General features: G+C 58.0%; 108 protein-coding genes, 3 tRNA genes, 4 rRNA genes and 2 pseudogenes (1 of these 117 only partly in view). 52 read left to right on the forward strand and 65 right to left on the reverse strand.

The window, feature by feature from the left end; all coding sequences use genetic code 11:
• Positions 1 to 218: 218 nt before the first annotated feature.
• The 3 genes from ACYZT1_RS01025 to ACYZT1_RS01035 form a co-directional block, all read right to left on the reverse strand.
• The gene (locus ACYZT1_RS01025) at positions 219 to 683 is read right to left on the reverse strand and encodes an inhibitor of vertebrate lysozyme family protein (protein WP_462017262.1); all 465 of its coding nucleotides are present in this window, start codon (positions 681 to 683) and stop codon (positions 219 to 221) included.
• A gap of 2 nt (positions 684 to 685) precedes the next feature.
• Positions 686 to 850 (reverse strand): DUF1328 domain-containing protein, encoded by a 165-nt coding sequence (locus ACYZT1_RS01030; protein ID WP_003380232.1) that lies wholly within the window; start codon positions 848 to 850, stop codon positions 686 to 688.
• Positions 851 to 931: 81 nt separating this feature from the next.
• Entirely contained in the window at positions 932 to 1,219 is a 288-nt protein-coding gene (locus ACYZT1_RS01035; protein WP_462017263.1) for a hypothetical protein, read from the reverse strand.
• Between the two features lie 436 nt (positions 1,220 to 1,655).
• Here ACYZT1_RS01035 and algB point away from each other — a divergent pair, with 436 nt between their 5' ends.
• Entirely contained in the window at positions 1,656 to 3,002 is a 1,347-nt protein-coding gene (algB, locus tag ACYZT1_RS01040; RefSeq protein ID WP_462017264.1) for a sigma-54-dependent response regulator transcription factor AlgB, read from the forward strand.
• A 10-nt stretch (positions 3,003 to 3,012) separates the two neighbouring features.
• Positions 3,013 to 4,803, forward strand: a complete 1,791-nt coding sequence (locus ACYZT1_RS01045; protein ID WP_462017265.1) for a KinB sensor domain-containing domain — start codon at positions 3,013 to 3,015, stop codon at positions 4,801 to 4,803.
• 6 nt (positions 4,804 to 4,809) lie between these two features.
• Here ACYZT1_RS01045 and ACYZT1_RS01050 read toward each other — a convergent pair whose 3' ends face one another.
• Together ACYZT1_RS01050 and ACYZT1_RS01055 are read right to left on the reverse strand one after the other, a co-directional pair.
• Positions 4,810 to 6,423: an EAL domain-containing protein gene (locus ACYZT1_RS01050; protein ID WP_462017266.1), complete on the reverse strand. Its 1,614-nt coding sequence runs from the start codon at positions 6,421 to 6,423 to the stop codon at positions 4,810 to 4,812.
• 75 nt (positions 6,424 to 6,498) lie between these two features.
• Complete coding sequence (locus tag ACYZT1_RS01055) at positions 6,499 to 7,281, reverse strand: N-acetylmuramoyl-L-alanine amidase (protein WP_462017267.1); 783 nt, start codon at positions 7,279 to 7,281, stop codon at positions 6,499 to 6,501.
• A gap of 197 nt (positions 7,282 to 7,478) precedes the next feature.
• On the opposite strand from ACYZT1_RS01055, the gene ACYZT1_RS01060 reads away from it, so the two are divergent.
• Together ACYZT1_RS01060 and ACYZT1_RS01065 are read left to right on the forward strand one after the other, a co-directional pair.
• The gene (locus tag ACYZT1_RS01060) at positions 7,479 to 7,952 is read left to right on the forward strand and encodes a carboxymuconolactone decarboxylase family protein (protein WP_462017268.1); all 474 of its coding nucleotides are present in this window, start codon (positions 7,479 to 7,481) and stop codon (positions 7,950 to 7,952) included.
• 45 nt (positions 7,953 to 7,997) lie between these two features.
• On the forward strand, positions 7,998 to 8,393 hold the full coding sequence (locus ACYZT1_RS01065; RefSeq protein WP_462017269.1) for a MerR family transcriptional regulator: 396 nt from the start codon (positions 7,998 to 8,000) through the stop codon (positions 8,391 to 8,393).
• Positions 8,394 to 8,415: 22 nt separating this feature from the next.
• Here ACYZT1_RS01065 and ACYZT1_RS01070 read toward each other — a convergent pair whose 3' ends face one another.
• The 3 genes from ACYZT1_RS01070 to ACYZT1_RS01080 are packed head-to-tail and all read right to left on the reverse strand — an operon-like array spanning position 8,416 to position 9,939.
• Positions 8,416 to 8,847: a carboxymuconolactone decarboxylase family protein gene (locus tag ACYZT1_RS01070; protein ID WP_462017270.1), complete on the reverse strand. Its 432-nt coding sequence runs from the start codon at positions 8,845 to 8,847 to the stop codon at positions 8,416 to 8,418.
• A gap of 28 nt (positions 8,848 to 8,875) precedes the next feature.
• Positions 8,876 to 9,496 carry an FMN-dependent NADH-azoreductase gene (locus ACYZT1_RS01075; RefSeq protein ID WP_462017271.1) on the reverse strand — a complete coding sequence of 207 codons (621 nt, stop codon included), beginning with the start codon at positions 9,494 to 9,496 and terminating at the stop codon, positions 8,876 to 8,878.
• Positions 9,493 to 9,939, reverse strand: coding sequence for a GNAT family N-acetyltransferase (locus ACYZT1_RS01080; protein ID WP_462017272.1), 447 nt, complete (start codon positions 9,937 to 9,939; stop codon positions 9,493 to 9,495). The genes ACYZT1_RS01075 and ACYZT1_RS01080 overlap by 4 nt, the downstream gene beginning before the upstream one ends.
• Positions 9,940 to 10,026: 87 nt before the next feature.
• Here ACYZT1_RS01080 and pdxR point away from each other — a divergent pair, with 87 nt between their 5' ends.
• Positions 10,027 to 11,433, forward strand: coding sequence for a MocR-like pyridoxine biosynthesis transcription factor PdxR (gene pdxR / locus ACYZT1_RS01085; RefSeq protein ID WP_462017273.1), 1,407 nt, complete (start codon positions 10,027 to 10,029; stop codon positions 11,431 to 11,433).
• A gap of 2 nt (positions 11,434 to 11,435) precedes the next feature.
• Here the strand turns inward: pdxR and ACYZT1_RS01090 are convergent, their stop codons facing one another.
• From ACYZT1_RS01090 to ACYZT1_RS01110, 5 genes are all read right to left on the reverse strand, one after another.
• Entirely contained in the window at positions 11,436 to 13,475 is a 2,040-nt protein-coding gene (locus tag ACYZT1_RS01090; protein ID WP_462017274.1) for a GGDEF domain-containing protein, read from the reverse strand.
• Positions 13,472 to 14,350 carry an endonuclease/exonuclease/phosphatase family protein gene (locus tag ACYZT1_RS01095; RefSeq protein WP_462017275.1) on the reverse strand — a complete coding sequence of 293 codons (879 nt, stop codon included), beginning with the start codon at positions 14,348 to 14,350 and terminating at the stop codon, positions 13,472 to 13,474. Before ACYZT1_RS01095 ends, ACYZT1_RS01090 begins: the two co-directional genes overlap by 4 nt.
• 14 nt (positions 14,351 to 14,364) lie before the next feature.
• Entirely contained in the window at positions 14,365 to 15,006 is a 642-nt protein-coding gene (locus ACYZT1_RS01100) for a thiol:disulfide interchange protein DsbA/DsbL (RefSeq protein ID WP_462017276.1), read from the reverse strand.
• A 198-nt stretch (positions 15,007 to 15,204) separates the two neighbouring features.
• Positions 15,205 to 15,816: a c-type cytochrome gene (locus tag ACYZT1_RS01105; RefSeq protein ID WP_462017277.1), complete on the reverse strand. Its 612-nt coding sequence runs from the start codon at positions 15,814 to 15,816 to the stop codon at positions 15,205 to 15,207.
• A gap of 46 nt (positions 15,817 to 15,862) precedes the next feature.
• A complete protein-coding gene (locus ACYZT1_RS01110; RefSeq protein WP_462017278.1) occupies positions 15,863 to 16,153 on the reverse strand; it encodes a c-type cytochrome in 291 nt (96 codons plus the stop codon).
• A 191-nt stretch (positions 16,154 to 16,344) separates the two neighbouring features.
• Here ACYZT1_RS01110 and yihA point away from each other — a divergent pair, with 191 nt between their 5' ends.
• Positions 16,345 to 16,989 (forward strand): ribosome biogenesis GTP-binding protein YihA/YsxC, encoded by a 645-nt coding sequence (gene yihA / locus ACYZT1_RS01115; RefSeq protein ID WP_462017279.1) that lies wholly within the window; start codon positions 16,345 to 16,347, stop codon positions 16,987 to 16,989.
• A gap of 341 nt (positions 16,990 to 17,330) precedes the next feature.
• Here yihA and polA read toward each other — a convergent pair whose 3' ends face one another.
• Positions 17,331 to 20,102, reverse strand: coding sequence for a DNA polymerase I (gene polA, locus ACYZT1_RS01120; RefSeq protein WP_462017280.1), 2,772 nt, complete (start codon positions 20,100 to 20,102; stop codon positions 17,331 to 17,333).
• 74 nt (positions 20,103 to 20,176) lie between these two features.
• Between polA and ACYZT1_RS01125 the strand changes: the two genes are divergently transcribed.
• Both ACYZT1_RS01125 and ACYZT1_RS01130 read left to right on the forward strand, forming a co-directional pair.
• On the forward strand, positions 20,177 to 20,467 hold the full coding sequence (locus ACYZT1_RS01125) for a DUF2782 domain-containing protein (protein WP_462017281.1): 291 nt from the start codon (positions 20,177 to 20,179) through the stop codon (positions 20,465 to 20,467).
• 58 nt (positions 20,468 to 20,525) lie between these two features.
• Entirely contained in the window at positions 20,526 to 21,476 is a 951-nt protein-coding gene (locus ACYZT1_RS01130) for a homoserine kinase (protein WP_462017282.1), read from the forward strand.
• 100 nt (positions 21,477 to 21,576) lie between these two features.
• Here the strand turns inward: ACYZT1_RS01130 and ACYZT1_RS01135 are convergent, their stop codons facing one another.
• On the reverse strand, positions 21,577 to 22,497 hold the full coding sequence (locus ACYZT1_RS01135) for a zinc ABC transporter substrate-binding protein (protein WP_462017283.1): 921 nt from the start codon (positions 22,495 to 22,497) through the stop codon (positions 21,577 to 21,579).
• Positions 22,498 to 22,563: 66 nt separating this feature from the next.
• Between ACYZT1_RS01135 and zur the strand changes: the two genes are divergently transcribed.
• From zur to ACYZT1_RS01155, 4 genes are read left to right on the forward strand one after another with little or no spacing between them, the layout of a single operon-like run.
• Entirely contained in the window at positions 22,564 to 23,046 is a 483-nt protein-coding gene (zur, locus tag ACYZT1_RS01140) for a zinc uptake transcriptional repressor Zur (RefSeq protein ID WP_028619883.1), read from the forward strand.
• A complete protein-coding gene (gene znuC / locus ACYZT1_RS01145; RefSeq protein ID WP_462017284.1) occupies positions 23,046 to 23,831 on the forward strand; it encodes a zinc ABC transporter ATP-binding protein ZnuC in 786 nt (261 codons plus the stop codon). The genes zur and znuC overlap by 1 nt, the downstream gene beginning before the upstream one ends.
• A complete protein-coding gene (znuB, locus tag ACYZT1_RS01150) occupies positions 23,824 to 24,612 on the forward strand; it encodes a zinc ABC transporter permease subunit ZnuB (protein ID WP_462017285.1) in 789 nt (262 codons plus the stop codon). The genes znuC and znuB overlap by 8 nt, the downstream gene beginning before the upstream one ends.
• A 37-nt stretch (positions 24,613 to 24,649) precedes the next feature.
• The gene (locus ACYZT1_RS01155; RefSeq protein ID WP_462017286.1) at positions 24,650 to 25,366 is read left to right on the forward strand and encodes a PA5502 family lipoprotein; all 717 of its coding nucleotides are present in this window, start codon (positions 24,650 to 24,652) and stop codon (positions 25,364 to 25,366) included.
• A 122-nt stretch (positions 25,367 to 25,488) separates the two neighbouring features.
• On the opposite strand, the gene katE is transcribed toward ACYZT1_RS01155, so the two are convergent.
• Complete coding sequence (gene katE / locus ACYZT1_RS01160; protein ID WP_462019324.1) at positions 25,489 to 27,651, reverse strand: catalase HPII; 2,163 nt, start codon at positions 27,649 to 27,651, stop codon at positions 25,489 to 25,491.
• Between the two features lie 239 nt (positions 27,652 to 27,890).
• Between katE and ACYZT1_RS01165 the strand changes: the two genes are divergently transcribed.
• The 3 genes from ACYZT1_RS01165 to ACYZT1_RS01175 all read left to right on the forward strand — a co-directional run bounded on the left by ACYZT1_RS01165 (position 27,891) and on the right by ACYZT1_RS01175 (position 30,413).
• A complete protein-coding gene (locus ACYZT1_RS01165) occupies positions 27,891 to 28,898 on the forward strand; it encodes a methionine ABC transporter ATP-binding protein (protein WP_462017287.1) in 1,008 nt (335 codons plus the stop codon).
• Positions 28,898 to 29,572 (forward strand): methionine ABC transporter permease, encoded by a 675-nt coding sequence (locus tag ACYZT1_RS01170; RefSeq protein ID WP_462017288.1) that lies wholly within the window; start codon positions 28,898 to 28,900, stop codon positions 29,570 to 29,572. The genes ACYZT1_RS01165 and ACYZT1_RS01170 overlap by 1 nt, the downstream gene beginning before the upstream one ends.
• Before the next feature lie 70 nt (positions 29,573 to 29,642).
• Positions 29,643 to 30,413, forward strand: a complete 771-nt coding sequence (locus tag ACYZT1_RS01175) for a MetQ/NlpA family ABC transporter substrate-binding protein (protein ID WP_462017289.1) — start codon at positions 29,643 to 29,645, stop codon at positions 30,411 to 30,413.
• A 90-nt stretch (positions 30,414 to 30,503) separates the two neighbouring features.
• Here the strand turns inward: ACYZT1_RS01175 and ACYZT1_RS01180 are convergent, their stop codons facing one another.
• Genes ACYZT1_RS01180 through ACYZT1_RS01200 form a run of 5 tightly spaced genes read right to left on the reverse strand, consistent with a single transcriptional unit; the run spans position 30,504 to position 34,412 of the window.
• Positions 30,504 to 31,139 carry an SCO family protein gene (locus ACYZT1_RS01180; RefSeq protein WP_462017290.1) on the reverse strand — a complete coding sequence of 212 codons (636 nt, stop codon included), beginning with the start codon at positions 31,137 to 31,139 and terminating at the stop codon, positions 30,504 to 30,506.
• Complete coding sequence (gene cyoE, locus ACYZT1_RS01185) at positions 31,136 to 32,035, reverse strand: heme o synthase (RefSeq protein ID WP_462017291.1); 900 nt, start codon at positions 32,033 to 32,035, stop codon at positions 31,136 to 31,138. The genes ACYZT1_RS01180 and cyoE overlap by 4 nt, the downstream gene beginning before the upstream one ends.
• Entirely contained in the window at positions 32,023 to 33,102 is a 1,080-nt protein-coding gene (locus ACYZT1_RS01190; RefSeq protein WP_462017292.1) for a COX15/CtaA family protein, read from the reverse strand. Before ACYZT1_RS01190 ends, cyoE begins: the two co-directional genes overlap by 13 nt.
• Before the next feature lie 10 nt (positions 33,103 to 33,112).
• Positions 33,113 to 33,706 (reverse strand): hypothetical protein, encoded by a 594-nt coding sequence (locus tag ACYZT1_RS01195; protein WP_462017293.1) that lies wholly within the window; start codon positions 33,704 to 33,706, stop codon positions 33,113 to 33,115.
• Positions 33,672 to 34,412, reverse strand: a complete 741-nt coding sequence (locus ACYZT1_RS01200) for an SURF1 family protein (protein WP_462017294.1) — start codon at positions 34,410 to 34,412, stop codon at positions 33,672 to 33,674. The genes ACYZT1_RS01195 and ACYZT1_RS01200 overlap by 35 nt, the downstream gene beginning before the upstream one ends.
• Positions 34,413 to 34,483: 71 nt before the next feature.
• On the opposite strand from ACYZT1_RS01200, the gene ACYZT1_RS01205 reads away from it, so the two are divergent.
• A complete protein-coding gene (locus ACYZT1_RS01205) occupies positions 34,484 to 34,687 on the forward strand; it encodes a twin transmembrane helix small protein (RefSeq protein WP_462017295.1) in 204 nt (67 codons plus the stop codon).
• A gap of 71 nt (positions 34,688 to 34,758) precedes the next feature.
• On the opposite strand, the gene ACYZT1_RS01210 is transcribed toward ACYZT1_RS01205, so the two are convergent.
• From ACYZT1_RS01210 to coxB, 4 genes are all read right to left on the reverse strand, one after another.
• Entirely contained in the window at positions 34,759 to 35,646 is an 888-nt protein-coding gene (locus tag ACYZT1_RS01210; RefSeq protein ID WP_462017296.1) for a cytochrome c oxidase subunit 3, read from the reverse strand.
• A gap of 25 nt (positions 35,647 to 35,671) precedes the next feature.
• A complete protein-coding gene (locus ACYZT1_RS01215; RefSeq protein ID WP_462017297.1) occupies positions 35,672 to 36,223 on the reverse strand; it encodes a cytochrome c oxidase assembly protein in 552 nt (183 codons plus the stop codon).
• 243 nt (positions 36,224 to 36,466) lie between these two features.
• On the reverse strand, positions 36,467 to 38,053 hold the full coding sequence (gene ctaD, locus ACYZT1_RS01220; RefSeq protein WP_462017298.1) for a cytochrome c oxidase subunit I: 1,587 nt from the start codon (positions 38,051 to 38,053) through the stop codon (positions 36,467 to 36,469).
• A gap of 82 nt (positions 38,054 to 38,135) precedes the next feature.
• Positions 38,136 to 39,263, reverse strand: coding sequence for a cytochrome c oxidase subunit II (gene coxB, locus ACYZT1_RS01225; protein WP_462017299.1), 1,128 nt, complete (start codon positions 39,261 to 39,263; stop codon positions 38,136 to 38,138).
• A 370-nt stretch (positions 39,264 to 39,633) separates the two neighbouring features.
• Here coxB and ACYZT1_RS01230 point away from each other — a divergent pair, with 370 nt between their 5' ends.
• Positions 39,634 to 40,284 (forward strand): hypothetical protein, encoded by a 651-nt coding sequence (locus ACYZT1_RS01230; protein ID WP_462017300.1) that lies wholly within the window; start codon positions 39,634 to 39,636, stop codon positions 40,282 to 40,284.
• 21 nt (positions 40,285 to 40,305) lie between these two features.
• Here the strand turns inward: ACYZT1_RS01230 and ACYZT1_RS01235 are convergent.
• The 4 genes and pseudogenes from ACYZT1_RS01235 to ACYZT1_RS01250 all read right to left on the reverse strand — a co-directional run.
• Positions 40,306 to 40,398 (reverse strand): annotated as a pseudogene (locus tag ACYZT1_RS01235) (metal ABC transporter ATP-binding protein); the annotation flags it as partial.
• A gap of 11 nt (positions 40,399 to 40,409) precedes the next feature.
• Entirely contained in the window at positions 40,410 to 41,936 is a 1,527-nt protein-coding gene (locus tag ACYZT1_RS01240; RefSeq protein ID WP_462017301.1) for a SulP family inorganic anion transporter, read from the reverse strand.
• Between the two features lie 91 nt (positions 41,937 to 42,027).
• The gene (locus tag ACYZT1_RS01245) at positions 42,028 to 42,759 is read right to left on the reverse strand and encodes a carbonic anhydrase (RefSeq protein ID WP_462017302.1); all 732 of its coding nucleotides are present in this window, start codon (positions 42,757 to 42,759) and stop codon (positions 42,028 to 42,030) included.
• Positions 42,760 to 43,000: 241 nt separating this feature from the next.
• Positions 43,001 to 44,059: a PA0069 family radical SAM protein gene (locus ACYZT1_RS01250; RefSeq protein ID WP_462017303.1), complete on the reverse strand. Its 1,059-nt coding sequence runs from the start codon at positions 44,057 to 44,059 to the stop codon at positions 43,001 to 43,003.
• A gap of 219 nt (positions 44,060 to 44,278) precedes the next feature.
• On the opposite strand from ACYZT1_RS01250, the gene ACYZT1_RS01255 reads away from it, so the two are divergent.
• Entirely contained in the window at positions 44,279 to 44,584 is a 306-nt protein-coding gene (locus ACYZT1_RS01255) for a hypothetical protein (protein ID WP_462017304.1), read from the forward strand.
• Between the two features lie 70 nt (positions 44,585 to 44,654).
• Here ACYZT1_RS01255 and ACYZT1_RS01260 read toward each other — a convergent pair whose 3' ends face one another.
• The 3 genes from ACYZT1_RS01260 to prlC all read right to left on the reverse strand — a co-directional run bounded on the left by ACYZT1_RS01260 (position 44,655) and on the right by prlC (position 49,136).
• Positions 44,655 to 46,646 (reverse strand): M3 family metallopeptidase, encoded by a 1,992-nt coding sequence (locus ACYZT1_RS01260; RefSeq protein ID WP_462017305.1) that lies wholly within the window; start codon positions 46,644 to 46,646, stop codon positions 44,655 to 44,657.
• A gap of 163 nt (positions 46,647 to 46,809) precedes the next feature.
• Entirely contained in the window at positions 46,810 to 47,088 is a 279-nt protein-coding gene (locus ACYZT1_RS01265; protein WP_462017306.1) for a YheV family putative zinc ribbon protein, read from the reverse strand.
• The gene (prlC, locus tag ACYZT1_RS01270) at positions 47,085 to 49,136 is read right to left on the reverse strand and encodes an oligopeptidase A (protein ID WP_462017307.1); all 2,052 of its coding nucleotides are present in this window, start codon (positions 49,134 to 49,136) and stop codon (positions 47,085 to 47,087) included. Before prlC ends, ACYZT1_RS01265 begins: the two co-directional genes overlap by 4 nt.
• Before the next feature lie 89 nt (positions 49,137 to 49,225).
• Here prlC and ACYZT1_RS01275 point away from each other — a divergent pair, with 89 nt between their 5' ends.
• Both ACYZT1_RS01275 and ACYZT1_RS01280 read left to right on the forward strand, forming a co-directional pair.
• A complete protein-coding gene (locus ACYZT1_RS01275) occupies positions 49,226 to 49,771 on the forward strand; it encodes a gamma carbonic anhydrase family protein (RefSeq protein WP_462017308.1) in 546 nt (181 codons plus the stop codon).
• A gap of 28 nt (positions 49,772 to 49,799) precedes the next feature.
• The gene (locus ACYZT1_RS01280; RefSeq protein ID WP_462017309.1) at positions 49,800 to 50,450 is read left to right on the forward strand and encodes an HAD family hydrolase; all 651 of its coding nucleotides are present in this window, start codon (positions 49,800 to 49,802) and stop codon (positions 50,448 to 50,450) included.
• A 137-nt stretch (positions 50,451 to 50,587) separates the two neighbouring features.
• On the opposite strand, the gene ACYZT1_RS01285 is transcribed toward ACYZT1_RS01280, so the two are convergent.
• Positions 50,588 to 51,670: an aminopeptidase gene (locus ACYZT1_RS01285; protein WP_462017310.1), complete on the reverse strand. Its 1,083-nt coding sequence runs from the start codon at positions 51,668 to 51,670 to the stop codon at positions 50,588 to 50,590.
• Between the two features lie 60 nt (positions 51,671 to 51,730).
• Between ACYZT1_RS01285 and ACYZT1_RS01290 the strand changes: the two genes are divergently transcribed.
• Together ACYZT1_RS01290 and ACYZT1_RS01295 are read left to right on the forward strand one after the other, a co-directional pair.
• Positions 51,731 to 52,153: a PA0061/PA0062 family lipoprotein gene (locus tag ACYZT1_RS01290; RefSeq protein WP_462017311.1), complete on the forward strand. Its 423-nt coding sequence runs from the start codon at positions 51,731 to 51,733 to the stop codon at positions 52,151 to 52,153.
• A 40-nt stretch (positions 52,154 to 52,193) separates the two neighbouring features.
• Positions 52,194 to 52,616 carry a PA0061/PA0062 family lipoprotein gene (locus ACYZT1_RS01295; protein ID WP_462017312.1) on the forward strand — a complete coding sequence of 141 codons (423 nt, stop codon included), beginning with the start codon at positions 52,194 to 52,196 and terminating at the stop codon, positions 52,614 to 52,616.
• Positions 52,617 to 52,622: 6 nt separating this feature from the next.
• On the opposite strand, the gene ACYZT1_RS01300 is transcribed toward ACYZT1_RS01295, so the two are convergent.
• Both ACYZT1_RS01300 and ACYZT1_RS01305 read right to left on the reverse strand, forming a co-directional pair.
• Complete coding sequence (locus ACYZT1_RS01300; RefSeq protein ID WP_462017313.1) at positions 52,623 to 52,862, reverse strand: DUF1161 domain-containing protein; 240 nt, start codon at positions 52,860 to 52,862, stop codon at positions 52,623 to 52,625.
• 148 nt (positions 52,863 to 53,010) lie between these two features.
• Positions 53,011 to 53,442 (reverse strand): OsmC family protein, encoded by a 432-nt coding sequence (locus ACYZT1_RS01305; protein ID WP_462017314.1) that lies wholly within the window; start codon positions 53,440 to 53,442, stop codon positions 53,011 to 53,013.
• A 242-nt stretch (positions 53,443 to 53,684) separates the two neighbouring features.
• Here ACYZT1_RS01305 and ACYZT1_RS01310 point away from each other — a divergent pair, with 242 nt between their 5' ends.
• Complete coding sequence (locus ACYZT1_RS01310; protein WP_462017315.1) at positions 53,685 to 54,686, forward strand: LLM class flavin-dependent oxidoreductase; 1,002 nt, start codon at positions 53,685 to 53,687, stop codon at positions 54,684 to 54,686.
• Positions 54,687 to 54,742: 56 nt separating this feature from the next.
• On the opposite strand, the gene ACYZT1_RS01315 is transcribed toward ACYZT1_RS01310, so the two are convergent.
• Together ACYZT1_RS01315 and ACYZT1_RS01320 are read right to left on the reverse strand one after the other, a co-directional pair.
• Positions 54,743 to 54,967, reverse strand: a complete 225-nt coding sequence (locus tag ACYZT1_RS01315) for a DUF1161 domain-containing protein (RefSeq protein WP_462019325.1) — start codon at positions 54,965 to 54,967, stop codon at positions 54,743 to 54,745.
• A gap of 120 nt (positions 54,968 to 55,087) precedes the next feature.
• On the reverse strand, positions 55,088 to 55,303 hold the full coding sequence (locus ACYZT1_RS01320) for a dodecin (protein ID WP_461994910.1): 216 nt from the start codon (positions 55,301 to 55,303) through the stop codon (positions 55,088 to 55,090).
• Between the two features lie 155 nt (positions 55,304 to 55,458).
• Between ACYZT1_RS01320 and ACYZT1_RS01325 the strand changes: the two genes are divergently transcribed.
• Complete coding sequence (locus tag ACYZT1_RS01325; protein WP_462017316.1) at positions 55,459 to 55,785, forward strand: ElaB/YgaM/YqjD family protein; 327 nt, start codon at positions 55,459 to 55,461, stop codon at positions 55,783 to 55,785.
• Here the strand turns inward: ACYZT1_RS01325 and ACYZT1_RS01330 are convergent.
• Positions 55,758 to 56,675: a LysR family transcriptional regulator gene (locus ACYZT1_RS01330; RefSeq protein ID WP_462017317.1), complete on the reverse strand. Its 918-nt coding sequence runs from the start codon at positions 56,673 to 56,675 to the stop codon at positions 55,758 to 55,760. The genes ACYZT1_RS01325 and ACYZT1_RS01330 overlap by 28 nt on opposite strands.
• Before the next feature lie 111 nt (positions 56,676 to 56,786).
• On the opposite strand from ACYZT1_RS01330, the gene trpB reads away from it, so the two are divergent.
• Together trpB and trpA are read left to right on the forward strand one after the other, a co-directional pair.
• Complete coding sequence (gene trpB, locus ACYZT1_RS01335) at positions 56,787 to 58,022, forward strand: tryptophan synthase subunit beta (RefSeq protein WP_462017318.1); 1,236 nt, start codon at positions 56,787 to 56,789, stop codon at positions 58,020 to 58,022.
• Positions 58,022 to 58,843: a tryptophan synthase subunit alpha gene (gene trpA, locus ACYZT1_RS01340; protein WP_462017319.1), complete on the forward strand. Its 822-nt coding sequence runs from the start codon at positions 58,022 to 58,024 to the stop codon at positions 58,841 to 58,843. Before trpB ends, trpA begins: the two co-directional genes overlap by 1 nt.
• 59 nt (positions 58,844 to 58,902) lie before the next feature.
• On the opposite strand, the gene ACYZT1_RS01345 is transcribed toward trpA, so the two are convergent.
• From ACYZT1_RS01345 to ACYZT1_RS01390, 10 genes are all read right to left on the reverse strand, one after another.
• Positions 58,903 to 60,864: a DUF7844 domain-containing protein gene (locus ACYZT1_RS01345; protein ID WP_462017320.1), complete on the reverse strand. Its 1,962-nt coding sequence runs from the start codon at positions 60,862 to 60,864 to the stop codon at positions 58,903 to 58,905.
• Positions 60,861 to 61,181: a DUF2388 domain-containing protein gene (locus tag ACYZT1_RS01350; RefSeq protein ID WP_462017321.1), complete on the reverse strand. Its 321-nt coding sequence runs from the start codon at positions 61,179 to 61,181 to the stop codon at positions 60,861 to 60,863. The genes ACYZT1_RS01345 and ACYZT1_RS01350 overlap by 4 nt, the downstream gene beginning before the upstream one ends.
• A gap of 27 nt (positions 61,182 to 61,208) precedes the next feature.
• Positions 61,209 to 61,523, reverse strand: coding sequence for a DUF2388 domain-containing protein (locus ACYZT1_RS01355; RefSeq protein ID WP_462017322.1), 315 nt, complete (start codon positions 61,521 to 61,523; stop codon positions 61,209 to 61,211).
• Positions 61,524 to 61,626: 103 nt separating this feature from the next.
• On the reverse strand, positions 61,627 to 61,944 hold the full coding sequence (locus ACYZT1_RS01360) for a DUF2388 domain-containing protein (RefSeq protein WP_462017323.1): 318 nt from the start codon (positions 61,942 to 61,944) through the stop codon (positions 61,627 to 61,629).
• 313 nt (positions 61,945 to 62,257) lie between these two features.
• The gene (locus tag ACYZT1_RS01365; protein WP_462017324.1) at positions 62,258 to 62,473 is read right to left on the reverse strand and encodes a DUF1127 domain-containing protein; all 216 of its coding nucleotides are present in this window, start codon (positions 62,471 to 62,473) and stop codon (positions 62,258 to 62,260) included.
• 309 nt (positions 62,474 to 62,782) lie between these two features.
• A complete protein-coding gene (locus tag ACYZT1_RS01370; RefSeq protein WP_462017325.1) occupies positions 62,783 to 64,276 on the reverse strand; it encodes an acetyl-CoA hydrolase/transferase family protein in 1,494 nt (497 codons plus the stop codon).
• A gap of 186 nt (positions 64,277 to 64,462) precedes the next feature.
• Positions 64,463 to 65,911 carry an NAD(P)(+) transhydrogenase (Re/Si-specific) subunit beta gene (locus tag ACYZT1_RS01375; protein WP_462017326.1) on the reverse strand — a complete coding sequence of 483 codons (1,449 nt, stop codon included), beginning with the start codon at positions 65,909 to 65,911 and terminating at the stop codon, positions 64,463 to 64,465.
• Entirely contained in the window at positions 65,911 to 66,231 is a 321-nt protein-coding gene (locus ACYZT1_RS01380) for an NAD(P) transhydrogenase subunit alpha part 2 (RefSeq protein ID WP_003187417.1), read from the reverse strand. The genes ACYZT1_RS01375 and ACYZT1_RS01380 overlap by 1 nt, the downstream gene beginning before the upstream one ends.
• Before the next feature lie 15 nt (positions 66,232 to 66,246).
• Positions 66,247 to 67,368, reverse strand: a complete 1,122-nt coding sequence (locus tag ACYZT1_RS01385; RefSeq protein WP_462017327.1) for a Re/Si-specific NAD(P)(+) transhydrogenase subunit alpha — start codon at positions 67,366 to 67,368, stop codon at positions 66,247 to 66,249.
• Between the two features lie 433 nt (positions 67,369 to 67,801).
• Entirely contained in the window at positions 67,802 to 68,701 is a 900-nt protein-coding gene (locus ACYZT1_RS01390) for a LysR family transcriptional regulator (protein ID WP_462019326.1), read from the reverse strand.
• A gap of 157 nt (positions 68,702 to 68,858) precedes the next feature.
• On the opposite strand from ACYZT1_RS01390, the gene ACYZT1_RS01395 reads away from it, so the two are divergent.
• The 8 genes from ACYZT1_RS01395 to rrf (ACYZT1_RS01430) all read left to right on the forward strand — a co-directional run bounded on the left by ACYZT1_RS01395 (position 68,859) and on the right by rrf (ACYZT1_RS01430) (position 77,404).
• Positions 68,859 to 70,040 carry an acyl-CoA dehydrogenase gene (locus ACYZT1_RS01395; protein ID WP_462017328.1) on the forward strand — a complete coding sequence of 394 codons (1,182 nt, stop codon included), beginning with the start codon at positions 68,859 to 68,861 and terminating at the stop codon, positions 70,038 to 70,040.
• A gap of 12 nt (positions 70,041 to 70,052) precedes the next feature.
• Complete coding sequence (locus ACYZT1_RS01400) at positions 70,053 to 71,273, forward strand: CaiB/BaiF CoA transferase family protein (RefSeq protein ID WP_462017329.1); 1,221 nt, start codon at positions 70,053 to 70,055, stop codon at positions 71,271 to 71,273.
• A 663-nt stretch (positions 71,274 to 71,936) separates the two neighbouring features.
• A 16S ribosomal RNA gene (locus ACYZT1_RS01405) occupies positions 71,937 to 73,473 on the forward strand.
• Between the two features lie 123 nt (positions 73,474 to 73,596).
• Positions 73,597 to 73,673, forward strand: a tRNA-Ile gene (locus ACYZT1_RS01410).
• Positions 73,674 to 73,683: 10 nt separating this feature from the next.
• A tRNA-Ala gene (locus ACYZT1_RS01415) sits at positions 73,684 to 73,759 on the forward strand.
• 236 nt (positions 73,760 to 73,995) lie between these two features.
• Positions 73,996 to 76,887, forward strand: a 23S ribosomal RNA gene (locus tag ACYZT1_RS01420).
• Between the two features lie 180 nt (positions 76,888 to 77,067).
• A 5S ribosomal RNA gene (gene rrf / locus ACYZT1_RS01425) occupies positions 77,068 to 77,183 on the forward strand.
• A 105-nt stretch (positions 77,184 to 77,288) separates the two neighbouring features.
• A 5S ribosomal RNA gene (rrf, locus tag ACYZT1_RS01430) occupies positions 77,289 to 77,404 on the forward strand.
• Together the 16S, 23S and 5S rRNA genes with 2 tRNA genes alongside form the textbook arrangement of a ribosomal RNA operon.
• Before the next feature lie 112 nt (positions 77,405 to 77,516).
• Here rrf (ACYZT1_RS01430) and ACYZT1_RS01435 read toward each other — a convergent pair.
• The 5 genes from ACYZT1_RS01435 to ACYZT1_RS01455 form a co-directional block, all read right to left on the reverse strand.
• Entirely contained in the window at positions 77,517 to 77,984 is a 468-nt protein-coding gene (locus tag ACYZT1_RS01435; RefSeq protein WP_462017330.1) for an SRPBCC family protein, read from the reverse strand.
• Positions 77,985 to 78,006: 22 nt separating this feature from the next.
• Positions 78,007 to 81,423: an amino acid adenylation domain-containing protein gene (locus ACYZT1_RS01440; protein WP_462017331.1), complete on the reverse strand. Its 3,417-nt coding sequence runs from the start codon at positions 81,421 to 81,423 to the stop codon at positions 78,007 to 78,009.
• Between the two features lie 13 nt (positions 81,424 to 81,436).
• The gene (locus ACYZT1_RS01445) at positions 81,437 to 82,366 is read right to left on the reverse strand and encodes a diiron oxygenase (RefSeq protein ID WP_462017332.1); all 930 of its coding nucleotides are present in this window, start codon (positions 82,364 to 82,366) and stop codon (positions 81,437 to 81,439) included.
• A complete protein-coding gene (locus ACYZT1_RS01450) occupies positions 82,363 to 83,139 on the reverse strand; it encodes a DUF3050 domain-containing protein (protein WP_462017333.1) in 777 nt (258 codons plus the stop codon). Before ACYZT1_RS01450 ends, ACYZT1_RS01445 begins: the two co-directional genes overlap by 4 nt.
• 622 nt (positions 83,140 to 83,761) lie before the next feature.
• Positions 83,762 to 84,472, reverse strand: a complete 711-nt coding sequence (locus ACYZT1_RS01455) for a GntR family transcriptional regulator (RefSeq protein WP_462017334.1) — start codon at positions 84,470 to 84,472, stop codon at positions 83,762 to 83,764.
• A 185-nt stretch (positions 84,473 to 84,657) separates the two neighbouring features.
• Between ACYZT1_RS01455 and lapG the strand changes: the two genes are divergently transcribed.
• Together lapG and lapD are read left to right on the forward strand one after the other, a co-directional pair.
• A complete protein-coding gene (gene lapG, locus ACYZT1_RS01460; RefSeq protein ID WP_462017335.1) occupies positions 84,658 to 85,350 on the forward strand; it encodes a cysteine protease LapG in 693 nt (230 codons plus the stop codon).
• Between the two features lie 14 nt (positions 85,351 to 85,364).
• A complete protein-coding gene (lapD, locus tag ACYZT1_RS01465; RefSeq protein WP_462017336.1) occupies positions 85,365 to 87,311 on the forward strand; it encodes a cyclic di-GMP receptor LapD in 1,947 nt (648 codons plus the stop codon).
• A 33-nt stretch (positions 87,312 to 87,344) separates the two neighbouring features.
• On the opposite strand, the gene ACYZT1_RS01470 is transcribed toward lapD, so the two are convergent.
• Positions 87,345 to 87,683, reverse strand: coding sequence for a tryptophan synthase subunit beta (locus tag ACYZT1_RS01470; protein ID WP_462017337.1), 339 nt, complete (start codon positions 87,681 to 87,683; stop codon positions 87,345 to 87,347).
• 227 nt (positions 87,684 to 87,910) lie between these two features.
• On the opposite strand from ACYZT1_RS01470, the gene ACYZT1_RS01475 reads away from it, so the two are divergent.
• The 4 genes from ACYZT1_RS01475 to ACYZT1_RS01490 are packed head-to-tail and all read left to right on the forward strand — an operon-like array spanning position 87,911 to position 91,594.
• A complete protein-coding gene (locus tag ACYZT1_RS01475; RefSeq protein WP_462017338.1) occupies positions 87,911 to 88,798 on the forward strand; it encodes a TauD/TfdA dioxygenase family protein in 888 nt (295 codons plus the stop codon).
• A gap of 17 nt (positions 88,799 to 88,815) precedes the next feature.
• A complete protein-coding gene (locus ACYZT1_RS01480; protein ID WP_462017339.1) occupies positions 88,816 to 89,841 on the forward strand; it encodes an ABC transporter substrate-binding protein in 1,026 nt (341 codons plus the stop codon).
• A gap of 5 nt (positions 89,842 to 89,846) precedes the next feature.
• Positions 89,847 to 90,707 carry an ABC transporter ATP-binding protein gene (locus tag ACYZT1_RS01485; protein WP_462017340.1) on the forward strand — a complete coding sequence of 287 codons (861 nt, stop codon included), beginning with the start codon at positions 89,847 to 89,849 and terminating at the stop codon, positions 90,705 to 90,707.
• A gap of 20 nt (positions 90,708 to 90,727) precedes the next feature.
• The gene (locus ACYZT1_RS01490) at positions 90,728 to 91,594 is read left to right on the forward strand and encodes an ABC transporter permease (protein WP_462017341.1); all 867 of its coding nucleotides are present in this window, start codon (positions 90,728 to 90,730) and stop codon (positions 91,592 to 91,594) included.
• Between the two features lie 72 nt (positions 91,595 to 91,666).
• Here ACYZT1_RS01490 and ACYZT1_RS01495 read toward each other — a convergent pair whose 3' ends face one another.
• Both ACYZT1_RS01495 and ACYZT1_RS01500 read right to left on the reverse strand, forming a co-directional pair.
• On the reverse strand, positions 91,667 to 92,425 hold the full coding sequence (locus ACYZT1_RS01495; RefSeq protein WP_462017342.1) for a slipin family protein: 759 nt from the start codon (positions 92,423 to 92,425) through the stop codon (positions 91,667 to 91,669).
• Positions 92,426 to 92,427: 2 nt separating this feature from the next.
• On the reverse strand, positions 92,428 to 92,958 hold the full coding sequence (locus ACYZT1_RS01500; protein ID WP_462017343.1) for an NfeD family protein: 531 nt from the start codon (positions 92,956 to 92,958) through the stop codon (positions 92,428 to 92,430).
• 344 nt (positions 92,959 to 93,302) lie between these two features.
• Here ACYZT1_RS01500 and ACYZT1_RS01505 point away from each other — a divergent pair, with 344 nt between their 5' ends.
• The 10 genes from ACYZT1_RS01505 (at position 93,303) to ACYZT1_RS01550 (ending at position 101,742) form a co-directional block, all read left to right on the forward strand.
• Positions 93,303 to 93,548: a DUF2789 domain-containing protein gene (locus tag ACYZT1_RS01505; RefSeq protein ID WP_462017344.1), complete on the forward strand. Its 246-nt coding sequence runs from the start codon at positions 93,303 to 93,305 to the stop codon at positions 93,546 to 93,548.
• Between the two features lie 83 nt (positions 93,549 to 93,631).
• Entirely contained in the window at positions 93,632 to 93,877 is a 246-nt protein-coding gene (locus tag ACYZT1_RS01510) for a type II toxin-antitoxin system prevent-host-death family antitoxin (protein WP_462017345.1), read from the forward strand.
• On the forward strand, positions 93,867 to 94,148 hold the full coding sequence (locus ACYZT1_RS01515) for a type II toxin-antitoxin system RelE family toxin (RefSeq protein WP_462017346.1): 282 nt from the start codon (positions 93,867 to 93,869) through the stop codon (positions 94,146 to 94,148). Before ACYZT1_RS01510 ends, ACYZT1_RS01515 begins: the two co-directional genes overlap by 11 nt.
• 131 nt (positions 94,149 to 94,279) lie before the next feature.
• The gene (locus tag ACYZT1_RS01520) at positions 94,280 to 94,708 is read left to right on the forward strand and encodes a MarR family winged helix-turn-helix transcriptional regulator (protein WP_462017347.1); all 429 of its coding nucleotides are present in this window, start codon (positions 94,280 to 94,282) and stop codon (positions 94,706 to 94,708) included.
• Entirely contained in the window at positions 94,705 to 96,777 is a 2,073-nt protein-coding gene (locus ACYZT1_RS01525) for an FUSC family protein (protein ID WP_462017348.1), read from the forward strand. The genes ACYZT1_RS01520 and ACYZT1_RS01525 overlap by 4 nt, the downstream gene beginning before the upstream one ends.
• On the forward strand, positions 96,774 to 96,983 hold the full coding sequence (locus ACYZT1_RS01530; RefSeq protein WP_010464893.1) for a DUF1656 domain-containing protein: 210 nt from the start codon (positions 96,774 to 96,776) through the stop codon (positions 96,981 to 96,983). Before ACYZT1_RS01525 ends, ACYZT1_RS01530 begins: the two co-directional genes overlap by 4 nt.
• Positions 96,980 to 97,867, forward strand: a complete 888-nt coding sequence (locus ACYZT1_RS01535) for an efflux RND transporter periplasmic adaptor subunit (protein WP_462017349.1) — start codon at positions 96,980 to 96,982, stop codon at positions 97,865 to 97,867. Before ACYZT1_RS01530 ends, ACYZT1_RS01535 begins: the two co-directional genes overlap by 4 nt.
• Positions 97,864 to 99,312, forward strand: a complete 1,449-nt coding sequence (locus tag ACYZT1_RS01540) for an efflux transporter outer membrane subunit (protein ID WP_462017350.1) — start codon at positions 97,864 to 97,866, stop codon at positions 99,310 to 99,312. The genes ACYZT1_RS01535 and ACYZT1_RS01540 overlap by 4 nt, the downstream gene beginning before the upstream one ends.
• Positions 99,313 to 99,393: 81 nt before the next feature.
• Complete coding sequence (locus ACYZT1_RS01545; protein ID WP_462017351.1) at positions 99,394 to 100,029, forward strand: NADH:ubiquinone oxidoreductase subunit N; 636 nt, start codon at positions 99,394 to 99,396, stop codon at positions 100,027 to 100,029.
• Between the two features lie 222 nt (positions 100,030 to 100,251).
• Positions 100,252 to 101,742 carry a YdgA family protein gene (locus tag ACYZT1_RS01550; protein WP_462017352.1) on the forward strand — a complete coding sequence of 497 codons (1,491 nt, stop codon included), beginning with the start codon at positions 100,252 to 100,254 and terminating at the stop codon, positions 101,740 to 101,742.
• A 39-nt stretch (positions 101,743 to 101,781) separates the two neighbouring features.
• On the opposite strand, the gene idi is transcribed toward ACYZT1_RS01550, so the two are convergent.
• The 3 genes from idi to ACYZT1_RS01565 form a co-directional block, all read right to left on the reverse strand.
• Positions 101,782 to 102,324 carry an isopentenyl-diphosphate Delta-isomerase gene (gene idi, locus ACYZT1_RS01555; protein WP_462017353.1) on the reverse strand — a complete coding sequence of 181 codons (543 nt, stop codon included), beginning with the start codon at positions 102,322 to 102,324 and terminating at the stop codon, positions 101,782 to 101,784.
• Between the two features lie 74 nt (positions 102,325 to 102,398).
• Complete coding sequence (locus ACYZT1_RS01560; protein ID WP_462017354.1) at positions 102,399 to 103,205, reverse strand: class I SAM-dependent methyltransferase; 807 nt, start codon at positions 103,203 to 103,205, stop codon at positions 102,399 to 102,401.
• Complete coding sequence (locus tag ACYZT1_RS01565) at positions 103,202 to 105,298, reverse strand: cytochrome P450 (protein WP_462017355.1); 2,097 nt, start codon at positions 105,296 to 105,298, stop codon at positions 103,202 to 103,204. Before ACYZT1_RS01565 ends, ACYZT1_RS01560 begins: the two co-directional genes overlap by 4 nt.
• 541 nt (positions 105,299 to 105,839) lie before the next feature.
• On the opposite strand from ACYZT1_RS01565, the gene ACYZT1_RS01570 reads away from it, so the two are divergent.
• Positions 105,840 to 106,106, forward strand: a complete 267-nt coding sequence (locus ACYZT1_RS01570) for a hypothetical protein (protein ID WP_462019168.1) — start codon at positions 105,840 to 105,842, stop codon at positions 106,104 to 106,106.
• A 117-nt stretch (positions 106,107 to 106,223) separates the two neighbouring features.
• Here ACYZT1_RS01570 and ACYZT1_RS01575 read toward each other — a convergent pair whose 3' ends face one another.
• The 6 genes and pseudogenes from ACYZT1_RS01575 to ACYZT1_RS01600 all read right to left on the reverse strand — a co-directional run bounded on the left by ACYZT1_RS01575 (position 106,224) and on the right by ACYZT1_RS01600 (position 109,400).
• Positions 106,224 to 106,502, reverse strand: coding sequence for a DUF3077 domain-containing protein (locus ACYZT1_RS01575; RefSeq protein WP_462017356.1), 279 nt, complete (start codon positions 106,500 to 106,502; stop codon positions 106,224 to 106,226).
• Between the two features lie 447 nt (positions 106,503 to 106,949).
• Positions 106,950 to 107,180 carry a DUF7683 domain-containing protein gene (locus ACYZT1_RS01580; RefSeq protein WP_462017357.1) on the reverse strand — a complete coding sequence of 77 codons (231 nt, stop codon included), beginning with the start codon at positions 107,178 to 107,180 and terminating at the stop codon, positions 106,950 to 106,952.
• A gap of 10 nt (positions 107,181 to 107,190) precedes the next feature.
• Positions 107,191 to 107,430: a pyocin S6 family toxin immunity protein gene (locus ACYZT1_RS01585; RefSeq protein ID WP_462017358.1), complete on the reverse strand. Its 240-nt coding sequence runs from the start codon at positions 107,428 to 107,430 to the stop codon at positions 107,191 to 107,193.
• A gap of 15 nt (positions 107,431 to 107,445) precedes the next feature.
• Positions 107,446 to 107,550: pseudogene (locus tag ACYZT1_RS01590) on the reverse strand (colicin E3/pyocin S6 family cytotoxin); the annotation flags it as partial.
• Entirely contained in the window at positions 107,514 to 108,728 is a 1,215-nt protein-coding gene (locus tag ACYZT1_RS01595; protein WP_462017359.1) for an S-type pyocin domain-containing protein, read from the reverse strand. The pseudogene ACYZT1_RS01590 and the gene ACYZT1_RS01595, both read right to left, overlap by 37 nt.
• 595 nt (positions 108,729 to 109,323) lie before the next feature.
• A tRNA-Arg gene (locus ACYZT1_RS01600) sits at positions 109,324 to 109,400 on the reverse strand.
• A gap of 348 nt (positions 109,401 to 109,748) precedes the next feature.
• Here ACYZT1_RS01600 and gabD point away from each other — a divergent pair.
• Positions 109,749 to 110,795: the 5' portion of an NADP-dependent succinate-semialdehyde dehydrogenase gene (gene gabD / locus ACYZT1_RS01605; RefSeq protein WP_462017360.1), read on the forward strand. Its footprint extends 396 nt past the window's final position; only the first 1,047 of its 1,443 coding nucleotides appear in the window; its start codon is at positions 109,749 to 109,751; its stop codon lies beyond the right edge, outside the window.

A 110,795-nucleotide genomic window follows, 5' to 3' on the forward strand; every position in this document is an offset into this window, starting at 1 on the left:
TATGGCGCATAAGCTCTTCGCAAGTCCGTCGAACACTCTGCCCGGCGAACCTGCGACGCAGCTATTACCTGACCCGGCCCTCGCGCAGGCACTCCTTGTGCCCGTAGGTCACTCCGCCCCTGAAACAGGCAGAACGTCCCGACCCCCTGGTCATGCGCAAACCTGCTTCAGGTAGCGCATTTCGAAAGAAGCCGCGTGGCTTCTCTCAAGTTTTCGAATCAATACCAGTTTGGATCTTTTTTCAGCTGTTCCATCAACAACTTCTGCATACCTTCGTCTGGTTTGCCCAGGAAGCGGTAGTCAGCATGTCGCGTTGGCGACTTGTCGGCTGGCAGCCCAGCAGGCACTTCAACCAGCATGCCGTAGGCGTCGTCTTTGTCGAAGCTGAATGCCACGATCAAGCGTTTGTTCAAGCAAGTACTCTGCGTTTCACACAGCGGCCCTACCAGATACTTGTCGCCATCCTCTTCGACTGCATTCATTTGCTCGGCGTCCCCGGAGAGGTTCATCACCCATTCCGGCAGCCGCTCTTCCTTTTTAACCACGTCGGTCCATGTTTCGCGGTATTGCGGGTCGGCATTCAACAACTCGTTGACCCGCGCCTGGCCGTCATTGGCCGCCGATGCCATGGCACTGCCGCCCAGAAACAGAGCGGCTGCCAGCATTTTCAGTGAAACATTCATCTTCAACCTCGACCGCGGCGGCCAAAGAAGAACGAAACAACAAACATCACCAGGAACACGACAAAGAGAATCTTGGCGATACCCGTGGCGGTGCCCGCGATACCACCAAAGCCCAACACTGCAGCGATGATGGCAATGATCAAGAATGTGATTGCCCAACTCAACATGGTGATTCTCCTTACGTTTCTATTTTGAGGTAGTGCTTGTGGTGCTTTTCCCGGCGCCTGCAGCTCGCCAAGTACGTTTACTTAAAAAACCCAACGTTCCTGTTGCGGCATATCGTCAACGGCCTGAGCCTGGTCGACATCCATCATTCGCATGACGCCGCTTTCGGCAGCAGTACTGCTGACGGCACTGAAATGGGTTTGCATCGGATAGTGAATCGACACGCGTGGCGCTTCTTGCTGCTGGCTCTGCTCCCAACGCTGATACTGCTGGCCGGCGATCAAGGTGATCAGCAGCGCCAGAACAGCAAACAGACCTTGCTGGATATGCAGTGGCGAGATACGCAATTGGGCGGCACGTTGGCGATTCATCCTGGAGCTCCTCCCACATTGGGTGAATTGGGTAGAAGGCATCGCTGGAATGCCTTGAATAGCCAGAGCATTGCAGCCTGCATGCCAGTTTTTTATGTTCAGTAAAACCTATATAAATCAATAAGTTAGCAGTCGATATAAATATTTATCGGACGCATCCTGCACGATGGTCCTTTTGCGGTCGTGCGTAATGCACGATAAATTCGTAGGAGTTTTCATTATTTTTGAATTGCTGACAGGGAGTGAATGTCAGAACCGGACTTCAGAACTCGCCTTCGGGCCGCTTATCCGATAAAAAAACAACAAAATCAGTGGATTAGCCGTAGGGTAAGGAGAGAGCTACCCCGAGGTGGCCGAAATCGACCAGAATCAACCATGCAACTTGCCCGATTTTTCCGGGACTAACCAAGATCATTCAGTAAGGAGCGTAGGAAAGATGGAATCAGCCACTGAGAATCAAGGCCGCATTCTGCTGGTGGACGATGAGTCCGCCATCCTGCGTACTTTTCGTTATTGCCTTGAAGACGAGGGCTACAGCGTTGCCACTGCCAACAGTGCAACCCAGGCCGAAGCGCTGTTGCAACGTCAGGTATTCGACCTTTGCTTCCTTGATCTGCGCCTCGGTGAAGACAATGGCCTTGATGTACTGGCGCAGATGCGTATTCAGGCGCCGTGGATGCGGGTGGTTATAGTCACGGCTCACTCGGCCGTCGATACCGCGGTAGATGCCATCCAGGCGGGCGCCGCTGATTACCTGGTCAAGCCTTGCAGCCCCGATCAATTGCGTCTGGCCACCGCCAAGCAACTTGAAGTGCGCCAGCTGTCGGCTCGACTCGAAGCCCTCGAAGGCGAAGTACGCAAACCCAAGGACGGCCTCGATTCCCACAGCCCGGCCATGAAAGTGGTGCTGGAAACAGCCCGTCAGGTCGCCGCTACAGACGCCAATATCCTGATTCTGGGCGAGTCGGGCACCGGTAAAGGCGAGTTGTCGCAAGCGATCCACGGCTGGAGCAAGCGGGCGAAGAAGTCATGCGTGACCATCAACTGCCCATCCTTGACCACTGAATTGATGGAAAGCGAGCTGTTCGGTCACACCCGCGGCGCGTTTACCGGCGCCAGCGAGAGTACCTTGGGCCGGGTGAATCAAGCGGACGGTGGTACGCTGTTTCTCGACGAGATCGGCGATTTTCCCTTGGCGTTGCAGCCCAAATTGCTGCGTTTTATTCAGGACAAGGAGTATGAACGTATCGGCGACCCGGTCACCCGCCGGGCTGATGTGCGAATTCTCGCCGCGACTAACCTGAATCTGGAAGACATGGTCCGCGACGGGCGCTTTCGCGAAGATTTGCTCTATCGATTGAACGTCATCACTTTGCACCTGCCGCCATTGCGCGAACGACGCGAGGACATCCTCAACCTGGCGGACCGTTTCCTCGCTCGGTTCGTCAAGGAATATGCGCGGCCGGCGCGCGGCTTCAGCGAAGAGGCACGTGAAGCGCTACTCGGTTACCGCTGGCCCGGCAACATTCGTGAGTTGCGCAACGTGGTGGAGCGGGCGAGCATCATTTGCCCGCAGGAGAAGGTCGAAATCACTCACTTGGGCATGGCCGAGACGCCAGTCAACAATGCGCCACGCATCGGCGCGGCGTTGAGCCTGGATGAGTTGGAAAAGGCCCACATCGGCGCAGTGCTGGCCACTGCCGATACCCTTGACCAGGCTGCCAAAACCCTCGGGATTGACGCTTCAACGCTGTATCGAAAACGCAAGCAGTACAACCTGTGAGCCTGCCCCGATGAAACTGGCGATGAAGCTGCGAACACGGCTCTTCCTGAGTATTTCCGCACTGATCACCGTGGCGTTGCTCGGTCTGTTACTCGGCCTGGTCAGCGTGATGCAGATGAGCACCACGCAGGAAGTGCTGATTCGCAACAACTTCGTGACCCTCAATTTGGGCCTGAAGCTGCGTCAAACCCTGGGTGATCAACTGATTCTGATGCTCGGCGAGAAACCCGATCCTGCGGCGTTTGAGGCGTCCAGGCAGCATTATTTCCAGTTACTCGATCAGGGTATCGCCCATGAGCACGGCAGCAGCAACAGCCAATATGGTTTTGTCCAGGCGAAAACTGATTACCAGAATTTTCTGAAGGCGCTCGACCAGTCTCGCGATCCGGCTCATGTGCTCAGCGGCAATCAAGACCTCACCGAAAAATTCAATGTCCTGCGCAATGGCCTGATCATCGAGAACAAGCAAGCGCTGGATAACATCGACGCCACCCAGCGCAAGGCCCGTGAGCGCGCGCTGCTGATTGCCGGCACATTGGGCCTGGTCGGGCTGGCGGTGTTGATTATCGGCTTCATCACCGCCCATGCGATCGCGCGGCGTTTTGGTGCGCCAATAGAGGCGCTGGTGCAGGCGGCGGATGACATCGGGCAGGGCAACTTTGAAGTGACGCTGCCGATTTCCTCCGCGGTGGAAATGAATCAGTTGACCCAGCGGTTCGGGATCATGGCCGAGGCGCTGCGTCAGCACCAGGCCACCAATGTCGACGAACTGCTCGCAGGCCAACAGCGTCTGCAAGCGGTGCTCGACAGCATCGACGATGGCTTGTTGATGATCGACCGCGATGGCCATCTCGAACACCTGAACCCGGTGGCTCAGCGCCAGTTGGGTTGGGACAGCGACCGTTTGGGTCAGGGATTGGGTTCGGCGCTGAAACGTCCCGAACTTGATGCGCAGCTGCACTTGGTGCTGCGCGGCGGCACCCTGGAGCGGGCGCCCGAAGATCTCAGTATTGAAGTGGACGGCGAATCGCGCTTGCTGACCTACAGCCTGACCCCGGTCAGCCACACACAAGGTCATATTCTCGGCGCCGTGATGGTGTTGCATGACGTGACCGAGCAGCGTGCTTTCGAGCGAGTGCGCAGCGAGTTTGTCCTGCGCGCCTCCCATGAACTGCGCACGCCGGTGACCGGCATGCACATGGCCTTCGGCCTGTTTCGCGAGCGTGCGCATTTCCCGGCCGATTCACGGGAAGCCGATCTGCTTGATACCGTCAACGAAGAAATGCAGCGCTTGATGCAGTTGATCAACGATTTGCTGAATTTCTCCCGCTATCAGAACGGTTTGCAAAAACTCACACTGGCGCCGTGTTCCATCGACGAATTGCTGGAGCAGGCACGCTCGCGTTTTGCCGATGTCGCCGGCGAGCGGGGCATTGATCTGTTGGTGGAGGTGCAGGGCCCTCTGCCTTGGCTGCAGGCTGATCAGCCGCAACTGGACCGGGTGCTCGACAATCTGATCGATAATGCACTTCGCCATACCGACACGGACGGGCAGATTCGCTTGCAGGCCCGGCGTCACGGGGAGCGGGTGATCATTAGCGTCGAAGACAACGGCGAGGGCATCGCGTACGGCCAGCAGGGGCGCATCTTCGAGCCGTTCGTGCAGGTTGGCCGCAAAAAGGGCGGCGCCGGGCTGGGTCTGGCACTGTGCAAGGAAATCGTGCAACTGCATGGCGGGCGAATGGGCGTTTATTCGCGGCCGGGGCAGGGGACTCAGTTCTACATGGCGTTGGCGGTGTAAGTCCTTTTACGCTTCGTCATCGATGCGCCGTCCGGCCAGGCGCCGACCTCGGGTAATGAGTTCGATGAACTGCACGGCGCTCAATGCATGGGCGAACAACCAGCCCTGACCAAATTTAACCCCCTCGCTGCTGAGAAAAGCGGCTTGCGCTTCATGCTCGATGCCTTCGGCAATCACCTTGAGCTGCAGGGCCTGAGCCATGTGAATGATGTGTGGCGCCACGCCGCTGCTGGCGGCATCGTGTCCCAGTGCATCGATGAAGGCCTTGTCGATTTTCAGACAATCCACCGGCAGTGTCTGCAGGTAGGCGAGGCTGCAATACCCGGTCCCAAAATCATCAATCAGCACTTGATGCCCGACATCGCGCAGGGCCTGCAGGTTTTCCCGTGCGACAACTACATCGACCAGGCCACGCTCGGTGACCTCGAAGGCGATTTGCCGGGCGGCCACCCGATGCAGTGTCAGCAAGCGCGCCATCACTTGACCGATGCGCGGCACCATGACGTCGCAGGCGGCCAGGTTGACTGAAATGTACAGGTGAGGATTGGCGCGCAACAAAAGCCCCAGCTGTTCAAGCAGGCGTTGCAGGACAAAGTCGGTCATCTGACGGATCTGCCCGGTGTTTTCGGCCATCGGGATGAACAGGTCGGGGCTGGTCAGCGTGCCGTCCGGTCGACGCCAGCGCAGCAGGGCTTCGGCGCCGACGCAATTACGGCTGTCGAGATCGAAGATCGGTTGATAAAGCACCTGCAATTCGCCGCGCCGTATCGCGCCAGCCAGTTCGGCATCCAGCGACTGACGCTGACGCACCAGCAAAAACACCAGAAAACCCATCAACCCGCCCAGCGCCAGACTGCCGGGCAGCAGCCACCACCAGACTGCAGGCACATAAGTGCCGCTGCGCGGGGTAATCAACACCAATTGGTACTCAGGATTGTTGGTCGGCATGCGGTAAATCAAGCGGGTTTCGGTGACTTGCAGCGCATCGCGATTGCCCGGCGGCCAAGGAGCAGTGGGTGGCCATCGCTGCGCAGTGCCCAGCACCGGAATTGCCCGCGAGCCATGGTCGAGCACCACCAGCAGGCTGCTTCCCGGGGACAGGTCGACCATGTCGGTCAGGTGCCCGCGGGATGTCGCCGCGCGGAAATTACCGCGCCCAAGCATCAGCGCCGCACGGTTTTCATCGGGTTCGGTGGTGGTGTTCAACCAGTAACTGTAGGTCGGCCCCTGGATATCCGGCGCGCGAGTCAGTGACAACCCTTCCTGACGCGGGCGATTGGAACAGATGCGCGAGGCATCCATATAAGCGGCTTCATAGACGAAACGGTAGTTGAAGGTGACCTGCTGCAGTGTCGCGATCATCTCGTCATCGCAACCTCGCAGCGGCTGCGCCTCGAGGTCATCAAGGCTCTCGCGTAGCTGACCGAACAATTGCTCGAGCCGTGCCAGAAAGCGCTCGCCCTGGGCATTCATCTCCTGACTTTCATTCAGCTCGACCTGGCGCATGGCGACAAAAAGACTGAGGGCCATCAGCAGCGTCGCACTCAAGGCAGCAGCCAGCATCGCCAAAAACCACGGGCGATAGAACCAGCTACGTAACGTCTCTCGAGCAACTGTCATCTAGGGAATCCAAAGAATTACCAATGAGTTATAGCTGCTGATTGAGAAAACGCCCTGACCGTCGGGCGGTCGTCATTATTTTGTCTGGTTCAGAACCGTTAACAGCGCGGCAGTTTGCGCATCGGGCAGGCCGTCGAATCGGGCAGGGCGGAAGTGCATTTGAAACGCCGACAACACATGGCGGGTAGCGACATCCAGCTCGCCGGTTTGTGGCGTCGCATAGCCCAGGCGGGCCAGTTGCCCCTGGAACCAGCCAATGTCCGGCAATCTGGCATTGAATTGCTGCTGCTGCCGCGCCACGGCCTGTTCATTGGGCCACACACCAAGACCTTCGGCGGCCAGGCGCTTCCACGGGAACAGCGGCCCCGGATCGAGCTTGCGCAGCGGCGCAATGTCGCTGTGGCCGATGATGTTGCGGGGATTGATCGAGTAACGTTTGCTGATGTCTTTGAGCAGGACGATCAACGATTGAAGTTGCGCTTCGCTGTAGGGGTACCAGAGGCGGCTGCCGTCAGGATTTTCCTTGAAGCCCGGGTTAACGATCTCGATGCCGATGGAGCTTGAGTTCAGCCAGGTTCGGCCTTGCCACTCGCTTTCTCCGGCATGCCAGGCGCGCAGACTTTCATCCATCAGCTTGTAGATCGTGGCGTTCTTGTCATCACCGATCAGGTAATGGCTGCTGACTTCGCCATGGGTTAACAATTGCAGTGAGCGCTCCAGCGAGGCAGAGGTGTAATGCACCACCACAAACTGAATGCGACTGTCGTAATTGACGGAAGCGTGACGGGTATCGATTCGAGGACCGCTGGCGCAACCGGCCAGCAGAATCAGCGACGTGACGAAAGCAAGAAATTTCATGGCAAGGGCAGCACGCGAGTGACAGTAATGCAACAGTGTAACGTACAGCCTCGCCTGAAGGGGGGAGGCTGCAAAATTCGGAGAACAATTGTACGTCACACCCAGCGCTTGACTTAGAGCGCGCTCTAACCAATAGCCTTCTTGTTGCACCGCCAAAACGGCCAGGTACGTTGAGCGGCTAAACAAGGAGACAGGTCATGGTATTAAGAAAACTGAGTGTTGTAACCGGGCTCGTGCTTTCAGCATTCGCAATTCCAGTGTCGGCCACTGAACCGGATAGTCGACGAGTGAAGGGGATAGCGACCCTGGAAAGAATTACCGGGGCCACCGGCAACACCGTGGTCAATTCGCTTGGCGATATCTCGCCCGAGCTGGGTGATTGGATAGTCGATTTCGCCTATGGTGATGTGTTTTCCAGGCCGGGTGTCGCTCTGTGCACACGCGAGCTGGCAACCATCTCGGCCCTCACCGCATTGGGGAACGCGCAGCTCCAACTCAAGGTGCATATAGAGGGGGCGCTGAATGTGGGTTGCAAACCAGAGGAAATTGTTGAAATCATCATCCAGATGGCAGTGTATGCGGGCTTTCCAAGCGCGTTAAATGGCATCAGCGCAGCGCGGGAAGTGTTTGCCAAACGGGGCATCAAAATTGTTGCCGCACTTTCCGAGTGAACGGGCCACTGCATTGCCGAACACCGATGGCTAAGGATTGCGCTTATGAACGCCTACCAGACGATTGACCAGGTCGCCAGGCGCACCGGCCTCACGGCCTATACCCTGCGCTACTACGAACGCATCGGCCTGTTGGCACCTGTCGCCCGTACGGCCGGCGGGCAACGGCTTTATGCGCCGACTGATATGGCGTGGCTGGAGTTTCTGCTGCGTTTACGCACCACTCACATGACCATCGGCAAAATGCAAACATTCGCCAGGCTGCGCAGCGCCGGGGATTCAACGGTTACCGAACGCCGCCAGATGCTGGAAAGTCATTTACAGGATGTACAGGCCGAAGTTGCTGCCATGCAAAAGGCCGTTGCTGCACTGCAAGACAAGATTGACCACTACCGTGTGCTTGAGGCCAAGAAGACCGTTGAACCAGCGGTAGAACCCTGACAAGGTCGACGGTCCCTCGCTCTTAGAGCTTCATCCCCACCGCCAGTCGGTTGAAGGCATTCATCAAGGACACGGCCAATGTCAGATCGGAAATCTCGACGTCTGAGAAGTGCGCTTTCAGAGGAGCGTATAACTCGTCTGGCGCGCCCTTCTCGCTGACATGGGTGAGTGCCTCGGCCCATGCCAGGGCAGCGCACTCGCGCTCGTTGAACATTTCGCTGACTCGCCAGCCTGCGAGGCAATCCAGCTTTTCCTGCGCCACCTCACACTCGCGCAGGGTCTGTGAATGCTTGCCCAGGCAGAACGAGCAGCCGTTGATCTGCGAGACACGCAAATACACCATTTCAAGTAATGGCAAACCCAGCCGGCTCGCGGCCAGCGCGGTATTGGTGGCGAGCAGGCCTTGATAGGCGGCAGGCGACAGAGACGCAAATGGCAGTCTGAGTTGGCTCATGGTGAAACTCCGGTGTAGAAAAAAGTGATCAAGCGCAAACGAGGTTGTTGAACAGTGGCTCCCGTGACAGTGCGGTCCGGGCCTCTTCGATCGTTGCACGGACAGCCTCTTCACCGAACACCAATCCCTGTAGATAAGTGAACTGCAGGTCGAACAGGCCGAGGGTGTTAAGCACCTGGCGCAGGTAAGGCGTTAGAAAATCCGGCTGGCGTGCCCGTTCGCCCTGATGAAAGCCGCCGGAACCCACCAATACCCGCACCGGGCGGTCCTTCAGTAGACCGACCTTGCCCTCCGGCCTGGAACTGAACGTCCGGTGAATGCGCAGGACATAGTCGATCCAGAGCTTGAGCGCGGCCGGAAGCGTGAAGTTGTGCATAGGAGTCGCAATGATCAGGGCATCGCTGTGCTCCAGCTCGCCGATCAGCCCTTCAGACACCTCGAACGGCGGTGCGTCGAATGGCGTGGCGATGGTCAGGCCGTGGGCGTAGTCCATGCTCAGCGGTGGCAAAGGATTCGTACCCAGGTCGCGTTCAATCAGTTCGAGGTTCGGATAGCGTTGGCGCAGGGATGTCACCAGTTCCAGGGCTAACTGGTTCGCATGGGAAACCTGCCCATGCGGGCTGGCGTTGATCAACAGGACATTGTTCATGCCAATTCCCCACCCCGAAGTCTCTGGGTGAAGTGCATGCCACGGGCCAGCAACCCCTGACGAAAATAGAATCGTTGCGCCAAGGGCATATGCAGGCCGGTATCCAGAACAAAGTGATCACATTGTCGCTGCGCGGCTTCATGACGCACTGCGGTCAACAGCCGCGCGCCCAAGCCGCTGCGCTGAAGATCTGGGCTGACGACCAGGTCATCGACGTAGATGAAACGCCCGTAGAGCAGGTTTTCCAGCTCGCGGTAACCCGCCAGGCCGACGATGCGCTCGCCGTCCCACGCTGCGAGTAACCGATAGCCCTGCTCGGCCTGCCGAGCCACCTGCGCTACATAGGCAGCGGGGGTGGCGATGTGCGGCCGCAAGACACGCATCAGGTCGAAACTGAGCCCAACGGCTTCCTCGTTATCGAGGTGTTTAAGTGTGTAAGGCATGTTTGTCGTCCACTGAAAAGAGATGACCCACTTTAGAGCGGCGATGACTTAAGCTACAGGACCAAAAGTTGCGTAAACGACCAGGCCATGATGGTTCCTTTCGAAGTAGACCGCCTCCAGTCTGCGCCGATCTATCGCCAGCTTTATCAGAGGTTTCGTGAGTCCATTGCTGATGGACGCCTGAGCCCGGGAGATCGGGTGCCTGCCGTTCGCGCGCTGGCGGCGGAACTAAACCTGGCGCGCGGAACCGTGGAAGCGGCCTATCAGTTGCTGATCGGCGAGGGTTATTTGATTGCACGCGGGGCAGCCGGGACGATTGTGACACCGCACCTGACGCTTGTATCTTCGTCCATACATCGCGCTCCAGCGGCTTGCGCGACGTACCAAGCCACCCATTTCGGAACGCTGCCGCTAGCGCTGCAAATGGGTCTTCCCGCGCTGGATGCCTTTCCACGCAAACTCTGGACAAGACTGGCAGGCCGTCAACTGCGACAGACAGGCCTGGAAGGCCTTATCTACCCGGACTCGCGAGGCTATGCACCGTTGCGCGCAGCGATCGCGTCCTACTTGGGGATTTCCAGGGGTATCGCCTGCCACCCCGATCAGATTTTCGTGTGCGCAGGCTATCGGGCCTGCCTCGACCTGATCAGCCACACGTTGATGCGCCCGGGCGAAAAATGCTGGATGGAAGAACCCGGCTACTTCATGGCCAGGAATGCCTTGTTGGAAGCGGGCACACAGTTGGTGCCCGTTCCAGTGGACGATCAAGGCATGGACGTCGCGCAAGGCATCGCCCGCGCTCCGGATGCGCGTTTCGCCGTGGTCACGCCGACCCACCAAAGCCCTCTGGGCGTGTCGCTGTCACTGCCACGCCGGTTGGCACTGCTGGACTGGGCAAACCGCCAAGGGAGCTGGATCATTGAGGATGATTACGACAGTGAATACCGCTACCAGGGCAAACCCTTGCCAGCCCTCAAAAGCCTCGACCATCAGGGCAGAGTGCTTTATACCGGCACGTTCAGCAAAGTTCTCTTCCCAGGGCTGCGACTGGCTTATCTGGTGGTGCCCGCCGAACAGACTCAAGCATTCGCTCGCCAAGCGGATCGTCTGCATAATCACTGCCCTTACCTTCTTCAAGCGACCGTCAGCGCATTCCTGAACAAGGGTCACTTCGCGCGCCATTTAAAGAAAATGCGCAGCCTCTACGCCCACCGCCGTCAATGGCTGGTCGAAGCGTTGCATCAACAGTTCGCCGATCGCCTGCAGATAAACCCTCAAGCAGGTGGCATGCACTTGGTCGCCGGCCTTACTGAAGGGGACGATATCGCGTTCGCCCAGCGTGCCCGGACCGTAGGCATCGCCGTCGAACCGCTGTCACAGTGGTACCTGGAAGCCAACCCTGCGCATGGTCTGCTTCTCGGCTTCACTAACATCGCCAGTGCCGAACAGGCGTCGACGGTGGCGCTTCGATTGGCTCAAGTCTGGAACACTTGAGGTCAGCCCGATTCGACGCGGTTTCTGCCGGCGTGTTTCGCTCGATAAAGGGCCTGATCGGCTCTTTTGAGCACAACATCACTGTGTTCCCCCGGCTTGAAAGCGGTTAATCCCATCGAGAGGGTGATAGTGACTGGCTCACCCTTGAAGTGGAAAGGGCAGGCTTCAATCGAGGCTCGCAGATTTTCGAGAAGCTTCACGCCCGTGGCCGGAACGGTTGCAGGCAACAGCAGGACAAATTCTTCTCCGCCGAAACGCGCAATGAAGTCCGTCGCGCGCAGGCGTTTGCGCAACACGCTGGCAATGATCTTCAACACCTTGTCGCCGGCAAGATGGCCGTAGTTGTCGTTGATGCGCTTGAAGTGGTCGAGGTCGAGTATGGCCAGCAGAAGCGTGTTGCCGTGTTGCTGCCATTGACTGATTTCCTGCTCGAGCCGCTCGCCCCAGGCGGCGCGGTTAGGCAACCCGGTCAGGGGGTCGATCAAGGCTTTTTGACGCTGTTCTTCGAGGTGCTCGCGGTAACCCATGGCTTCGTGCTCCATATGGGCGACGCGCTCGGCAAGCCCTTGCAGACGGGCCGCCACTTCCTGCTCGCGCTCGTCGCGTTGCTGGCGGTGTTGGTCCATCGTGCCGAGCAAGCCTTCCAGATGATTCTCCAGCACATGCTTGAGTCCTTCCAGATCGGCGGCCTCCTGCATGCTGCTTTGCAGTCCGTCGACCTGTTCACGAATCTGCGTGTCCATCTGGCGCGCCGCAGAGCGGCTGTCCGCATGGCCATCGCTGGCGGCTCGCAGGTTGCTCTGGAAGGCTTCCAGACGTTCGTTGAGTTGTTGCAGATACGCTTCGAATTCATGCTGGCCGCTGTCGGTAATGGCAAGCATCAGGGTGGCCAGATCGTCGAGAATCGGCAGCAGTTCGTACCAGTTCAGGCCGTTTTGCAAGCGATCGCGCATGGCTTCGGCTTGCGGCCGGTGCCGTTCCGGCAGCGACAGATCGTCGAGCAAACCAAGCAACGTCTCTTCAATGTGTTTGGCGACCGAACTGTAAGACGGCTCGGGCGAATCCGGCAGTGCGTAGAGAATGTCCTGTTCCGCCTGCTCTGGATCGATGGCCGCCAGCGCTTGGGCCATGGCCGGTGGCAGGGGTAAGCGGTCGAGATACAGCGCCACCGCCAGTTCGTCTGGATTGTCGCTTGGCAGGACTTGCAGCGGCGGGGCGATGTCCGCAGGTACTGTTGGAGCCCTATCGGGTTGGCGCTGGTTTTGCGCGGTATGTGCCGGTTGCAGCTCTTCGACAGCGGGGGCGAACGCGGCGGTTTCGACGGGCGCAGGTGTACCAGGTGCCACTGATTCGACGAAGGCGGCCACAACCGGCAGTGCCAGGGGTTTATCGGTGGAATCGGCAGGTTCAACGAGTGCTGGCGATGGTTGCGGAGCCGGGGCGTCGATCGCTTCAACAGGCAGAGGCTCAGGAGCCAAGCTGGTAGCGAGGGCCGTCTGCGGCGCCATTTCATCCGCATCCCGACTGCCGAACAATCGCTGCAATAAACCCGGGCGCTCGGGTTCTGCGGGGGGCTCCACCCGACTCAACGCCTTGCCCTGCAAGCCGCTGAGTTCGCTGAGCAATAGCGGAATCTCGCGGGCGTGGCTGACGCGTTCGTCCAGTTGCTTGGCGAAACTTTTCAGGGGCCGGCTGACTTCGCGGGGCAACGGTAACGTCTGCAACTGCGTTACCAGCGCAGACAGCGCGGCGCTGGTCTGACTGACGCGGGTTTCGCGACGTTGTTCGGAATCGAGGACGGCTTTTTCCAGCCGGGGGAGCAGGGCGGCCAGGCCGGCGTCCATGTCATCGGTGCGGATGACGTCGCGCATTTCCTTCATGCATTGATCGACTGCGCGGTCCGTGCCTTCGGCTGCGAGGGTGCTGCGAACCAGCCCGCGACGCAACAGGTCGAGCCGAACCTCCCAGCGCCGCTCAAGCTTTTCCTGTTGTTCGATGCTTTTGAGGTATTTCTCTTTCCAGCGCTGTGCTTCGTCGCTCATTCAAGGGTTCCGCGATGGGCAGGACTCAACGCGGGGAATGCATCAGCCGTGAGCGAACCCGGCAGACGAATCTCTACCGCGACCGGCAGGTGATCGGAAATGGGATGTGCGAGCACTTCGACCTTTTCAAGGGTCAGCGTCGGGCTCAGCAGAATATGGTCCAGGCAGCGCTGCGGACGCCAGCTGGGGAAGGTGGCCTCCAGTTGTGGTGCGATCAGGCCAAGGTCACGCAACGGCGAATTTTGCAGCAGATCACTGGCGTGGGTGTTCATGTCACCCATCAACACCTGATGCCTGTAACCGCTGATCAACTCGCGGATATACGCCAGCTGCATGCTGCGCGTACGTGCGCCAAGTGCAAGGTGCATCATGACCACCACCAGCGCTTCCGGGCCTTCGCCGAATCGCACCAGAATGGCCCCGCGACCTTTTGGCCCCGGTAGCGGATGATCTTCGATCGCCCACGGACGCAGGCGGCTCAGCACGCCATTACTGTGCTGGCCGAGACGTCCGAGATTGCGATTGAGTTGTTGATACCAGTAAGGGAAGGCGCCCAATTGGGCCAGATGCTCGACCTGGTTGACGTAGCCTGATCGCAGGCTGCCGCCATCGGCCTCCTGCAAGGCGACCAGATCGAAGTCGCCCAGCAGGTTGCCGATCTTTTGCAGGTTGTCGGCCCGCCCGATGTGCGGCAACAGATGTTGCCAGCCCCGGGTCAGGTAATGCCGATAGCGTTCGGTACTGATGCCCACCTGGATGTTGAAACTGAGCAAACGCAGACGGCTGTCTGCGGGCAGGCCCGTCGATTCCAGATGATGCTCGTTGACCCGTGGATCATGCAGGCCAACGACGCGTTCATTTTTCCAGCGGCGCATGGCGGTCGCCGCGCTTAGTTGGCAGCAGCCTTGGTTGCCGCCCGCTCTTGATCGACCAGTTTGTCGGCCAGCTGCAGGGCTTGTTCGGCGCCGCCGGCGGAGCCGATGTCAAAACGGTATTTACCGTTGACGACCATGGTAGGCACACCGGTGACCTGGTATTTCTTGGCCAGTTCGCGAGCTTGAACAACCTGGCCCTTGATGGCGAAGGAGTTGAACGTGGCGAGGAATTTGTCCTTGTCTACGCCTTGAGTGGCGAGAAATTCAGCCATTTCTTCCGCGGTGGCCAGTTTTTTGTGTTCTTCCTGAATTGCCTTGAATACCGCAGCGTGAACGTTGTGTTCTACACCCATCGATTCAAGAGTCAGGAACATTTGCCCGTGGGCGTCCCATGGGCCGCCGAACATGGCCGGGATACGGCGAAAATTCACGTCTGCGGGCAGTTTTTCGACCCAGGGATTGATCACTGGCTCGAATTTGTAGCAATGCGGGCAGCCATACCAGAACAGCTCCACGACTTCGATCTTGCCTGGCACTGCAACCGGAACCGGGTTGGTCAGTTCAACGTAAGGTGCAGCGGGTGCTTCGGCGGCTTGGGCAGTCATGCCGAACAGGCTGGCAGCGACGAGTGCGGCGCTGATGATCAGATTACGCATGCTTTACTCCTGGACAATGGGGTCGCCTCGCGCGACCTGTTTTCAGACAGGTCATGGCGGGCTTGAGTTCTGTAGTGTAACGGCAGCGGCCACAAAAAAGGGCAGCCTGAGCCACCCTTTTTATACTTGCTGCGACGGATTAATCGAGCGTTAACGTTGCAGCAGGTGTACCTCCCGCTTGACGCTCGATTGCCAGTCCTAGTGCAGGCCCTGAATGTAGCTGGACACCGCAGCGATATCTTCGTCGCTCAGGCGCTTGGCGATGGTCTGCATGGTTTTGGTATCGCCGTCGTTGTTACGACCGCCTTCTTCCTTGCGGAAGTCGGTCAGTTGCTTGGCGATGTACTGGGCATGCTGGCCGCCCAGGTGCGGGAAGCCTGCCGGAGCGTTGCCTTCGCCTTTTGGCGAGTGGCAACCGGTGCAGGCTGGCAGACCCTTGGCCAGGTCCCCACCGCGGAACAATGCTTCACCCCGAGCCACGATTTTCGGGTCGGCGGCGCCAACGCTGCCTTTCTGGCTGGCGAAGTAGGCAGACATATCCGCCAGGTCCTGATCGCTCATGTTGGTCAGCAGGCCGGTCATTTCAAGGACCACACGTTTGCCCGACTTGATGTCATGCAGCTGCTTGTTCAGATAACGCTCGCCCTGGCCTGCCAGTTTCGGAAAGTTAGGCGCCATGCTATTGCCATCCGGGCCATGACAGGCGCCACATACTGCGGCTTTCGCCTGGCCAGCAGTTGCATCACCTGCAGCATGGGCTACGCCCGAGATCCCCACGGTCAACAGCAGACTCACGATCAATTTGTTCATCAGCTAATCCAACTACGGCTAAGGGTTAAAGAGTTATGGACCGGGATCACTCGCTCATCCACTGGATGATGGCCTGGTAATCCTCGGCACTGCAGTCCATGCACAAACCACGCGGCGGCATCGCCTTGAAACCCTGGGTCACGTGTTGCACCAGCGTCTCCATACCTTTCGCCAGTCTTGGCGTCCAGGCTTCCCGGTCGCCCTTTTTCGGCGCCATGGGTAGTTGGCCGGAATGACAGGCACCACAAACACGGTTGTACACAGCTTCCGGATCCTGTGTAGCCTGAGCGCTGTAAAGCGGCATCAAGACACCGGCAGCTAGCAGCCATTTCGTCATAAAACGACCTTTTCAGGGTTGAGAGCGTTCTGCGTTCTAATGCGCAATCAAGGTCAATCGCTCTCGTGAACCTCATCCTACGCTGGGACAAAGCGCACACAAAATCTGCGGCATTATATACTGGCGTCACTGAAACGGAAACGACACCGCTTGCTGCGTCCATTCCCGGCGCCGCCCACATCGGAAATCCCATGCAACTCAAGAATCCCATCCTCGGCCTGTGCCAACAGTCCACCTTCATGCTCAGTGCTGCCAAAGTCGATCAATGCCCCGACGACGAAGGCTTTGAAGTGGCTTTCGCCGGCCGTTCCAATGCTGGTAAATCCAGCGCTTTGAACACCCTGACCCACGCCAGCCTGGCGCGGACCTCGAAAACCCCGGGCCGCACGCAGCTCTTGAACTTCTTCAAGCTAGACGATGATCGTCGTCTGGTCGACCTGCCGGGTTACGGTTACGCGAAAGTACCTATTCCGTTGAAGTTGCACTGGCAGCGTCACCTGGAAGCATATCTGGGTGGGCGCGAGAGTCTGAAAGGGCTGATCCTGATGATGGACATCCGTCATCCAATGACCGATTTCGACCTGCTGATGCTTGATTGGGCGGTCGCCAGCGGCATGCCGATGCACATTCTGCTGACCAAAGCGGACAAGCTGACCTACGGCGCAGCAAAAAACGTGCTGCTCAAGGTTCAGGCCGAGATCCGTAAAGGTTGGGGCGATGCGATCAGCATCCAGCTGTTCTCGGCGCCAAAACGCTTGGGCCTGGAAGATGCCTACACGGTACTGGCAGGCTGGATGGCGTTGGCGGATAAAGGCGCGGAGCCCGTTGAACAGTAAATCGCAGGCAAAAAAAACCCCGGACTTCTTGTGGGGAGGGGGAAGTTCCGGGGCTCAAACTCCGGACCGCTAGGGCGGGGTCCGGATATCTGCCAACACTTAACACAACATAGGAGCATAGAACGGCTTCACCAGCCATTCAGTTGCTATGAGTAGGGGTTCACAGGTTTAGTTCCTCGGCGGATCCAAAACCATTTGAAATAAAACGGATCGACTCCTGAGTTGGTCGTATCCCTGTGGGAGCGAGCTTGCTCGTGATGTTTCAAAACGACAATGCTGAAATCCCTGACCCTCGGCAGGGTTCTCTCATTAATCGCGAGCAAGCTCGGCCCCACAAGGGGCTAGTGAGCCTCATCCCAGTTGTTGCCCACGCCCACGTCGACCAGCAGCGGCACATCGAGCTTCGCCGCCTGGCTCATGTACTGACGAATGTCTTCCCGAACCTTGTCGACCAGGTCTTCGCGGACTTCAAGGACCAATTCATCGTGCACCTGCAGGATGACTTTGGCGTCAAGTCCAGATGAAGTCAGCCAGTCATCCACCGCGACCATGGCTTTCTTGATGATGTCCGCCGCTGTGCCTTGCATCGGTGCGTTAATTGCCGTGCGTTCGGCGCCTTTGCGCAATGCCGGGTTCTTCGCATTGATTTCCGGCAGGTACAGGCGGCGACCGAAGATGGTTTCAACGAAACCCTGCTCGGCCGCTTGCGCGCGGGTGCGCTCCATATATTCCAGCACGCCCGGATAGCGAGCAAAGTAACGGTCGATATACGCCTGGGATTGCTTGCGATCCACACCAATCTGCTTGGCCAGACCAAAAGCGCTCATGCCGTAGATCAAACCGAAGTTGATCGCCTTGGCACTGCGGCGCTGATCCGTGGTGACATCCGCCAGCTCAACCCCGAACACCTCTGCGGCGGTGGCGCGATGCACATCGAGGTCGTTACGGAAGGCGTGCAGCAAACCTTCGTCCTTGGCCAGGTGTGCCATGATCCGCAGTTCGATCTGCGAATAGTCGGCGGCCAACAGTTTGTAGCCTTTTGGCGCGACGAACGCCTGACGAATCCGGCGGCCTTCAGCGGTGCGGATAGGGATGTTCTGCAGGTTGGGATCGATCGACGACAAGCGCCCCGTGGCGGCGACGGCCTGTTGATAAGTCGTGTGGATACGGCCGGTGCGGGTGTTGATCTGTTCTGGCAGGCGGTCGGTGTACGTGCTTTTCAGCTTGCTCAGCGAACGGTACTGCATCAGCACTTTTGGCAGCGGATAATCCTGCTCGGCCAACTCGGCCAACACCGCTTCGGCCGTGGAAGCCTGGCCTTTGGCGGTTTTGCTGAGCACCGGCAAGCCCAGTTTTTCGTAAAGAATCACGCCCAATTGCTTCGGTGAGCCGAGGTTGAATTCCTCGCCGGCGATGGCGAACGCCTCGCGCTCGAGCGCCACCAGTTTCTCGCCCAATTCGACGCTCTGGATGCCCAGCAGGTTGGCATCGACCAGCGCACCCTGGCGTTCGATTCGCGCCAGTACAGGCATCAATGGCATTTCGATTTCGTTGAGCACGTTGGCAAGGCTCGGCGTGGCCGCGAGTTTTTCCTGCAAGGCCAGATGCAGACGGAAGGTGACATCGGCATCTTCAGCCGCGTAAGGACCGGCCAGTTCCAGGGAAATCTGGTCGAAGCTCAGCTGTTTAACACCCTTGCCGGCGATGTCCTGAAGGTCGGTTTTGCTCTGGCCCAGGTATTTCAGTGCCAGGCTGTCCATGTCGTGCCGCGTAGCGGTCGAGTCGAGTACGTAGGACTCGAGCATCGTGTCGTATGCAATGCCCTGAACAATGATCCCGTTGCCCTGATCACCGCCGATCGCGCAGTTGGCGAGGATGTTGATTTCGAATTTGGCGTGCTGGCCGACTTTCAGCTTCTGCGGGTTTTCCAGCAGCGGTTTGAGGGCCCGCAGCACGCTGTCACGGTCCAGTTGATCCGGCACGCCCATATAGGAATGCGTCAGCGGAATGTAGGCGGCTTCGTTGGCTGCAACGGAAAACGCCAGCCCCACCAATTGCGCGTGTTGCGCATCGATACCGTTGGTTTCGGTGACGATGGCGATCAGCGGCGCCTTGTCGAGCTTGTTCAGCCAGACGTCGAAGCGCGCTTGATCGAGGATGGTTTCGTAGCGGGTTTCGACAGCGTCCGCCGGTTGCGCCTCCGCGACCTCGACAATTTCCTGACCGGAGCGTTTGGCGTCGCGCTGGTTCTCGTCGGACCAGCTCTTGAATTCCAGCAGCGCGTAGAGCTCGGCGAGTTTGTCGTGATCCGGTTGACCCATCTGCAGGTCATCGAGGCCGATATCCAGCGGCACGTCGATTTTGATCGTCGCCAGTTGATAGGACAGGAAGGCCATCTCCCGGTGTTCTTCAAGCTTGGCCGGCAGGGTTTTCGCGCCACGAATAGGCAGCGTCGGTACTCTATCGAGCTGCGCATACAGCTCTTTCAAGCCACCGTTGACGCCCATCAGCAGGCCGGACGCGGTCTTTGGCCCGATGCCTGGAACGCCCGGGATGTTGTCGGAAGAATCGCCCATCAGCGCCAGATAATCGATGATCTGCTCGGGAGCGACGCCGAATTTCTCTTTCACGCCTTCGACGTCCAGCGCGCTACCGGTCATGGTGTTGACCAAGGTAATGTGCCCGTCGACCAGTTGCGCCATGTCTTTGTCGCCCGTGGAGATAACCACCGGACGGTCGGACGCCGCGCTGCTGCGGGCCAGGGTGCCGATCACATCATCGGCCTCGACGCCATCGACGCACAGCAGCGGGAAGCCCAAGGCCTTCACGCTCTGGTGCAGCGGCTCGATCTGGACGCGCATGTCGTCGGGCATGCTCGGACGGTTGGCTTTGTATTGGGCGTACATGTCATCGCGAAATGTCCCACCCTTGGCGTCGAACACCACGGCGAACGGGCTGTCGGGGTACTGCTTGCGCAGACTCTTGAGCATGTTCAACACGCCCTTGACCGCACCGGTCGGCAGGCCTCGGGATGTGGTCAGCGGTGGCAGCGCATGAAAGGCGCGATAGAGGTAAGAAGAACCGTCCACCAGGACGAGGGGGGCTTGGCTCATGAGCACGATCAACCTTTTCGGCGGGTCCGGCGCTAGAATAGCGGGACCGTTGACGACAAAGGGACAAGGTTATCATGCGCACACTGAATCGCTTGCTGCTGGCTGGCTTGTTTGCAATCGCACCGCTGGCTGTCATGGCTGCCGACGATGCGCCGACATCCGATCCTGACGTCACGATCCGCACGGAAGGGGACAAGGTTATTGAGGAATACCGCCAAAACGGTTTCCTGTATGCGATCAAGGTCACACCCAAAGGGGCACCGTCATACTTTCTGGTGCGTGCAGACGGAACCGATGCAAACTTCATCCGCTCGGACCAGCCGGATATGCTGATTCCGTCGTGGAAGATTTTCGAGTGGAAATAGTTTCTTAATTTAAACCGGCGCTGGCTCAAACAGCGGCGCCCGTACTGGCAGTTCAATCATGTCTGTGTTCACCCCGCTGGCTCGGCCCGAGCTGGAAACCTTTCTCGTCCCTTACGGGCTCGGCCGCCTGCTTGATTTTCAGGGTATAGCTGCCGGTAGCGAAAACACCAATTTTTTCATCAGCTTGGAGCAAGGCGAATTCGTCCTGACGCTGGTGGAACGCGGGCCGGTGCAGGAGATGCCATTCTTCATCGAGCTGCTCGACGTGCTGCACGGCGCCGACTTGCCGGTGCCTTACGCGTTGCGCACCACCGACGGCGTTGCCTTGCGCGAGTTGGCCGGCAAGCCTGCCCTGTTGCAGCCGCGCCTGGCCGGCAAGCACATCAAGCAGGCCAACGCGCAGCATTGTGCTCAGGTCGGCGAGTTACTGGGTCATTTGCATCTGGCGACCCGCGACAACATGATCAAGCGCAAAACCGATCGCGGGCTGGACTGGATGGAGGAAGAGGGCACGCAACTGCTGTCGCACCTCAATGATGAGCAGCGAGGCCTGCTGCAGCGTGCGCTGGAAGAAATCGCCCAGCAGAAAGCGAAAATACTGGGATTGCCACGCGCCAATATTCACGCCGATTTGTTCCGCGACAACGCAATGTTCGAAGGCACGCACCTGACCGGTTTGATCGATTTCTACAATGCCTGCTCGGGTCCGATGTTGTACGACGTGGCCATTGCGTTGAATGACTGGTGTTCGGACGATGACGGCGTCATCGACGGGCCGCGAGCGAGGGCATTGCTGGGGGCGTACGCTTCACTGCGTCCGTTCACGGCGGCCGAGGCCGAGTCGTGGCCGACCATGCTGCGCGTAGCCTGCGTGCGATTCTGGTTGTCGCGATTGATTGCGGCGCAATCTTTCGCCGGCCAGGACGTGTTGATTCATGACCCGATGGAATTTCAGCGGCGTCTGGCGCAGCGGCAGAAAGTCAGCACACCGCTGCCGTTTGCCCTTTGAATTGTGGCGAGGGGGCTTGGCGAAACGTCGCACCGCCCCGTTGGGATGCGGAGCAACCCCAAATAGTGCCCAATGGTTCTGCTTGGAAGTATTGGAAAACTTAAAGCGACTCCAGGCACCCCGCCAGATCGTTGCCCAACTTCTCCAGCAGCTGCTCATACCCCTGAGCAGTCGCCGGCGTGTATCCGCCGAGTGCGTCCAGCTCCGCCAGTTTCACCGGTAAACCTGCCACCAGCGTTTCCGCCAGCCGCGGACGCAGAGGCGGTTCACTGAACACACACGTCTTGCCCACTTCCTGCAATCGCGTACGCATCGCCGCTACATGCTGGGCGCCAGGTTGAACCTCTGCGGCCACGCTGAATACGCCAGCGTGCTTGAGCCCGTAAGCTTCCTCGAAGTAATCGAACGCTTCATGGAAGACGAAATACGGCTTGCCGGCTATCCCCGCCAGACGCGCCTTCAAACGCAGATCCAGAGCATCCAGGCGCTCACCGAATGCTTTCAGGTTGCTTTGATACCGTGCCGCGTTGGCGGGATCGGCGGCACTGAGGTCAGCGGCCATCTTTGCGGCGATCACTCGAGCGTTGACGGGTGATAACCACAAATGCGAGTCCAGGCTGCCGGGGCGGTGGTCGTGATCGTGGTCGTCCGCTTCTTCAGTGTGGGAGTGACTGTCTTCGGCGAAACGGCGCAGTTTCATCCCGGGAAGGGTCTGCACTGCCACGCTTGGCGATGTACGGCCGTTCAACACTCGCGGCATGAAGCCTTCCATGTCCGGGCCAATCCAGTACAGCAGATCGACCGATTGCACCTTCCGTACGTCGGAAGGGCGCAACGCGTAATTATGCGGCGATGCACCGGGCGGCAGCAGCACTTGCGGTATCGCCACACCGTCCTGCACGGCCGCAGCAATCAGCTGCAGCGGCTTGATGCTGGTCAGCACCTTCACGTCGGCATGGGCCGAACCGATCAACAGGAAACTTGCGAGAAAAGCGACAAAGACAGAAAAAAGTCGGGACACGATGACCACTCGAAGAGGCGAGAACGGGTAACATAATAACGTCTCTCACAAAACTCGTCGCCGCCCATGCCAAAAACTCCGATAGCCAGCCGTCCCCACGACCATTCTCATTGCGTTCACAGCGCTTTGTCGGAGGCCGATGCCTTGTGCGCCCGTCAAGGCCTGCGCCTGACCGCCCTGCGACGGCGGGTGCTGGAACTGGTCTGGCAAAGTCACAAACCGCTGGGTGCCTACGACATTCTGGCTGTGCTCAGCGAGCAGGACGGGCGCCGCGCCGCCCCACCGACGGTTTACCGTGCGCTGGATTTCCTCCTGGAAAATGGCCTGGTTCATCGGATCTCTTCATTGAATGCCTTCGTTGGTTGCAATCATCCGGAACACGCGCATCAGGGCCAGTTTCTGATTTGCCGCGAATGCCACGCCGCCATTGAGCTGGAACAGAAATCCATCAGCGACGCGATCGTCAGCAGCGCCCTGGATGTCGGCTTCATTGTTGAAAGCCAGACCGTTGAAGTGGTCGGGCTCTGCTCGGGTTGCCAGGGGGCTTGATGAGCAACGCGCTGATCCGTCTCGAGCAGGTCACGGTCACGTTTGCCGGGCAAAACGTGCTGGACAATATTCAGCTGAGTGTCGAGCCCGGGCAGATCGTCACACTGATCGGGCCCAACGGCGCCGGCAAGACCACGCTGGTGCGCGCCGTACTCGGCCTGTTAAAGCCCGACAACGGCAGCGTCTGGCGCAAGCCGAAGCTGCGTGTGGGTTACATGCCGCAAAAACTTCACGTCGATCCGACGTTGCCGCTGTCGGTTTTGCGTTTCCTGCGTCTGGTGCCGGGTGTCGACCGCAATCGCGCCCTGGCAGCGCTCAAGGAAGTCGGCGCCGAGCACGTGATCGACAGCCCGGTGCAAAGTGTTTCCGGCGGAGAAATGCAACGGGTGCTGCTGGCGCGTGCGCTGTTGCGCGAGCCGCAGCTGCTGGTGCTCGATGAGCCTGTGCAAGGTGTGGATGTCGCCGGTCAGGCCGAGCTGTACAGCCTGATCACCCGTTTGCGCGACCGCCACGGCTGTGGCGTATTGATGGTTTCCCACGATTTGCATCTGGTGATGAGCACTACCGATCAGGTGGTCTGCCTCAATCGCCACGTTTGCTGCTCCGGACACCCCGAACAAGTCAGCGGCGATCCGGCTTTCGTCGAGCTGTTCGGAAAGAACGCACAAAGCCTGGCGATTTATCACCACCATCACGATCATGCCCACGATCTGCATGGCTCGGTTGTCACTGCGGCCCCAACGGCCCAACCCCACGTTCACGGAGATGGCTGCAAGCATGGCTGATTTTCTGCTCTACGCCCTGCTTGCAGGTCTGTCTTTGGCGGTGGTCGCGGGCCCGTTGGGATCGTTCGTGGTCTGGCGACGCATGGCTTATTTTGGCGACACCCTTTCGCATGCTGCGTTACTCGGCGTGGCCCTGGGCTTTGTGCTGGACGTCAGCCCGACGGTGGCGGTGACGGTAGGCTGTCTGCTCCTGGCGGTATTGCTGGTGACATTGCAACAGCGCCAGCCGCTGGCGTCTGACACTCTTTTGGGAATTCTCGCACCCAGCACGCTCTCTTTGGGCTTGGTGGTACTAAGCTTCATGCACGAAGTGCGGATCGACCTGATGGCCTATCTGTTCGGCGACCTGCTGGCGATCAGTCCAACCGATCTGGCGTGGATTCTCGGCGGCAGCGCGGCTGTTTTGGGACTCTTGATTGCGTTGTGGCGACCGCTGCTGGCGATCACCGTCCATGAGGAATTGGCCAGAGTAGAAGGCTTGCCGGTGCCGGCGTTGCGCCTGACGCTGATGCTGTTGATCGCGGTGGTGATCGCTGTGGCGATGAAGATCGTTGGGGTATTGCTCATTACTTCACTGTTGATCATCCCGGCGGCTGCGGCACAGCGTCACGCCCGGTCGCCGGAGCAGATGGCCCTGGGCGCGAGCCTGCTGGGCATGCTCGCGGTGTGTGGCGGGTTGGCCCTGTCGTGGTTCAAGGACACTCCGGCGGGCCCATCGATTGTAGTGGTGGCGGCCGCGTTGTTTCTGCTGAGTTTTGTTCTGCCCCGTCGAGGGGTGTAGACTTGCTCGTTTTTTGCGCAAATAGAGAGTCGCAGGAATGAAGCCGTTCGCCTCCCGTTATCTGCTCCTTGTCGCATTTTCTCTGCTGCTGGGTGCATGTCAAAGCACGCCGCCGGCGGCTACCGAAGCCCCCGACGCACGGGCTACGGCTATCGCACAGCTTGAGCAAAGCCTGGCCAGCAGCGAGTTGGCCACCGCCGAAGGGCAACTGGCCGCATTGCAGGCCGAGTCACCGAATGACCAGTCTCTGGAGCAATATCAGCGCCAACTGGCTGAAGCCTATCTGCGGCGTAGCCAGATCGTCCTTCAGAAAGGTGACGTGAACGCGGCCGCCACGGCGTTAAGCCGCGCTCGGGTGTTGATGCCCAAAGCCCCGGCCTTGACTGGCGGAGTCAATGGAGCCATCGCGCAAGCACGCAAGGCCGAGCTGGAAAAGGCTGAAGCTGCCCTTCAGGCGGCCGAAGCCAAACCGCCCGCAAAGGTGATCGATCCAACGGCGGAAAGTACCACGGTGGCTTTGAATCTCACCGATATGGCCAAGCTTCGCCGGCAGTTGGACGCTATTGCCGCCGACGTGGTGAATTATGAGTGTGACGTGAGCATTCAGGCGCCGCGCAACCAGGATTTCCCTTGGTTGACCACGTTGCTGAGCAAGCGTGTGAAAAAACTGGATTCGGAGTTTGAGCTGAATCTTGAGAAACAGTTGTTACGCAATATTCCGGCGCAGGTGGTATTGAGTCCGCGTAAGCCTTGACAACATCGCGAGCAAGCTCGCTCCCACAATTGATCTCAGTCGGTCACAGAATTGTGTGAACCGCAGATTGAAAGTGGGAGGGGGCGTGCCCGCGACAGCGTCCTTGCTATCGCAGCAAAACCTTAAGCCGGAACAGCCTTGGCTTTCGGCTCGCGATCCCAGACCCGATGCTGGGCAATGGCAGCAAAGAACGGTTTGATCAAGCTCGCATCCGTCCCCACCAGCAACCCCGCGTCGACCTCCAGTTTCAGCACATCCAGCAACTGCCTGGCCTCGCCGTGCAGGGCAATTGCTTTCAAGTGCTTGTAGGCTTCGAGCACGTAGTGCAACGCGACACCATCACCGCTCAACGCCTTGATCGACGCTGCGCCACCCGGTACAAACACCGCATCGAACGCAATGGACGGCAGGCCTTCCGTTGACGCATCAACTGCCAGCGATTTGCCGTCAGCGGTGGTCACCGGCGCTGAAGTCGGGCCAAGCAATTTGGCATGCGCGCCTTCCGCTTTAAGCGCCGCTTTCATCGCATCAATTGCCGCACTATCGACACCGTTGGCCGCCAGAATCGCGACTTTTCGGGTCTTGATGTCACCCGGCAGCAGGTTGACCTGGCTCAGCGCCGGCGAACGGTCCAAAGAGGTCTTCGGTACATCGACGGTGCCCGCTTTCGGCGCTGGCAGGCCAAGGTTCTTCGCAACGCGGGCTGCCAGTTCCAGATCGATGTTGGCGAGAATCTCATTCACTTCACGGGCGCGGATGTACTCACGCTCGACTTTGCCCAGCTCGAAGCTGTACGCCGCGATGATGTGCTCCTGCTCGTGTTTGCTCATGCTGTGGAAGAACAGCCGGGCTTGCGAGAAGTGATCGCCGAACGACTCGCTGCGTTGACGAATCTTGTTCGCGTCGATGCGCTCTGGATACGATTCGAAGCCGCCATCCTGTGCAGCAGGCGGGGTCTCTTTCGGCCAGCCACCGTCGATGGAGTTCGGCTCGTAGGAAGCCCGTCCCTTGTCGATGGTGGTGCGATGCAACCCATCCCGCTGACCGTTGTGGAACGGTGCGACTGGGCGGTTGATCGGGATTTCATGGAAGTTCGGCCCACCGAGTCGGCTGATCTGCGTGTCGGTGTAGGAAAACAGTCGACCTTGCAGCAGCGGATCGTTGGAGAAATCGATGCCCGGCACGATATGACCAGGGCAAAAAGCCACTTGCTCGACTTCAGCGAAGAAGTTGTCCGGGTTACGGTTGAGCACCATTTTGCCCAGGGGCGTGATCGGTACGGTTTCTTCGGGAATGATTTTGGTCGGGTCGAGAATGTCGAAATCGAAGGAATGTTCGTTTTCCTCCTCGACGATCTGTACGCCCAGTTCCCATTCCGGATAATCGCCCATCTCGATCGCTTCCCACAGATCGCGACGGTGGTAATCGGTGTCTTTACCGGCCAGTTTCTGAGCTTCATCCCAGACCAGCGAGCAGGTCCCGGCAGACGGGCGCCAGTGGAATTTGACGAAACGGGATTTACCCTCCGCGTTGATGAGGCGGAACGTGTGCACGCCGAAGCCCTGCATGCTGCGCAGGCTTTTCGGGATCGCCCGGTCGGACATCGCCCAGATCACCATGTGCGCCGATTCCGGCACCAGCGAGACAAAATCCCAGAACGTATCGTGAGCCGAGCCGCCGGTGGGGATTTCGTTGTGCGGTTCAGGTTTTACCGCGTGCACGAAGTCGGGAAATTTGATGGCGTCCTGAATGAAGAACACCGGCATGTTGTTGCCGACCAGATCGAAGTTGCCTTCGTCGGTGAAAAATTTCACCGCAAAACCGCGGACGTCGCGCACGGTATCGCCGGAGCCACGCGGGCCCTGCACTGTGGAAAAACGCACGAACACCGGGGTCTGTTTCGCCGGGTCCTGCAGGAAACCGGCCTTGGTCAGTACGGAATGATTGTCGTAGCTCTGAAAATAGCCATGAGCGCCGGTACCGCGAGCATGGACGATGCGCTCAGGAATGCGTTCATGGTCAAAGTGCGTGATTTTTTCACGCATGATGAAGTCTTCCAGCAGCGAAGGGCCGCGAGCGCCCACTTTCAGGGTGTTCTGGTTATCCGCAATCTTCACGCCCTGGTTAGTGCGCAGGGCCTGCTCGGTTGCATCGGAGCGAAATTGTTCCAGGCTTTCCAGCTTGGCATTGGTGTTGCTGCGGTCCAGGGTGTTCGTCCCGGCAAGCGCGCTTGTTGGGGCGGCAGGTTTGTTCGTACTCATCAGTCGTAAACTCCTCGTTGCGATTCCCGTCGTAGCCAGGATGTTTGGGCGTTCCCCAGTCGCGGCACCGGGGGCGTTGCGAGTTGCTTTATTAGTGACTGACGGGCTTTTGCGGCGTTCCTTTTTTCTTACCTTTGATCGCGTTATTGCCAAATGACAGGATCAATGCGAAATAAATGCTAAGAACCTCTATACGGACAGGCTAAAATGCGCGCCCGGCTAAACGCTGATCCTTTTCCAACGCGCCCCACAAGGTTCGCTACGTGATCGAGTTTCAAAACGTCCACAAAACCTACCGCGTCGCCGGTAGGGATATTCCCGCCCTGCATCCGACCAGTCTGTCGATTGAGAACGGTCAGGTCTTCGGCCTGATCGGTCATTCCGGTGCGGGAAAAAGTACCCTGCTGCGTCTGATCAATCGCCTGGAAAACTCCAGCGGCGGCAAGATTTTCGTCGACGGCGAAGAAGTCACCGCGCTCGACGCCAACAGCCTGCGGCGTTTCCGTCAGCAGGTCGGGATGATCTTCCAGCACTTCAATTTGTTGGCCTCCAAGACCGTGGCCGACAACGTTGCATTGCCGTTGACCCTGGCCGGCGAGCTGTCGCGCAGCGAAATTGATGTGCGCGTCGCGCAGCTGCTGGCGCGAGTCGGCCTGTCTGACCACGCCAAAAAGTATCCGGCACAATTGTCCGGCGGTCAGAAGCAACGCGTCGGCATCGCCCGCGCCCTGGCCACCAAACCAAAGATTCTGTTGTGCGACGAAGCCACCAGCGCACTGGACCCGCAGACCACTGCGTCGGTCCTGCAGCTGCTGGCCGAGATCAATCGTGAGCTGAAACTGACCATCGTGCTGATCACTCACGAGATGGACGTGATCCGCCGGGTCTGCGATCAGGTGGCCGTAATGGACGCTGGCGTGATCGTTGAGCAAGGCTCGGTCGCAGAGGTGTTTCTGCACCCTAAACACCCGACCACCAAGCGCTTCGTGCAGGAAAGCGAGCAAATCGATGAAAGCGAACAGCGCGATGATTTCGCTCATGTACCGGGCCGCATCGTGCGTCTGACGTTCCAGGGCGAAGCGACCTACGCGCCATTGCTCGGCACCGTCGCTCGCGAAACCGGCGTGGATTACAGCATCCTCGCCGGTCGCATCGACCGCATCAAAGACGTGCCTTACGGCCAACTGACCCTGGCGGTCACCGGCGGCGACATGGAGGCGGCCTTTGCCCGCTTCACCGCGGCCGACGTCCATATGGAGGTGCTGCGCTGATGGAAGCCCTGACTGCATTCTTTGCCAATATCGACTGGTTCGAAATCTGGCTGGCGACCGGCGACACCCTGCTGATGCTGTTCGGTTCGCTGTTGTTCACCGTTTTGCTGGGCCTGCCTCTGGGCGTGCTGTTGTTCCTCTGCAGCCCGCGGCAGTTGCTCGAAGCCAAAGGCATCTACGCGATGCTGTCGCTGATGGTGAACATTCTGCGTTCGCTGCCCTTCATCATTCTTTTGATCGTGATGATTCCGTTCACCGTGATGATCACCGGCACGTCCCTCGGTGTAGCCGGCGCCATCCCGCCCCTGGTGGTAGGCGCCACGCCTTTCTTTGCGCGACTGGTGGAAACCGCCCTGCGTGAAGTCGATCGCGGCATTATCGAGGCGACCCAGGCGATGGGCGCGACCACGCGCCAGATCATCACCAATGCGCTGTTGCCGGAAGCGCGCCCGGGCATCTTCGCGGCGATCACGGTGACAGCCATTACACTGGTGTCCTACACGGCCATGGCCGGTGTGGTCGGCGCAGGTGGCCTGGGTGACCTCGCGATTCGCTTCGGTTATCAGCGTTTCCAGACCGACGTGATGGTCGTTACCGTGGTGTTGTTGCTGGTATTGGTGCAAGTGCTGCAAACCGTGGGTGACAAGCTGGTCGTCCACTTCTCACGTAAATAAGTTTTAATGAAATGCATGCGCCGGCCATTCGCTGGCAGGCGCCGGATGGCGCCCACAAGGAGTTAGCTGAATGAAAAAACTACTCGTTGCATTCGCTGCCGTTGCAGCTTTTTCCGCTCACGCCGACACGTTGACTGTCGCGGCCACCCCGGTGCCGCACGCGGAAATCCTCGAATTCGTCAAACCGGCTCTGGCCAAGGAAGGCGTAGACCTGAAGGTGAAAGTCTTCACCGACTACATTCAGCCGAACGTGCAAGTGGCCGAAAAGCGCCTCGACGCCAACTTCTTCCAGCACCAGCCGTACCTCGATGAATTCAACAAGGCCAAGGGCACCAACCTGGTGTCGGTTGCCGGCGTGCACCTTGAGCCATTGGGCGCTTACTCGAGCAAATACAAGGCGCTGACGCAATTGCCTGGCGGCGCCAACGTGGTGATCCCCAATGACGCCACCAATGGCGGCCGCGCACTGTTGCTGCTGGCGCGGGCCGGCCTGATCAAGTTGAAGAATTCAAACGATATCCTGTCGACCGTCAAGGACATCACCGAAAACTCCAAAGACCTGAAATTCCGTGAACTGGAAGCGGCGACCATTCCTCGCGTGTTGACCCAGGTCGACCTGGCGCTGATCAACACCAACTACGCGCTGGAAGCCAAGCTGGATCCGGCCAAGGACGCACTGGTCATCGAAGGCAGCGATTCGCCGTACGTGAACATCCTCGTGGCGCGCCCGGAAGACAAGGACAGCGCCGCCATGCAGAAGCTGATTGCTGCGCTGCACAGCCCGGAAGTCAAAGCGTTCATTATCGAGAAGTACAAAGGCGCGGTCGTGCCGGCGTTCTGATTTGAAGCGGTAACGACAAATGGGGCGCATTGATTGCGCCCCATTTTTTATGCGTAAATTTTGTGGCCTCACCACAGATGGGTCTCAGCCTCATTGGCGCTTGAGCATCACCGGCAACTGCGCCACCAGTTTCTGGTTATTCAACGGCGCCCGGATAAACCCGCGTTGCGTCCCGTCCGGGCCGATCACTGCCAGGTTGCCACTGTGATCTACCGTGTAATTGGGCTTGCTGGTGTCCGCCGGGATAAACGGGATGCTCACTGCGTTGGCGAATGTTTGCACGTCTTCGATCGAGGTCGGCGTCAAGCCAATGAACTGCGGATCGAAATAACCCAGGTACTGCTTGAGTTGCTTGGGTGTGTCGCGGTTTGGGTCGACGCTGACCAGAATGATCTGCAGCTTGTCCCTGACGTCTGCCGGCAATTCGCTCTTGATCTGGCGCAATTGCGCGAGGGTGGTCGGGCAGATGTCCGGACAGAAGGTGTAGCCGAAGAACAGCAGGCTCCACTTGTCTTTCAACTCGTTGACCAGTACCGGCTTGCCGTCCTGATCGGTCATCGTCACATCGGGCATGTTGCGGCTTTGCGGCAACAGGATAATCCCGGCATCGATCAGTGCCGTCGGATCGCCCTGACCCTTGCCGGACAGCACTTTGTTGATGGTCAGGCCCAGGATGAGTGCGACCAGGGCGACGAGGATGAAGACGGTTTTCTGGGTTCGGGTCATAGGTTCAACAGTAGGTAGTGATCTACGAGCAGCGCGATAAACAGCAGGAACAAGTAGTAGATAGAGTACTTGAAGGTGTTGATCGCCGCGTGCGGCCGAGTGCCACGGTACAGCACGATGGCCCATTGCAGAAACCTCGCGCCCAGGGCCAGTGCGCAGACCAGGTAGAGCATGCCGCTCATGTGGATCACGTAAGGCAGCAGGCTTACGGCCAACAGGACAAAGGTATAAAGCAGAATGTGCACTTTGGTGTAGTGCTCGCCATGGGTGACCGGCAGCATGGGAATGTCGGCCTTGGCGTATTCCTCTTTGCGATGGATGGCCAGTGCCCAGAAGTGCGGCGGGGTCCAGGCGAAAATGATCAGCACCAGCAACAGCGGTTCGGCGCTGACATGACCGGTGGCAGCCGTCCAGCCCAGCAGCGGCGGGGCGGCACCGGCGAGGCCGCCGATGACAATATTCTGCGGCGTCGCGCGCTTGAGAAACCCGGTGTACACCACCGCGTAACCGAGCAATGAGGCAAGGGTCAGCCAGGCGGTCAGCGGGTTGGTAAACGTCAGCAGCAAGGCCTGACCCAGCACTGCCAATACCAGCGCGAATGTCAGCGCGGCGGCGGGTGATACCCGGCCTTCAGCCAAGGGTCGTTTATGCGTGCGCGCCATGACCGCATCGATGCGCCGGTCGACCACATGATTGACCGCCGCCGCACCACCCGCACACAGCGCAATCCCCAGATTGCCGAAGACCAGCACCGTCCAGGGGACCCCGGCGCGGGTCGCCAGAAACATGCCGACCAGCGAAGTGATCAGCATCAGCACCACGACTTTCGGCTTGGTGAGCTCCAGGTAATCACGCCAGATCGCCAGGCTGTGACGTTCGCCAATCAGAGTCGCCATGGCATTTCTCCTTTTATTGTTATAGGCCCGGCCGTGTGTTTACGCGGGCTGAACCGCCAGCGAGCAAAGCGTTGTTGCCTGACCCGAACCAGGCTGGTTCGCGCGTGATAATTGACCAGCACCATCGTCAGTAACAGCGCGGCGCCACCGGCGTTGTGGGCGACCGCCACCGGCAGCGGCAGATGGAACAGCACATTGCTGATACCGAGCATGATCTGCACGGCGAGGGCGATCAGGACCATTTTGGCCAGACGGCTCATGCCGACCACCTTCAGCTGCCACGCCAGACCGAGTAGCACCAGCGTCACCAGCAACGCGCCGACACGGTGAGTCAGATGAATCGCCGTGCGCGCATCGCTATCCAGTTGCCCGCCGAGGTAGTTGGGACCGATGTGCTGTGTCAGGTGGAAACCGTTGGCGAAGTCGGCCGATGGCAGCCATTCGCCGTGGCAGGTCGGGAAGTCGATGCAGGCCACCGCCGCGTAGTTGGAGCTGACCCAGCCGCCGAGGGCAATCTGCGCAATCACCAGCAGCAGGGCGGCCGTCGCCCAGTGCTGCAAGCGTCTGGGCACGGTGAGCGCCGGTAGCACGGCGGACAGGCGCAAGGTCAGCAGAAACAACAGGCTTAACGTTGCGAAACCGCCGAGCAAGTGTCCAGTGACCACTTGCGGCCACAGCTTGAGCGTCACCGTCCACATGCCGAACGCCGCTTGAGCGATCACCACCGCCAGCAGAAACAACGGCAACTTCACCGGTTGGCCGGGATCACGCCGATGCATCCATGCGCGCCCGGCCAGCACCGCAATCAGCAGGCCGAGGGTACCGGCGAAATAGCGATGGATCATCTCGTTCCAGCCCTTGTGAGCCTCGACCGGAGCGTCCGGGAAATGCAATTCGGCATGGGCCAGCTGGGCTTCGCTTTTCGGCACGCTGATAAAACCATAGCAGCCGGGCCAGTCCGGACAGCCAAGGCCGGCGTGGGTCAGGCGGGTATAAGCGCCGAGCAACACCACAATCAATGCCAGCAGTGTGGCAAACAGCGCGAGGCGAAATCCAGGTTTGGCCATGACGATGCCCTTATCCGATGTTCGACAGTTTCAACAGGTGGCGCAGGTCGTTGAACAGGTCTTTGCCTTTGACCGTGGGGTCGTAGCGCAGCACCAGATTGCCGTGAGGGTCGATGATCCACAGCTGCGGTATCGCCTGATCCCCCGTGGCCTTGCTGAATGTGGTGAGGTCCAGTGGATAACGCTGCAGTTGCGGATATTCGCGCGTCAGCTTGGCGTCGTAATCAGTGCTCAGCGGTTGCGCCGCAGCCAGCGCGTGGCTGGCGCGCCCGGCTTCACGACCGAGGCCGATCTGGATTTGCCGCGCCAGATAAACCAGTTGCTGGCAGTCCACCGAACAGCCTTTGGGTGCGGTCACCAGCAACTGCCATCGAGCTTCCTGCGCCTGCACGCCGAGGTCGGCGCGGGTCTGGCCATTGCCGATCAGTTCACCGTGATAGCTGCGGCCCTCCGGCACCCAGAACTGCAACTTGTACATGCCGGTGGCAAGGATCATCGGGCCGACGACGCCCAGCAGAATCAGCAATAACTGCAGGCGTCCCTTGCGCCGGTTCAACGGCGTTTTCGCCTCAGACATGCTGGGTGGATTCATGGCCGCTCCCATGGTGTTTCTCCTTTGCGTTATGCCAGCCGAGATAGAGATAGAGGCCGAGCAGGGCGATCGCCATGGCGAACCATTGCACGGCGTAAGCGAGGTGTTTTTCCGGGCCCATGGCCACGACCGGCCAATCGGCCAGATACGTGAACGCGCCGGGTTCAGCGCGTAATTCGTGGGCAAAACCTTCACGGTCGAGCGTGGCCCAAAGTCGGGCCGGTTCGATGGCGGTGACCAGCTGCGGCCAGGTGTCGGTGCGCGGGTCGGCATGCAGCTGAAATGTGGCGCCGGGGGGCACGTAAACCCAGGCGTCGAGACTCAGGGCGTGTTCAGGCGTGCTGAATGGCGGCGGTGTGCGCCGATCCGGCCATGGCAGCCAGCCGCGATTGACCAGTATCCACAGCCCGGTGGCCTGATCCTGAAACGGTTGCAGCAATTCCACGCCGACCTTGCCGCCACGCTGACGGTTGTCCAGCAACAAACTGTGGGCAGCATCGAATTGACCGTGCAAACGCACGCGGCGAAAGGCCGGGTCTTCAAGACCCGGCAGCGTGTTGGCGGGCATCGGTTCGGCTGCCTGGCGTTCGGCATAGGTGTGCAGCAGCGCCGTTTTTTCCGCACCCCGGCTCAGTTGCCAGCAACCGAGTGCCACCATCACGGGCAGCAGGACCGCGACCACCAGGGTCGGCACGACGCCCGGCCGAAAGCGCTTCATGACGTCGCCAGAAAGTCGTTGGTCGCGATAGCTATACTCAAGTGCATCGCCTTTCCCCCGGGAGCCTTGCCATGCTCAAAACAGTCATCGGTCTGATGCTGTTTGCCACGGTTGTCAGCCTGTTCAGCGGCTTGTTTTTTCTGGTCAAGGACGACAGCCGCTCAAACCGCCTTGTCATTGCCTTGAGTGTTCGTGTCGCCCTGGCCGCAATCACCGTTGGCTTGATTGCCTGGGGATTCCTCAGCGGCCAGCTGGTGTCCCAGGTTCCCTGGTAGCTGCAAGCTGCAAGCTATAAGCCTCAAGCTTCGTGCGCTTCAAACTTGAAGCTTGCCGCTTGCCGCTGCTCCTAAAGCACATAAACGAAGAAGAACAACCCGATCCATACCACATCCACGAAGTGCCAATACCAACTCGCCGCCTCGAAACCGAACTGGTGCTCGTTGTCGAAGTGCCCACGCAGGATGCGCATCAGCATCACGAACAAAATGATGGTGCCGATGGTTACGTGGGCGCCGTGGAAGCCGGTGAGCATGAAGAACGTCGCGCCGTAGATGCCGGAACCCAGGGTCAGGCCCAGCTCTTTATAGGCGTGGACGTATTCTTCGACCTGGAAGCCGAGAAATGCGCAGCCCAGCAAAACCGTAATGGCCAGCCAGAGTTTCAGCGCGCCGCGATGGCCTTTTTTCAAGGCATGGTGGGCGAAGGTGATGGTGACGCTGGAACTCACCAGCAACACAGTGTTGAGCAGCGGCAAGCCCCACGGGCTGATGACGTCTTTGGGCGCGGGGAACAGTTTCGGGTCCGGATTGTTGAGCAGCGGCCAGGTGAACTCGAATGCCGGCCAGAGCATGTGGGCCATGCCTTTGGGGCCTTCACCTCCCAGCGCCGGACCGGCGAGGACGCGCACATAAAACAGCGCCCCGAAGAAGGCGAAGAAGAACATCACCTCCGAGAAGATGAACCAGCTCATGCCCCAGCGGAACGAGCGGTCCATCTGCGGGCTGTACAAGCCCTGGCGGCTTTCCTTGATCACCGTGCCGAACCAGCCGAACAACATGTACGCGACCAGCAGGCTACCGACGAAAAAGATCAGCGGGCCGTGGGATTCCGGGCGTGCCGCCTTCAGGTCATTGAACCATGTCGCCAGGCCGAACACCGTGATGAACAGGGCGATCGTGGCGATGATCGGCCATTTGCTTTGCGCCGGGACGTAATAATGCTCATGAGTTGCCATTTATTGTTCTCCTTATCGGGCACGCTCAGCCGCCAGTGTTGACGGCTACCGGAGGATGTCGGGCGGTGATATCGAACAGCGTGTAAGACAGCGTGAGGTGCTTCACTTCCTTGGGCATGTCGCGATCGACGATGAACCGTACTGGCATCTCGATCCGCTCACCGGGTTGCAACACTTGCTGGGTAAAGCAGAAACATTCGGTCTTGTGGAAGTACGCCGCGGCGTTGCTCGGCGCGATGCTGGGTACGGCCTGGGCGCTCATCGGCCGATCAGTCGGGTTATGGGCGATGAAGACCATCTCGTTGACCGCTCCCGGATTGGCGGTCAGCTCGTCGCTCTTGGGGTAGAAATTCCATGTCATGTCGGCAGAGTTGGTCGACAGAAATTGCACGCGCACCTGGCGCGAGGTATCCACCGTTTGTTCACCGTCATACTGCCCACCCGTTTTGCCGTTGATGCCAAACGCCTTGCACATCACGTCGTAGATCGGCACCAGGGCAAAACCGAAAATGAACATCGCCACCACCACCAGCAACAGGCGCGTGATCAGCTTTTTCATTGAAATTGAATCAGCCATGGTTCCAAACTCCTACCGACAGCCCCGTGGCGAGGGGGCTTGCCAAAGCCTCTGTGGCGAGGGGGCTCGCCGAATTCTCTGTGGCGAGGGGGCTCGCCCCCGCTGGGTCGCGAAGCGGCCCCAAACCCGGCAACTGCGGTGCATCAGACATAACCGATGCATCAATTTCAGGGCCGCTTCGCGCCCCAGCGGGGGCGAGCCCCCTCGCCACAACAGCTTCGGCAATTCCGAAAGTCAGGGTGTTCATTTCACTTCCGGCGGCGTAGTAAAGGTGTGATATGGCGCCGGGGACGGCACGCTCCATTCCAGACCTTCCGCGCCATCCCACGGCTTGGCTGGAGCCGGCGCACCGCCGCGAATAGTCTTGATCACGATAAACAGGAAGAAGATCTGCGTGGCGCCGAACAGGAATGCACCGATTGAGGAGACCATGTTGAAATCGGCGAATTGCAGGTTGTAGTCCGGGATCCGCCGCGGCATGCCGGCCAGGCCGACAAAATGCATCGGGAAGAACGCCATGTTCATGCCGACGAAGGACAACCAGAAATGCAGCTTGCCAAGGGTTTCGTCATACATGTGGCCGGTCCATTTCGGCAGCCAGTAATACGCGGACGCGAAGATCCCGAAAATCGCCCCGGGCACCAGCACGTAGTGGAAGTGCGCAACCACAAAATAGGTGTCCTGGTACTGGAAGTCCGCCGGGGCGATGGCCAGCATCAGGCCGGAGAAGCCGCCGATGGAAAACAGAATCACGAAGGCCACCGCGAACAGCATCGGTGTCTCGAACGTCAGCGAGCCCTGCCACATGGTGCTGGCCCAGTTGAACACCTTCACTCCGGTGGGCACCGCGATCAGCATGGTGGCATACATGAAGAACAGTTCGCCCACCAGCGGTATGCCGACCACGAACATGTGGTGCGCCCAGACAATAAACGACAGGAACGCAATGGCCGCCGTCGCGTAAACCATCGAGGTGTAACCGAACAGCGGCTTGCGCGAAAACGCCGGAATGATCGAGCTGACGGCACCGAAGGCCGGCAGGATCATGATGTACACCTCGGGATGCCCGAAGAACCAGAACACGTGCTGGAACAACACCGGATCACCACCACCGGCTGCGCTGAAGAAACTGGTGCCGAAGTGGATGTCCATCAGCATCATCGTCACGCAGCCGGCCAGCACCGGCATCACTGCGATCAGCAGGAAAGCGGTAATCAGCCAGGTCCAGACGAACAGCGGCATTTTCATCAGCGTCATGCCCGGCGCGCGCAGGTTGAGAATGGTCGCGACCACATTGATCGCGCCCATGATCGAACTGATGCCCATCAGGTGAATGGCAAAGATGAAGAACGTCACGCTTTCCGGTGCGTAAGTCGTTGATAGCGGCGCGTAGAAGGTCCAGCCGAAGTTCGGTCCGCCACCGGCGGTGAACAAGGTCGAGATCAGCATGCCGAATGCCGCTGGCAACAGCCAGAAACTGAAGTTGTTCATGCGCGGCAGGGCCATGTCCGGCGCGCCGATCATCAACGGGATCATCCAGTTGGCCAGGCCGACAAACGCCGGCATCACCGCACCGAAGACCATGATCAGCCCGTGCATGGTGGTCATCTGGTTGAAAAATTCCGGCTGGACGATTTGCAGCCCCGGCTGGAACAGTTCGGCGCGGATCACCATGGCGAATGAGCCGCCGAGCAAAAACATGGTGAACGCGAACCACAAATACAGTGTGCCGATGTCCTTGTGATTGGTGGTCAGGACCCAGCGCATCAGGCCTTTGGCTGGGCCGTGGGCGTGGTCGGCATGACCATGGTCATCGATGACGGCGCTCATGGCTTGTCTCCTGTAAACAGATGGGCTGGGCAGGTCGGGACGCAGTGCCCCGGCCAATTCCTGAAGTGCGCAATAGAGCGGGTCATTTGCTTTCCGCCTGTTTCAGTTCCAGCACTTCTTTGGGCGTGAGCATGTCGCCCTTGTTATTGCCCCAGGCGTTGCGTTCGTAGGTCACGACCGCTGCGATATCGACTTCCGACAACTGTTTCCCAAAGGCCGCCATCGAGGTGCCCGGCTTGCCGTGGAAGACGATGTTCAGGTGATCCTTGATCGGGCCAGTGGCGATTTTTGAGCCCTTGAGCGCGGGGAACATCGGCGGCAGCCCCTGGCCCTCAGCCTGGTGGCAGGCCACGCAGGTGGTTTGATAGACCTTGGCGCCGCGCTCCTTGAGCTCTTCGAGGGTCCATTCCTTGCTGGTCAGCTCTTTAAGTTGAGCGGCTTCAGTCTTGCGTTCGCCCAGCCATTTTTCGTATTCGGCCTGCTCTTTGACCTCAACCACAATCGGCATGAAGCCGTGATCCTTGCCGCACAGCTCGGCGCATTGACCGCGGTAGATGCCGGGTTTGTCGACACGGGTCCAGGCCTCGTTGACGAACCCGGGAATCGCATCGCGCTTGACCGCAAAGGCCGGTACCCACCAGGAGTGGATGACGTCAGCGGAGGTCACCAGAAAGCGCACTTTGGCGCCGATCGGCAGCACCAGCGGCTTGTCGACCTCGAGCAAATAGTGCTCGCCCTTGGCTTCCTTGTTGTGGATCTGATCGGCGGGGGTGGTCAGGTTGCTGAAAAATTCGACGTCCTGACCGAGGTATTTGTAGTGCCACTTCCACTGATAGCCCGTGACCTGGATATCGATATCCGGTTCGCTGCTGTCATACATCTTGATCAGGGTCGCTGTCGCAGGCACCGCCATGACCACCAGAATCAACAGGGGCACGATGGTCCAGAGCACTTCTACGGTCGTGTTTTCATGAAATTTTGCCGCCACCTGCCCGGTCGAGCGACGGTGAAGAATCATCGACCAGAACATGGCGCCGAAGACGATGATGCCGATCACTACACAGATCCAGAAAATGATCATGTGCAGGTCAAACACTGCGTGACTGATTTCAGTCGCTCCCGGCGCCATATTCACAGTCCATGCGGCGTGCGCAGGGCTGAAAACCGACCACAACAGGAGGCCCATCCAGACATGTGGATGTCGCATCATTGCGGGTTCCCCTTATCGTTCTTGTTATCCCGCCGGCTTTCACCTGCGGCAAGGGAGCGGCTGTCTCAGACTACGAACTTGATTGCCGGGCCTTGCTGCGTGTGCAGTCGGGCGTCATCAGCTAACTCCATTCCAACCCGAGTATAGACAGCGACCGGCACCTCGCAATGTGCTCGCGCAAATGATCTGAAACCCCTCAGACTTGCGCTCAAGGTCACGAATGGAGAAGGATGCAGACGAGTGGCGGCAAATGGATATAACAGCGATGTCTCAAGGATGAAACAATTATGACAAATGCGTCTTAGCATTTTTCGTAAGCCAGCTAAGTTATGTCTTTCCCATTTCATTGCCTTTGTATCCTGGAGTTTTCATGAACACCGCCGCATTGCGCGAGCAGATCCAAAAAGCCCAACAACATGAAGCCTACACCGGCCTGCTGAGCCGTCAGCTGGAAAGCAAACTGCCTCATCTACACCCTTCGATTCAGCTACCGGAAGCCGATGCCAATGGCGTGCTGACGCGTTTTGTCGCCGCTTACATCGATGAAGTGCCTGATCTGCTGGAAGCAGCCAATGAAGTGGCAAAGCAAGCGGGTATCGAATCGCAAATCAAACCGGTGCTGAAAATCGCCGAGCAGTATTTCCTTCAACCGCCGACGATCATGGCGGGGCACGTCGGCCTCGACAGCCTGCTGGATGAAGCGTACCTGGCGCATCGGTTTGTCGAAGAGGTCAACGATCTGTACATCAAGCATTTTGGCCAGCCGCTGATCCCGTTGGACATGACGGTGGCCAACCTGATTGCTCACCAGTTGATCGGTGAAGAGTTCGCCAACCAGCTCGACGAGGCGGTGCATCATGCGGTAGACGAAATGCTCGACGACGACAGCTTTGCGCTGGAGTCGGTGGAAGCGTACCGCGAAAAACTCAGCAGCCCCGACACCGGCACCGCATGGAAGCGCTGGCCATGCATGTCGCGTCGTCTGGGGTTGAGTCTGGAGCTGGATCAGCCAGCTGCCTGACATTCAGGGCCACCGATACCCCTGTGGGAGAGGGCTTGCTCGCGAATGCGGTCGATCATTTAACATTGATGTCGACTGACACTTCGCTTTCGCGAGCAAGCTCGCTCCCACCATTCATATGTTTTTTATGCCGCTGAACCCACGCCGGTGGTGGTGCGCAAGCGCCCCTCCAGCCTGCGCTTCAGCCCGCGTGCCTCGATCACGAGCGTTGAGCCTTTCGCCGCATTGGCCCGCCCCCATTCCTCCAGCAGTTCCAGGCACGAATGATCGATGTAGCTCAGGTTATTGAGCGGCACATGAACGGTCGCGCCAGCGGGAATCGTCCCCAAAACTTGCGTTAATGCCGGCACCTTCAGAAAGGTCGCGGCACCCACCAGGCGCAGCTCCATCTCACCCTCCTTGGGCAAATCGATCAGGCTGATCTTCAGGCGCGAGGCTTTCCAGGCGAGTTTGGCCAGCGTCAGGCCGAAGCCGATGAGCACGCCGGTCAGCAAGTCGGTGAAGATGATTGCCAGCGCAGTCGCGGCATAGGTGAACATCGGCATCCGCCCATAACGGCCCAGGCCGCGGAAGGTTTTGAGATCGACCAGTTTGAAACCGGTGTACACCAGGACGCCTGCCAGGCTTGCCACCGGAATGCTTTGCAGCAGGCTCGACAACAGCAAAACGAAGGCCAGCAGCCAGAGGCCGTGGAAGATCGTCGACATGCGCGTGGTGGCGCCAGCTTGCACGTTGGCTGAACTGCGTACGATCACCCCTGTCATCGGCAGTGCGCCGAGCAGTGCGCAAAGCATGTTGCCGACACCTTGCGCGGACAGCTCCCGATCAAAATCCGAACGCGGCCCACTGTGCATGCGATCGACGGCGGCTGCGGACAGCAATGTCTCGGCGCTGGCAATGAACGCCACGGCGAACGCGGCGATCAGCAGGGTCGGGTCGGCCAAATTGAGTAAATCCGCAGGTTTGAGCCAATCAATGGCCTCAGCAAGATTCGCCGGGACCTCCACACGCTTGACCTGCAACGCCAATACCAGGCTGGCGACCGTGGCCAGGCCGACACCGAGCAAGGCTCCGGGTACGAAGCGTAGAGAGTGCGGACGCAATTTTTCCCAGAGGTACATCACGGCAATGGTCGACAAGCCCAGCAGACCGGCCTGCCAGCCGAACGATGGAATCGCCTGGGCGATGGCTGCCGGGAACGCCGCCAGGTTATCCAGCCCCGAGGGCTGGGGTACCGCATCGAGCATCACGTGCACCTGCGACAGCACGATCAACACGCCGATACCGGCGAGCATGCCGTAGACCACCGCTGGCGCCGTCACGCGAAACCAGCAACCCAGTTTCAGGCGTCCGGCGACCAATTGCAGAAAGCCCGCCAGCAGCAGAATCGGTCCGAGCATGTCGATGCCATGTTGGCGCACCAGTTCGAACACCAGCACAGCCAGGCCAGCGGCGGGACCACTGACTTGCAGCGGCGACCCGGCGATCCAGCCCACCACCAGGCCACCGATGATGCCGGTGATCAGGCCTTTGGCGGGCGGTAGCCCCGAGGCGATGGCGATGCCCATGCACAGGGGCAGGGCGACCAGGAAGACAACCACCGAAGCCAGTAGCTCCCGTGGCAGGACAGCTTTGAGTTGTGCAGCACGCATGGTGACTCTCCCGAAGTTTTCTTCAGGCATGGCGAAGCCGTGCTGCCTGATCGGCAGACACGGTTTCACCACACAGGGTATTTAGGAGGATTTAGAAGCGCGCTTTGGGCGTCGCCACCGGAATCGGGTGGCTGCCATCGAGCGGCAGGAAACGACCCTGATCCGCGTCGTAAGCTTTGATTTCGCTGGTTTCAATGCTGTAGACCCAACCATGGATGAACAGCTGACCATTGGCCACGCGGGAGGCCACCGACGGATGCGTGCGCAGATGTTGCAGCTGAGCGATCACATTCTCTTCGGTGAGAATCTGCATGCTTTCGCTCTCGTTTGCGCAACTGCAGTTTTCAGAGACCATGGTTTTGGCCACTTCGGCGTGGCGTAGCCAGGCTTTGACCGTCGGCATTTTTTCAAGGCTTTGCGGGTTGAGCACCGCACGCATGGCGCCACAATCGGAATGTCCGCAGATGATGATGTGCTGCACGCCCAACGCGAGTACCGCGTACTCGATCGCGGTCGACACGCCACCATTCATCTGCCCGTATGGCGGTACCACGTTGCCAACGTTGCGGGTGACAAACAGGTCGCCGGGGGCACTTTGGGTAATCAGTTCAGGAACGATGCGCGAATCGGCGCACGCAATGAACATCGCTCGTGGGCTCTGGGCCGTGGCGAGTTTCTTGAAGAGTTCTTCCTGTTGCGGAAAGACTTCGTGATGAAAGTGCAAAAAGCCGTCAACGATATGCTGCAGCGCTGCATCGGCGGTCTCCGCCTGTGGTTGGGCTGAAGCCGACGCAGCCAACGGCTGTTTATCCTTGTCACTCATGATTCATCCTCATTGGCGGAATCAGGGAATGTTCCCGTTTGTCCGGTTGGAAGCCAGTGGCTGTTTAAAAAAACATTCAGGTCAGAAGCACCGACCCGTCAGTCACTCGATGAACAAGGTAGCTGTCGAAACTTAACTCAAACTGAATAAACCGCTCTAAAACGTGTGTTCCAGGTCACAGAAACGTGACCGCTCAACGTCCGGGCAATCTTTCTGCTACTCAACGGTAGGTCAATTGTCCTCAAATCAATGACATCTGGCGACCCGGCGGACAAAAGGAACCGCAGTCCAGAGTGTAGCCGTCCCGCCGGTTGATCCCCAAACGTTTGATGGCTTTGGCAAAGCGCTGAGCCAGCAGGTCTGCAAACGGCCCTTCACCGCGCATGCGAACGCCAAACCGACTGTCATACAGTTCGCCACCGCGGCTTTGGCGGATCAGGCTCAGCACATGAGCGGCGCGTTGCGGGTAATGCGCCGCCAGCCATTCTTCGAACAGCGGCGCCACTTCCAGCGGCAGGCGCAGCATCATGTAAGCGGCACTCTGCGCGCCGGCGGCGTGGGCCTGCGTCAGCAAGCTTTCAAGTTCGCTGTCATTGATCATCGGAATCATGGGCGAACACAGCACCCCGACTGGAATACCCGCTTCCCGCATGACGCGAATTGCCCGCAAGCGGGCTTTGGGTGCTGCTGCGCGAGGCTCGAGAATCCGTTTCAGTTCATCGTCCAGCGTGGTCAGGCTGATCATCACGGCCACCAGGCGTTGCTCCGCCAATTCAGCCAACAGGTCGAGGTCACGAAGAATCAGCGAGCCCTTGGTGACGATGGTTACCGGGTGGCGATAGCGCAGCAGCACTTCGAGGGTTTTGCGGGTGATGCGGTGCTCGCGCTCAATCGGCTGATAGGGATCTGTGTTGGTGCCCAACGCGATCGGCGCGCATTGATAGCCGCGTCGGGAAAGCTGTTCTTCGAGAACATCGGCGGCATTAGTCTTGGCGATCAGTTTTGTTTCGAAATCCAGCCCCGGTGACATGTCCCAGTAGGCGTGACTGGGCCGGGCGTAACAGTAAATGCAGCCGTGCTCGCAGCCCCGATAGGGATTGATCGAGCGATCAAACGGCAAGTCTGGCGAACTGTTGCGGGTGATGATGGTTTTCGCCGTTTCGATGCGCACCTCGGTTCCTTGGGTGACGGGTGCTTCCTGATGCCAGCCATCGTCCTCGGCCACCGAGCGATTGGGGGCAAAACGGTTGTGTGGATTGGTCGCTGTGCCGCGGCCGCGGGGTGGCAAGGGCAGGGTCATGGGCGGAACTCTCTAGCTGTATGTGCATACAGTATCCGAGGATCGCAAGATCGGCGAGTACCATTCGGCGCCTGCGCTCAAAACGTGCGGTACTTTGAACTTCATGCAACTTGGCGCAATGACGGGAAACATATAACGAATAGCGTGTAAGGATTAAGGCTTAGTAGTATCTGGTCGGCACTACTTAATATTAATTTATTATTAAAATGGAATTTGATCATGTCGTTTTTCAATCGGCGCGGTATCTTTTTACAACTGTTGGCTCCAAATATTACCAATCCGCAAGAAGCACGGGTTTCCATGCAACTCGCGCGCAAGCAATCGGGCTGGGACGCCGAACTCGGCGCGGTAAAGGACGTATTGGTGGATTCGGTCTACGTTGATGCGGTCTCCAATGATGGCGGGCGTTCATTCAGCATCAAATCGCTCAACAGTGATGTTGATGGAGATGGCGATATAGACAATGACGACAAGGCCAGGCTGTTGACGCTGGCGAAAGCTTATTCCAGCATCGTGAACCCCTAAAAATCAAATAAACCTGCATGAGTGCTCATGCAGGTTTATTTGTTTAAAGCCCCAATGTAGCGTTGGCTGATTATCGTTGTTCAGGTGCTTGAGGAATTGGAAAAAGATCTTCATCAATGGGTCGTTCAAGAAACACTTCAAGCGAAGTTAGCAGAGAGCGCGAATTACCCGGTGAAAAGAATGCCTCTCGAAAGGCCCTTCCTGCTTCCACATTGAAGACGCCGTCTCGTTCAAACCGTTTGAAAGCTTCAGACGCCAGTACCCCTGACCACTTATAGGCATAAAACGAAGCCTCGTAACCCGTCACCATATAGTCAAAGCTGTTGGCGAACCGGCAAGAGCTCGGCAGTTGCAGGGACGGGATCTCTTGTTGAATGTCGTCGAACACTTGCTGCACGCTGCGGCCATCGCCGTGGCTGCGATGCAATTCAAAGTCGAAGAGCGCGCCCATCAGCAGCTCCGCGGTTTGCCAGCTGGTCTGAGTCTGAGTAGCAACCAGTGCCCGTTCGACTCGCTCCTCGCTCAAACGCGCTCCTGTTTGATAATCCGCTGCGAGCCATAGCAAAAACTCTTTCGACTGACACCAGAGTTCGAACACCTGACCGGTGAATTCGGCACCGTCCCGGGCGAATCCGGAGATCCCCGAGAGGGTGTAGTGGGGTGTGCGCGTCAGCACTTGCTGCAGGCAATGACCAAACTCATGAAATAGCACCCGCAAATCCTGATGCACGAGCAGGCAAGGCTTGTCAGCAAAGCCCTGCGTGAAGTTGCCGTAAAGAATGGCAATGGGCAATGTCACTTGACCTTCGGCGTCGCCATGCCGGTTTCGTAATGTCGCAGTCCAGGCATAATCCGCTGCCCCGTCTCGGTGGAAAGGATCAAAGTAGATGTGCCCGACCACGCGATCGTGCTCGCTGACCTCAAACAATCGAACATCTTCGTGCCATTGAAAGAACGCCTTTTGTTCGATAATCCTGATCCCGAACATGCGCTCGCTGAACAGGCACAATCGGCGCAAAGTTCCATCCAGCGGGAAATAGGATTTCAGGTTTTTCAGCGCACCGGCCTGCGTGTGTTGACGCAATTGTTCGGCAAGGTAGTCACGATCCCAAGGCTGGATGTCGGCAATGTTGTAATCAAGCGCGAAGGCCTTGAGTGCCTGGGCATCGCTTTCAATTTCCGGTGTTAACAATGCGATTTGGTGGCGCAGAAACGCGCTGACGTGCGCTTCGGATTCGGCCATTTTTGTTGCCAGCCCCAGTTGCGCAAAGTTTGCATACCCCAGCAATTGCGCTTTACGTTGGCGCAGGGCCAACAGCGACTCCAGCACCGGACCGTTGTCGTATTGGCCCGCGTGGGGACCTTGATCCGAAGCCCGGGTCGTGTAGGCGATGAAGTACTCTTCGCGAAGCGCCCGATCCTCGGCATGGGTCATCACTTGCAGGTAAGTGTTTTGGTCCAGCCGCATCAGCCAGCCGTCGTGGCCCTCCTTTTGCGCATTGAAAGCAAGGCTCGCTTTCATGGCCGGGGACAAGCCGTTGAGTCGCGCCTCATCATCGAAGCGTTTCTCCCAGGCTTGCGTGGCGATTTCCAGTTGCTTGATGAACAGGCTTTCGAACACGCCGATAGCCTCATGGGTGCGCACGAGTACTTGCTGTTGTTGGGCATTCAAATCAATTCCGGACATCCGGAATGTCCGCAGGATATTGCCAAGCGCAACCTGACGAGGCTCATCGAAGTTCAGCGCAATCGGACTGTTTGCCAGCTGCTGATAAGTCTCGAACAACGGTCTGTTGTTCATCTTCTCGGACTTGTACCGTACGGCAGCATTGCGACTTTTAATATTCGCCATCAGCCAGGCTGCGTCGTCGACGTTCACCCCGTCGAGGGTTTCGATGACGGTCATGGCTTCGGCGAGACGCGCATCCATTTCATCGACAGCTATGACCAGGTCGTCCCAGGTCGGGAATACGGTTTGGCTGGCGATGACGGCGGCCAGGGCCTGCCGGTTTTCAGAGATTATTGTCTCGATGGCCGGCACGAGATGTTCGGCGCGGATCATCGTCCAGGGCGGCAGTGTCCATTTCTGCAGCAGTGGATTGGTTTGAGTCATGGCGTCTTCCTTGAGTGAGGGCTGAATGGGTCAGCCTACTCAGGAAGCGCGGGGGAAGGGTGGTACATAGTTACCGCCTTTTACGCCGTTACGGCGTAAGAGGCGGGATTGTTCATTCGTGCTTTTTCTTCAACTTGGGATTGGGGAAAAACTGCACAGCCTGCACTTTGGTATCCGGAGCTTTCAACGCGGAAGTATTGACCCGGGTGCCCAACTCTTTCGGCACGGACAGGCCTTGTTCATTCAGCGTGTCGGCATACCCGCAGGCCACACACTCACGGTGCGGAACATCATTTTCGCTCCACATCCGCAACTTGTCCGGTTCGCTGCATGCGGGGCAGACGGCCCCGGCGATGAAGCGTTTTTTAGTGATCACTGGCCCCTCACTCATGCTGCGGCGTCCGCACTCAGGCCGCTATGACGCAAGAGTGCGTCAATTGAGGGCGCACGGCCACGAAAGTCGACGAACAGCACCATTGGCTCCTGAGAGCCACCGCGGGCGAGGATCGCTTCACGGAAGGCGCGACCGGTTTCAGCGTTAAGCACGCCGTCCTCTTCGAATTTCGAGAACGCGTCGGCCGACAGCACTTCAGCCCATTTGTAGCTGTAGTAGCCAGCCGCATAACCGCCGGCGAAGATGTGCGCGAAGCTATTGGGGAACCGGTTGTAGGCGGGTGGACGCATGACCGAAACTTCGTCCCGCACGCCTTCGAGTACCTGCAGCGGGCTGCGGCCATCGCCGCGGGTGGCGTGCAGTTCGAAGTCGAACAGCGAGAATTCCAGCTGGCGCACCATCATCAGGCCGGACTGGAAATTCTTCGCCGCGAGCATTTTTTCCAGCAGATCCTGGGGCAACGGCTCGCCGGTTTCGTAGTGACCGGAAATCAGTGCCAGACCTTCCGGCTCCCAGCACCAGTTTTCCATGAACTGACTCGGCAACTCGACCGCATCCCAGGCCACACCGTTGATGCCGGACACGCCGGCATGATCGACGCGGGTCAGCAGGTGATGCAGGCCGTGCCCGAATTCGTGAAACAGGGTCGTGACTTCATCGTGAGTCAGCAGCGCCGGTTTACCGCTGTCGGCCGGGGTAAAGTTGCACACCAGATTGGCCACCGGGCTTTGCAGCACGCCTTCGGCGGTACGGCGACGGTCGCGAGCGCCGTCCATCCAGGCACCACCGCGCTTGTTCGCGCGAGCGTAAAGGTCGAAGAAGAAACGGCCGACGTGTTGGCCGTTCTCCTTGATCTCGAACAGGCGAACATCCGGGTGCCAGGTGTCAAAACCTTTTTGTTCGGCGATCTCGATGCCGTACAGGCGCTGGACGATAGCGAACAGGCCGCCCAGCACTTTATCGATCGGGAAGTAGGCGCGAAGGGCTTCCTGGGCAACGCTGTAGCGCTGTTCGCGCAGTTTTTCACCGTAGAAGCCGCTGTCCCAGCTTTGCAGGTCCGGGCAGCCTTGTTCGGCCGCGTAGGCTTTGAGCTGCTCCAGGTCCTGAGCGGCGAACGGCTTGCTGCGCTTGGCCAGGTCACGCAGGAAAGTCAGCACCTGATCGCTGGATTCAGCCATTTTGGTGGCCAGGCTCAGCTCCGAGAAACTGGCGAAGCCCAGCAGTTTTGCCAGCTCCTGGCGCAGGTCGAGAATTTCTTCCATGACCGGGCCGTTGTCGTTCTGACCGGCATTTGGGCCTTGGTCCGAGGCGCGGGTGCAGTAGGCGGCGTAGACTTCTTCGCGCAGCGCGCGGTCGTGCGCGTAGGTCATCACCGCGTAGTAGCTCGGGAATTCCAGGGTAATGAGGAAGCCGTCGAGGCCTTTGGCCTGCGCCGCTGCCGCCATCTGCGCTTTGGCCGAATCCGTCAGACCGGCGAGGGCGGCCTCATCGGTAACGTGTTTGGTCCAGGCTTGCGTGGCGTCGAGCAACTGATTGGAGAAACGACTGCCCAGTTCGGACAATTTGCTTTGCACCTCGGCGTAGCGCTGCTGCTCGGCAGGCGGCAGGTCGATACCCGACAAACGGAAGTCGCGCAGCGAGTGTTCCAGGATGGTTTTTTGCGCCACGTCGAAACCCGCTGCTTGCGGGCTGTGCGCCAGGGCCTCGAAGGCCTGAAACAGCTCGCGGTTCTGGCCCATCTCGGTCGAGTAGGCGCTGAGGGCTGGCAGGCAGGATTCATAGGCTTCGCGCAATTCGGCGCTGTTGCACACGGCGTTCAAGTGACTGACCGGGCTCCAGGCCGCGCCCAATCGATCATTGAGCTCGTCCATCGCCAGCACCAGGCCGGCCCAGGTCGGTTGTTTGCCCTGGGTTTTGAGGATTTCGATAATGGCGGCGCGGTTGTCAGCCAGGATCTGTTCAATGGCCGGTTGCACGTGTTCGGCCCGGATCGCCGAGAACGGCGGCAGGTCGTAGGACTGCAAAAGAGGGTTGTTCACGCTCACGTTTGGCACCTTGGCTGGAAGAAACATGCGCCCATCTTAATTACAATCGACGTTCACCGCAGCTATCAGCAAAAGAGAGAGAGCCTATCGTGACCCTTCGCACGTATCAGAATCACACGCCGCTGCTTGGCAAAGGCGCTTTTGTCGACAGCTCGGCGGTGGTAATCGGCGACGTCGAAATCGGCGAAGACAGCTCGGTCTGGCCGCTGACGGTGATCCGTGGCGACATGCACCGTATCCGCATCGGCGCCCGCACCAGCGTGCAGGATGGCTGCGTGTTGCATATCACCCACGCCGGCCCGTTCAACCCCGATGGCTTCGCGTGCCTGATCGGCGATGACGTGACCATCGCGCACAAAGTCATGCTGCATGGCTGCACCGTTGGCAGTCGGGTGCTGATCGGCATGGGCAGCATCGTTATGGACGGTGCGGTGGTTGCCGACGACGTGATCATCGGTGCCGGCAGTCTGGTGCCACCGGGCAAGCGTCTGGACAGCGGATTTCTTTATGTCGGCAGCCCGGTCAAACAGATCCGCCCGCTGACGGACAAGGAAAAAGCTTTTTTCACCTACAGCGCGGCGAATTACGTGAAGCTCAAGAATCTGCACCTGGCCGAAGGCTACGACAAAGATTGAATCATCCCGCGACTGCTCAGGAATTTTCATGCATTACCAAACGATTTTGTTCGACCTTGATGGCACGCTGACCGATCCGCGAGAAGGCATCACCCGTTCGATCCAGTTCGCCTTGAGCAAACTGGGAATCGATGAACCCGACCTGACCAGGCTCGAACACTTCATCGGTCCGCCGTTATTGCAGGCGTTCATGCAGTTCTACAACTTCGACGAAGCCAAGGCCTGGCAAGCGGTGAATTTCTACCGCGAGCGATTTAAAGTCACCGGGCTATATGAAAACCGTGTGTTCGATGGCGTTACACCGCTACTGGAAACGCTCGGCGCCCAAGGACGACAGCTGTATATCGCCACGTCCAAGCCGTGGATTTTCGCCCGGGAAATCGCCCGACACTTTGACTTCGCCAAACACTTCAAGGTGATTTACGGCAGCGAACTGGATGGCACCCGCACCAACAAGGTCGAACTGATTGCGCATCTGATGGCGGAAGAAGACCTTGCCCCGGCCAACACGCTGATGATCGGCGACCGCAAGCACGACCTGATCGGCGCGCGCAGCAACGGCTTGCACGCCGCCGCCGTGGGTTATGGGTTTGGCAGCCGGGAAGAACTGAGCGCGGAACGGCCGACATACCATTTCGAGACGCTGGATGAGATGCATCGGGCGTTTTTGCGGGGTTAACGAATTCGCCCTTGGCAACATGGGCTGCGGGTAAGGTTGGGTTGAAGGACGCCACCGCGGGCAAGCCTTGCTCACGGATTTTGCACGACCCGCCTGCGGGCGCAAGGCTCGCCCGCGAAGGCGACTGCCAAATCCCCTCAAATTCCCGCTCCTGCCAATACCTTCATCGCTGCTTTGCGTTGCGCAACCGGCAGTGCGCCCAGCTTTTCGGCTGCCGCATAAAACTTCATCCAGTCCCCGCCCATCTGCCGAAACAACGCAGCAAATGCCGGCACCCATTGATCATATAAACCAAACGGCAACAAACGGGCATTGTTCATAGGTGCATAAATCCACGCGTCATAACGTTTGTCTCCCGCCCATTGGCAGTCGCGCAACTGGCGATACTCGGTGCGGAGTCGTTCGAATTCGGTGGCTTTACGCTTGCGCATTTCCTCAGCAGCCAGTGGCTGGGCGTACAGCCGTTCAAGCCGGGAGCGGGCCTCCAGCACCAACTGAATAAACTGCTCCCGCTGCCGCGCCCGCGCGTCGTCCGCCGGCGGCATGCCGCGAAATGCCCGCCACTGTCGCGTGCCTTCCTGTTCCACGAACGTGGCGAAAGACTCGTTGAACTCGGTGTCATCCTTCACATAGATACGCTGATGCGCCAGTTCATGAAAGATCAGCGTCGCCAGCCGCTCGTCTCCCCAACCCATCATCGAACTCATAATCGGATCGTTGAACCAGCCGAGCGTCGAATAAGCCTCGACGCCGCCGATCGCCACGTCCATACCTTGCAGCTGCATCAATGCAGCCTCGCCGCGAGCCGCATTCTGGTTGTAATAACCTCGGTAAGCGACGCAGCCGGCGATGGGAAAACAGTGGTTCTGCGGCGCCAGGGAAAATTCCGGCGTGGCAAAGACGTTCCAGACGACGTAAGGCCGACCAATGTCGGCATACAGGCGATAACTCTGGTTATCCGGCAGATGCAAATGCTCGCTGGCAAACGTCCGGGCCTTTTGCGACTGGGCCAGATGGGCTCGCAGTTTTTCATCGCGGGCAGGATCGGCGATGACGTCTGCGACCGGCACGCGAGCGTTCAACAGCTGCAGCTGACCACTGGCCAGTTGGCCGTAATAGCTGACGCTGGTGCACCCGCTGAGCAACAAAAACATCACACCCGGAAACAAAACGCGTAAAACGCGATCAAGTAACCCAAGGCTTGGAAGCGGCCTGATCAAAATAAAATCATCCCTGGAAAGTCTGCCCGCAAGACTATCCCGCCTGACTGGAGCTCCGCTATGCGTAAGATGATGCTGACGGGAGGCTTATTGATGCTGACCGGCTGCGCTGGTTTCGGCTTGCCTCAACAGGATCCGGCGCAAGCCTGGATTGATCTTCATCCGCAGCAGGAAGATACCGCGCTGCAGGCTGTGGAGGTCGACGACAAGGCCGCTACTGACAAGCGCTATTTCGAGGTGCAGCCCGGCAGCCATGAGTTGACTGTGCGTTATCAATTCCCGGTTCAGCCGACCAACATCGGTCCTGATGCCGAACCACTGTGGCGCGACTGCCAGTTGAACGTGAAATTCAACGATTTCAACGCTGGGCAGAAGTACCAACTGCAAGCGGGAAACATTGGGTTTCGGCCGTGGGCAAAGCTCTATGACCAACACCGAAAAGTGATTGGCCAAGGCACGCCCGCAGGCTGCCAACGTACTTGAACAGCGCTATGCTGAATGACTAGGCATCGGGACATTGATCATGCGCAGTTTGACGTTGTTACTGGCCGCCAGTGTGATGACTGGCTGCACGAGCCCGCTACCGGCGGTTAACCCGCAGATGGCGTGGGTGGAGTTCTCGACGCCATTCCCGAACGATAAGCTGCTGATGGCCGAGCGTCTGGACAATCAGCGATTGAGCGACGGACGTTATTTCCAGGTCACTCCGGGCAGTCATGAGCTGATCGTACGCTTCGACTTTGAAGTGCCCGGTGGCGGTGGCATGGGCTCAATGAGCAGTCCCGCGGAACGGTTGTGTTATCTGACCATCAGCTACGATCATTTCGAAGCTGGCCAGCGCTATGTGCTGGAAGGCCGGTCTGTTTCGTTTACCCCCAGTGCCCGCCTGTACAACGCCAAGCGTGAAATTGTGGCGGAAGATCGGCAGGCTTACTGCATTACCTAAAGGTGATCAAGCGTCGTTTCTTTGATAGATGATGCCTTTGGTTCCGTTCTCGCATCTACCCACGACCATGGCTACGTCATGTTTGTCCGCTTCTTCCTTGGAAACAATTTCCAACGTGTAGGAGGGCACTGCGTTTGCCTGAATAGTTACTTCAATCTCTTTCTTGAGTTCTTCACAGTCTTTGGGTGCCGCGAACGCCGACGTTGCCAGCGCACTGCAGAAAACCGCCAGGGCAAAACGTTTCATGGTTGAAGCTCCTTGATGCAGCGCGCATGGAAAGTGCGCTTCAGCTGCTGTCATTTATTGGACCACATCGACGCTGGCGGGGTTTTGTTTCAGGACAAAAAAATCGCAGCCTGTCGAAGGCTGCGATCCTGTATTGCAACTTACTGAATCAGCTGATCAGCGTCGCCTCCAGGCTGATTTTCGCGTTCAGCACTTTCGAAACCGGGCAACCTTCTTTGGCCTTGTTGCTCAGCTCCTCGAATTGCGCCTGGTTGACACCCGGGATCTTCGCTTTAAGGATCAGCTTCACCGCCGTAATCGCAAAACCCCCTTCGACTTGATCCAAAGTCACTTCGGCGTTGGTATCGATGCTGTCAGCCGTGAAACCGGCGTCGCCGAGAATCATCGAAAACGCCATCGAGAAACAGCCGGCGTGGGCAGCACCGATCAGCTCTTCAGGATTTGTACCTTTACCGCCTTCGAAACGCGCTTTGAAGCCGTAGGGCGCTTCTCTGAGCACGCCGGTTTCAGTGGAAATCGAGCCGATGCCGGTTTTCAGGTCACCTTCCCAATGTGCCGATGCTTTCTTGGTAATAGCCATATCTGCCTCTTGGAGTTCGGGCGCGAAGCATCGCGCCTTGGGGATTTCGGTTGTTAGGGTTCTGAGGATAGACGGTGATGCAAAGTTCACCCGATCTGATTAGTCCTACCATTTTCGTAGGAAATTTTGCCTCGGCTATTGAATCTCGGGTATATGCCCTCATTGCATGAACACGCTTATGGATTCGTCAGGTTTTCGTTTTCAAGAAAAAACCTGCGACCTCACATTGGAGAAGCAGGCTTATGAAACATCTGTCCGATATCAAATTCTCAGCACTTGACCTGGTGCCCGTGCGCGAAAATGGCAGCCCGGCGGAGTCCTTGCGCAACTCGCTGGACCTGGCGCAGCGTGTAGAAAAATTCGGCTACAACCGTTTCTGGGTGGCCGAGCACCACAACATGGACGGTATCGCCAGTTCGGCAACCTCGGTGCTGCTTGGTTACCTGGCCGGTGGTACATCGACCATTCGCGTCGGCTCGGGCGGTGTAATGCTGCCTAACCACGCACCGCTGGTGATCGCCGAGCAGTTCGGCACGCTCGAAAGCCTTTATCCGGGCCGTATCGACTTGGGCCTGGGCCGTGCGCCCGGGTCGGACCAAATGACTGCCCGCGCCCTGCGCCGTGAACGTTCTGGTAGCGCTGACGATTTTCCGGAAGATGTTGCGGAGCTGATGCATTACCTCGGCCCGCGAACTGCGGATCAACGTGTCATCGCCATGCCGGGCACTAACACCAATGTCCCGGTCTGGCTGCTGGGCTCGAGCCTGTTCAGTGCGCAGCTGGCTGGTCAGCGCGGTTTGCCCTACGCCTTCGCATCCCATTTCGCACCGCGCTTCATGCATGAGGCGATTCGCGTCTATCGCAATCACTTCAAGCCTTCGGCGGTGCTGGATAAACCTTACGTCATGCTCGGCGTTCCCTTGGTGGCGGCTGACACGGATGAGCAGGCGGATTACCTGGCGACGTCGGTCTACCAGCGCATTCTCGCGCTCATGCGCGGACAGAGCCTGGTGCAGCGCCCTCCGGTGAACTCCATGGACGGTCTGTGGTTGCCGCATGAGAAGGAAGCGGTGGGCGATTTCCTCGGCCTTGCGATGGTGGGCAGTCCTGAAAAAATCCGTGCGAAGCTGGACGTTCTTGTCGAGCAGACGCAGGCGGACGAGCTGATCTTCACCTGTGATCTTTACGAACACGCTGATCGCGTACATTCGTATGAGCTGTTGGCGCAGGTGATGAAAGGCTGATCCGCAGGCATAAAAAAGCCGACGTCGTGCGTCGGTTTTTTTAATTAATCGGGAAATCAGCCTCTTTTGTAGACGATTTCCTTGGTGCCCTTCTCGCAGGTGCCGACGACCTTCCCATCAGCTGCGGTGCCTTTGTCGACAATGTCCAGTGAGTAGTTCGATGCGCCTTTGGCATCGATTTTCGCGGCGATCTCAGCCTTCAACTCTTCGCATGGCTTGCCTTCAGCAAACGCTGTACCGGCAAGGCTTAACAAACCTAACGCTAAAACAAAATTCTTCATCATTTGCATTCCTGGTCGGATCATCAGGGACATCCGACAACACGCCGGATGTACTTATGTAGCGTTTTGCCATTCCCTATGGCATTCGGCCAGCGCGCAAGTTCAGAAGCTGGCTCAATCTCAGCTGCTGGCAATACGGAAGCCGACCTTTAGCGTCACCTGGAAATGGGCGGCTTTGCCGTTTTCGATGTGCCCACGGGTTTCGGTCACTTCAAACCATTCCAGATTCTTGATGGTCTTGTTGGCTTCGGCCAGCGCGTTGTTGATTGCGTCCTCGATGCTGCTCACGGACGAGCCGACAAGCTCGATCTTCTTGTAGGTGTGGTGATCGGTCATAGCGTTCTCCTCGGGTTTGAATACAGCCTAGCAGTGATTTTTCCTAATTCTTCTGTGGGCAATTGCGACATGGAAGTTCAGATTTACTGCACTTTCTCGCACCACCGCAGTCCCATCCAACACACGCCACTCATCACCAATGCAGGAGAGCCACCATGGCCAACACTTCTTTACGTAAAGCCTCATTGCAAAGCATGGAAGCCGAGATCGAGAGTCTGCTGAAGTCTTTGGAAAATCTGAAGGACGACGCTTCCGACGAGTCGCGTAAAACCCTCACCGTCTTGAAAACCAACGCTGAGAACGCGCTGAAGCATTCGCGCCATCTGCTCAGCGATGCGTATGAAGAAGTCAAAGTCAAAACCCGCGAAACCGGGATTGCGACTCGCGATTACGCCCAGGAGCACCCTTGGACTACCGCAGGCGTCGCAGTCGGCGCTGTGGGTCTGCTGGCGGCTTACTTGCTGTGCAAACGCGGCAACTGATCCGTTTGGCGCAGCTCATTTTTTAACCACTGCGCCAACTGCCTGGCGCGCCCATCCGCGGCGCGCTTGGGTAGCCATAACGCCAGTTGCGCCGCAGTTTCACTGAAGCCCCACGGTGCGACCAGGCGACCGGCCTTCAAATCCTCGGCCACCAGCGGTTCAGGCGCAATCGCCACGCCTAACCCCGCCACCGCTGCCTCCAGCAGATAATACAGATGCTCGAAACCCTGACCGAACTTCAACGCTTTGGCGTCGAGGCCGCTTTGTTGCGCCCAACTTGGCCAGGCCTGTGGGCGGGAGGTGGTGTGAAGCAGCGGCTCGTCCAGCAGCGCGATTGCGGGCGCATCCTTCAGGGTTACGTAACCGGCATATCGCGGGCTCAGGACTGGACCGATGCGTTCGCTGGTCAATTCGTAAACTTGCATGTCTGCTGGCCACGGAGGTTCGGCGAACACCAATAGCGCGTCCAGTCCAGGACGGCGAGGGTCGAGATCGCCTTCGCCGGCGGACAGGTGCAGGCGCAGGTCCGGCAAATCCGCATTCAACCGTCCCAGCCGCGGTATGAACCAGCGTGCCAGCAGACTCCCAGAGCAACCGAGGACGAACGGGGCATCCGCGCTGCTTTGCGTCAGTTCGGCACACGCGGTGCGCAATCGTTCGAACGCCTCAGTACTGGCGTCGCGCAAGCGACTGCCTGCACCTGTGAGTTTAAGGCCGCGCCCATCCTTGACGAAAAGGCTAACACCGAGGTGTTCCTCAAGCAGTTTCAATTGTCGGCTGACCGCACCGTGCGTCACGTGCAATTGTTCAGCTGCCTGACTGACACTGTTCAAACGAGCAGTGGCTTCGAAGGCGCGAAGGGCGTTGAGTGGCGGAAGGTCGTGGCTCATGGGATCTGTGAGTTTTCCTGACAGGTTGTGGTGATCTTATCGGTTTTCACAGTACGGCGTCAGGGGTAGAGTTGGGTCATTGTTATCTCATGCATTCAACTGGAGCGACTCATGACCCAGACCAATCTGCGCAACGGCCCCGACGTTAACGGCCTGTTTGGCGATTTCGGCGGCCGCTACGTCGCTGAGACCCTGATGCCGTTGATCCTCGAACTGGCTCGCGAATATGAAGGAGCCAAAGAAGATCCGGCGTTCAAAGAGGAATTGGCCTACTTCCAGCGCGACTATGTCGGACGTCCCAGCCCACTGTATTTTGCCGAACGTCTGACAGAGTTTTGCGGCGGCGCGAAGATTTATCTCAAGCGAGAAGAGCTCAATCACACAGGCGCGCACAAGATCAATAACTGCATCGGCCAGATTCTGCTGGCGCGGCGCATGGGCAAAAAACGCATCATTGCCGAGACCGGCGCCGGCATGCACGGTGTGGCAACCGCCACCGTCGCCGCACGTTTCGGTCTGGATTGCGTGATCTATATGGGCACCACCGACATCGAGCGCCAGCAGGCCAACGTCTTCCGTATGAAGCTGCTGGGGGCCGAAGTCATTCCTGTTGTTGCCGGTACCGGCACGCTTAAGGATGCGATGAACGAAGCGCTTCGCGACTGGGTCACCAACGTCGACAGCACTTTCTACCTGATCGGCACCGTCGCGGGTCCGCATCCGTATCCAGCCATGGTCCGCGACTTCCAGGCAGTTATTGGCAAAGAAACCCGGGACCAGTTGCAAGCTCAGGAAGGTCGTCTTCCGGACAGCCTGGTCGCCTGTATCGGTGGCGGCTCCAATGCCATGGGCCTGTTCCACCCGTTCCTCGACGACAAAAGTGTCGAGATCATCGGTGTCGAAGCGGCTGGACACGGTATCGAAACCGGCAAGCACGCCGCGAGCCTGAACGGTGGCGTACCCGGTGTGCTGCACGGCAACCGCACGTTTCTGTTGCAAGACGACGATGGCCAGATCATCGACGCTCATTCGATTTCCGCCGGCCTCGACTACCCGGGTATCGGCCCGGAACACGCCTGGTTGCATGACATCGGTCGCGTTCAATACACCTCGGTGACCGACGACGAAGCCCTCGATGCCTTCCATAAATGCTGCCGCCTGGAAGGAATTATTCCAGCTCTGGAAAGCGCCCATGCTTTGGCTGAAGTGTTCAAACGCGCACCGAAGCTGCCGAAGGATCACCTGACGGTGATCAACCTGTCCGGTCGCGGCGACAAAGACATGCAAACCGTCATGCACCATATGGAGCAGGCTCAACAAGAGCGCTCCCGGCAGGAGAAACACTGATGAGCCGCCTGCAAACACGTTTTGCCGAACTCAAGCAACAGAATCGCGCAGCTCTGGTCACCTTCGTTACTGCCGGCGACCCGAGCTATGAGACGTCACTCGCGATCCTCAAAGGGTTGCCCGGTGCGGGCGCCGATGTGATCGAGTTGGGCATGCCCTTCACCGATCCCATGGCTGACGGCCCGGCGATCCAGCTGGCTAACATCCGCGCATTGGCTGCCAGGCAAAATCTGGCGAAAACCCTGCAAATGGTTCGTGAGTTCCGCGAAGGCAACAGCGAAACGCCGCTGGTGCTGATGGGTTACTTCAACCCGATTCACATGTATGGCGTAACGCGTTTTATTGCTGACGCAAAAGAGGCGGGGGTCGATGGCCTGATCGTGGTCGACCTGCCGCCCGAGCATAACAGCGAGTTGTGCGAACCGGCGCAGGCTGCGGGGCTGGACTTCATCCGTCTGACCACGCCGACTACCGATGACATTCGTCTGCCAACCGTATTGAACGGCAGCTCCGGTTTCGTCTATTACGTGTCGGTGGCCGGTGTGACCGGCGCTGGCGCCGCGACGCTGGAACATGTGGAAGAAGCAGTCGCCCGTTTGCGTCGTCACACCGATCTGCCGATCAGCATCGGTTTTGGCATTCGCACACCGGAACAAGCCGCATCGATCGCGCGTTTGGCAGATGGTGTTGTCGTGGGATCTGCATTGATCGATCACATCGCGATGGCCGACACACCGGCACAAGCGATTGATGGGGTGTTGAGCCTTTGTGCTGCATTGGCCAATGGTGTGCGAAACGCCCGTGGTACTGCTGCGGCGTAAGAGCGCAATAAAAAAGATCGTCCGAATGCGGCCTGAGCCGGCGGACGATCTTTTCTTTTTCAGGGCAACTCCAGACCGCCCGCCGCCTTGTGCAGCTTGCGCAAATGCTCGCCCACCTGCTTCAGGTTGGCTTCGTTAGCAGCCATTTCCGCTGCACGGCTTGGCTCCAGCAATGCCCTCACTTCCTTGTCCAGATCCCCGGTCAGCGCCTGCAGCTGCTTCTGGCGCAGACTGCTTTCCGATTCCAGCCGCTGCCATTCGCTCGGTTGAGGTAACCCATAACCGCCAGTACCCAACAATTCCGCGGGGCGGCTGAGGAAACCACTGTTGGCGAGAATCTGCTGCAAGGTCGCGTTGGCCTTGTCCATGCCGCCATTTTTCAGCTCCCGGGCCCCGAGATAGCGCTGCTTGACCTCGTCCTGAGCCAACACCATTTGCTGACGGAAACTGGCTTGTTCGAGCAACAGCAATGCCGCGCTGGTGCGCAGGTCAGCCTGATCGATCCACGGTCGACGTTCTTCGGCCTTCAGGGATAACCAGTCTTCAACTTTTTCCTGTTTGATCGGCAGATGCTTCTTCAGCACTTCGAACATCGCTTGATAGCGGTCCCGGAAGGAGTCGAAGCGATAGCCCAGACGAAGTGCTTCGCGAGGATCATCCAGCACGCTGGTGTCCGCCAGCCCGCGGCCTTTGAGCACTTCAAGCAAGCCGTTGGGCATGATGCTGTCGAGGCCGACCAGTTGCGAATTGTTGGAGCCGCTGCGCAGTAATTTCAGGCCTTCAACGGCGCAGTTGTTGGACAGGAAGAAATAGTTACCGTCGTAACTCCAGTGCATTTCGGCGGCGTGTTCCACCACGTCTTCCACTTCCTGGCGTGACAGGTTCAACGGAACCGAGGCCAGGCTACGCAGTTCGGTTTTGGTGTATTCATCGATGACTTGCGCCAGCGGCAGAACGAACAGGCGCGAGGGATATTTGCCCACCAAGCCGTCCCAACTCGACAGCTGCACATCGCCCACGAAGGCGCGATAAGACAGAACCAGGTGCTGGTCCAGGTCCAGTCGACAATCCGGACCCCGTGGCCGACCGGGGGCGCAGATCACCAGACGCAACATGCTGTGGCCCCAGCGGCTGACCCAATTCTGGTTGGCCTCGGCGAGCAGGTAATCGACGGCGTAGACGCGCTCCGGATCGACTTGTCCCAGCGGCTGCTTGGCAAAATCGTTACCGGCATTGAGGAAAGCGAAGGACTTGCCGCACGTGGCTTGGGCAGCAGGGGCCCAGCCAAAATGGTCTTTGTAATAGCGATACAACGCCGGGCGGCGGCAGGCATAGCTCGGATCAAGCAGGAAATACTCCATGTTGACCGCTACAAATTCCTTGGGGCTGCTGGTTTCGTACAGATCCGGGCTGCGGGCAACTTGTCGGTTGTGCTGCTCGCGTTCGCCGCGACGACCCACGTATTGCGGCCAGCCAGCCAGATCCAGCAGACGCGGATCGTCGCTAAGGGTGAAGCGTCGATCCGATTGCCCGCGACATTGGTCTGGAATGCCGATCAGGCCTGAACTGCTGCTGCGTTGTGTGCAGCGCACAATCAACGTCCGTTCAGCGGCAGGCCACAAACGCGAGCGGTCGTAAATGTGGGTGAGTTCGTGCAGGACCGTCGCAAGCATTTCCCGGCGAACGGTGCCGTGAGGTCGATGGGTTTTCTGCGTGGCAGCGCTGCCATCCGTGAGGCTGTCGAGCAGGTTGCGATTGAGGTCGAGCTCGGATACCAGTGACGCCTGGCCATAAGCGTTGCCGGGCATTTTATCGGTCCAGCCGACATCGATGCGCCGATCGAGTTGCTCGATGAATCTGGGCGGCAGTGCCTGCATGGCTTCATCGAGCAACGCCTGGCTGGCCTGTTGTTGCGCAGGGCTCAGACCCTCGGCCTTGAGCTTTAATTGCAGGCCAGCCTGGGCCGTGTTGCCGAGCAGCAACAGCACCCCGGCCAGCAGCCAGGCGAACAATGGTTTCACAGTGCGAGAATGGCTTCGGCGAGCACCTGATCGCTTGCGTCACGCGCTTGCGGAACCCGGGCACGCAGTGTGCCAAAAGCTGCTTCGAGGTTCGCGCCACGGATGTCGCCATCGCTGGCCACAAAACTGGCGGCGTCATCATGGGCTTCGCGGATGATTTTCGAGTCGCGAATGGAAGTTGTGGTGTCAGAAGTGAAATCAATGGTGCGGCGGGTGGCATTGACCAGGATGTTACTGGTGGCAACCAGGGTCTGCGCCTGGGCCATATCGGCAATGAACAGAAGGCCAAGGACAGCAGCGATCAAAGGGCTACGCATGGAACGACTCCGCAAAAATTAGGATAACTATTGGACGAGAATTGCCTGCGCCAGTTCAAGGTCGCTGGCAGGAAGTTTCGGCTCGGTTCTGCGCAGGTAACTCAGTGCGGATTCCAGGCGCGCGCCTCGCAGTTCGCCGTCACTGGCAATGAACGCCGCCGCGTCATCCTGCGCATCGAGCAGCAGCTTACGGTCGAACGGGGCGGAGGTCACCATGCTCGAGGCATAGCTGGTGGCTACGATGCCTTGAGTAGACAGATTAAACGCATCGTAGGCGTGGGCCGAAGATGTCCAGCAGGTCGCCAAAACAGGCAGGAGCAGAAAAATTTGAGAAAAACGCATGGGGCTCGATGACAGGAAATGAGCACCAAGGCTAGCGCAACGGTCGATCCAGAGCCAGTTTCGAAACATCGGGACACGCGAGGCGTGTCCCGTCAGTACGGCGTTACAGAGTCAAAATAGCCTGGGCCAACTGTGAGTCCGTTGCGTTCAGTTGCGGCGCTCGTACGCGGATATGGTCAAGCGCACTTTCCAGCTTCACGCCGCGAATGGCCCCTTCGCTGGCAACGAAACTGGCCGCATCGTCCCGGGCTGCGCGAACAATCTTGTCGTCGCGAAAAGAGGACGTAATATCCGAAGTTGCGTCTGAAGTGGCCTTCAGTGCGCCGACGATGGAGTCAGTGGTCACAATGAAGCTGGAAGCGTTGGAATTGGCGGCCACGGCGAGCAAGGCTGCAGCGCTGAGCAGGCGAAGACGGGACATGGTGTAACTCCTGTGATTGATCTGATTAGAAGTGGGACTGTGGGGATCAGACGTCAGTTACACGTCGCGCGCTACTTCTGCGCTGATTTTAGGCCTGTCCGCTGCAATCCGCACAGCCTGGAATCGCTTCGCAAAGCCAATTAATGCCAAATTGTGAAATTGTACCGGTAGATTCAACATTATTAAGAACTGTACCAGTCATGAATTTGGTGCCCATAAACGACAAAACCCGCCGCGGTTTCCCGCGACGGGTTTTGTTTTTTGAATTCGGTGCTGGCGGAGGACCCGTTGGGTCAGAGCCAGCGACGCTGATTTAGCGCCAGAACGGCTTGCTCAGCTCTTCATAGCGTTGTGCTTCGCTGATACCGGCGTCCGCCAGCAGACGCGAGTCCAGACGAGCCAGTTGATGGCGGCTGGAGATGCGGCGCTGCCACAACATCAGGTTGGCGATAACGCGCAAAGGCATGGAAGCTTGAGTTTTTGCATCAGTGTTTTCAAAGAACAGGTCGGAACTGAGTGTACGTTCCATGGTTGACATCCTTCCGCTTGTGGCGGGATTAGGTAGTGGTTTAACTGATGCCAATGATCCTCTCGTTTGGCCAGTCTCTCTAGATACAGTTCACCTGTATTGTGAGAGACCAGTTAACTGTTAAAGGGCGGTGTACTGGTCAATTTTGAGGCAACTGTACCTGTCTGCACTGATATAGTGCGTTAAAGCGCTTTTGGAAGGTGTTCGTAGGCTGAAGCTGTAGGAAAAGACCCGTACAGCAGTACAGTTTTTCGCAGCGCGCTGGGTACGGCCTGGATCAAAACTGTGTCTGCAGCTGCGCCGTTGTAATCACGACGGTAGCATTTTTCCGGTTTCTTCCAGGTTGATGTGCCAGCTCAGGGCATCGCGCAGAATATGCGGCGTGTGCCCGCCGATTGCGCAAGCAGCTGTAAAGTAGTCCTCCAGGGCCTGACGATAGGCCGGATGGACACAGTTATCGATGATCACACGAGCCCGCTCGCGCGGGGCCAGACCGCGCAGATCCGCCAAACCTGTCTCGGTCACGAGAATGTCTACGTCATGTTCGGTGTGATCGACATGGCTGACCATAGGCACCACGCTGGAAATCGCACCGCCCTTGGCAATCGATTTGGTGACGAAGATCGCCAAATGCGCATTGCGTGCAAAATCGCCTGAGCCGCCGATCCCGTTCATCATTCGCGTGCCGCACACGTGGGTAGAGTTGACGTTACCGTACAGGTCGAATTCCAAGGCAGTGTTAATGCCGATTATGCCGAGCCGCCGCACCACTTCCGGATGGTTGGAGATCTCCTGGGGGCGCAGAATCAACTTGTCTTTGTAGCGCCCCAGATTGCCAAACACATCGGCATTGCGACGGCTCGACAAGGTAATCGAACTGCCCGAGGCGAAACTCAGTTTGCCGGCGTCAATCAGGTCAAAAGTCGAATCCTGCAACACCTCGGAGTACATGGTCAGTTCTTCGAACGGCGAATCGATCAGCCCGCACATCACCGAATTGGCGATGGTGCCAATGCCGGCCTGCAAGGGGCCGAGCTTGTTGGTCATACGGCTGGCGGCTACTTCCTGTTTGAAGAAGTCGATCAGGTGGTTGGCAATGGCTTGGGTATCAACGTCCGGCGGCAGCACGGTTGACGGCGAGTCGGGCTGGTTGGTGATCACGATGGCGACAATCTTTTCCGGCGGAATCGGTATCGCGCTGCTGCCAATGCGATCGTCGACTTTCACCAACGGGATCGGCGTACGCGTTGGCCGGTAAGTGGGGATATAGATGTCGTGCAGGCCTTCGAGATTCGGGTCGTGTGCCATGTTGATCTCGACGATCACCTGCTTGGCGAAAATAGCGAAGCTGGCCGAGTTACCCACCGATGTCGTCGGCACGATATGGCCCTGTTCGGTGATTGCAACGGCTTCGATCACTGCAATGTCGGGAAGCTTGAGCTGCTGATTACGTAACTGCTCCACCGTTTCTGAAAGGTGCTGATCGATGAACATCACTTCGCCGGCATTAATGGCCTTGCGCAGCGTGCTATCGACCTGAAACGGCATACGTCGCGACAATACGCCAGCTTCGGTGAGCTGCTTGTCGAGGTCGTTGCCCAGACTCGCACCCGTCATCAGGGTAATTTTCAGCGGGGTGATTTTGGCGCGTTCTGCCAATGCGTGCGGCACGGCCTTGGCCTCGCCGGCACGAGTGAAACCACTCATGCCGACGGTCATGCCGTCTTCAATCAGCGCTGCTGCATCTGCGGCGCTCATCACTTTATCCAACAACGAAGACAGGCGAATACGATCACGGTACATGGAAGTTTTCTCGGATGACGAAAGCAAGGTCCGCAGTCTAGTGAATTCAGTGGGGGGCGTCCCGCTACAAAGGTCGCATTCGAGGCGTCTATTTCGCGGCTTTCAGACAAAACATCGTTACCGGATCGGTAACAGATGCAAACAAAAACGCCCCGAGATGTCGGGGCGTTTGTTTTGCCGAACGTGTTACTCCACGGCTTTGACCATGTCCTCGATGACTTTCTTGGCGTCGCCAAAAACCATCATGGTCTTGTCCAGATAGAACAGCTCGTTATCCAACCCGGCGTAGCCGCTGGCCATCGAGCGCTTGTTGACGATGATCGTTTTGGCTTTGAAGGCTTCGAGAATCGGCATGCCGGCGATTGGCGATTTCGGGTCGTTCTTCGCGGCCGGGTTGACCACATCGTTGGCGCCGAGGACCAGCACCACATCCGCCTGACCGAACTCGGAGTTGATGTCCTCCATCTCGAACACCTGGTCATAAGGCACTTCGGCCTCGGCCAGCAGGACGTTCATGTGCCCCGGCATGCGGCCCGCGACCGGGTGGATCGCGTACTTCACGGTCACGCCGCGATGGGTCAGTTTTTCCGTCAGTTCCTTCAGCGCATGCTGAGCGCGGGCGACCGCCAGGCCATAGCCTGGAACGATGATCACGGTGTCGGCATTGGTCAGCAGGAAGGTTGCATCATCAGCCGAGCCGGATTTGACCGGGCGAGCTTCTTTCTCACCTGCGGGACCTGCGTCGGCGGTATTGCCGAAGCCACCCAGCAGTACATTAAAGAAGGAACGGTTCATTGCCTTGCACATGATGTACGAGAGGATCGCACCGGACGAACCTACCAGCGAGCCGGCGATGATCAGCATCGAGTTGTTCAGCGAAAAGCCGATCCCCGCGGCTGCCCAGCCGGAGTAGCTGTTGAGCATCGACACCACCACCGGCATGTCTGCGCCACCGATCGGGATGATGATCAGCACACCCATCACAAACGCCAGGACCAGCATCAGAGCGAAAGCGCTCAGGCTACCGGTCAGCATGAAGGTGACGCCCAGCGCCAAAGTGGCAAGGCCCAGCAACAGATTCAGCTTGTGCTGACCGCCAAACTGTACGGGTGCGCCTTGAAACAGGCGGAACTTGTACTTGCCCGACAGCTTGCCGAAGGCGATCACCGATCCGGAGAAGGTGATTGCACCGATAGCGGCGCCGAGGAACAGCTCCAGACGGTTGCCCGCCGGAATCGCATCGCCCAGCTGTTTGACGATACCCAGCGATTGCGGCTCAACCACCGCTGCGATAGCGATGAATACCGCTGCCAGACCGATCATGCTGTGCATGAAGGCGACCAGTTCCGGCATCTTGGTCATTTCAACACGTTTGGCCATGATCGAACCGGCGGTGCCGCCCACCAGCAAGCCGACGATGACGTAACCGATGCCAGCAGTTGCGCCGCCTTGTTCTAAAGCGAGCGCGCCGAGCTTATAGATCAGGCCTACGGTGGTCAGAATCGCCAGGCCCATGCCGAGCATGCCGAACAGGTTGCCGCGCCGCGACGTAGTCGGGTGCGAAAGGCCTTTCAGCGCCTGGATGAAACAGATGGACGCAATCAAGTAGAGCGTCGTTACGAGATTCATGCTCATTACTTTGGCGCCTCTTCTTTTACTTTCGGGGCTTTTTTCTTGAACATCTCAAGCATTCGGCGGGTGACCAGGAAACCACCAAATACGTTGACCGCCGCCAGCGCGACCGCCAGGGTGCCCATGGTTTTGCCCAGCGGCGTGACGGTCAGCGCTGCTGCCAGCATCGCGCCTACGATGACGATCGCCGAAATTGCGTTGGTCACCGCCATCAATGGCGTGTGCAGTGCTGGTGTTACATTCCAGACCACGTGATAACCGACATAAATCGCCAGCACGAAGATGATCAGGTTGTAGATACCGGGGGAGATAAGCTCTTCCATCGTCTGAATCCCTGCTTAGGCGTTTTTGCGGATGACTTGGCCGTCGCGGCACATCAGGCACGCGGCGACGATATCGTCTTCCAGGTTCACTTCGAATTGGCCTTCCTTGTTGAAGACCAGCTTAAGGAAGTCCAGCAGGTTGCGCGCGTACAAAGCCGAGGCGTCTGCTGCGACCGCGCCGGCCAGATTGGTCGGACCGCAAATGGTCACGCCATTCTCGACGACGATCTGATCGGCCACGGTCAGCGGGCAGTTGCCCCCTTGCGCGGCAGCGAGGTCGATGACCACAGAACCCGGTTTCATCTGCGCCACCGTTTCGGCGCTCAACAGCGTCGGCGCCTTGCGCCCCGGGATCAGTGCGGTGGTGATAACGATGTCAGCCTGTTTGGCGCGTTCGTGCACCGCCAGGGCCTGGCGCTGCATCCAGCTGGCCGGCATTGGTCGCGCATAACCGCCGACACCGACGGCGCACTCGCGCTCTTCTTCGGTTTCGTAGGGTACATCGACGAATTTGGCCCCGAGGGATTCGATCTGTTCTTTAACCGCGGGCCGCACATCAGACGCTTCGATTACAGCACCCAGCCGCTTGGCAGTGGCGATCGCCTGCAAACCGGCCACGCCAGCGCCCAGAATCAGTACGCGCGCCGCTTTTACGGTGCCTGCAGCGGTCATCAGCATTGGCATGAAGCGTGGATAGTGGTGCGCGGCGAGCAGGACGGCTTTGTAACCGGCAATGTTCGCCTGAGACGACAACACATCCAGACTCTGGGCGCGGGAAGTTCGCGGCGCGGCTTCCAGTGCGAAGGCGGTAATCCCGCACTCGGCCAGTTTGGAAATGGTTTCATTGCTGAACGGGTTGAGCATGCCAACCACAACAGTGCCGCTCTTTATCAGCACCAGCTCGCTGTCGCTGGGGGCGACCACCTTTAGAATCAGCTCGGCACCAAACGCATCGGTGACGCTGCCAATAGTTGCACCTGCCGCTTCATAAGCGCTGTCGACGACACTGGCATTAATGCCGGCGCCGCTTTGAACGGTAATCCTATGACCTTGGCCGATCAGCTTCTTGATGGTTTCCGGGGTTGCAGCAACCCGCGTTTCACCCGTTTGGGTTTCGAGAGGAACACCAATGTGCACGTCAAATCTCCTGCGTGATCTTGTTAAGTAAACCCAGGCACTGCGGAGGGTGCGGCTGGGGCGGCCGATCAGCACGATCCCGCGAATCAGCGCGGGGCGCGGCATTTTGCAGGCGAACTTTGTGCCCTTCAAGGGATTATGACGGGTGACGGAAAATTAACTACAAGTCACCCCGTGACCGAATGTCGCAACTACTCGAGCGAATCCCTTGCGGGCCGCGCCCGGCAACGCTATTAGCCAAAAATAAAAAATTAACGTATCGGTAGCGTGAATGGAGCGACATTGCTGCGGGGTGAAGGCTGTAGGCCACGTGTTCAGGCGCTTCTAGAACGTTTGTGCAGGCAATAATACAGTCTGTGAATATGCGACAAATACTTATATCTGTAGGGATCTGAATTGACTGACTACGGGGTCAATAATCATCTGTAAGCCTCTATTGTTCTGGGCTATAGCTATGCGCCTGAGTTACCAGCCAGTCCCGGAACGCCTTCATTGAGGCCGATTCAACCTTTCGCTCAGGAATCATCAGGTAATACGCCTTCACGCTTGCCAGAGCCTGAATGTTGGCAATCACGAGGCGCTTCTCCATCAATTCACGCTGAATCAGGAACGGCGGGATCAGCGCAATGCCCATGTCATGCATGGCCGCTTGGGCAAGCATGGAGAATAGCTCGTAGCGAGGGCCTGTCATGTCTCGGGGAATGTTGAGGTGTTGCGAGTCGAACCACTGACGCCATGCATAGGGGCGGGTAGTTTGTTGCAGCAATGGCAGTTCAGCGATTTCAGTGGGTGTAAACGTTGCCCTCTCGCCGAGCAGGACGGGGCTGCACACCGGCATCGGATTTTCGCCCATCAATCTGTGGGATTCGGTACCCGACCAATCCGCGTCACCGAAGTAGATAGCGGCATCGAAGTCGGTGTCGGCGAACAGGAAGGGACGGGTGCGGTTGGTGAGATTGACCGTCACTTCAGGGTGTTTTTGCTGGAAGTCTTTTAGTCTGGGCAGCAACCATTGAGTGCCAAAGGTTGGCACCACGGCCAATTCGATCACGTTGGCGCCCTGCTGGCCCATCACCGACAGCGTGTCTCGTTCAACGGCATCCAGTTGGGTCGCAACCCTGCGACTGTAGGAAAGCCCGGCCTCCGTCAACTTCACTCCACGTCGGGAGCGTCTGAACAATTCCACCCCCAGGAAATCTTCAAGACTGGCGATCTGTCGGCAAATTGCGCCTTGAGTGAGAGAAAGCTCCTGGGCTGCCTTGCTAAAGCTCTCATGGCGGGCTGCGGCTTCAAAGCTGATGAGGGCAGTCGTGCTGGGTATCTTTCTGCGCATGTACGTCAACCTCACATATAAACAGCTTCCAGGCCGCTACTCGATGTTTCGGAGTGAGAAATTAGCACAACAGTATGCGAAATCCTCGTTTGCGCATGCATTGAACCGCGCCTAGCATCAACGCACGTTATTTGACCCGATTCGAGAGGAAACACTCATGGGTGGCAAAGCTAGCTTCAACTGGATCGATCCCCTGCTGCTGGATCAACAGCTCACCGAAGAAGAACGCATGATCCGCGACACCGCCGAGCAATTCGCTCAGCAGAAGCTCGCGCCGCGCGTTCTTGAAGCTTTCCGCCATGAAAAGACTGACCCGGCGATCTTCCGCGAGATGGGTGAAGTCGGCCTGCTGGGTGCCACTATCCCTGAGCAGTACGGCGGCAGCGGGTTGAACTACGTCAGTTACGGATTGATTGCTCGTGAAGTGGAGCGCGTCGATTCGGGCTACCGCTCAATGATGAGCGTGCAATCCTCGCTGGTGATGGTGCCAATCAACGAGTTTGGTACAGAAACCCAGAAGCAGAAATATCTGCCGAAACTGGCGACCGGTGAATGGATTGGCTGCTTCGGTCTGACAGAGCCTGACCATGGTTCTGACCCGGGCGCGATGATTACTCGTGCGCGCAAAGTGGAAGGCGGCTACAGCCTGACCGGCAGCAAGATGTGGATCACCAACAGCCCGATCGCCGATGTGTTCGTGGTTTGGGGCAAGGACGATGCGGGGGACATTCGTGGCTTTGTCCTGGAAAAAGGCTGGAAAGGCCTGAGCGCCCCCGCCATTCACGGCAAGGTCGGTCTGCGTGCGTCCATCACCGGGGAGATTGTCATGGACAACGTGTTTGTCCCCGAGGAGAACATCTTCCCGGACGTCCGTGGTTTGAAAGGTCCTTTTACCTGTCTGAACTCGGCCCGCTATGGTATTTCCTGGGGCGCACTGGGCGCTGCAGAATTCTGCTGGCACACCGCTCGCCAGTACACGCTGGACCGTCAGCAGTTTGGTCGCCCGTTGGCCGCTACTCAGCTGATCCAGAAAAAACTGGCCGACATGCAAACCGAAATCACCTTGGCGTTGCAAGGTTGCCTGCGACTGGGTCGGATGAAGGATGAGGGCACAGCGGCGGTCGAGATCACTTCAATGATGAAGCGTAATTCCTGCGGCAAGTCGCTGGATATCGCGCGCATGGCGCGTGACATGCTGGGTGGCAACGGTATCTCCGATGAATTCGGCGTGGCGCGTCACCTGGTCAATCTGGAAGTGGTGAATACCTATGAGGGTACTCACGACGTGCATGCACTGATCCTTGGTCGTGCACAGACCGGCATCCAGGCGTTCTATTAACAGGAGAACGGCATGGGCGCGCTTTCGCATCTGCGGGTACTGGATTTGTCTCGGGTATTGGCCGGGCCTTGGGCCGGGCAGATACTGGCGGACCTTGGCGCTGAGGTGATCAAGGTCGAGCGTCCGGGTAGTGGCGATGACACACGCGCCTGGGGGCCTCCTTTCTTGAAGGATGCCTATGGCGAGAACACCACTGAGGCCGCCTACTACCTGTCCGCTAACCGAAACAAGCAATCGGTGACCATCGATTTCACCCGCCCTGAAGGGCAGGCACTGGTAAGGGAGCTGGCAGCCAAATCTGACATTCTGATCGAGAATTTCAAGGTGGGAGGTCTGGCGGCATATGGGTTGGACTATGAGTCGCTCAAGGCCGCCAACCCGCGGTTGATCTATTGCTCGATCACGGGGTTTGGCCAGACCGGCCCGTATGCCAAGCGCGCGGGTTACGACTTCATGATTCAGGGGTTGGGCGGTTTGATGAGCCTCACCGGTCGTCCTGAAGGGGATGATGGAGCGGGGCCGGTGAAAGTCGGCGTGGCGTTGACGGACATTCTCACCGGGCTGTATTCAACTGTTGCGATTCTTGCCGCGCTTGCTCATCGGGAACATGTCGGCGGCGGTCAACACATCGATATGGCATTGCTGGATGTTCAGGTGGCGTGCCTGGCTAATCAGGCGATGAATTATCTGAGTACAGGGAACGCACCGAAGCGGTTGGGTAATGCGCACCCGAACATTGTTCCCTACCAGGATTTTCCTACAGCGGATGGCGATTTCATCCTCACCGTGGGCAATGACGGGCAATTTCGCAAGTTCGCAGAGGTGGCGGGTCAGCCGCAGTGGGCAGATGACCCCCGCTTTGCCACCAACAAGTTGCGAGTGGCGAATAGGGCGGTGCTGATTCCGTTGATAAGGCAGGCGACTGTGTTCAAGACTACTGCAGAGTGGGTCGCGCAATTAGAGCAGGCGGGGGTGCCGTGTGGTCCGATCAATGATCTGGCGCAGGTGTTTGCTGATCCCCAGGTCAAGGCGCGTGGCCTGGCTATCGAATTGCCTCATGTGCTGGCGGGGATGGTGCCGCAAGTGGCGAGCCCCATTCGGCTGTCCAAAACGCCTGTCGAATACCGTAATGCGCCGCCGTTGTTGGGTGAGCATACGCTGGACGTGCTGCAGCGGGTGTTGGGCATGGATGCTCGCGCGATAGCGGCTCTTGGGGACGCGGGTGTTCTTTGACTGCGCCTCCTTCTTATAGACGATATCGACGGCAGGTTCAGGCCCTCTATATAGAAGGCAAACTGGCTGTTTCTGTTCTTTCCGCAAGTTATTGATAGAAAAGCGTAATTAGGGGTTGACGGCAAATTCTGGAGGTCTATAATTCGCCCCACTTCCGGCGCAGTCGAAACGGAAAACTCCTTGGTAAACAATGAGTTGCGCAGTTTTCGACAGCAGCTTGCTTCAGATCATCGAAGCCTGGAAGGAGTTGAAAGGGCGGTGTTATTGGGCTCTTTTGACGATTCGATCTTCTCGGTCGAAAGCGGAGAAAAAGAGGTGTTGACAGCAGCGAGTAACGCTGTAGAATTCGCCTCCCGCTAACGAGAGATCGGAAGCGCAAGTGGTTGAAGTTGTTAAGGATTTCCAAGCGAAACTTTGAAAACTTCTTGAAATAACCGCTTGACAGATACACGGAGCGCTGTAAAATGCGCGCCTCGGTTGAGACGAAAGATCTTAACCAACCGCTCTTTAACAACTGAATCAAGCAATTCGTGTGGGTGCTTGTGGAGTCAGACTGATAGTCAACAAGATTATCAGCATCACAAGTTACTCCGCGAGAAATCAAAGATGTAACCAACGATTGCTGAGCCAAGTTTAGGGTTTCTTAAAAACCCAAAGATGTTTGAACTGAAGAGTTTGATCATGGCTCAGATTGAACGCTGGCGGCAGGCCTAACACATGCAAGTCGAGCGGTAGAGAGAAGCTTGCTTCTCTTGAGAGCGGCGGACGGGTGAGTAATGCCTAGGAATCTGCCTGGTAGTGGGGGATAACGCTCGGAAACGGACGCTAATACCGCATACGTCCTACGGGAGAAAGCAGGGGACCTTCGGGCCTTGCGCTATCAGATGAGCCTAGGTCGGATTAGCTAGTTGGTGAGGTAATGGCTCACCAAGGCGACGATCCGTAACTGGTCTGAGAGGATGATCAGTCACACTGGAACTGAGACACGGTCCAGACTCCTACGGGAGGCAGCAGTGGGGAATATTGGACAATGGGCGAAAGCCTGATCCAGCCATGCCGCGTGTGTGAAGAAGGTCTTCGGATTGTAAAGCACTTTAAGTTGGGAGGAAGGGCAGTAAATTAATACTTTGCTGTTTTGACGTTACCGACAGAATAAGCACCGGCTAACTCTGTGCCAGCAGCCGCGGTAATACAGAGGGTGCAAGCGTTAATCGGAATTACTGGGCGTAAAGCGCGCGTAGGTGGTTTGTTAAGTTGGATGTGAAATCCCCGGGCTCAACCTGGGAACTGCATTCAAAACTGACAAGCTAGAGTATGGTAGAGGGTGGTGGAATTTCCTGTGTAGCGGTGAAATGCGTAGATATAGGAAGGAACACCAGTGGCGAAGGCGACCACCTGGACTGATACTGACACTGAGGTGCGAAAGCGTGGGGAGCAAACAGGATTAGATACCCTGGTAGTCCACGCCGTAAACGATGTCAACTAGCCGTTGGGAGCCTTGAGCTCTTAGTGGCGCAGCTAACGCATTAAGTTGACCGCCTGGGGAGTACGGCCGCAAGGTTAAAACTCAAATGAATTGACGGGGGCCCGCACAAGCGGTGGAGCATGTGGTTTAATTCGAAGCAACGCGAAGAACCTTACCAGGCCTTGACATCCAATGAACTTTCCAGAGATGGATTGGTGCCTTCGGGAACATTGAGACAGGTGCTGCATGGCTGTCGTCAGCTCGTGTCGTGAGATGTTGGGTTAAGTCCCGTAACGAGCGCAACCCTTGTCCTTAGTTACCAGCACGTTATGGTGGGCACTCTAAGGAGACTGCCGGTGACAAACCGGAGGAAGGTGGGGATGACGTCAAGTCATCATGGCCCTTACGGCCTGGGCTACACACGTGCTACAATGGTCGGTACAGAGGGTTGCCAAGCCGCGAGGTGGAGCTAATCCCAGAAAACCGATCGTAGTCCGGATCGCAGTCTGCAACTCGACTGCGTGAAGTCGGAATCGCTAGTAATCGCGAATCAGAATGTCGCGGTGAATACGTTCCCGGGCCTTGTACACACCGCCCGTCACACCATGGGAGTGGGTTGCACCAGAAGTAGCTAGTCTAACCTTCGGGAGGACGGTTACCACGGTGTGATTCATGACTGGGGTGAAGTCGTAACAAGGTAGCCGTAGGGGAACCTGCGGCTGGATCACCTCCTTAATCGACGACATCAGCTGCTCCATGAGCTCCCACACGAATTGCTTGATTCATTGAAGAAGACGATAGAAGCAGCTTTAAGCTCCAAGCTGATAGCTCATGGCTAACAGTTACAAGCTCGAAATTGGGTCTGTAGCTCAGTTGGTTAGAGCGCACCCCTGATAAGGGTGAGGTCGGCAGTTCGAATCTGCCCAGACCCACCAATTTTGTTATGGGGCCATAGCTCAGCTGGGAGAGCGCCTGCCTTGCACGCAGGAGGTCAGCGGTTCGATCCCGCTTGGCTCCACCATAAACTGCTTTGTGCCGTTAGAGTTTAGAAATGAGTATTCCATCGAGAATATTGATTTCTAGTCTTTGATTAGATCGTTCTTTAAAAATTTGGGTATGTGATAGAAAGATAGACTGGCCCCCACTTTCACTGGTGGGGCTCAGGCTAAGGTAAAATTTGTGAGTTGCTCTTAAGAGTATTGCGAATTTTCGGCGAATGTCGTCTTCACAGTATAACCAGATTGCTTGGGGTTATATGGTCAAGTGAAGAAGCGCATACGGTGGATGCCTTGGCAGTCAGAGGCGATGAAAGACGTGGTAGCCTGCGAAAAGCTTCGGGGAGTCGGCAAACAGACTTTGATCCGGAGATGTCTGAATGGGGGAACCCACCTAACACAAGTTAGGTATCTTAAGCTGAATACATAGGCTTAAGAAGCGAACCAGGGGAACTGAAACATCTAAGTACCCTGAGGAAAAGAAATCAACCGAGATTCCCTTAGTAGTGGCGAGCGAACGGGGACTAGCCCTTAAGTGGCTTTAAGATTAGCGGAACGCTCTGGAAAGTGCGGCCATAGTGGGTGATAGCCCTGTACGCGAAAATCTTATTGTCATGAAATCGAGTAGGACGGAGCACGAGAAACTTTGTCTGAATATGGGGGGACCATCCTCCAAGGCTAAATACTACTGACTGACCGATAGTGAACTAGTACCGTGAGGGAAAGGCGAAAAGAACCCCGGAGAGGGGAGTGAAATAGATCCTGAAACCGTATGCGTACAAGCAGTGGGAGCCCACTTTGTTGGGTGACTGCGTACCTTTTGTATAATGGGTCAGCGACTTATTTTCAGTGGCGAGCTTAACCGAATAGGGGAGGCGTAGCGAAAGCGAGTCTTAATAGGGCGTCTAGTCGCTGGGAATAGACCCGAAACCGGGCGATCTATCCATGGGCAGGTTGAAGGTTGGGTAACACTAACTGGAGGACCGAACCGACTACCGTTGAAAAGTTAGCGGATGACCTGTGGATCGGAGTGAAAGGCTAATCAAGCTCGGAGATAGCTGGTTCTCCTCGAAAGCTATTTAGGTAGCGCCTCATGTATCACTGTAGGGGGTAGAGCACTGTTTCGGCTAGGGGGTCATCCCGACTTACCAAACCGATGCAAACTCCGAATACCTACAAGTGCCGAGCATGGGAGACACACGGCGGGTGCTAACGTCCGTCGTGAAAAGGGAAACAACCCAGACCGTCAGCTAAGGTCCCAAAGTTATGGTTAAGTGGGAAACGATGTGGGAAGGCTTAGACAGCTAGGAGGTTGGCTTAGAAGCAGCCACCCTTTAAAGAAAGCGTAATAGCTCACTAGTCGAGTCGGCCTGCGCGGAAGATGTAACGGGGCTCAAACCATACACCGAAGCTACGGGTATCACTTAGGTGATGCGGTAGAGGAGCGTTCTGTAAGCCTGTGAAGGTGAGTTGAGAAGCTTGCTGGAGGTATCAGAAGTGCGAATGCTGACATGAGTAACGACAATGGGTGTGAAAAACACCCACGCCGAAAGACCAAGGTTTCCTGCGCAACGTTAATCGACGCAGGGTTAGTCGGTCCCTAAGGCGAGGCTGAAAAGCGTAGTCGATGGAAAACAGGTTAATATTCCTGTACTTCTGGTTATTGCGATGGAGGGACGGAGAAGGCTAGGCCAGCTTGGCGTTGGTTGTCCAAGTTTAAGGTGGTAGGCTGAGATCTTAGGTAAATCCGGGATCTTAAGGCCGAGAGCTGATGACGAGTGTTCTTTTAGAACACGAAGTGGTTGATGCCATGCTTCCAAGAAAAGCTTCTAAGCTTCAGGTAACCAGGAACCGTACCCCAAACCGACACAGGTGGTTGGGTAGAGAATACCAAGGCGCTTGAGAGAACTCGGGTGAAGGAACTAGGCAAAATGGCACCGTAACTTCGGGAGAAGGTGCGCCGGTGAGGGTGAAGGACTTGCTCCGTAAGCTCATGCCGGTCGAAGATACCAGGCCGCTGCGACTGTTTATTAAAAACACAGCACTCTGCAAACACGAAAGTGGACGTATAGGGTGTGACGCCTGCCCGGTGCCGGAAGGTTAATTGATGGGGTTAGCTAACGCGAAGCTCTTGATCGAAGCCCCGGTAAACGGCGGCCGTAACTATAACGGTCCTAAGGTAGCGAAATTCCTTGTCGGGTAAGTTCCGACCTGCACGAATGGCGTAACGATGGCGGCGCTGTCTCCACCCGAGACTCAGTGAAATTGAAATCGCTGTGAAGATGCAGTGTATCCGCGGCTAGACGGAAAGACCCCGTGAACCTTTACTATAGCTTTGCACTGGACTTTGAATTTGCTTGTGTAGGATAGGTGGGAGGCTTTGAAGCGTGGACGCCAGTTCGCGTGGAGCCAACCTTGAAATACCACCCTGGCAACTTTGAGGTTCTAACTCAGGTCCGTTATCCGGATCGAGGACAGTGTATGGTGGGTAGTTTGACTGGGGCGGTCTCCTCCTAAAGAGTAACGGAGGAGTACGAAGGTGCGCTCAGACCGGTCGGAAATCGGTCGTAGAGTATAAAGGCAAAAGCGCGCTTGACTGCGAGACAGACACGTCGAGCAGGTACGAAAGTAGGTCTTAGTGATCCGGTGGTTCTGTATGGAAGGGCCATCGCTCAACGGATAAAAGGTACTCCGGGGATAACAGGCTGATACCGCCCAAGAGTTCATATCGACGGCGGTGTTTGGCACCTCGATGTCGGCTCATCACATCCTGGGGCTGAAGCCGGTCCCAAGGGTATGGCTGTTCGCCATTTAAAGTGGTACGCGAGCTGGGTTTAGAACGTCGTGAGACAGTTCGGTCCCTATCTGCCGTGGACGTTTGAGATTTGAGAGGGGCTGCTCCTAGTACGAGAGGACCGGAGTGGACGAACCTCTGGTGTTCCGGTTGTCACGCCAGTGGCATTGCCGGGTAGCTATGTTCGGAATAGATAACCGCTGAAAGCATCTAAGCGGGAAACTAGCCTCAAGATGAGATCTCACTGGGACCTTGAGTCCCCTGAAGGGCCGTCGAAGACTACGACGTTGATAGGTTGGGTGTGTAAGCGCTGTGAGGCGTTGAGCTAACCAATACTAATTGCCCGTGAGGCTTGACCATATAACACCCAAGCAATTTGCAGGCTTTGAGCTAACAAGCGAAAGAGCACCAGATTGCGGTGTGTGAAGACGACATGAACCGAAAGTTCGCAGGTTGTACTCACCAGCAGCACACAAACTATCGCATACCCATTCGCTGGAGCGTGAACCTGAAAAGGCCCACGACCTGGCTACCGAATTTCTTGACGACCATAGAGCATTGGAACCACCTGATCCCATCCCGAACTCAGCAGTGAAACGATGCATCGCCGATGGTAGTGTGGGGTTTCCCCATGTGAGAGTAGGTCATCGTCAAGATTAAATTCCAAAACCCCTATCTGCGTATGCAGGTAGGGGTTTTGTTTTAGTAGAAGTCACCAATTTTTACCGGCACGTTCTTGTAACGGGCAGGTCACAGAATTTCTTGACGACCATAGAGCATTGGAACCACCTGATCCCATCCCGAACTCAGCAGTGAAACGATGCATCGCCGATGGTAGTGTGGGGTTTCCCCATGTGAGAGTAGGTCATCGTCAAGATTTAATCCCAGAACCCCTGTCTGCTAACGCAGACAGGGGTTTTGTCGTTTTGGTCTGGTTAGAGGCGGCCCTGCCCGTGAAGGTGCCGGACAAGCACTGTTCAATACGAGCCTTACGTGAATAACTTCAAAACATTCCCCATCGCATCGTCCGCAAACCCCTGCACGAATGCCTTGAACGCCGGTAGCTCAACTTCACCGGTTTGCACCGGTTCGGCAATGATCGTCCAGGTCGCGCGTGAAGTGTCTGCACTCAACGGCTCAACACTCATCGCTGCCCACAGGTTGGCCACGCCCAAGGTGTTATAGATTGTTGACCAGGTCATGTTCAGCGCCTGGTCGTCTCGCGAGTTCAATTGCTCGACCACCAGATTGCCGTCACTAAAGAACTTCTTGCGCAGGGACGAGACGCCTTCGCCCGTCATCTCGATGTGCGACAACGCTGGAATAAAGGCGTCGAAGCCAGCAAAGTTGCCGACTATTGCCCAGACCTTAGATGCTCCCGCCGGTACTTCTACGGACGATACAACCTGGCAGCCTTGGGGATTTCTGACGAGGGTATCGGGTTGCAGATTTTTCATGATATTGCTCCGCTTGAGTGACTTAGATGAAGTTGATTTCTTTGAGGTAGTCGCATCCCCGCCGCAGCAGTGCCGCAGATTTTTCCGGGTAGCACGCGCCCATTCGCCGTACGCCGGCGTGGGCGTTGGCATTTCCGATCATCGAGATGTCGCCAATGTCTTCTTCAAAGCCATTGAGGTAGAAACCGAGCACGCCAAACAGCGCGTTGTTGCTATCAACCCGACTTAGCTGTTGCTGCCAGTCGGCAACGCTGACCATGGAGAACTCCCGACCGGTTTCGCGAAAGGAGGCGACATAGGTGTCCCAGCTCAAAGGTCGCGGATTGTGCAGGTTGAATACCGCCTTTTCAGGCTGATGGCGGCCGGCATGGAAGGCGATGAAACGGGCGAGAAAGTCCACCGGCATCAAATCAAAGTTGAGCGCGAACTCCGGGACTTGTCCCAGTTGGATTGACCCCTTGAGCATCAACATCAAACGGTTTTTGTGCGGTTGGCAGACACCACTCACACTGTTGAAACTGATGTTGCCGGGGCGGTACAGATTGACCCGCACACCCCGCTCGCGCGCGCGCTCCAGGATGCGTTCGGCGACCCACTTCGACAGGTTGTAGCCATTCTTGATGAAGATCGGAGGAGTCGGAGCCGCGGGTAATTCGAGCACCCTGCCATCGCTGGCGATTGTGCTCGACGCTGATAGCGTGGAAACGAAGTTGAAGATTTTTTTACTGCGTCCCTCGCACAATCGCAAGCATTCGAATATTGGTTCAACGTTGTCTCTGGCCAGCGACTCGTAATCGAGCACGTGATTGACGTACGCCGCGTTGTGCACCAGTGCGCCATATTCCTGGTCAAGACGCTCGTAGTCGTTTGCCGAAAGCCCTAGCGATGGGCGCGTGATATCCGCCGTATACACGCGCACCCGGCTCATATCCAGGTGCTCCAAACGATTGTCTCGCAGCGACTGAGTGAACCGTTCAGCCGCCGTTTTCCCCGCGCCTTCGCGTACCAGACAAGCCACTTCACTCGCCCCCCACGCCAGCAATGCTTCGACGATGTGAACGCCGACAAAGCTGTTGGCGCCGGTAACGATGACTTTGTGCACGTCGCCCATGCGACTGACCGGTAAAGTCTGCAGATCCAGTTCACGGCAGGCATCGGCCAGTGCCTGTTGGCTCAGTACTTCCTCGGTGCCATTGCCACGGACCAGTGTTGCCAGCTTTGCGATGGTCGGCAGTTCGATGAAGCGGTTGATGGAGATGCTGCGACCGAACTCTTCCCGCAAGCGCAGCAACATGCGCGACAGCAAAATCGAATGGCCGCCCAGATTGAAGAAGCTTTCGTCGGTAGAAATCTCGCTGGTCGGCAATTCCAGCAGCTCGGCCCAGATGTCGACCAACAGCGCTTCGTCGGCGCTGGCCGGCCCACGCCGTTGCGGGTTATCGACGATGTTGACGGGCAACTCCAGCAGAGCCTTGCGATCCACCTTGCCGTTGCTGGCAAAGGGCATACTTGCCAGTTCCATCCACGCCGTGGGCTGCATATAGTCAGGCAGAAATTGCCTCGCGTGCGTCTTCAATGCTTCAAGTGCGGCACCCGGTTGTTCCTCCCGAGGTTGCGCAAGGAATACGAGAATCCGTCGTTGAAGGTCGATGGCCACCGTCACCTGCCGGTACAACTGACTATCACGCAGGCAGCGCTCAATTTCTTCCGGCTCGACCCTAAACCCACGGATCTTTACCTGATTGTCCAACCGGCCGCACAGCTCGATCCCGTCTGCCGTCCACTTGCCCGTATCGCCGGTGCGATAGGCCCGCAAACACCGCCCATCCGGCAGTCTGAGATTCAGATACCGTTCAGCCGTCTGCTGCGGATTGTTCAGATAACCCAGGCACACACCCGGCCCGACGATAAACAGCTCTGCGACGACTTGCTCGGCGACCGGCTGCAAATTTTCATCCAGAATCAATATCTGGCTATTGGCGATCGGTGCGCCGAGGGTGCGGTTATTGTCACCGTGGCGCAGTTGTCTTGCAGTGATCAGTACAGTGGCTTCGGTCGGGCCGTAAAGGTTGTAGAGCTTGCCCTCGCGGGTCAGTTGCTCGATAACCCAGGGCTCGCAGACATCACCGCCGGTCATCACGTGATCGAGCCCCTGCAGTTGATCCAGCGGCAGAATGCTCAACAACGCTGGCGGCACAAACGCGTGGCTCAATTTCTGCTGGCGGATGAGTTCGACCAGTTGCAGCGGGTCACGCCGTTGATCGTCGTTGGGCACGACCAGCGCGGCGCCTTGCAACAGGGTCGGAAAGATATCAATCAGCGAGGAATCGAAACCCAGCGACGAGAACTGCAACACACGGCTGCGCTCGTCCAGTTGCACATAGGCGGCGTACCACGCGGTGAAGTGCGCCAGGTTTGCCTGGCTGAGCAACACGCCTTTTGGACGGCCCGTGGTGCCCGAGGTATAAAGCGCCATGCACGGAGCCTCCGGGGCCAGTTGCCGGCGCATCAGTGGTTGATCGATGGCCAGCTTTTCAGGGTCGATTGCGGTGATGTCCAGGCCGGGCATCTCGGTCGCGAGTGGGTGCTGGCCGTCGTGCAGCAACAACACCGCCCCTGCATCCGCCAGAATGTAACGCTGACGCTCCAAGGGGTGGTCAGGTTCCAGCGGCAGGTAAACAGCGCCGCTGCCAAGAATCGCCAGAATCCCGGCGTACAAGGCGCTGCATTTTGGCAAACAAATCCCCACCACCATCGGCCCTTCGTGCTGCCCTGAAACGGCTTGCAAGCGCTGCTGAATCGCGCAGCTGTGAGCGTGCAATTGACGATAGGTCAGGCTTGTGCCGGCGATATGCAAGGCTGGTCGGTCGGCGGACTCTATGAAGCGCTGTTCGAGTCGCTTAATGATTGGAAGCCGGGCGATTTCCAGCAGCCCGGGCTCTGCTGTCGCGTTGAAGCGGTGGACGTAGGCCAGGTTTTGTAGGAACAGCAAACCCTCCACCTTTTCAACATCGACTGGGGTCGCAGGCTCGGCCTGCAGGAAATACTCCGCGTCCCGCGAAAAACGGCTGACCAGCAATGCCACGTGATCTACCAGCTCGGCGACCGTGCGCTGACGCAGGGCCTGTCCGTTACCTGACGGTTCGTCGGCAATCGGCACACGACTGAGCAGTCTCGAACCGTACAGACACAGCAGGTCCAGCGGCGGCAATCCAGACCGGCCCGGCACGCTGACCCCCAGGCACACTGTGAGCCGCGGCGTATTGTCAAAATTCTGCAGGGGCAGGCTCGCATCGTCGATCCACAGGTGAAACTGGTCTGGCGGTTGCACGTCGAGAGCCGTCGACCGCCTCACCGTATGCCCGTGATGTTCAAGTTCGAGGGCCAGGTCGGCCAACGCCTGGCTACGACCGATAAGCAAAATGTCGAGACGTCTCATGCAGTGCTCCTCGTTAAACCAGGTAATCGCTCAAGGCGACCTGAATACACGGCGAATCCAGCAACGAACTGTTGCGAAAAAAACGCACGATGTTGGCGACCAAGGGATGATGTCGGCTGATCGGGAAAGCCATTGCGGACACTTCGCTACTGAGCGCGCCGCGCACGGTGTCACTGATCTGCAGGGATTGAATCAGGCGCAAGTCGAACGATTTCTGGATGTCGTTGGTCAGGTAATGGCCGATGAACACCGGCAGAATCTGCGCGACGCATTGGCGGTCATTTTCGTTCGCGGTTTGCCAGTAGATACGCACCAGACGTGACCAGAATCCCGAGTGCCGACCCTCGTCAAGCAGGTGATCGGCCATCAAGCCCTTGATCGATTGCTTGACCGTGTCGTCTTTTGCGAACGCCGCCACATCGCCGGTCACGGTGTTCTCGGCAATGGCTACGCAGATCAACTCGATCACACCGCGCAAGTGCTCGGGGGCGAGTGCGACGGCGGCCGGAATCGCCCGGCTCAGCTCGATTTCGCCCGGCAGCTCGATCGGTGAGATGCCGGTCATGGCGACGGTTTGTTGCATGAAGTCCATCGCCACCAGCGCGTGGTAATCCTCGTCCACCACCACGGTCATCGCGTCGTAGCGACAGGCGAACGGGAAGGCCACTGGAAAACGGTTTTTGGCGATGTTGCGGGCGGTCTTGTCGACGATTTCGGTTTCGAAAATCACCACGTCGTTGATGAATTTGTAGAGCGTCTGCACCAGGGCGAAATCGCGTTGCCCGGGGCATTCGCGCAGGAAGGTTTCGTTTAGTACCAGCGGTTGGCGGCTCAACGGATAAATCAGTTTTTCGTCGTTCTCCAAAATGCGGCGCGGGCGGGTGCGGATGGTGGCGTGGCTTTCCCAGGCCTCGGCAAAGGATTGGTAATCGGCAGCGTTCATGCGTTCACCTGCGCAGCCGGCTCGTGCATGCTCAGGCGCAGACCGTCCCATAGCGCGAGACGGCTCTCCACGGCCGCAATGGCGCTGGCGTAAACATCTTTCTCGCGTTGCGGATCACCCTCCACCAACCGGGCGAGCAGTTCTTCCGCCGCTGGGCCGTGGTCTTCGGAGTCGACGTCGATGTGCCGCTGCAAGTAATAACGGAAGGTCGGCGCCTGCTCGATGCCGATGCCCCAGTCGTCGAGAATCCGCTGGAACATCTGCGGGATGACACTCTCTCGACCATGCAGAAATGCCGCCGCCACGCTATGACCAGGCGCGTTCAGCGCGGTGTGCAAGGTGTGCCGCACAAAACGCGCAGTGGCCGGCGCGACGTCGACGCTCTGCAACGCCACGTCGTAGCTGACGCCCTCTTGTTGCAGGCGGATGAAGCGTTCGATGGCCGCTGTATTTGCGCCCACTTCGCGCATTGCATCCAGGTACAACTCGAAATGACTGGAATGGCCGTTTGTCAGACGGTCATCGGACTCTTCGCCCAGTACAATCTCGTTGATCAACCGTGCCGCCTCTGGATCTCGCGGCGGCAACCATGGCAGCTGAACGCAGGTCAGTTCCTGTTGCAGCCGTTTGGTCAGCGACATGAAATCCCATACTGCAAAAACATGCGCTTCCATAAACCGTCGTAATACCGGAAGTGAATGTATCTCAGAGAAAACAGGATGGGCGCCAAGTTCCAGTTTCTTCTGATCTAGACGGTGCCTTGTTGGATTCATTGTGTGACCTTTAGTCGTCTGAATAACAGTGGGGGGAAGTGTCTTGTTGGTTTCTGTAAGTTTTCTCTTGGCGAACGAGTTCCTCGAACGAAATAACGTGGATTCGTCGGCAGAGCCATGCGTTATGCGGTGTTGCGCCGGGTTCGGTGGCGGCTGATGAAAACTAATACATGAAGAAAGTTTCGGGCAAGTTATTTTTGTATTATTTAAAGCCGGTAATTATCAGGGCGCGACAAGTTCCAGTAAAACTTCCGGAAGAGGTTTTATTTTGGCGTAGTTACTCCTTCCGGCTTATATAAGTCAGAATTAAAATAAAGAGTGAATGCCTCACTCGAAGCAACTTTCAAATGGCACATCATTGAGGTGGTTTGAGGTGGAAGTTGGCGAGACGCCGCAGCTTCCTTTCCCGTGACAAGACTCCTTCCGTAGGTTCTTGATGGGCAGACGCGAAGCGTCAGCCGTTGATCGTGCATAAGCAGTCCAAGAGTGAGCGTAATTCAAGGCAGCCGCTATCACTGACGCGTCGGCAGGAGCGAGCCTGAATTAACGCGTGGTTTGCTGGTGCGCAGGCTGGATCAGGAGTGGGCAAGCAGATGGACCTGCTCGCCGAAAGGCACTGCGATTATCTCGAGGTTTTTCTGTTTTGAGCTTCTGGACTGGCCAGGTAGCGGGTAATGACCTCGACGCCACGATTGAGGTGCGATTCAAGCATCTTCACCGAACGTTCGATGTCGCGGTCTTTCACGGCTTGCAGCATGGCACGGTGATCTTCCTGGGAAAGCTTGCCCAGCCCCATCGCTTCCAGATTGAAACGCAGGAAGCGTTCTTCTTCGTTCAGCCCGTCTTCCACCAGGCGTAGAAGCCGGCGGTTGGGCGCCTTGGCGTACAGCGCCATGTGGAAGAGGCGATTGAGCCTCCCGATCTCGGTGTAATCGTGCTCTGTTTCCAGCTCGTCGATATAGCGCGCGGCCAGTTCCATGTCCTCGTCGGTGAGCAAGGGGATCGACAGACGCAAGGCTTCTGACTCGAGCAAAATTCGCAGCGCGTAGGTTTCCACTGCATCGCCCTGAACCAATGGCGCTACCACCGCGCCTTTATGGGCGATGACATTGAGCAGCGATTGCGCTTCGAGCTGGCGCAAGGCTTCACGTACGGGCATGCGACTGACGCCGAACAGATCGGCCAGGTCTTGTTGGCGAAGCGCCGTACCGCACGGGATGCGACCATCGAGAATCGCTGCGCGCAGGGTTTCTTCTATCACCGAGCGGGCCAGGTGCGCGGGGATAGGTGCGTTCACCTTGATGCTATGGAGCGGATTGGGCTTGTGTGTCACGAAGCGCACCCTGACTGTAAATTCTGGATCCGAGGGGACACTAGTGAGTGCCCGCCGGGATGTCAAACCCACCACAGTTCATTCTCCAGCTTAGTCGGTCGACGGTGATCGCACCGTGCCATTGTCTTTTAACCGGCTAACCTTCAACATCAATCGATTCCACCTGCCTACCTGGACGTCTTGCATTGTCGGTAAGTTTCGCGATCCCTCGGATATTGCGCTGGCTGTGCTGCGCGTTGCTGCTCGCCGGCGTTTTGCCGGGCGGTCTGCATGCCGATTGGGATTTTTCCGTGATCAGCCGCAAGGCGCAGGCCTTATACGGGCCCCTGGGCGATGGCCAGCGGCGCATCGATGCCTGGCAACAGTTGCTGGCCACGCAAAAGCAGATCAGCGAGCTGGAGCAGCTCAATGTGGTCAACCAGTTCTTCAACAGGCAGGTACGGTACGAAGAAGACACTGATTTGTGGCATGCGGTCGACTACTGGGAAACGCCGATCGAAGCGCTGTGGAAAGGTGCCGGGGACTGCGAGGATTACGCGATCGCCAAGTACTTCAGTTTGCGCCGCCTGGGCGTTTCCAGCGCCAAGTTGCGCATCACTTACGTCAAAGCCGTGAGCCTGAACCGCGCTCATATGGTGCTGACTTACTATGCCAGCCCTGACGCCATGCCGCTGGTACTCGACAGCTTGATCGATTCGATAAAGCCTGCGAGCCAGCGAACCGATCTTTTGCCCGTCTACTCTTTCAATGCCGAAGGGGTATGGTTGCCGGGTGCGAAGGGCAATAAGAAAGTAAGCGATACCAAGCGTTTGTCGCGCTGGCAGGATGTGTTGAAAAAAATGCAGGCAGAAGGTTTTCCGGTCGAGACGACTAACTAGGAGCACGCGTTGAGATGTCTTTGTTCAAACAGCTGTTGATTGCTATCTGTCTGTTCCTGGTGGTCGCCTTCACTGGCAGCTTCATGGTCAGCCTCGAAAGCTCGCGCGCTCAGTACGTCAATCAATTGCGCTCCCACGCCCAGGATGCGGCGACCGCGCTGGCGCTGTCATTGACCCCGAATATTGATGATCCGGCGATGGTGGAATTGCTGGTCAGCTCGATTTTCGACAGCGGTTATTACGCGAGCATTCGGGTGGTAGATGTTTCGAACAACAAGACGCTGGTCGAGCGCAGCGGCATCCCGGCGGTGAATAATGTACCGGACTGGTTCGTCAGATTGATTGGTCTTGAGCCGGCCGGCGGCGACGCGATCATCAGCCGCGGCTGGGAGCAGGCCGCGCGAGTGGAAGTGGTCAGCCACCCGATGTTTGCACTCGCCAAGCTGTGGCAAAGCGCGCTGGGCAGCCTTGGCTGGTTGCTGCTGTGTGGAGCGGTCAGTGCGGGGTTGGGCGCGATGCTGCTGCGTCGGCAACTCAAGCCACTGGATTACATGGTCGAGCAATCCCACGCCATTGCTCGCCGTGAATTCCTCAGCCTGCGCGATTTGCCGCGCACGCCGGAACTGCGCCGGGTGGTGCAGGCCATGAATCAGATGGTCGAAAAGCTCAAGGCGTTGTTTCAGGAAGAGGCCGAACGCAGCGAGAAGCTGCGCGATGAGTCTTATCAGGATGCGTTGACCGGGCTGGCCAACCGGCGCTATTTCGAAATGCAGTTGAACGCGCGGGTGAGCAATCCGGAACAGGCCAGTTCAGGGTATCTGATGCTGCTGAGGGTCAGGGATCTGGCTGGATTGAATCAACGTCTGGGCGGCCAGCATACGGACGAGTTGCTCAAAGCCGTCGGCCAGCAACTCTCGCGTGTATGCGCCAAGTACCCGGAAACGCTGAACCTGGTGACGCGGGTGCGCGGTGGCGAGTTCGCCGTGCTGGCGCCCGGTCTGGTGCGTACCGAGGCACTGCAATTGGCGCAGTCCCTGGAAAACGCTCTCGCCAGCCTGCACGCCACCGGCGCCACGGATGTAATTTCGGTGGCGTCCATCGGGCTCGCGCCATTTGCCCATGGTGACACGCCGCAAGCGGTCATCGGCTTGGCGGACCAGGCGTTGGCCCAAGCCGAGGGGCAAGGCGATTCCACCTGGGTGTGCCTTGATCACAGCGCCTGCGCGACCGTTGGCGAAGACCATCACGCCTGGCACAGTTTGCTTGATCAGGCGTTGAGTCAGCGGCGTCTCGAATTGTATTTTCAACCGGTGGTGGCCAGCCAGGACACGACGCTGGTGCTGCATTACAAAGTGCTTTCGCGCCTGATCGACGAACAGGGCCAGGTGATTCCCGCCGGACGATTCCTGCCGTGGCTCGAGCGGTTCGGCTGGACCGCCCGCCTCGATCGCCTGATGCTGGACCTGGTGCTCAATCAAATGACCGGTCATGAGGCGTCGCTGGCGTTGAACCTCTCCTCGGCAACCCTGACCGACCCGCAGGCGCTGAACAAAATTCTCGATATGTTGCGCGCGCATTCCAACATGGGTTCACGGCTGACGCTGGAAATCGGCGAGGAGCAACTGCCGGATCAAGCGAGCCTGGAGGCGTTGACGCGGCGGCTGCGTGAACTGGGGTTCTCGTTGAGCCTGCAACATTTTGGGGGCCGCTTCAGCATGATCGGTAACCTCGCGCGTCTCGGCCTGGCGTATCTGAAGGTTGATGGCAGCTATATCAGGGCGATTGATCGGGAAGGGGACAAGCGCCTGTTTATCGAGGCAATCCAGCGTGCGGCGCACAGCATTGATCTGCCGTTGATTGCCGAGCGGGTCGAGACGCAAGGGGAATTGTCGGTGATTCGCGAGATGGGGATTTATGGGGTGCAAGGTCGGTTGGTGGGTGAGCCGAAGCCTTGGCAGTAAGGCGCCAGCTCAGCTGCTGAAACCCTTGAAGGGCTAGATCAGCCCCGCGTCGTCGTCATCCACCAGGTGGCTCAATCCACCCAGCGCCTCCCGCGCCTGGGAGCGGTCCATCAGCTTGGCCTGTGCCGCTGCCGGCAGGTCGGTCACACATATCACGCCTTTATCGGTCAATACCTGAATCAAGTCATCGAGCACCCGGATCATGTCCAGGTCGCTCTGCTTGAGTTGTCTGAGATTGCTTGCAACCACCTCGCTGGCGAACCAGGCCTGAACGTCGGGATGGTCAGCCGGCAGCGTTTCGCTGAAATTGGCGTAAGCCTGAGCTTCCACGCGCATCAGTTGGCCTTGCGCATTGCGTTGCACGTAGAACATTGAACATCCCTCAGTCGTGGAGCCGTTTCATCCTGTCAGCATCATAGGCGAAATCAGCCATATGATTATTCTCTAACGGTATTTAGAATAGCGTTCTTATACCTATAAAGTCAGCTTCCTGCGTACCTGCCGACCAATCGGCGCGCCGCACGACACAAACCGACACGGAACATCCGTGAGTTTCTGATCGACGCGCGCCTTGAGCGTGCCGTGCGTGGGAGTGATTTATGTCTGTCGTCTCTGCAACTCAAGCCGTTGTGCCGCCAGTTTTCGATATACGTCCGTTCAGCGGCGCTGTCGGTGCCGAAATCGTCGGCCTGGACCTGTCCCGTCCGATCAATGACGAAGACTTTGCCCGCATCCATCGCGCGCACCTTGAATATCACGTCGTGGTCTTGCGTGACCAGCGTATTACCCCGAAGCAGCACATCGATTTCAGCCGCCGATTCGGCGTATTGCAGATACACGTACTTAAACAGTTTTTGCTGGCCGGGCATCCGGAAATCCTCATCGTTTCCAACATCATCGAAAACGGCCAAGCCATTGGCCTCGGTGATGCCGGCAAATTCTGGCACTCCGATCTTTCCTATAAACAGCTGCCGAGCCTGGGCTCGATGTTGCATGCGCAGGAATTGCCGTCGGAGGGCGGCGACACCCTGTTCGCCGACATGCACAAAGCCTGGGACAACCTGCCTGCTGCCCTGCGCAACGCGGTTGAAGGGCGCTCGGCGGCGCATTCCTACACGGCGCGCTACAGCGAGACCAAATTCGAAGGCAACTGGCGACCGACGCTGACCCCCGAGCAGCTCGCTCAGGTCGCCGAAGTCGTGCATCCCATCGTTCGCACGCATCCGGAAAACGGCCGCAAGGCATTGTTTGTCAGTGAAGGCTTCACCACGCGCATCGTCGGCTTGCCGGAGGACGAGAGTCAGCAGCTGCTCGACGAGTTGTACGCCCACAGCGTGCTGCCCGAAAACATCTACCGCCATCAATGGCAGCCCCACGACCTGGTGTTCTGGGATAACCGATCGCTGATCCACCTCGCCGCCGGATGCCCAGCTCATCTGCGCCGCAAGTTGTATCGCACCACTATCCAGGGCGACGCGCCTTTCTGATCTGTTGGAGATTGATTATGTCCAAACGTCATCCATTTGCGCCGCTGGCCGCTGCCATCGGTTTGGGTTTCAGCCTGATCGCCGGCAGCCTGGTGGCGCCGACCGTGGCCCATGCCGAAGGTGAAATTCGCATCGCCGAACAGTTCGGCATCGTTTATCTGCTGCTTAACGTGGTACGCGATCAAAACCTGATCGAGAAGTACGGCAAGCAGGAGGGCATCGACATCAAGGTTGACTGGACCCAGCTGTCCGGCGGCGCGGCGGTCAACGATGCATTGCTCTCGGGCTCGATTGATATTGCCGGAGCGGGCGTTGGCCCGTTGCTGACGATCTGGGACCGCACCCACGGCAAGCAGAATGTCAAAGCCGTGGCTTCGCTGGGCAACTTCCCCTACTACCTGGTGAGCAACAATCCCAAGGTCAAAACCATTGCCGACTTCACCGAGAAGGACCGCATCGCGGTGCCTGCGGTGGGTGTTTCGGTGCAGTCGCGTTTTCTCCAATACGCGGCCGCCAGGCAGTGGGGTGACAAGGAATTCAATCGCCTGGACAAATACACCATCGCTGTTCCACACCCCGATGCGACGGCGGCGTTGATTGCCGGTGGCACTGAACTGAGCGGACACTTCTCCAACCCGCCGTTCCAGGATCAGGCACTCGCCAACCCTAATGTTCATGTGGTGCTGAACACCTATGAACTGCTGGGCCCGAATTCACCGACGGTGCTGTTCGCCACGGAGAGATTTCGCAACGAGAACCCGAAAACCTACAAGGCCTTCGTCGAGGCGCTGACCGAAGCGGCGCAGTTTGCCCAGAACGACAAAGGTGCTGCAGCAGACACCTACATCCGTGTCACCCAGGCGAAAATCGACCGTGGCGCATTACTGAAGATCATCGATAACCCGCAATACGAATTCAGCGTCACACCGAAAAATACCTATCCACTTGCAGAGTTTCTCTACCGGGTCGGCGCGCTCAAGAACAAGCCGGATTCATGGAAGGATTACTTCTTCCAGGATGCCAAACCGCTGCAAGGGAGCTGACGGACATGAATGCTTTTTTGCAAGGCCACACGGTCAGCAAACCGAACGCAGCAGCCCAGGCGTTGCTGTCGGTCGACACAGTCAGCCTCGAATACCGCACGCCACAGCGTGTGGTTCGGGCGACCCACCAAGTCAGTTTTGAAATCGATCCGGCCGACCGCTTCGTGCTGCTCGGTCCTTCCGGGTGCGGTAAATCCACGTTGCTCAAGGCCGTCGCCGGGTTCATCCAGCCTGTCGAGGGTGAGATTCGCCTGCAAGGGCAAACCGTCCACGCCCCGGGGCCGGACCGGATCGTGGTGTTTCAAGAATTCGATCAGCTGCCGCCGTGGAAAACCGTCAAACAGAACGTGATGTTTCCGCTGCTCGCATCGAAAACCCTGAAGCGCAAAGAAGCTGAGGAGCGGGCGCTGCACTACCTCGACAAGGTCGGGCTGGCGGCGTTTGCGGATGCCTATCCGCACACCTTGTCCGGCGGCATGAAAGCACGGGTCGCCATTGCCCGCGCGCTGGCGATGCAGCCAAAAATCCTGCTGATGGACGAACCCTTCGCCGCGCTCGATGCGCTGACCCGACGCAAGATGCAGGAAGAATTATTGCTGCTATGGGAGGAGGTGCGTTTCACGCTCCTGTTCGTCACTCACTCGATTGAAGAGGCATTGGTGGTGGGCAACCGCATTCTGCTGTTGTCGCCGCATCCTGGCCGCGTGCGAGCGGAAGTCCACAGTCATCAATACGATTTGCACAGCCTCGGCGGCGTCGCGTTTCAGGAATCGGCGCGACGTATTCACCGGCTGCTCTTCGATGAAGGTCAGTCTGCAGCGCCCGAGCGCGAACTGGATTTTGCCGACATTCGCATCGCTTATTGAGCCATTGAGAGGAGTGCCCGATGAGCCAGTCATCATCTGCGCGAGAAGAATTCGAAACCGTTTTACAGCCGCTGACGAGCGTTTCCATCGAGCGCGCATTGCCGCTTGGTCAACGCCTGTGGCAACAGGGTTGGCTGCGTAAAAGCCTGATTCTGGTGTTGCTTGCGGTGCTTTGGGAGGTGGTCGCCCGAATCCAGAACAACGACCTGCTGTTGCCGAGCTTTTTGCAGACCGGCAGCGCGTTGTATGAAGGCCTGCTCAGCGGCGAGCTGCTGAGCAAGGTGTGGATTTCGCTGGTGGTGTTGCTCAAGGGATATCTGATCGGCATCGTGCTGGCATTTGCTCTCACGACGCTGGCTGTATCGACGCAAGTGGGCCGCGATTTGTTGAGCACGCTGACCTCGATGTTCAATCCGCTGCCGGCAATTGCACTGCTGCCACTGGCCCTGTTGTGGTTCGGATTGGGGCAGAACAGCCTGATATTCGTGCTGGTGCATTCGGTGCTATGGGCGTTGGCGCTAAACACCTACGCCGGGTTTCTTGGGGTTTCGGAAACCTTGCGCATGGCCGGGCGCAATTACGGCTTGAAAGGCATGCGTTTCGTGCTGTTTATCCTGATTCCCGCAGCACTGCCGTCGATTCTTGCCGGTTTGAAAATCGGCTGGGCGTTTGCCTGGCGCACCTTGATTGCGGCCGAGCTGGTGTTCGGTGCCACCAGCGGCAAAGGGGGGTTGGGCTGGTACATTTTCCAGAATCGCAATGAGCTGTACACGGACAAGGTGTTTGCCGGGTTGGCGGTGGTGATCCTGATCGGGTTGCTGGTGGAGAATCTGGTGTTTGATACGCTGGAGCGGGTGACGGTGAAGCGGTGGGGGATGCAGCGGTGAGTTGTCTGCGGATGCCACCGGAATCGCAGTCAGCGCTGGATAACTCCCACGCGCCGTAATCCACTATGCGTATCAAGGCTTTTGCGACAAATCCGCCATCCCCTTGAGCAATTCGATCGGCAGCGGAAAGACGATGGTGGTGGTTTTATCGCCGGCAATCGAACTCAACGTTTGCATGTACCGCAACTGCATGGCGCCCGGCTGGCGTCCGAGCATTTCGGCGGCCTGCATGAGTTTTTCCGAGGCCTGCAGTTCGCCTTCGGCATGGATCACCTTGGCCCGGCGTTCGCGCTCGGCTTCGGCTTGTCTGGCGATGGCGCGCACCATCGACTCATTGAGATCGACGTGTTTGATCTCGACATTGGCTACTTTGATACCCCAGGCATCGGTCTGGGCGTCGAGCACTTGCTGGATATCGACGTTCAACCGCTCGCGCTCCGCCAGCAATTCATCCAGTTCATGCTTGCCCAACACCGCGCGCAAGGTGGTCTGGGCCAACTGGCTGGTGGCCACGAGAAAGTCTTCAACCTGAATGATTGCCTTCTGCGGATCGAGGACACGGAAGTACAGCACCGCGTTGACCTTGACCGAGACGTTGTCACGCGTGATCACGTCTTGCGGCGGCACGTCGAGGACGATGGTGCGCAGGTCCACACGGACCATTTGCTGCACCACCGGAATCAGCAAAATCAGCCCGGGGCCTTTGACCTGCCAGAAACGTCCCAGCTGGAACACCACGCCACGCTCATATTCGCGCAGAATGCGGAAGGTCGCTGCCGCCAGCACGATCAATAACAGCAACAGCGCGGCGAATCCCAGTTGCAAACCCATGATCATTCTCCACCCGACGCCGCATCAGCCGCGGCCACTTCCAGCAGTAATCCCTTGCGTGCGACCACCCGGACTTTCTGCCCGGGTTGCAGCGGTGTGGCGCTGAGCACTTGCCATTGCTCGCCTTGCAGGTGGACCCAACCGTTGCAGGCGTTGCCGGCCTGCAATGCCATCACTGCGGTGATGCTGCCCACCAGACCCGCGTCGCCACTGACGGTGCTGCGCGGTCTTGTTTTCAGTGCGCGGATCAGCAGGACGACCAGCAACGCAGCGCTGAACAGGCCCAGGCCGATCATTATCGGCACCGGCAGTTGCGCGTTGGTCAGAATGACCGCGCCGATCACGAACATCACGATGCCGCCAAGACCGATCACGCCGTAATTGGGCAGCGCCACTTCTGCGACCAGGCAGCCGATGCCCAAGGCGATCAACCACCAACCGAGGGGATCAGTGCCCCACAGGGCGCTGTCCGCGGCGAAGGCCGACCCGCTCACGATCAGCACCAGTGCAGGGGCGTAACGGTAAATGTTCACTCGACCCTCCGGGAGCGCCTGAGGTGATTCTTCTATACAGTCTAGTCGAGCGCGGGTCGGACAATTTTTGATCGGATTGCAGGATCGCCCGGCCGGCAGATTTTGCGCGGTGACTGGAGAACCAGCCTAGACTTTCCGGCATGTATGACAGCGGTACAGAGCGTCGTGTCATTGGTGTTTTGCGCTGTCCGTTATATCGCTATCGCGGGCAAGCCACGCTCCCACAGTGATAGGCGGATGTGTGTGCAGGGTGTCTGTCCGGCGGTTTACTGTGGGAGCGTGGCTTGCCCGCGATTGACTGCGCAGCGGTCACCTACTTTCTGAATTCATTGAAGGAACCGAACATGGAATCGCCAACACACAGCCTGCCTTCCCTGTTCAAACAACTTGGCTTGCCGGACGACGCCGTCAGCATTGACCAATTCATTGCCAGCCATTCGCCGCTCAAACCTGAACTGCACCTGGCCGACGCGTTTTTCTGGAGCGAGAGCCAGTCGCAGCTTTTGCGAGACGAAATCCTCGATGACGCGGATTGGGCGGTGGTGGTGGATCAATTGAATGTGCTGCTGAGGAAGGGGCGGGGAGGATAGCGAGTTCGTAACTTCTTGTCGGCGCACGGTTGCCACGTCGCGTCTAATCAACCAGAATCGAGACCTGAATTGAGGTCTTAATTATGCAAAATGTGTTGGCCGATATGGCCGTCAGCGTCTCTGAATTGAAGAAAAACCCCTCTGCGGTTCTGAATGGCGCGCATGGTGGCCCCGTCGCAGTGCTCAATCACAACCGCGTCATGGGTTATATGGTGCCGGCGGAGGTTTTTGAAGCGATGATGGAGCGTCTTGACGATCTCGATCTGGCAGAAATTGTCCGTTCTCGTCAGCATGAGACGCCAGTCCCGGTCAGTTTGGATGAGTTATAAGCTCGAATTTCTTCCTTCGGCGCGCAAGGAATGGGACAAGCTTGGGCATACATTGCGCGAGCAATTCAAAAAGAAACTGGCAGAACGACTTGAAGGGCCGCGCATTCCTGCGGATGCGCTGCACGGAATGGCGGACTGCTACAAAATCAAATTGAAATCTTCCGGTTACAGGCTTGTTTACGAAGTCATTGATAAGCGTCTGGTTGTATCGGTGGTCGCAGTCGGAAAGCGCGAGCGCAGCGCGATATACGAGCGGGCCAAGAGGCGATAATGTTCGCGGGCGATCTATTTCGCTAAATTGTTTCAAAACTTGACCAACTTTCCCGTCATCCTTCACACTGATAGTTAGCAAACTAACAGTGTGTGCATCCTCTCGTGCCGAACAACCTCGACGCTCTTCAGATGAACATCAGCAGCTCCATGGTGGTGGCCGCCCGTCATTGGCGGAAAATCTGCCAGAGCACGCTGGTCAACTATGGAATCTCCGAAGCCTGCGCCGTCCCGTTGTTGATGATCGGGCGCCTCGGTGAGGGTGTTCGCCAAGTGACGGTGGCGCAGGCTGCCGGGATGGAAAGCCCGTCGCTGGTGCGGTTGCTCGATCAGTTGTGTCACGCCGGCTATGTCTGTCGGACGGAAGACGAACATGACCGCCGCGCCAAATGCCTGAGCTTGACCGACGCCGGGCGAGTGCTGGTGCAAGCGGTCGAGAATGAGCTGGTGCGCTTGCGCAACGAAGTGCTTGAAGGCATTGCCCAGAGTGACCTGGAAGCGGCGCTTCGAGTCTTGCAAGCCTTCGAGACCGCAAATTCGCCGTCGACGGTGAGCCGGTGAGCGGTTTCTTTACCGGCGTCCCGCCCGCGCGCGACTGGTTCTACGGCGTGCGCACCTTCGCTGCGTCGATGATTGCGTTGTACATCGCCATGCTCATGCAAATGCCGCGTCCTTACTGGGCGATGGCCACGGTCTACATCGTCTCCAGCCCGTTTGTCGGGCCCACCAGTTCCAAAGCCTTGTACCGCGCGGTTGGCACCTTGATGGGCGCTGCCGCAGCGGTGTTTTTCGTGCCGATGTTTGTCCAGAGCCCTTACGTGCTGGTGGTAGTCATTGCGCTGTGGACCGGCATTCTGCTGTTCCTCTCGCTGCATTTGCGCACCGCCAACAGTTACGCGTTGATGCTCGCCGGTTACACCTTGCCGCTGATCGCTCTGCCGGTGGTGGATAACCCCTTGGCGGTGTGGGACGTGGCCGAAGCGCGGACCGAAGAAATCTTTCTCGGCATCGCAGTGGCTGCGGTGGTGGGTGCGATGTTCTGGCCGCGAAGGCTGGCGCCGGTGTTCAACGATTCGGTGAACAAATGGTTTGCCGATGCTTGCACCTACAGCCTGCGCTTCCTCAGCCGCGCAGTGCAGCCGGATGAAGTCAGTGCGTTGCGCGGCTCCATGGTCGCGACGTTCAACACCCTCGAATTGATGATCGGCCAGTTGCCGCACGAGGGGGCGCGTCCGCAAACCGTGCGCAATACGAAGGAACTGCGTGGCCGCATGATTCATCTGCTGCCGGTGATCGATGCCCTCGACGACGCGCTCTACGCGCTGGAGCGGCGTACGCCCGAGCTGGTCGATCAATTCTCCCGGTTACTGGCGGCGACCCGCGAATGGCTCGATCACAAAGACGCCGACCCTGATCGCTGGCAGGCGTTGAAGGATCAACTGGAAGCGCTGCAACCGTCGGCCGAAGCACTTGATGAGCGAAAGCACCTGTTGTTCTCCAACGCGTTGTACCGGCTGGGCGAGTGGATCGATTTGTGGCAGGACTGCCGCAGCCTGCAATACGCCATCGAGTGTGAAAGCCAGGACAACTGGCGTGCGGTGTATCGCCACTGGCGGCTCGGTCGCCTGGCGCCGTTTTTAGACCGCGGTTTGATGCTCTATTCGGCGGCGTCCACGGTGTTGGCGATCATTGTCGCCTCGGTGCTGTGGATTCTGCTCGGCTGGACCGACGGCGGTGCGGCGGTGATTCTGGCGGCGGTGGCGTGCAGTTTCTTCGCCTCGATGGACGACCCGGCGCCGCAGATCTACCGGTTCTTTTTCTGGACGGCGATGTCGGTGCTGTTTGCCAGTCTGTACCTGTTTCTGGTGCTGCCCAATTTGCATGATTTTCCGATGCTGGTACTGGCATTTGCGGTGCCGTTCATTTGCATCGGCACGCTGACGGTCAAGCCGCAGTTTTATCTGGGCATGCTGCTGACACTGGTCAACACCTCGTCCTTCATCAGCATTCAGGGCGCTTATGACGCGGATTTTCTCAGCTTTGCCAATTCCAATCTGGCCGGTCCGGTGGGCCTTCTGTTCGCCTTTATCTGGACGCTGGTGGCGCGGCCATTCGGTGCAGAGCTGGCGGCCAAGCGCCTGACCCGTTTCAGTTGGCGCGATATTGTCAGCCTCACCGAACCGGCGTCGCTGGCCGAACATCGGCAGTTGGGTGTGCAGATCCTCGATCGATTGATGCAGCATCTGCCGCGTCTGGCGATGACCGGCCAGGACACCGGCATTGCGCTGCGAGAGGTCCGCGTGGCGCTGAACCTGCTCGACTTGCTCGCGTATACGCCGCGCGTGGCGGGCGCACCGCGGCGGTTGCTGCAGCAAGTGGTCGCGGAAGTTGGCGAGTATTTCAAAGCCTGCCTCAAGGCCGGCGAACGTTTGCCGGCGCCGAGCCCACTGCTGATGACCCTCGACCGCACCCGTCGTGCGCTCAACACCGAGTGCGATGACGGCGCCCGCCTGCACCTGCTGCACGCCCTGAGCGGTTTGCGCCTGGCCTTGTTGCCGGGGGTCGAATTCGTCGGCAATGGCGAACGTGAAGAACCGCTTCCCCATGGCATCGATGGAGCGCCTTTATGATCGGTGATCTGGACATCAGCGGGGTTTTCCTGCCCACGCTGCTGGTGCTGATGGGCATTACGTACCTGTTGTTCCTGCTGGTGCACGGGTTGCTGACGCGTCTGCACTTTTACCGTCTGGTCTGGCACCGGGCATTGTTCAACGTGGCTCTCTACGCCTTGCTGCTTGGCGCCGTGGATTCACTCAGTCGATACCTGATGACATGAAAAAACCGTTTTTGACTCTTGGGCGCGTGGTCCTGACCTTGCTGATCGTCAGCTTCGCCATCGTCGTTGTCTGGCGCATGGTGATGTATTACATGTTCGCCCCGTGGACCCGCGATGGGCACATCCGCGCCGACATCGTGCAGATTGCGCCGGACGTCTCCGGGCTGATCCAGCACGTGCAAGTGCGCGATAACCAGTGGGTGAAGCGCGGTCAGGTGCTGTTCAGCATCGATCAGGACCGCTTCAAACTGGCGCTGCGCCAAGCCAAGGCAGCCGTGGCTGATCGTCAGGAAACGCTCGCCCAGGCGCAGCGGGAAAACAAGCGAAACCGCGGCCTCGGCAATCTGGTGCCGGGCGAGCAACTGGAAGAAAGCCAGTCGCGCGTTGCCCGCGCCGAAGTGGCATTGATGGAGGCGCAAGTGGCGGTCGACAGTGCGCAGCTCAACCTCGATCGCTCGACCATTCGCAGCCCGGTCGACGGCTACGTCAACGACCGCGCGCCGCGCTCGCAGGAATTCGTCACGGCCGGACGGCCGGTGCTGTCCGTGGTCGACAGCAATTCTTTCCATATCGACGGCTATTTCGAAGAGACCAAACTGGACGGCATCCATGTCGGCCAAAGCGTCGATATCCGCGTGATCGGCGACCGGGCGCGGCTGCGGGGGCATGTGGAAAGCATCGTCGCCGGCATTGAAGACCGCGACCGCAGCAGCGGCAGCAACCTGCTGCCCAATGTTAATCCGGCGTTCAGCTGGGTGCGGCTGGCGCAGCGGATTCCGGTGAGAATCGCGTTCGACGAGGTACCCGCGGACTTCCGCATGATTGCCGGGCGCACGGCGACGGTGTCGATCATCGACGACCAGACCGGGGAGCCCGCGCGATGAGCCAGGCGTCAGGTTTGGCGGTTGCCGGATTGGGCTTGCTGCTGTCGGCCTGTCAGGTGGTGGGGCCGGATTATGAGTTGCCGGAGACCGCCGCGGTTCATCGCGAAGATTTGCAGGGCACGCTGGCGGTGGACCACAGAAACGTCGTGTCGGCGCCGGTGCCCGGCGATTGGTGGCGGCTGTATCAGGACCCGCGTCTGGATCAACTGGTGCAGCAGGCCATGGCGTCCAACACGGATTTGCGCGTGGCGGCGGCCAACCTGGCCCGGGCTCGCGCGCAGGTTGACGAAGCGCAAGCGGCCGGCGGCTGGAGTGGCGGCGTGAAGATCGGCGCGCAGCGTTTGCAGGAATCCGGCGAAGCATTTTTGCTCGCCGACAAAGTACCGGTGGCGAACGTCGGCGACATTGGCATCACCACTTCGTATCAATTTGACCTGTTCGGCACTTTGCAGCGCGGCATCGAGGCGGCGAAAGCCAATGCCGACGCCACTCAAGCCGCGGCTGATACCGCACGCATCACTTTGGTGGCGGACGTTGTGCGCGCCTACACCCAAGTCTGCGCCGCAAATGAGGAAGAGGAAATCGCCCGGCATTCCCTCGACCTGCAAGCCCAGAGCACCGCGCTGACGCAGCGCCTGCGCGACGCCGGGCGGGGCGATGAAACCCAGGTCACGCGCTCACAAACCCAATTCAAATCCTTGCGCGCCGACATGCCCCGCTACGAAGCGGCACGTCAGGCCGGGCTGTTCCGTCTGTCCATGCTGCTGGCCAAACCGCTCGACCAGTTGCCCGCCGGTACCGATGCGTGCGCCGAACTGCCGAAAATCACTCAGCTGTTGCCAGTGGGCGACGGTGCAACCCTGCTCAAACGACGTCCCGATGTGCGCCAGGCCGAACGCCGACTGGCCGCCGCGACTGCCGGCATCGGCATTGCCACCGGCGAGTTGTACCCGGACATCAGCATCGGTGCGAGCATCGGCACTGTTGGTCTGCTGGAAAATCTCGGCAAACCGGCGGCCAATCGCTGGGGGTTTGGCCCGCTGCTGACCTGGACCGTCCCGTCGAACGGCTCACGGGCTCGAATCCGCGAAGCCGAAGCCATGAGCCAGGGCGCGCTGGCACATTTTGACGGCGTGGTGCTCAACGCGATTCGCGAGACCCAGACCGGCCTCGCCCAGTATTCCGCGCTGCTGCAGCGCCGCGATGCCCTGGCGGATGCCGAGCAGTCGGCGCAACTGGCCGCCGACCAGACGCATCGATTCTTTACCGCGGGTCGCGCTTCGTTTCTGGCCGACCTGCAGGCCACTCGCACTTACACCGACGTACGGGCGCAACTGGCGGTCGCCAACACCCAGGTGGCGATGAGTCAGATCGACTTGTTCCTGGCCTTGGGCGGTGGTTGGGAAAGCGGACGAACGCAAGCGCCAAACCCCGGCAAACCCTGAGCCCATTGCTATGCTTTGACTTGATGGGATCGCTAGCCGATTTCATCGATCAAGGCTTGCGTTGGTCATGGGGACACAATAATGAGAAACCCTTATGCTCCCGGCTTCTGGTGCGCAATCGCGGCACTGGTGCTGCTCTCGGCCACTTATTTCTACGGCATCATGCTGGCGCATCAACTCGACACGGCGCTGATTTTCCTCGACAGCGTCGCGGCCCTGATCGCGGTGATGGCAATCGTCGTGGTGGCGTGGTCGTCGGTGCAGAGTCGGCGCATCCAGAAAAGACAATGCGAACGTGGCAAAACCCGGGTGTTGATCTGGGACACCAAGGTCGCTCTGCGTCGCGTCGAAACGGTATTTGATCGGTATTTCTGGGGCAGTTACTGGCAACCGGGGCGCACCTTTCAGGAAGTCATGGGCGAGCTTACCGGCACGCCGCTGGAAAAAAGCCTCGAAACCCTCAAGAAGCAATGCCTGGAACTGGACAAGCAAATCGCCGACGAAGACTGGCACTGGCTCAACAACGCCCGCGAACTCTCCGATGTCGCGACCGCGATGGCGCGGGAACGTTATCAGCTGGATTTCTGCGACACCCGCGCGCAGGTGACGGGCGGGGCGGTGATCAACCGCGATTTCGAGGTGCTGGTGTATACGTGGACCGCGCGTTTAAAGCGCTTTGATCATCAGCTCGATGAGATAGAGGTTCAGTATTCCTGATTGTTGTCCAGCGTTATGCCTTGCACGCGATGGCCATTCCATTTCCTGCGAAACTCTCGTCCGATGCCCGCAGTCCATAGACACTCTTTAACCTTTAAACATTGGGTCGTGCGACGTCGCGGATGCTAATCTCCACCGCACTTTCAGCACAGTCGTGTCCAAACCCGTCACGGGTTCAGGGAAGACGACCGCATTTCAACTACGGACATTGATCGGGTCATTATGAATAAATCAGCAGGCGTGCTTCTTGGTATTGTCGTAGCCATCGGTGCAATCAGCGCGGGGGGGGCCTGGTACACCGGCACCAAGATCGAAGGGGTCCTGAACACCGCGATCGCCGACGCCAACAAGGAATTGCAAGCTGCGCTGGTCGGTTCCAACGGCACCGCCTCGCTGGAGCTGGTGTCGCTGGAGCGCCACGTGTTCAGCAGCACCGCGCATTACCGCCTCAAGGGCGAAGGCGAAATGTTCGGCGAAGCGCCGGTCGAGTTGCTGTTTGTCGACAACATCGAACACGGCCCTCTGCCGTTCTCGCGCCTGGTGTCGCTGAAGTGGCTGCCGGTCATGGCCACCAGTCACTATGAACTGGAAAGAACACCGCTCACCGAGAAGTGGTTCGCCGCCGCCAAGGACAAATCGCCGCTTACCGGGTTGGTCAACATCGGCTATGACAACTCCACCAACGGCACGCTGCAGTTGCTGCCGCTGGACATGGCGCTGGATGCCAATTCGAATCTGAAATTCTCCGGCCTGAACATGGACGTCGCGGCCAACGCCCAGGCGCAGAAAGTCAAAGCCGATGGCTACATGGACAACCTCGTACTGACAACGTTGGCGGAAGACCAGACGCCGATGAAGGTTGAGCTGAACGGCCTGACCGTTGCCAGCAACCTGGTCAAAAGTACGTACGGTTATTACACCGGCGAAAACACCATTGAACTGACCGACAGCAAAACCACATTCGGCGCGAAGCAATCGGTGTTGGGCGTGAAAAAGTTCGAGATGAAGAACCACACCGAAGAGTCGGGCACCAGTGCTTCCGGGCGTGCCGATTACAAGGTCGGTGAAGTGTCGCTGAACGGCAAGATTATCGGTTCGGCGCAGATGGCCATGAGTCTGAAAAACCTCGACATTCCGGCGAGCATGTCACTGATGCAGGTTTATCAGACCAAACTGCAGCCGTACGAGAAAGCTGCCGCCGAGGCCGCTGCGGCGGGTGAACCGGCGCCTGAACTCGTTCTGACCCCGGCCGAAGAGGCACAGGTCAAAACCGGTCTGGAAAAATTGCTGGCCGCCGGTCCTCAAGTGGCGTTGGAGAATCTGTCCTTTAAAACCACCAACGGTGAAAGCCGCGCCAATCTGGTGCTCGACCTGACCAAGCCGCAGTCCATGGATCTGCCGCCAGACCAGTTGACCAAACAGCTGATTGCGCTGTTGGATCTCAATCTGCACGTGTCCAAACCGATGTTGGTTGATCTGTTGAGCGTGCAAGGCCAGATCGACGGTCAGACCGACGCCAGGCTCGTCGCCGATCAAGCGACTGCGACAGCGGACATGTTCGGTGCCATGGCTGTGGGTTCACAGTTCGCCAAGGCTGAAGGCACCCACATCGTGACCAAGCTGCACTACGCCAACAATCAGGTGGAGTTCAACGGCCAGAAAATGACAGTCGAAGAATTTGTCGGCTTCGTCATGAGCAAACTGGCGCAGTAACGGATCGGCTCTCGCCAGGCGAGAACCGCGGTGTTTCGTTTATTCCTGCAAGGTGGGTGTATCGAACGAAGGATGCTCCGCTATCAGGCGATGCCACTCCATGAGAAACCAGGGCGTGAACTGCGCTTCAGCCTCTGAAAGCTGGTGTGATATTTCGGCGCGGGTTTGCCACTTGATCTCGCTGACTTCTTCGGCAGACGGGGAAACCACCGCGTCGGATTGAGCAACCAATACATGACAAAATTCGTGTTCCGCTCCAACAGAACCAAAGCTGGCATGGTACTCAAAACTGTATAAAAAACGGCAGGAGGCGGTGACTCCCAGCTCTTCGCGCAGACGACGAGACGCGGCATCCATGATTGTCTCCCCAGGTGCCGGATGACTGCAGCAGGCGTTCGACCAGAAGCCAGGCCAGAGCATTTTCCCTGCAGCGCGACGTTGAAGTAGATGACGCCCAGCGCTGTCAATCAAATGCACGGAAAATGCACGATGAAGCCGCCCCGCTCCCAGGTGTGCGAGGCGTTTGTCACACACACCGACCTGTACATCCTGTGCATCCACCAGCACTACATCGTTCGCCATTCTGTATCCCCTTTGGTGCATTTACGCGCCGCCGCTCGGGTGCTGTCGATGTGCCAGCGGCGCGCCACGCCGTTCTACGCAAGTTCGGGGACTTGTCCCCAAGCGCTGATCAATGTCAAAGCTGCATCGGTGAACTCTGGATCGGCCCGCAGGCTGGCCATGGCGTCAAGGTCGTTCTGCGTGAGTAGCCCGAGTTTGAGCAGCGCTGGCCCGGCCTGTGCGGTGGTTGCAGCCCAGAAGGTATCGGCGGGGCTGTTGTCGCCGATTCGGCCTTCGAGTGTGCGGTGACCAATGTTGGAAAGTCCCCGGTCACGTAATCGCCCGGGAAGCGTATCGGCCCAGAGCATGTCGGAACCGATTGACTGCTGCAGGAGCGTGACTCCGGCCCGGGCGACTTTTCGAAATAACGGGTTCGTCGTTCTCAAGCTCGGTTGCAGACTCACGTCTTCGATCACCAACCAGCCACCCGGGCGGACCCAGGTGACGGCTCGCGTCAATACGTCTTCGCGTTCAGTGAGGTGACACAGAAGCGCCCGAGCGTGCACCACGTCAAAAGAGGCAGCCGGAAAATCCTCGGTCGCGGCGTTATGGGCGATCACCCTAATGCCGGGTATATCGGTGAGGAATCGGGTATCGATGTCGGTGGCCGTTACAGTCGCGTCGGGATATCGCCTGGCCAGCCAGCCAGCGAGCGATCCGGCACCCGCACCGAGATCGAGGATGGCGGGCTTGGCCGCAAGATCCAGCCGATCAAATACCGTTTGACTCAACGGGTCAAAGGCACGCTCCAGGGTTTGTAGCCGTGCCAGTTGGCCGGCATGCTGATCCCCCAGATAACTGCTGGTGTAGCCGGGGTCTTGGGCTGGGGCAGTGGTAGTCACAGGACGACCTCCAGTCGATCAGGGCAGCGGTTGAGGAATCCGCGTTCCGTGGGCTGGAAACCTGGGGCCCAGCGCACATTTGGAAACGTCTGCAGCAGCATTCGGGCGCCGATGGTGATCTCCATCTGCGCCAGCCTATGTCCCAGGCAGAAGTGACGGCCCGCGCCAAAGGCGAAATGGCTTGTCGCCTGATGGGTGCGCCACATATTGAATGTGTCCGGGTCGGTGAATTGGTTCGGATCACGGTTGGCCGAACCGATCAGACAGGCCAGGGTCGCGCCGGCAGGAATCGTTCCCGAAGGCAGTTCCAGCGATTCACGGGCCTCCCGGAGTACGAGTTGCAGGGGTGGGTTGCGTCGCAGGGTTTCGGCGAAGGCATTGTCCATCAAGTCCGGGTTGGCCATCACCGCATCTTTGAGGCCGGGCTCGTTCAGCAGGTTGACGATCAGGTTCGCCAGGGCGCCGTGACTGGTCTCGCTACCCGCAGTCATCAAGATCGCGCAATAGCCCCGCACTAACGTGTCGGACAACGGCTGACCGTCAATTCGTGACGCCAGCAGTTGCGAGATCAAATCGTCTTTGGGTGCAGCACGGCGGGCGTCGATATGCGGCTGGATGAAATCGTAGAAACTGTCCCGGTTGGATAACCCGCCGGTCAACAGTGCCGGGTCCTGTCGATAGTTGCCCATGTAGGCGAAGCCTACGGCACACCAGCTCTTTAGCTGCTCAACCTCCTCGCAGGTTTCAGCCGGCAGACCCAGCGCTTGAGCCATCACCCGCACCGGCAACGCGGCGGTGAAATCGGCAATCAGGTCCACCTGAGCTCGACCGTGCATGCGCGCCAACAGGTCGTTGGTGACCGAGGTGATGGCGGCTTCGAGCACTGCGACGGCCTTGCTGCGAAATGATGGGCTAAGCAACGCCCGGTGCTGAGCGTGTTCGCCGCCGTCCATAGCGACAATGGTGTGTCCCAGCAGCGGTCCGATCTGCCAGGCGTAGTTGTTGTTGCTCGCCCCGGGATGGGTCAATGCGGCTTTGACATCCACGTGCCGACTGACCAGCCACACATCCGTGGGCTCGTCGTATACGATCGGTAGGGTGGTACGTAAACGCTCATACAAGGGGTAGGGGTCGATTTCGAACTGTCGGGATTTCAGGGTCGGCGGCGTGAGCTCGAGGTCCACTTTCCGGTGGTCCTGCGGCGTAGCATCGGCGGCATGCAGGTGATAGCGGGACACGCTCTGGTGCCAGTCCCCCGCTGCTCGGACAACCTGACGCAACCGGTCCGGGTTGGTCGCGGCGCACGGCCGGTGATTTGCATGCCGAACCGCGACTGCGGTGAATTGTGCGACCGCCGTGTTCACCCTTTGATGAGCGGATTCGATTGCGGCAGGCCAGTCGATGCCAGCAGTGTCCGCCAGTATCGACACCAGGTTGAAGCGCTCCCCACACACCACATCTTTGGCGATCGAATGGATATCGTTCGTCCAGGCAATGATATCGGCACTGTGTTCGCGCAGCGCGGTCCACCAATGGATGTCCGCTGATTCCTGGTAGGGGTCGAGCGTTTCGGCGGCATCGATGAGATCAAAGAAGAACAGGGCGCCGAATGAATCCCGGCGCAATGGAAGATACTCGGCCAACGTGAGCGCCGAGTCGGTTTCCCGCATTCGTACCAGCGTCGCCTGCGCCCGCAAATGCCGGATCAAATGCTGCACGAGCCTTTGTCGCCAACGCTCGCCACCCCAGGTCCTGGTCCTCGGCCACAGATCATCGGCCAAAGCGACGAGCATTGGGTCATCAAATCGGCCGATTTCAGCGCACGGATCAGCACAATCGTTCTCCGTCACAGCCTGCACCGCGCAGATGAAACGTTCCAACGCACCGTTTTCCGCCCAGGGTCCGTCATCGATGCGGTCATCGAGAGTGAGCGCCCACAGATACCAGCACACCAGAATCTGCGCTCGGTGCGTCGCAGCTCCGCCGCACAACGCCATCCCCAGGTCGAGCAGCGCAGTGGTGCTTAGCCGATGCGCACCCCGGCGCCCGATCAAACCATATCGCTGCGCCCACGCAAGAGCATGCGTGCGCAACTGATCGCTATCGGAACGTGGTGGCGGACTGGCGAAAGGCAGCCGGATCTCGGGAGTGATCAGTGGTGGCGGTTTTGTTTGATGCACAGAGGCAGGGTGTGAAGACGGCGTATATTCGTGGGTTTGAGTCGCTGGAGCGGCCCGCGCACGATCGGGGGACGGTTCTTCGGCTTTAATGTGTGGGTCATTCGGGGTTGGGCCTGGGCCTTGATCACTTGCCATGAGACTTCCTTGTTTTGCGTACAAAGAACCTCCATTCAGGGAGGCCAAAGCAAGGTCGCGGTCGTTCAGCCGACCAGACCCTGATCGAAAATAGACAACTGGACCTTACTCCAAGAATAAGCGCTCAAGATGTACGAATAGTCTGAAATCGATATGGGAAAGCCACGCATAACGGGGTTGAAAGCCGAAAGTGCAGAAGACCGGACAACAGCAGACGGCGCACGATTTGATGGCCGTTCCAAGTAAGCGTCACCCCGGCCAGATCTCCCTCCCGGTTTAATAAATTGCAAAAAAACTGAATGAACAAGTGCGTCGCGATTTGGCATCACCCCCCGAAAGCGCGCACTATCGGCCTATAGCCGATGCGTTGGAGGATGCCGTGGCAAAAAAAATAGACCGCATCGCCCAAATGCTCAGTTGCCCGGTCAAAGGCGAAGAACTGCGGCGGGCCGTGACTGAGAGTCGCAAGGAATTTCTGCTGGCAAAGCAGGCGGAAGAGGCGCTGGAGGAAGACGTTCTTGATGATGAAGTGGTTGAGGACGACAAGGATGATGATTACGACGAGTTCGATTGGACGACGGAGTGAAAACACTTCTCAGAGAGTGAAGCCACAACACAGTGGAAAACCAATCCCTGATCGCACCCACATCCGCAGATGTAGAGGCCCCGAAAATTCGGGGCGCATTTCAAATGTATGTGTTCACTAATCTGCGATGGGTTGCTTGCGCGTCAGCACTTTCGCCACATCATCAACCAACGCTTTGCTCAGCGCCGTCAAATAATGGGCAGCCCACGCGTGGCGATCACTTTCTCTATCGTAGGCAGCATCTTTGGAAAGCGCTTTGGCGAGGAACAGAAAGTCGGAAGCCATGGACAACGCGTCGCCCAGAGGCACACCGCGAGTGACATGAAACACCGCCTGATCCGAGCAATAGATGGCCGGCGTCAAGCCGATGGTTTTGAGTGCTGATGGATCGGTCATTTGCCACCTCCGTTGATGGAGGTTCGGTGGGACTGCGATTCAAAATCGCGTTGAAGAATGAGCCGAGTTTTGAACGGATCGATGCTGCGCATTGTTCACTCCTTGATTTTAGAAGTCGCCGCACATTCGATACCAAGCGAATGGGTGGCAACTGTGCGCAGGTTGGTAAACCGGGGAATCAAGGAAACCGGCACGTCCGAAGACGTCCCACGCACAGCCGCCATAACACAAGATCACAGACGAAAAAAAACGCCTGCAATCGTGTTGGGGGCGCTGTTGCGCCTTTATTCCATCGGGTTACCAAGCCCGGCCGCTGAATTGGCAGCGGCGGCGCAAGGGTAGCGTGCAGGCAGATCACCTGCAACCTTGGGAGTCGAGTGAATAGCAACGACGATTGTCAGAGTGCACATGAACACTGAATACAGAAGAACCTCCCACGCTATGCCATCAAGCGGAACAGGACAGCTGAAAGATGTAATCAGGAGTACTGAACATTCTACCGATGATGCTTTCAAGGCGACTCACCTGCTCTGGTGAAAGGTCATATTCGTAGATGGAGTCTTCAGTCTCTGTCCAAGCCATCAGCTCCGTCAGTTCACCGAGGTGGTCGGCGGGGATATCAATGGTGAAAACCAGTTGCTCGGTTTTCTTATCGAACGCAAGAATTTCATGTCGCATTTGCGGGTTCCTATGCCCGTACACCGATGAATAATTCCAGTTCTTTTGGTAATGACTGTTGGATCGCAATTTCCAGTTGTTGGACCTGCTCGCTGGTCAGTGGAAGCTCGCCATTCGCTTCGGCCGCCAAGCTCTCCCAGCCCAATACGTCCATAACTGCTTGCTCAAATTCAGGATTTACGTCGAACTCAAATTTGATTGAGTCGTCTTCGCTGTCTCCTGCAAGAAACCCGGTAATCTCTAAAAACATTATTCTTCTCCCGTATCACTTTGGTGTAGTGCGACCTGGTTCGGCATCCTTTGTACGTTCTCCCGTATCGGGGTCGAACTCTCCTAGATGTTTGCCTTGCCTGTCGTAGAGTTCAACTCTGCCGTTCTCATAATCCCATTCATAAATCCTGCCTTTCTGATCTTTCCAACGACTTCGCTTTTGCCTCCGCCTTGAACGGCCGACATTTTTTTCGCACGTTTAGCCTCCGGAAAGGCCGGCAGTGTTTTGGGAGCTGGATGGTAGCTGTGGTCGCCGCCAACCGGTCGGGCGAACACCACGTACATCGACTTCAATCCCGTGTCGGCCGGGAACACCAGAATACAATCTTCCGTAGTGATGTCTTCCCCGGGAAACCCATCTATCTGGCTGTCAATGTTCTCCGGGATCGGGTGTACCAGGATGGTGCCAAGTTGTTCACCGCTGCTATCGGGATAGATCAGCCGAGGCATCTGCCCCAGTGGCCCACGCTGAGGCGTCCACAGAATTGTGATGCCATTTAGCTTAGCCTCCAGTGCGGTTTTATCGGCGTTCCATGTGGCCTGTACCGTGCGTACCGTGTCGTCGCCTGATGCGGTTGTATGGATTCCATAGACCTGTAATACGCCGTCGGCATCGCGACGAAACTTAAAACGTACTCGAGTCGGTGCGCGGGTCATGCTGCGCAGTTGTTCGTCGGTATGGAGCGTGCCGTCACCCATTTTGGCCGGAAGCATGCCCAATATGAAAACACTGGCAGGCCCACCTGCGCCGCGTATTGCCCAATTCAGACGCTTTTGCAGAATCCCGCCACCGGCGATGCGACCTAGCCCCAAATCGGCGCCGAGAGCCATCGCCACAGCGGTGCTGGCAGACGGAAGGAGCATCGCGCCCGCAACCATCACCGATCCGAAGTTCGAGGCTGGCTCCGGAATAGTGCCCGCTTTAGCGCTAGACCAGTTGGCGGGGATGCAGGATTTGGCAAAGACCTGATCGTCTCGGGGCTTCTCGTGTGGCCATGGATCTTTTGGAGGGATGTATACCGGTTCTGGCGCTGGCGCTGATCTAGCCATGAAGCCACCGCCTGAGCTGGCAAAGCGTTCGTTCACCAGCAGCAGACTGCCATTTCGGACGGCCTCGACAATCTCGCTATCGCTGCTGATGCGGTATCGGCTTTCAAAGATCGCCAGGCCGTAGATGTTGTGGCGACCTCGCATCAGCGCGTCCTCCACCAAGCGGGCAGCAATATCAGGGTTTTCGGTGGGCAGGAGGCCTTTCTCGACATTCCGTATCAAACGCATAACGTTCCCTTTGGTCCATTTCTCGGGGAAGTATTCTGGAGAGCGTGAAGTACGCCGGGCGAAAAATAGTTTTGCTGAGTTTATCCAACCAATTGCCTCAAGCTTCCCAGACTTGTATCGAGTACTCGCTAGCATTTGAAAAAAAAGGTGGCTTATGATCGGGGCCGGGCAAACCGAAGAACCTTGGCGACACCAGTTTAGGCGCTGTGATTGCTCCGCTGGCCTAATTCCAATGGGTGTCAGGGTGGACTTTGAATGTTTATGTTAGGGATATAACACGAATAATTTCGCAGATTCACAGGTTCGGTTTTACTTAAGTATGTGACCCCATGACCATAATGAGCTGCACAGGTTTTGCCGCCCGAATTCGATGGAGTGAGGCAGATGGCCTCTTTGTCGGCCACATTGCTGGTATCAGAGATATCGTTGGATTTCATGGCGAATCGGTGCAGGAGCTCCGAGCTGCTTTTGAAGAGGCCGTCGCTGATTATGTGAAAACTTGCGCCAAGCTCGAGCGGGCGAGCAAAGCCCGTGTGACAGCACAAATAAAAAAGCCCCAGACCTTTCAGTCTGAGGCTTTCTCGCTTCTACAATATGGTGCACCAGGCGGGATTCGAACCCACGACCCCTGCCTTCGGAGGGCAGTACTCTATCCAGCTGAGCTACTGGTGCAAGCGGGCGCCATGATACTCATATGCACTGCAGGCGTCCATGCCGCTGAATCGACAACGCTTTCTCAAAGCGTAACCTGTGTTGGCTACGCTGATCTGAAAATTTGGGCAAATGCGCCGTTTTCGTTCTTTTTTTCGAACAGCCTATTGTCCTTTACCCCCTTTGATCCTAGGATTCGTTTGAGATTTCAAACGCTCTTGTCTGGGTGCTGAACCGCGCGAGTTCATTCCGTGCGCTATTTATGTGCTTCAGCCCGGTGAATGATTTCCCTGACGGCAGCCTAAGAGGCGCCTTTCTACAATCATAATTTGCTCCGCGCGTGCCGCGGTGCTGTTAAGGAAAGCCGACATGCAGCTTAAAGACACCCAGTTGTTCCGCCAGCAAGCCTTTATCGATGGCGCTTGGGTTGATGCGGACAATGGTCAGACGATCAAGGTCAACAACCCGGCAACGGGCGAAATTCTGGGCACCGTGCCGAAAATGGGCGCTGCCGAAACCCGCCGTGCGATCGAAGCCGCGGACAAAGCGCTGCCGGCCTGGCGTGCACTGACCGCCAAGGATCGCGCGAACAAGCTGCGTCGCTGGTTCGAGCTGATCATCGAGAACCAGGACGACCTCGCGCGTCTGATGACGATGGAGCAGGGCAAGCCATTGGCCGAAGCCAAGGGCGAAATCGTTTACGCTGCGTCCTTCATCGAGTGGTTTGCCGAAGAAGCCAAGCGCGTTTACGGCGACGTGATCCCCGGCCACCAGCCAGACAAGCGTCTGATCGTGATCAAGCAACCCATCGGCGTGACCGCAGCGATCACCCCGTGGAACTTCCCGGCCGCAATGATCACCCGTAAAGCCGGCCCAGCTTTGGCGGCGGGTTGCACCATGGTGCTCAAGCCTGCGTCGCAAACCCCGTTTTCCGCATTTGCACTGGCTGAACTGGCGCAGCGTGCCGGCATTCCCGACGGCGTGTTCAGCGTGGTTTCGGGCAGCGCCGGCGACATCGGCAGCGAGCTGACCAGCAACCCGATCGTGCGTAAATTGTCCTTCACTGGCTCAACCGAAATCGGCCGTCAGCTGATGGCTGAATGTGCCAAGGACATCAAGAAAGTGTCGCTGGAACTGGGCGGCAACGCGCCATTCATCGTGTTCGACGATGCGGACCTGGATAAGGCCGTCGAAGGCGCGATCATTTCCAAATACCGCAACAACGGCCAGACCTGCGTCTGCGCCAACCGTTTGTACATTCAGGATTCAGTCTACGACGCGTTCGCCGAGAAGCTGAAAGTGGCGGTGGCCAAGCTCAAGATCGGCAACGGTCTGGAAGACGGCACCACTACCGGTCCGCTGATCGATGAAAAAGCCGTGGCCAAGGTTCAAGAGCACATCGCTGATGCCGTCAGC

The organism is Pseudomonas sp. PB3P13 (assembly GCF_054897735.1).

What these genes read in the sequence shown, in the direction of transcription:
- ACYZT1_RS01025 (WP_462017262.1), bottom strand. Translation starts at nt 683, where the DNA reads ATGAATGTTTCACTGAAAATGCTGGCAGCCGCTCTGTTTCTGGGCGGC.
- ACYZT1_RS01030 (WP_003380232.1), bottom strand. Translation starts at nt 850, where the DNA reads ATGTTGAGTTGGGCAATCACATTCTTGATCATTGCCATCATCGCTGCA.
- ACYZT1_RS01035 (WP_462017263.1), bottom strand. Translation starts at nt 1,219, where the DNA reads ATGAATCGCCAACGTGCCGCCCAATTGCGTATCTCGCCACTGCATATC.
- algB (WP_462017264.1), top strand. Translation starts at nt 1,656, where the DNA reads ATGGAATCAGCCACTGAGAATCAAGGCCGCATTCTGCTGGTGGACGAT.
- ACYZT1_RS01045 (WP_462017265.1), top strand. Translation starts at nt 3,013, where the DNA reads ATGAAACTGGCGATGAAGCTGCGAACACGGCTCTTCCTGAGTATTTCC.
- ACYZT1_RS01050 (WP_462017266.1), bottom strand. Translation starts at nt 6,423, where the DNA reads ATGACAGTTGCTCGAGAGACGTTACGTAGCTGGTTCTATCGCCCGTGG.
- ACYZT1_RS01055 (WP_462017267.1), bottom strand. Translation starts at nt 7,281, where the DNA reads ATGAAATTTCTTGCTTTCGTCACGTCGCTGATTCTGCTGGCCGGTTGC.
- ACYZT1_RS01060 (WP_462017268.1), top strand. Translation starts at nt 7,479, where the DNA reads ATGGTATTAAGAAAACTGAGTGTTGTAACCGGGCTCGTGCTTTCAGCA.
- ACYZT1_RS01065 (WP_462017269.1), top strand. Translation starts at nt 7,998, where the DNA reads ATGAACGCCTACCAGACGATTGACCAGGTCGCCAGGCGCACCGGCCTC.
- ACYZT1_RS01070 (WP_462017270.1), bottom strand. Translation starts at nt 8,847, where the DNA reads ATGAGCCAACTCAGACTGCCATTTGCGTCTCTGTCGCCTGCCGCCTAT.
- ACYZT1_RS01075 (WP_462017271.1), bottom strand. Translation starts at nt 9,496, where the DNA reads ATGAACAATGTCCTGTTGATCAACGCCAGCCCGCATGGGCAGGTTTCC.
- ACYZT1_RS01080 (WP_462017272.1), bottom strand. Translation starts at nt 9,939, where the DNA reads ATGCCTTACACACTTAAACACCTCGATAACGAGGAAGCCGTTGGGCTC.
- pdxR (WP_462017273.1), top strand. Translation starts at nt 10,027, where the DNA reads ATGATGGTTCCTTTCGAAGTAGACCGCCTCCAGTCTGCGCCGATCTAT.
- ACYZT1_RS01090 (WP_462017274.1), bottom strand. Translation starts at nt 13,475, where the DNA reads ATGAGCGACGAAGCACAGCGCTGGAAAGAGAAATACCTCAAAAGCATC.
- ACYZT1_RS01095 (WP_462017275.1), bottom strand. Translation starts at nt 14,350, where the DNA reads ATGCGCCGCTGGAAAAATGAACGCGTCGTTGGCCTGCATGATCCACGG.
- ACYZT1_RS01100 (WP_462017276.1), bottom strand. Translation starts at nt 15,006, where the DNA reads ATGCGTAATCTGATCATCAGCGCCGCACTCGTCGCTGCCAGCCTGTTC.
- ACYZT1_RS01105 (WP_462017277.1), bottom strand. Translation starts at nt 15,816, where the DNA reads ATGAACAAATTGATCGTGAGTCTGCTGTTGACCGTGGGGATCTCGGGC.
- ACYZT1_RS01110 (WP_462017278.1), bottom strand. Translation starts at nt 16,153, where the DNA reads ATGACGAAATGGCTGCTAGCTGCCGGTGTCTTGATGCCGCTTTACAGC.
- yihA (WP_462017279.1), top strand. Translation starts at nt 16,345, where the DNA reads ATGCAACTCAAGAATCCCATCCTCGGCCTGTGCCAACAGTCCACCTTC.
- polA (WP_462017280.1), bottom strand. Translation starts at nt 20,102, where the DNA reads ATGAGCCAAGCCCCCCTCGTCCTGGTGGACGGTTCTTCTTACCTCTAT.
- ACYZT1_RS01125 (WP_462017281.1), top strand. Translation starts at nt 20,177, where the DNA reads ATGCGCACACTGAATCGCTTGCTGCTGGCTGGCTTGTTTGCAATCGCA.
- ACYZT1_RS01130 (WP_462017282.1), top strand. Translation starts at nt 20,526, where the DNA reads ATGTCTGTGTTCACCCCGCTGGCTCGGCCCGAGCTGGAAACCTTTCTC.
- zur (WP_028619883.1), top strand. Translation starts at nt 22,564, where the DNA reads ATGCCAAAAACTCCGATAGCCAGCCGTCCCCACGACCATTCTCATTGC.
- znuC (WP_462017284.1), top strand. Translation starts at nt 23,046, where the DNA reads ATGAGCAACGCGCTGATCCGTCTCGAGCAGGTCACGGTCACGTTTGCC.
- znuB (WP_462017285.1), top strand. Translation starts at nt 23,824, where the DNA reads ATGGCTGATTTTCTGCTCTACGCCCTGCTTGCAGGTCTGTCTTTGGCG.
- ACYZT1_RS01155 (WP_462017286.1), top strand. Translation starts at nt 24,650, where the DNA reads ATGAAGCCGTTCGCCTCCCGTTATCTGCTCCTTGTCGCATTTTCTCTG.
- ACYZT1_RS01170 (WP_462017288.1), top strand. Translation starts at nt 28,898, where the DNA reads ATGGAAGCCCTGACTGCATTCTTTGCCAATATCGACTGGTTCGAAATC.
- ACYZT1_RS01175 (WP_462017289.1), top strand. Translation starts at nt 29,643, where the DNA reads ATGAAAAAACTACTCGTTGCATTCGCTGCCGTTGCAGCTTTTTCCGCT.
- ACYZT1_RS01180 (WP_462017290.1), bottom strand. Translation starts at nt 31,139, where the DNA reads ATGACCCGAACCCAGAAAACCGTCTTCATCCTCGTCGCCCTGGTCGCA.
- cyoE (WP_462017291.1), bottom strand. Translation starts at nt 32,035, where the DNA reads ATGGCGACTCTGATTGGCGAACGTCACAGCCTGGCGATCTGGCGTGAT.
- ACYZT1_RS01190 (WP_462017292.1), bottom strand. Translation starts at nt 33,102, where the DNA reads ATGGCCAAACCTGGATTTCGCCTCGCGCTGTTTGCCACACTGCTGGCA.
- ACYZT1_RS01195 (WP_462017293.1), bottom strand. Translation starts at nt 33,706, where the DNA reads ATGGGAGCGGCCATGAATCCACCCAGCATGTCTGAGGCGAAAACGCCG.
- ACYZT1_RS01200 (WP_462017294.1), bottom strand. Translation starts at nt 34,412, where the DNA reads ATGAAGCGCTTTCGGCCGGGCGTCGTGCCGACCCTGGTGGTCGCGGTC.
- ACYZT1_RS01205 (WP_462017295.1), top strand. Translation starts at nt 34,484, where the DNA reads ATGCTCAAAACAGTCATCGGTCTGATGCTGTTTGCCACGGTTGTCAGC.
- ACYZT1_RS01210 (WP_462017296.1), bottom strand. Translation starts at nt 35,646, where the DNA reads ATGGCAACTCATGAGCATTATTACGTCCCGGCGCAAAGCAAATGGCCG.
- ACYZT1_RS01215 (WP_462017297.1), bottom strand. Translation starts at nt 36,223, where the DNA reads ATGGCTGATTCAATTTCAATGAAAAAGCTGATCACGCGCCTGTTGCTG.
- ctaD (WP_462017298.1), bottom strand. Translation starts at nt 38,053, where the DNA reads ATGAGCGCCGTCATCGATGACCATGGTCATGCCGACCACGCCCACGGC.
- coxB (WP_462017299.1), bottom strand. Translation starts at nt 39,263, where the DNA reads ATGATGCGACATCCACATGTCTGGATGGGCCTCCTGTTGTGGTCGGTT.
- ACYZT1_RS01230 (WP_462017300.1), top strand. Translation starts at nt 39,634, where the DNA reads ATGAACACCGCCGCATTGCGCGAGCAGATCCAAAAAGCCCAACAACAT.
- ACYZT1_RS01240 (WP_462017301.1), bottom strand. Translation starts at nt 41,936, where the DNA reads ATGCGTGCTGCACAACTCAAAGCTGTCCTGCCACGGGAGCTACTGGCT.
- ACYZT1_RS01245 (WP_462017302.1), bottom strand. Translation starts at nt 42,759, where the DNA reads ATGAGTGACAAGGATAAACAGCCGTTGGCTGCGTCGGCTTCAGCCCAA.
- ACYZT1_RS01250 (WP_462017303.1), bottom strand. Translation starts at nt 44,059, where the DNA reads ATGACCCTGCCCTTGCCACCCCGCGGCCGCGGCACAGCGACCAATCCA.
- ACYZT1_RS01255 (WP_462017304.1), top strand. Translation starts at nt 44,279, where the DNA reads ATGTCGTTTTTCAATCGGCGCGGTATCTTTTTACAACTGTTGGCTCCA.
- ACYZT1_RS01260 (WP_462017305.1), bottom strand. Translation starts at nt 46,646, where the DNA reads ATGATCCGCGCCGAACATCTCGTGCCGGCCATCGAGACAATAATCTCT.
- ACYZT1_RS01265 (WP_462017306.1), bottom strand. Translation starts at nt 47,088, where the DNA reads ATGAGTGAGGGGCCAGTGATCACTAAAAAACGCTTCATCGCCGGGGCC.
- ACYZT1_RS01280 (WP_462017309.1), top strand. Translation starts at nt 49,800, where the DNA reads ATGCATTACCAAACGATTTTGTTCGACCTTGATGGCACGCTGACCGAT.
- ACYZT1_RS01290 (WP_462017311.1), top strand. Translation starts at nt 51,731, where the DNA reads ATGCGTAAGATGATGCTGACGGGAGGCTTATTGATGCTGACCGGCTGC.
- ACYZT1_RS01295 (WP_462017312.1), top strand. Translation starts at nt 52,194, where the DNA reads ATGCGCAGTTTGACGTTGTTACTGGCCGCCAGTGTGATGACTGGCTGC.
- ACYZT1_RS01300 (WP_462017313.1), bottom strand. Translation starts at nt 52,862, where the DNA reads ATGAAACGTTTTGCCCTGGCGGTTTTCTGCAGTGCGCTGGCAACGTCG.
- ACYZT1_RS01305 (WP_462017314.1), bottom strand. Translation starts at nt 53,442, where the DNA reads ATGGCTATTACCAAGAAAGCATCGGCACATTGGGAAGGTGACCTGAAA.
- ACYZT1_RS01310 (WP_462017315.1), top strand. Translation starts at nt 53,685, where the DNA reads ATGAAACATCTGTCCGATATCAAATTCTCAGCACTTGACCTGGTGCCC.
- ACYZT1_RS01315 (WP_462019325.1), bottom strand. Translation starts at nt 54,967, where the DNA reads ATGAAGAATTTTGTTTTAGCGTTAGGTTTGTTAAGCCTTGCCGGTACA.
- ACYZT1_RS01320 (WP_461994910.1), bottom strand. Translation starts at nt 55,303, where the DNA reads ATGACCGATCACCACACCTACAAGAAGATCGAGCTTGTCGGCTCGTCC.
- ACYZT1_RS01325 (WP_462017316.1), top strand. Translation starts at nt 55,459, where the DNA reads ATGGCCAACACTTCTTTACGTAAAGCCTCATTGCAAAGCATGGAAGCC.
- ACYZT1_RS01330 (WP_462017317.1), bottom strand. Translation starts at nt 56,675, where the DNA reads ATGAGCCACGACCTTCCGCCACTCAACGCCCTTCGCGCCTTCGAAGCC.
- trpB (WP_462017318.1), top strand. Translation starts at nt 56,787, where the DNA reads ATGACCCAGACCAATCTGCGCAACGGCCCCGACGTTAACGGCCTGTTT.
- trpA (WP_462017319.1), top strand. Translation starts at nt 58,022, where the DNA reads ATGAGCCGCCTGCAAACACGTTTTGCCGAACTCAAGCAACAGAATCGC.
- ACYZT1_RS01350 (WP_462017321.1), bottom strand. Translation starts at nt 61,181, where the DNA reads ATGCGTAGCCCTTTGATCGCTGCTGTCCTTGGCCTTCTGTTCATTGCC.
- ACYZT1_RS01355 (WP_462017322.1), bottom strand. Translation starts at nt 61,523, where the DNA reads ATGCGTTTTTCTCAAATTTTTCTGCTCCTGCCTGTTTTGGCGACCTGC.
- ACYZT1_RS01360 (WP_462017323.1), bottom strand. Translation starts at nt 61,944, where the DNA reads ATGTCCCGTCTTCGCCTGCTCAGCGCTGCAGCCTTGCTCGCCGTGGCC.
- ACYZT1_RS01365 (WP_462017324.1), bottom strand. Translation starts at nt 62,473, where the DNA reads ATGGAACGTACACTCAGTTCCGACCTGTTCTTTGAAAACACTGATGCA.
- ACYZT1_RS01370 (WP_462017325.1), bottom strand. Translation starts at nt 64,276, where the DNA reads ATGTACCGTGATCGTATTCGCCTGTCTTCGTTGTTGGATAAAGTGATG.
- ACYZT1_RS01375 (WP_462017326.1), bottom strand. Translation starts at nt 65,911, where the DNA reads ATGAGCATGAATCTCGTAACGACGCTCTACTTGATTGCGTCCATCTGT.
- ACYZT1_RS01380 (WP_003187417.1), bottom strand. Translation starts at nt 66,231, where the DNA reads ATGGAAGAGCTTATCTCCCCCGGTATCTACAACCTGATCATCTTCGTG.
- ACYZT1_RS01390 (WP_462019326.1), bottom strand. Translation starts at nt 68,701, where the DNA reads ATGCGCAGAAAGATACCCAGCACGACTGCCCTCATCAGCTTTGAAGCC.
- ACYZT1_RS01395 (WP_462017328.1), top strand. Translation starts at nt 68,859, where the DNA reads ATGGGTGGCAAAGCTAGCTTCAACTGGATCGATCCCCTGCTGCTGGAT.
- ACYZT1_RS01400 (WP_462017329.1), top strand. Translation starts at nt 70,053, where the DNA reads ATGGGCGCGCTTTCGCATCTGCGGGTACTGGATTTGTCTCGGGTATTG.
- ACYZT1_RS01435 (WP_462017330.1), bottom strand. Translation starts at nt 77,984, where the DNA reads ATGAAAAATCTGCAACCCGATACCCTCGTCAGAAATCCCCAAGGCTGC.
- ACYZT1_RS01440 (WP_462017331.1), bottom strand. Translation starts at nt 81,423, where the DNA reads ATGAGACGTCTCGACATTTTGCTTATCGGTCGTAGCCAGGCGTTGGCC.
- ACYZT1_RS01445 (WP_462017332.1), bottom strand. Translation starts at nt 82,366, where the DNA reads ATGAACGCTGCCGATTACCAATCCTTTGCCGAGGCCTGGGAAAGCCAC.
- ACYZT1_RS01450 (WP_462017333.1), bottom strand. Translation starts at nt 83,139, where the DNA reads ATGAATCCAACAAGGCACCGTCTAGATCAGAAGAAACTGGAACTTGGC.
- lapD (WP_462017336.1), top strand. Translation starts at nt 85,365, where the DNA reads ATGTCTTTGTTCAAACAGCTGTTGATTGCTATCTGTCTGTTCCTGGTG.
- ACYZT1_RS01470 (WP_462017337.1), bottom strand. Translation starts at nt 87,683, where the DNA reads ATGTTCTACGTGCAACGCAATGCGCAAGGCCAACTGATGCGCGTGGAA.
- ACYZT1_RS01475 (WP_462017338.1), top strand. Translation starts at nt 87,911, where the DNA reads ATGTCTGTCGTCTCTGCAACTCAAGCCGTTGTGCCGCCAGTTTTCGAT.
- ACYZT1_RS01480 (WP_462017339.1), top strand. Translation starts at nt 88,816, where the DNA reads ATGTCCAAACGTCATCCATTTGCGCCGCTGGCCGCTGCCATCGGTTTG.
- ACYZT1_RS01485 (WP_462017340.1), top strand. Translation starts at nt 89,847, where the DNA reads ATGAATGCTTTTTTGCAAGGCCACACGGTCAGCAAACCGAACGCAGCA.
- ACYZT1_RS01490 (WP_462017341.1), top strand. Translation starts at nt 90,728, where the DNA reads ATGAGCCAGTCATCATCTGCGCGAGAAGAATTCGAAACCGTTTTACAG.
- ACYZT1_RS01495 (WP_462017342.1), bottom strand. Translation starts at nt 92,425, where the DNA reads ATGGGTTTGCAACTGGGATTCGCCGCGCTGTTGCTGTTATTGATCGTG.
- ACYZT1_RS01505 (WP_462017344.1), top strand. Translation starts at nt 93,303, where the DNA reads ATGGAATCGCCAACACACAGCCTGCCTTCCCTGTTCAAACAACTTGGC.
- ACYZT1_RS01510 (WP_462017345.1), top strand. Translation starts at nt 93,632, where the DNA reads ATGCAAAATGTGTTGGCCGATATGGCCGTCAGCGTCTCTGAATTGAAG.
- ACYZT1_RS01515 (WP_462017346.1), top strand. Translation starts at nt 93,867, where the DNA reads ATGAGTTATAAGCTCGAATTTCTTCCTTCGGCGCGCAAGGAATGGGAC.
- ACYZT1_RS01520 (WP_462017347.1), top strand. Translation starts at nt 94,280, where the DNA reads ATGAACATCAGCAGCTCCATGGTGGTGGCCGCCCGTCATTGGCGGAAA.
- ACYZT1_RS01530 (WP_010464893.1), top strand. Translation starts at nt 96,774, where the DNA reads ATGATCGGTGATCTGGACATCAGCGGGGTTTTCCTGCCCACGCTGCTG.
- ACYZT1_RS01535 (WP_462017349.1), top strand. Translation starts at nt 96,980, where the DNA reads ATGAAAAAACCGTTTTTGACTCTTGGGCGCGTGGTCCTGACCTTGCTG.
- ACYZT1_RS01540 (WP_462017350.1), top strand. Translation starts at nt 97,864, where the DNA reads ATGAGCCAGGCGTCAGGTTTGGCGGTTGCCGGATTGGGCTTGCTGCTG.
- ACYZT1_RS01545 (WP_462017351.1), top strand. Translation starts at nt 99,394, where the DNA reads ATGAGAAACCCTTATGCTCCCGGCTTCTGGTGCGCAATCGCGGCACTG.
- ACYZT1_RS01550 (WP_462017352.1), top strand. Translation starts at nt 100,252, where the DNA reads ATGAATAAATCAGCAGGCGTGCTTCTTGGTATTGTCGTAGCCATCGGT.
- idi (WP_462017353.1), bottom strand. Translation starts at nt 102,324, where the DNA reads ATGGCGAACGATGTAGTGCTGGTGGATGCACAGGATGTACAGGTCGGT.
- ACYZT1_RS01575 (WP_462017356.1), bottom strand. Translation starts at nt 106,502, where the DNA reads ATGACCGATCCATCAGCACTCAAAACCATCGGCTTGACGCCGGCCATC.
- ACYZT1_RS01580 (WP_462017357.1), bottom strand. Translation starts at nt 107,180, where the DNA reads ATGCGACATGAAATTCTTGCGTTCGATAAGAAAACCGAGCAACTGGTT.
- ACYZT1_RS01585 (WP_462017358.1), bottom strand. Translation starts at nt 107,430, where the DNA reads ATGTTTTTAGAGATTACCGGGTTTCTTGCAGGAGACAGCGAAGACGAC.
- ACYZT1_RS01595 (WP_462017359.1), bottom strand. Translation starts at nt 108,728, where the DNA reads ATGCGTTTGATACGGAATGTCGAGAAAGGCCTCCTGCCCACCGAAAAC.